This window comes from Paenibacillus sp. FW126-R14 (assembly GCF_058789495.1).
The window spans coordinates 1-115,343 of sequence record NZ_JBYTBS010000007.1; the positions used below are offsets into that span (position 1 = coordinate 1).

General features: G+C 52.1%; 87 protein-coding genes, 1 pseudogene and 1 riboswitch (1 of these 89 running past the window's edge). Of the genes and pseudogenes, 74 read left to right on the plus strand and 14 right to left on the minus strand.

The genetic code is table 11. The features are described from left to right. A pseudogene (locus AC3WRW_RS06725) lies at positions 1 to 353 on the plus strand (hypothetical protein); the annotation flags it as partial. 948 nt (positions 354 to 1,301) lie between these two features. On the opposite strand, the gene AC3WRW_RS06730 reads toward AC3WRW_RS06725, so the two are convergent. Beyond that, complete coding sequence (locus tag AC3WRW_RS06730; protein WP_492545573.1) at positions 1,302 to 2,054, minus strand: hypothetical protein; 753 nt, start codon at positions 2,052 to 2,054, stop codon at positions 1,302 to 1,304. A gap of 38 nt (positions 2,055 to 2,092) precedes the next feature. Between AC3WRW_RS06730 and AC3WRW_RS06735 the strand changes: the two genes are divergently transcribed. From AC3WRW_RS06735 to AC3WRW_RS06780, 10 genes are all read left to right on the plus strand, one after another. Beyond that, positions 2,093 to 3,640: a hypothetical protein gene (locus tag AC3WRW_RS06735; RefSeq protein WP_492545574.1), complete on the plus strand. Its 1,548-nt coding sequence runs from the start codon at positions 2,093 to 2,095 to the stop codon at positions 3,638 to 3,640. 90 nt (positions 3,641 to 3,730) lie between these two features. After that, positions 3,731 to 4,357 (plus strand): CIS tube protein, encoded by a 627-nt coding sequence (locus AC3WRW_RS06740; RefSeq protein ID WP_492545575.1) that lies wholly within the window; start codon positions 3,731 to 3,733, stop codon positions 4,355 to 4,357. A 4-nt stretch (positions 4,358 to 4,361) separates the two neighbouring features. Continuing rightward, on the plus strand, positions 4,362 to 5,453 hold the full coding sequence (locus AC3WRW_RS06745; protein ID WP_492545576.1) for a phage late control D family protein: 1,092 nt from the start codon (positions 4,362 to 4,364) through the stop codon (positions 5,451 to 5,453). Beyond that, on the plus strand, positions 5,453 to 6,178 hold the full coding sequence (locus tag AC3WRW_RS06750) for a phage baseplate assembly protein V (RefSeq protein WP_492545577.1): 726 nt from the start codon (positions 5,453 to 5,455) through the stop codon (positions 6,176 to 6,178). Before AC3WRW_RS06745 ends, AC3WRW_RS06750 begins: the two co-directional genes overlap by 1 nt. Positions 6,179 to 6,195: 17 nt before the next feature. Continuing rightward, the gene (locus tag AC3WRW_RS06755; RefSeq protein ID WP_167065973.1) at positions 6,196 to 6,597 is read left to right on the plus strand and encodes a GPW/gp25 family protein; all 402 of its coding nucleotides are present in this window, start codon (positions 6,196 to 6,198) and stop codon (positions 6,595 to 6,597) included. Positions 6,598 to 6,652: 55 nt separating this feature from the next. Next, on the plus strand, positions 6,653 to 9,724 hold the full coding sequence (locus AC3WRW_RS06760; protein ID WP_492545578.1) for a baseplate J/gp47 family protein: 3,072 nt from the start codon (positions 6,653 to 6,655) through the stop codon (positions 9,722 to 9,724). Positions 9,725 to 9,749: 25 nt separating this feature from the next. After that, entirely contained in the window at positions 9,750 to 12,002 is a 2,253-nt protein-coding gene (locus tag AC3WRW_RS06765; protein WP_492545579.1) for a putative baseplate assembly protein, read from the plus strand. 29 nt (positions 12,003 to 12,031) lie between these two features. Further along, positions 12,032 to 14,146 carry a phage tail protein gene (locus AC3WRW_RS06770; protein ID WP_492545580.1) on the plus strand — a complete coding sequence of 705 codons (2,115 nt, stop codon included), beginning with the start codon at positions 12,032 to 12,034 and terminating at the stop codon, positions 14,144 to 14,146. Between the two features lie 33 nt (positions 14,147 to 14,179). Beyond that, a complete protein-coding gene (locus AC3WRW_RS06775; protein WP_492545581.1) occupies positions 14,180 to 15,865 on the plus strand; it encodes a hypothetical protein in 1,686 nt (561 codons plus the stop codon). 801 nt (positions 15,866 to 16,666) lie between these two features. After that, positions 16,667 to 17,191 carry a YhcN/YlaJ family sporulation lipoprotein gene (locus AC3WRW_RS06780; RefSeq protein ID WP_492545582.1) on the plus strand — a complete coding sequence of 175 codons (525 nt, stop codon included), beginning with the start codon at positions 16,667 to 16,669 and terminating at the stop codon, positions 17,189 to 17,191. A gap of 63 nt (positions 17,192 to 17,254) precedes the next feature. On the opposite strand, the gene AC3WRW_RS06785 is transcribed toward AC3WRW_RS06780, so the two are convergent. The 4 genes from AC3WRW_RS06785 to AC3WRW_RS06800 all read right to left on the minus strand — a co-directional run bounded on the left by AC3WRW_RS06785 (position 17,255) and on the right by AC3WRW_RS06800 (position 21,267). Next, complete coding sequence (locus AC3WRW_RS06785; protein WP_492545728.1) at positions 17,255 to 18,703, minus strand: MFS transporter; 1,449 nt, start codon at positions 18,701 to 18,703, stop codon at positions 17,255 to 17,257. A 67-nt stretch (positions 18,704 to 18,770) separates the two neighbouring features. Continuing rightward, positions 18,771 to 19,364: a TetR/AcrR family transcriptional regulator gene (locus AC3WRW_RS06790; RefSeq protein WP_492545583.1), complete on the minus strand. Its 594-nt coding sequence runs from the start codon at positions 19,362 to 19,364 to the stop codon at positions 18,771 to 18,773. Positions 19,365 to 19,431: 67 nt separating this feature from the next. After that, on the minus strand, positions 19,432 to 20,286 hold the full coding sequence (locus tag AC3WRW_RS06795) for a DMT family transporter (RefSeq protein WP_492545584.1): 855 nt from the start codon (positions 20,284 to 20,286) through the stop codon (positions 19,432 to 19,434). A 30-nt stretch (positions 20,287 to 20,316) separates the two neighbouring features. Beyond that, the gene (locus AC3WRW_RS06800; RefSeq protein ID WP_492545585.1) at positions 20,317 to 21,267 is read right to left on the minus strand and encodes a metallophosphoesterase family protein; all 951 of its coding nucleotides are present in this window, start codon (positions 21,265 to 21,267) and stop codon (positions 20,317 to 20,319) included. 236 nt (positions 21,268 to 21,503) lie between these two features. On the opposite strand from AC3WRW_RS06800, the gene AC3WRW_RS06805 reads away from it, so the two are divergent. From AC3WRW_RS06805 to AC3WRW_RS06830, 6 genes are all read left to right on the plus strand, one after another. Then, on the plus strand, positions 21,504 to 23,156 hold the full coding sequence (locus tag AC3WRW_RS06805; RefSeq protein WP_492545586.1) for a DUF4091 domain-containing protein: 1,653 nt from the start codon (positions 21,504 to 21,506) through the stop codon (positions 23,154 to 23,156). A gap of 87 nt (positions 23,157 to 23,243) precedes the next feature. Beyond that, entirely contained in the window at positions 23,244 to 24,014 is a 771-nt protein-coding gene (locus AC3WRW_RS06810) for a DeoR/GlpR family DNA-binding transcription regulator (RefSeq protein WP_492545587.1), read from the plus strand. Between the two features lie 281 nt (positions 24,015 to 24,295). Continuing rightward, a complete protein-coding gene (locus AC3WRW_RS06815; RefSeq protein WP_492545588.1) occupies positions 24,296 to 25,942 on the plus strand; it encodes a type 2 periplasmic-binding domain-containing protein in 1,647 nt (548 codons plus the stop codon). A gap of 65 nt (positions 25,943 to 26,007) precedes the next feature. Continuing rightward, positions 26,008 to 26,925, plus strand: a complete 918-nt coding sequence (locus tag AC3WRW_RS06820) for an ABC transporter permease (protein WP_492545589.1) — start codon at positions 26,008 to 26,010, stop codon at positions 26,923 to 26,925. 13 nt (positions 26,926 to 26,938) lie between these two features. Continuing rightward, the gene (locus tag AC3WRW_RS06825; RefSeq protein ID WP_492545590.1) at positions 26,939 to 27,817 is read left to right on the plus strand and encodes a carbohydrate ABC transporter permease; all 879 of its coding nucleotides are present in this window, start codon (positions 26,939 to 26,941) and stop codon (positions 27,815 to 27,817) included. A 177-nt stretch (positions 27,818 to 27,994) separates the two neighbouring features. Then, entirely contained in the window at positions 27,995 to 30,283 is a 2,289-nt protein-coding gene (locus AC3WRW_RS06830) for a helix-turn-helix domain-containing protein (protein ID WP_492545591.1), read from the plus strand. Here the strand turns inward: AC3WRW_RS06830 and AC3WRW_RS06835 are convergent. Further along, on the minus strand, positions 30,274 to 31,203 hold the full coding sequence (locus tag AC3WRW_RS06835) for an AraC family transcriptional regulator (protein WP_492545592.1): 930 nt from the start codon (positions 31,201 to 31,203) through the stop codon (positions 30,274 to 30,276). The two genes, AC3WRW_RS06830 and AC3WRW_RS06835, sit on opposite strands and share 10 nt — an antisense overlap. A 167-nt stretch (positions 31,204 to 31,370) precedes the next feature. On the opposite strand from AC3WRW_RS06835, the gene AC3WRW_RS06840 reads away from it, so the two are divergent. The 19 genes from AC3WRW_RS06840 to AC3WRW_RS06930 all read left to right on the plus strand — a co-directional run bounded on the left by AC3WRW_RS06840 (position 31,371) and on the right by AC3WRW_RS06930 (position 59,111). Beyond that, positions 31,371 to 33,212, plus strand: a complete 1,842-nt coding sequence (locus AC3WRW_RS06840; protein ID WP_492545593.1) for a glycoside hydrolase family 35 protein — start codon at positions 31,371 to 31,373, stop codon at positions 33,210 to 33,212. A 24-nt stretch (positions 33,213 to 33,236) separates the two neighbouring features. Beyond that, on the plus strand, positions 33,237 to 34,070 hold the full coding sequence (locus AC3WRW_RS06845; protein ID WP_492545594.1) for an alkaline phosphatase family protein: 834 nt from the start codon (positions 33,237 to 33,239) through the stop codon (positions 34,068 to 34,070). 795 nt (positions 34,071 to 34,865) lie between these two features. Then, a complete protein-coding gene (locus AC3WRW_RS06850) occupies positions 34,866 to 35,627 on the plus strand; it encodes a TSUP family transporter (RefSeq protein ID WP_492545595.1) in 762 nt (253 codons plus the stop codon). Positions 35,628 to 35,756: 129 nt separating this feature from the next. Next, positions 35,757 to 35,852, plus strand: coding sequence for an RAxF-45 family protein (locus AC3WRW_RS06855; protein WP_492545729.1), 96 nt, complete (start codon positions 35,757 to 35,759; stop codon positions 35,850 to 35,852). Positions 35,853 to 35,961: 109 nt separating this feature from the next. Further along, complete coding sequence (abc-f, locus tag AC3WRW_RS06860) at positions 35,962 to 37,989, plus strand: ribosomal protection-like ABC-F family protein (RefSeq protein ID WP_492545596.1); 2,028 nt, start codon at positions 35,962 to 35,964, stop codon at positions 37,987 to 37,989. A 347-nt stretch (positions 37,990 to 38,336) separates the two neighbouring features. After that, positions 38,337 to 39,035, plus strand: coding sequence for a pirin family protein (locus AC3WRW_RS06865; protein WP_492545597.1), 699 nt, complete (start codon positions 38,337 to 38,339; stop codon positions 39,033 to 39,035). Positions 39,036 to 39,050: 15 nt separating this feature from the next. Beyond that, complete coding sequence (locus AC3WRW_RS06870; RefSeq protein WP_492545598.1) at positions 39,051 to 39,380, plus strand: hypothetical protein; 330 nt, start codon at positions 39,051 to 39,053, stop codon at positions 39,378 to 39,380. 54 nt (positions 39,381 to 39,434) lie between these two features. Then, entirely contained in the window at positions 39,435 to 40,523 is a 1,089-nt protein-coding gene (locus AC3WRW_RS06875) for a nitric oxide synthase oxygenase (protein ID WP_492545599.1), read from the plus strand. Positions 40,524 to 40,824: 301 nt separating this feature from the next. After that, a complete protein-coding gene (locus AC3WRW_RS06880; protein ID WP_492545600.1) occupies positions 40,825 to 41,040 on the plus strand; it encodes a hypothetical protein in 216 nt (71 codons plus the stop codon). A gap of 542 nt (positions 41,041 to 41,582) precedes the next feature. After that, on the plus strand, positions 41,583 to 43,385 hold the full coding sequence (locus AC3WRW_RS06885) for a sensor histidine kinase (protein ID WP_492545601.1): 1,803 nt from the start codon (positions 41,583 to 41,585) through the stop codon (positions 43,383 to 43,385). Beyond that, a complete protein-coding gene (locus tag AC3WRW_RS06890; protein ID WP_492545602.1) occupies positions 43,351 to 44,154 on the plus strand; it encodes a response regulator transcription factor in 804 nt (267 codons plus the stop codon). Before AC3WRW_RS06885 ends, AC3WRW_RS06890 begins: the two co-directional genes overlap by 35 nt. A 102-nt stretch (positions 44,155 to 44,256) precedes the next feature. Beyond that, on the plus strand, positions 44,257 to 45,618 hold the full coding sequence (locus AC3WRW_RS06895; protein WP_492545603.1) for an extracellular solute-binding protein: 1,362 nt from the start codon (positions 44,257 to 44,259) through the stop codon (positions 45,616 to 45,618). 90 nt (positions 45,619 to 45,708) lie between these two features. Further along, positions 45,709 to 46,590, plus strand: coding sequence for a carbohydrate ABC transporter permease (locus AC3WRW_RS06900; RefSeq protein ID WP_492545604.1), 882 nt, complete (start codon positions 45,709 to 45,711; stop codon positions 46,588 to 46,590). Positions 46,591 to 46,610: 20 nt separating this feature from the next. Continuing rightward, positions 46,611 to 47,492 (plus strand): carbohydrate ABC transporter permease, encoded by an 882-nt coding sequence (locus AC3WRW_RS06905; protein WP_492545605.1) that lies wholly within the window; start codon positions 46,611 to 46,613, stop codon positions 47,490 to 47,492. Between the two features lie 187 nt (positions 47,493 to 47,679). Continuing rightward, positions 47,680 to 48,585 carry an EamA family transporter RarD gene (gene rarD, locus AC3WRW_RS06910; RefSeq protein ID WP_492545606.1) on the plus strand — a complete coding sequence of 302 codons (906 nt, stop codon included), beginning with the start codon at positions 47,680 to 47,682 and terminating at the stop codon, positions 48,583 to 48,585. Positions 48,586 to 48,757: 172 nt separating this feature from the next. Then, positions 48,758 to 51,868, plus strand: coding sequence for an ATP-binding protein (locus AC3WRW_RS06915; RefSeq protein ID WP_492545607.1), 3,111 nt, complete (start codon positions 48,758 to 48,760; stop codon positions 51,866 to 51,868). 3 nt (positions 51,869 to 51,871) lie between these two features. Next, a complete protein-coding gene (locus AC3WRW_RS06920; RefSeq protein WP_492545608.1) occupies positions 51,872 to 52,975 on the plus strand; it encodes a response regulator in 1,104 nt (367 codons plus the stop codon). Positions 52,976 to 53,105: 130 nt separating this feature from the next. Further along, positions 53,106 to 56,597, plus strand: coding sequence for an Ig-like domain-containing protein (locus tag AC3WRW_RS06925; protein ID WP_492545609.1), 3,492 nt, complete (start codon positions 53,106 to 53,108; stop codon positions 56,595 to 56,597). A gap of 36 nt (positions 56,598 to 56,633) precedes the next feature. Then, positions 56,634 to 59,111, plus strand: a complete 2,478-nt coding sequence (locus AC3WRW_RS06930) for an S-layer homology domain-containing protein (RefSeq protein WP_492545610.1) — start codon at positions 56,634 to 56,636, stop codon at positions 59,109 to 59,111. Between the two features lie 141 nt (positions 59,112 to 59,252). Here AC3WRW_RS06930 and AC3WRW_RS06935 read toward each other — a convergent pair whose 3' ends face one another. The 3 genes from AC3WRW_RS06935 to AC3WRW_RS06945 form a co-directional block, all read right to left on the minus strand. Then, complete coding sequence (locus tag AC3WRW_RS06935; RefSeq protein ID WP_492545611.1) at positions 59,253 to 59,687, minus strand: hypothetical protein; 435 nt, start codon at positions 59,685 to 59,687, stop codon at positions 59,253 to 59,255. Positions 59,688 to 59,892: 205 nt separating this feature from the next. Further along, the gene (locus AC3WRW_RS06940; protein WP_492545612.1) at positions 59,893 to 60,909 is read right to left on the minus strand and encodes an N-acetylglucosamine kinase; all 1,017 of its coding nucleotides are present in this window, start codon (positions 60,907 to 60,909) and stop codon (positions 59,893 to 59,895) included. Positions 60,910 to 60,911: 2 nt separating this feature from the next. Next, positions 60,912 to 62,207, minus strand: a complete 1,296-nt coding sequence (locus AC3WRW_RS06945) for a 6-phospho-beta-glucosidase (protein WP_492545613.1) — start codon at positions 62,205 to 62,207, stop codon at positions 60,912 to 60,914. A 241-nt stretch (positions 62,208 to 62,448) separates the two neighbouring features. Here AC3WRW_RS06945 and AC3WRW_RS06950 point away from each other — a divergent pair, with 241 nt between their 5' ends. From AC3WRW_RS06950 to AC3WRW_RS07005, 12 genes are all read left to right on the plus strand, one after another. After that, a complete protein-coding gene (locus AC3WRW_RS06950; protein ID WP_171684406.1) occupies positions 62,449 to 63,315 on the plus strand; it encodes a MurR/RpiR family transcriptional regulator in 867 nt (288 codons plus the stop codon). A 180-nt stretch (positions 63,316 to 63,495) separates the two neighbouring features. After that, positions 63,496 to 64,410, plus strand: a complete 915-nt coding sequence (gene murQ, locus AC3WRW_RS06955; protein ID WP_492545614.1) for an N-acetylmuramic acid 6-phosphate etherase — start codon at positions 63,496 to 63,498, stop codon at positions 64,408 to 64,410. A gap of 31 nt (positions 64,411 to 64,441) precedes the next feature. Beyond that, complete coding sequence (locus AC3WRW_RS06960; protein WP_492545615.1) at positions 64,442 to 65,884, plus strand: ABC transporter substrate-binding protein; 1,443 nt, start codon at positions 64,442 to 64,444, stop codon at positions 65,882 to 65,884. Positions 65,885 to 65,984: 100 nt separating this feature from the next. Continuing rightward, entirely contained in the window at positions 65,985 to 66,890 is a 906-nt protein-coding gene (locus AC3WRW_RS06965) for a carbohydrate ABC transporter permease (protein ID WP_492545616.1), read from the plus strand. 55 nt (positions 66,891 to 66,945) lie between these two features. Then, the gene (locus AC3WRW_RS06970; RefSeq protein WP_492545617.1) at positions 66,946 to 67,806 is read left to right on the plus strand and encodes a carbohydrate ABC transporter permease; all 861 of its coding nucleotides are present in this window, start codon (positions 66,946 to 66,948) and stop codon (positions 67,804 to 67,806) included. Between the two features lie 34 nt (positions 67,807 to 67,840). Continuing rightward, positions 67,841 to 68,809 carry a GNAT family N-acetyltransferase gene (locus tag AC3WRW_RS06975; protein ID WP_492545618.1) on the plus strand — a complete coding sequence of 323 codons (969 nt, stop codon included), beginning with the start codon at positions 67,841 to 67,843 and terminating at the stop codon, positions 68,807 to 68,809. Between the two features lies 1 nt (position 68,810). Continuing rightward, positions 68,811 to 69,518 (plus strand): PIG-L deacetylase family protein, encoded by a 708-nt coding sequence (locus AC3WRW_RS06980; RefSeq protein ID WP_492545619.1) that lies wholly within the window; start codon positions 68,811 to 68,813, stop codon positions 69,516 to 69,518. Positions 69,519 to 69,606: 88 nt separating this feature from the next. Beyond that, positions 69,607 to 70,749 (plus strand): exo-beta-N-acetylmuramidase NamZ family protein, encoded by a 1,143-nt coding sequence (locus AC3WRW_RS06985; protein ID WP_492545620.1) that lies wholly within the window; start codon positions 69,607 to 69,609, stop codon positions 70,747 to 70,749. 30 nt (positions 70,750 to 70,779) lie between these two features. Next, positions 70,780 to 70,989, plus strand: a complete 210-nt coding sequence (locus AC3WRW_RS06990) for a hypothetical protein (RefSeq protein WP_492545621.1) — start codon at positions 70,780 to 70,782, stop codon at positions 70,987 to 70,989. Beyond that, positions 70,986 to 71,693, plus strand: coding sequence for a BadF/BadG/BcrA/BcrD ATPase family protein (locus AC3WRW_RS06995; RefSeq protein ID WP_492545622.1), 708 nt, complete (start codon positions 70,986 to 70,988; stop codon positions 71,691 to 71,693). The genes AC3WRW_RS06990 and AC3WRW_RS06995 overlap by 4 nt, the downstream gene beginning before the upstream one ends. Positions 71,694 to 71,880: 187 nt before the next feature. Continuing rightward, positions 71,881 to 73,707, plus strand: a complete 1,827-nt coding sequence (locus AC3WRW_RS07000; protein WP_492545623.1) for a glycoside hydrolase family 3 protein — start codon at positions 71,881 to 71,883, stop codon at positions 73,705 to 73,707. Further along, positions 73,707 to 74,909 carry an anhydro-N-acetylmuramic acid kinase gene (locus AC3WRW_RS07005; protein ID WP_492545730.1) on the plus strand — a complete coding sequence of 401 codons (1,203 nt, stop codon included), beginning with the start codon at positions 73,707 to 73,709 and terminating at the stop codon, positions 74,907 to 74,909. Before AC3WRW_RS07000 ends, AC3WRW_RS07005 begins: the two co-directional genes overlap by 1 nt. Before the next feature lie 717 nt (positions 74,910 to 75,626). Here AC3WRW_RS07005 and AC3WRW_RS07010 read toward each other — a convergent pair. Both AC3WRW_RS07010 and AC3WRW_RS07015 read right to left on the minus strand, forming a co-directional pair. Then, positions 75,627 to 77,315, minus strand: coding sequence for an MORN repeat-containing protein (locus AC3WRW_RS07010; protein ID WP_492545624.1), 1,689 nt, complete (start codon positions 77,313 to 77,315; stop codon positions 75,627 to 75,629). Between the two features lie 44 nt (positions 77,316 to 77,359). Continuing rightward, positions 77,360 to 77,746: a DUF4280 domain-containing protein gene (locus tag AC3WRW_RS07015; RefSeq protein WP_492545625.1), complete on the minus strand. Its 387-nt coding sequence runs from the start codon at positions 77,744 to 77,746 to the stop codon at positions 77,360 to 77,362. Positions 77,747 to 77,946: 200 nt separating this feature from the next. Here AC3WRW_RS07015 and AC3WRW_RS07020 point away from each other — a divergent pair, with 200 nt between their 5' ends. From AC3WRW_RS07020 to AC3WRW_RS07065, 10 genes are all read left to right on the plus strand, one after another. Then, the gene (locus AC3WRW_RS07020) at positions 77,947 to 81,225 is read left to right on the plus strand and encodes a stalk domain-containing protein (RefSeq protein WP_492545626.1); all 3,279 of its coding nucleotides are present in this window, start codon (positions 77,947 to 77,949) and stop codon (positions 81,223 to 81,225) included. Positions 81,226 to 81,242: 17 nt separating this feature from the next. Continuing rightward, positions 81,243 to 84,011, plus strand: coding sequence for an adenylate/guanylate cyclase domain-containing protein (locus AC3WRW_RS07025; RefSeq protein WP_492545627.1), 2,769 nt, complete (start codon positions 81,243 to 81,245; stop codon positions 84,009 to 84,011). Positions 84,012 to 84,031: 20 nt separating this feature from the next. Beyond that, positions 84,032 to 84,517: a GNAT family N-acetyltransferase gene (locus AC3WRW_RS07030; RefSeq protein ID WP_492545628.1), complete on the plus strand. Its 486-nt coding sequence runs from the start codon at positions 84,032 to 84,034 to the stop codon at positions 84,515 to 84,517. 36 nt (positions 84,518 to 84,553) lie between these two features. Next, entirely contained in the window at positions 84,554 to 87,613 is a 3,060-nt protein-coding gene (locus tag AC3WRW_RS07035) for a HEAT repeat domain-containing protein (protein WP_492545629.1), read from the plus strand. A gap of 41 nt (positions 87,614 to 87,654) precedes the next feature. After that, complete coding sequence (locus AC3WRW_RS07040; protein ID WP_492545630.1) at positions 87,655 to 88,092, plus strand: ATP-binding protein; 438 nt, start codon at positions 87,655 to 87,657, stop codon at positions 88,090 to 88,092. Beyond that, positions 88,089 to 88,424: an STAS domain-containing protein gene (locus AC3WRW_RS07045; protein WP_492545631.1), complete on the plus strand. Its 336-nt coding sequence runs from the start codon at positions 88,089 to 88,091 to the stop codon at positions 88,422 to 88,424. The genes AC3WRW_RS07040 and AC3WRW_RS07045 overlap by 4 nt, the downstream gene beginning before the upstream one ends. Before the next feature lie 51 nt (positions 88,425 to 88,475). After that, complete coding sequence (locus AC3WRW_RS07050; RefSeq protein ID WP_492545632.1) at positions 88,476 to 89,885, plus strand: PP2C family protein-serine/threonine phosphatase; 1,410 nt, start codon at positions 88,476 to 88,478, stop codon at positions 89,883 to 89,885. A 129-nt stretch (positions 89,886 to 90,014) separates the two neighbouring features. Continuing rightward, positions 90,015 to 90,929 (plus strand): eCIS core domain-containing protein, encoded by a 915-nt coding sequence (locus tag AC3WRW_RS07055; RefSeq protein ID WP_492545633.1) that lies wholly within the window; start codon positions 90,015 to 90,017, stop codon positions 90,927 to 90,929. 86 nt (positions 90,930 to 91,015) lie between these two features. Further along, entirely contained in the window at positions 91,016 to 93,586 is a 2,571-nt protein-coding gene (locus AC3WRW_RS07060) for a hypothetical protein (protein ID WP_492545634.1), read from the plus strand. Positions 93,587 to 93,600: 14 nt separating this feature from the next. Then, positions 93,601 to 94,122, plus strand: coding sequence for a YbjN domain-containing protein (locus AC3WRW_RS07065; protein ID WP_492545635.1), 522 nt, complete (start codon positions 93,601 to 93,603; stop codon positions 94,120 to 94,122). Positions 94,123 to 94,401: 279 nt separating this feature from the next. Here AC3WRW_RS07065 and AC3WRW_RS07070 read toward each other — a convergent pair whose 3' ends face one another. Both AC3WRW_RS07070 and AC3WRW_RS07075 read right to left on the minus strand, forming a co-directional pair. Beyond that, positions 94,402 to 95,091, minus strand: a complete 690-nt coding sequence (locus tag AC3WRW_RS07070) for a hypothetical protein (RefSeq protein WP_492545636.1) — start codon at positions 95,089 to 95,091, stop codon at positions 94,402 to 94,404. A gap of 164 nt (positions 95,092 to 95,255) precedes the next feature. Then, entirely contained in the window at positions 95,256 to 96,239 is a 984-nt protein-coding gene (locus tag AC3WRW_RS07075; RefSeq protein WP_492545637.1) for a bile acid:sodium symporter family protein, read from the minus strand. 162 nt (positions 96,240 to 96,401) lie between these two features. Next, positions 96,402 to 96,500: riboswitch (TPP riboswitch) on the plus strand. 136 nt (positions 96,501 to 96,636) lie between these two features. On the opposite strand from AC3WRW_RS07075, the gene AC3WRW_RS07080 reads away from it, so the two are divergent. The 9 genes from AC3WRW_RS07080 (at position 96,637) to AC3WRW_RS07120 (ending at position 105,011) form a co-directional block, all read left to right on the plus strand. Then, on the plus strand, positions 96,637 to 97,290 hold the full coding sequence (locus tag AC3WRW_RS07080; RefSeq protein ID WP_492545638.1) for a thiamine phosphate synthase: 654 nt from the start codon (positions 96,637 to 96,639) through the stop codon (positions 97,288 to 97,290). Next, positions 97,274 to 98,467 carry a glycine oxidase ThiO gene (gene thiO, locus AC3WRW_RS07085; protein WP_492545639.1) on the plus strand — a complete coding sequence of 398 codons (1,194 nt, stop codon included), beginning with the start codon at positions 97,274 to 97,276 and terminating at the stop codon, positions 98,465 to 98,467. Before AC3WRW_RS07080 ends, thiO begins: the two co-directional genes overlap by 17 nt. Then, positions 98,451 to 98,654, plus strand: a complete 204-nt coding sequence (gene thiS, locus AC3WRW_RS07090; RefSeq protein ID WP_492545640.1) for a sulfur carrier protein ThiS — start codon at positions 98,451 to 98,453, stop codon at positions 98,652 to 98,654. The genes thiO and thiS overlap by 17 nt, the downstream gene beginning before the upstream one ends. Positions 98,655 to 98,659: 5 nt before the next feature. Further along, positions 98,660 to 99,427 carry a thiazole synthase gene (locus AC3WRW_RS07095; RefSeq protein WP_492545641.1) on the plus strand — a complete coding sequence of 256 codons (768 nt, stop codon included), beginning with the start codon at positions 98,660 to 98,662 and terminating at the stop codon, positions 99,425 to 99,427. 248 nt (positions 99,428 to 99,675) lie between these two features. Beyond that, a complete protein-coding gene (gene thiD, locus AC3WRW_RS07100; protein ID WP_492545642.1) occupies positions 99,676 to 100,542 on the plus strand; it encodes a bifunctional hydroxymethylpyrimidine kinase/phosphomethylpyrimidine kinase in 867 nt (288 codons plus the stop codon). Continuing rightward, entirely contained in the window at positions 100,539 to 101,204 is a 666-nt protein-coding gene (gene thiE / locus AC3WRW_RS07105; protein ID WP_492545643.1) for a thiamine phosphate synthase, read from the plus strand. The genes thiD and thiE overlap by 4 nt, the downstream gene beginning before the upstream one ends. A 13-nt stretch (positions 101,205 to 101,217) precedes the next feature. Then, positions 101,218 to 103,002, plus strand: a complete 1,785-nt coding sequence (gene thiC, locus AC3WRW_RS07110) for a phosphomethylpyrimidine synthase ThiC (RefSeq protein WP_492545644.1) — start codon at positions 101,218 to 101,220, stop codon at positions 103,000 to 103,002. 288 nt (positions 103,003 to 103,290) lie between these two features. Beyond that, on the plus strand, positions 103,291 to 103,893 hold the full coding sequence (locus AC3WRW_RS07115) for an ArsR/SmtB family transcription factor (protein ID WP_492545645.1): 603 nt from the start codon (positions 103,291 to 103,293) through the stop codon (positions 103,891 to 103,893). A 2-nt stretch (positions 103,894 to 103,895) separates the two neighbouring features. Beyond that, positions 103,896 to 105,011, plus strand: coding sequence for an aminopeptidase (locus AC3WRW_RS07120; protein ID WP_492545646.1), 1,116 nt, complete (start codon positions 103,896 to 103,898; stop codon positions 105,009 to 105,011). Positions 105,012 to 105,166: 155 nt separating this feature from the next. On the opposite strand, the gene AC3WRW_RS07125 is transcribed toward AC3WRW_RS07120, so the two are convergent. Beyond that, positions 105,167 to 106,018 (minus strand): AraC family transcriptional regulator, encoded by an 852-nt coding sequence (locus AC3WRW_RS07125; RefSeq protein WP_492545647.1) that lies wholly within the window; start codon positions 106,016 to 106,018, stop codon positions 105,167 to 105,169. Between the two features lie 157 nt (positions 106,019 to 106,175). Between AC3WRW_RS07125 and AC3WRW_RS07130 the strand changes: the two genes are divergently transcribed. The 7 genes from AC3WRW_RS07130 to AC3WRW_RS07160 form a co-directional block, all read left to right on the plus strand. Continuing rightward, positions 106,176 to 107,027: a sugar phosphate isomerase/epimerase family protein gene (locus AC3WRW_RS07130; RefSeq protein WP_492545648.1), complete on the plus strand. Its 852-nt coding sequence runs from the start codon at positions 106,176 to 106,178 to the stop codon at positions 107,025 to 107,027. A gap of 290 nt (positions 107,028 to 107,317) precedes the next feature. After that, positions 107,318 to 108,889, plus strand: a complete 1,572-nt coding sequence (hutH, locus tag AC3WRW_RS07135) for a histidine ammonia-lyase (protein WP_492545731.1) — start codon at positions 107,318 to 107,320, stop codon at positions 108,887 to 108,889. Positions 108,890 to 108,934: 45 nt separating this feature from the next. Further along, positions 108,935 to 110,608 (plus strand): urocanate hydratase, encoded by a 1,674-nt coding sequence (hutU, locus tag AC3WRW_RS07140; protein ID WP_492545649.1) that lies wholly within the window; start codon positions 108,935 to 108,937, stop codon positions 110,606 to 110,608. Between the two features lie 16 nt (positions 110,609 to 110,624). Beyond that, positions 110,625 to 111,920: an imidazolonepropionase gene (gene hutI, locus AC3WRW_RS07145; RefSeq protein WP_492545650.1), complete on the plus strand. Its 1,296-nt coding sequence runs from the start codon at positions 110,625 to 110,627 to the stop codon at positions 111,918 to 111,920. Further along, on the plus strand, positions 111,920 to 112,888 hold the full coding sequence (gene hutG / locus AC3WRW_RS07150; protein ID WP_492545651.1) for a formimidoylglutamase: 969 nt from the start codon (positions 111,920 to 111,922) through the stop codon (positions 112,886 to 112,888). The genes hutI and hutG overlap by 1 nt, the downstream gene beginning before the upstream one ends. Before the next feature lie 255 nt (positions 112,889 to 113,143). Continuing rightward, complete coding sequence (locus AC3WRW_RS07155) at positions 113,144 to 114,304, plus strand: YecA family protein (protein WP_492545652.1); 1,161 nt, start codon at positions 113,144 to 113,146, stop codon at positions 114,302 to 114,304. A gap of 511 nt (positions 114,305 to 114,815) precedes the next feature. Continuing rightward, a protein-coding gene (locus AC3WRW_RS07160; RefSeq protein WP_492545653.1) for a TVP38/TMEM64 family protein crosses the window boundary here: on the plus strand, positions 114,816 to 115,343 show its 5' portion. The gene runs 138 nt beyond the window's last position; the window shows 528 of its 666 coding nt (coding positions 1-528); it begins with the start codon at positions 114,816 to 114,818; its stop codon lies off the right edge, out of view.

The window sequence follows — 115,343 nt, forward strand, 5'->3', positions numbered from 1 at the left end:
TCGCGAGCAAGCTAGCGTGCAGGAGCAAGAGAGAACGCAAGAGCAGGAGAGAGTGCAGGAGCAAGAGAGGGCGCAAGAGCAGCGGAGAGTGCAGGGGCAAGAAAGAACGCAAGAGCAGCAGAGAGTGCAGGAGCAAGAGAGAACACAAGAGCAGCAGGGAGTGCAGAAGCAAGAGGGTACGCAAGAGCAGCAGAGAGTGCAGGAGCAAGCTAGTGTTCGGGATCAAGAGTTGCGCTCAACAGCTGTGCAGGATCATAATCAACGTGAAGTTTTGGGGCAAATGCATGCCCCAAGTCAAGTACAGCGTAGAAATGAACTTTCTGGCAGTTTGGGAGCAGTCTCCGATGATGTAATGGAGCGCCTTGCACAGCGTGCAGTTAAGCCATTGAGTGGACAATGGATCTCGACTTTTCCTGGGAAAGAGACCGTGTTCAGTTCTTCCAAGCTGACTCATAGAAAGTTCAGTGCCATAGAGAATGGTATAGAAGCTTCTGTGAAAATTCAAAGCAATGAGAGCGTGTTAAAGCAGCTCCTGCAAAAACAAAGACAGCAATCTTCTAATGATTCAATTGTTGGAAGTACATATATAAGACCAGAAAGGTCCGATTCCACTGCCATGACGATGCAAAAAGTACGCATGTTGCGGGGGGAAAGGGAAAGTAATCATCAGAAGCTATCGGGAACAAGCAGCAATGCAACCAGCCCACAACCGGATTCTCTTAACGAGAAGCATTCCGTTCGTAGAAGGCAGCTTTCAAGTGAAACGACTCCAGTAGTTAGACAGATGGAAGGCTTTCGAGCCGGTGTACAAGCGAGTTCGGTTATGCAAAATGTTCAGCGAGCATATGGATCACAGTCCCCGGAGCAAGGAGCACGTTATCCAAAGAACATAAATTCTGAGGTATCTGCAAAAATAGTGGGACAAGCTGCAAACAACATAAGGAAGATAGCTGAGTCAAGTCCTTTTGAGGGGTATCGTGCTAGCCTTGCGGCAAGTACTCGGCTACAAGCAGCCGAGCGTATATTCCGTTCTCCGATGGATAGGGGAAGAGGAGACTCTGCTAGCGAACAACAGGGTGAAAGCCAAAGAGAAGTACAAGATGCCGCACCTGTGAAAAGCGCACTGCCTTCTGCTAATCTAGCTTCTGAGATATCTGCAAAAATAGTAGAGTCAAGTATCGCAAAAATAGGCTCCGTGTTTAACCGGACGGCAGGGTTGAATACCAAAGTCAGATTGAACAAGCACACGGGGAACGGACTCGAGAACGGACTCCCGGGACATCCGACTGTGGGTACACGAGCTAATTCGTTAAGCAGATTAAGTTCTCCAGGTCAGAGGGTTGAGAGGGTTTTTCGCAGTCAGGCAGCCCCTCGGGGATTAGGGGAAAACGAACTAACAGGTGGAACTGGTGAAATAGCACAAGCAGTACAGGCAGTGCAAGCAGCGCAGGCGGCACAGGCAGAGCAAGCGGCACAGGCAGCGCAAGCAGCGCAAGCGGCACAAGCAGAGCAAGCAGCACAGGCGGCACAAGCAGTGCAGGCGGCACAAGCAGTGCAAGCAGCACAGGCAGAGCAAGCAGCGCAAGCAGCGCAAGCGGCACAAGCAGCGCAAGCGGTGCAAGCGGTGCAGGCAGCACAAGCAGCACAAGCAGAGCAAGCAGCACAGGCGGCACGAGCAGCGCAAGCAGAGCAAGCGGCGCAAGCAGTGCAAGCGGTACAAGCAGAGCAAGCAGCACAGGCGGCGCAGGCTGCACAAGCAGCACAGGCGGCGCAAGCTGCACAAGCAGCACAGGCGGCGCAAGCTGCACAAGCAGCGCAAGCGGTACAAGCAGTGCAAGCAGTGCAAGCGGCACAAGCAGAGCAGGCGGCGCAAGCAGCGCAAACTGTACAAGCAGAGCAAGCGGTACAAGCAGCGCAAGCGGTACAAGCAGAGCAAGCAGTGCAAGCGGCACAAGCAGAGCAGGCGGCACAAGCAGCACAAGCAGTGCAAGCGGCACAAGCAGAGCAGGCGGCACAAGCAGCACAAGCAGCACAACCAGCACAACCAGCCACATCGAGTCAGCATTCCAGAAGCGGTCAGCTGGCAGAAGATGTGGGCGAAAGAATAGCGGGTAATCGGACTCGCAGCTCCCTGTTTTTGGGTGATTTTGCTGCTGAGATCGCTTCGAAAATAACGAAGAACAGTTTGAAAAGCATGGGGCCGAGTCTTGCTCCAGCAGCAGCCGAGATAGCTTGGCTTAGGAGTCAGCAAGCGGGTTCGATTTTACGGAAGCCGTATCAAGGATCTGCCGTGCAAGCCGTTTGGCGAGCAAGGGAGAGGGACATATCGACGGACAAAGTAACGCCGCCTGGAGACGTAAGCCGTACCACGTCCATCGAGGCAGGATCAGGCTCAGTGATGAGTGAGCGTGGAGTTTCCGGGAGTTCTCAGCGTGCGTCTTTTGAAGTTGTTAGAGGAACGATTAGCCAGGGACCAACTGCTGCTCCACTTGTTAGAAGGACGGTTGGTTCTGCTAATTCTCCACGTAATGAGCCGGTTGGGCATATCGTCGGACAGGCAAGTTTGGGAAGTCTCAATTTAATAGGCAGAACTAATCCGAACGAGATTCGCAGATCAATAGAAGCTGAGGCACGAGCGAAGCTTCAAGTTCAGGCAGGGAGCGCCATGCAATCACGGAAGCAGCCTGCCGTGGAAGTTAGGCGCATGGCGCAAGTGGAGCGTGTTCAGCGGCAAACTGCTGCCGCTGAGAGCGAACGCGCGCAACGCGCGAGGACGGGTTCGGGGAATCAGGGGGAAGCCACTAGCTTCCTGTCTGATTCAACGGAACGAACCCTTAGGGCTAGCCTGAGCGCGCTGGAAGAAGCGAGCGCTCAGGCGGAGCAGCCCGCTGCCGCTTCGCGGGCAGCGGCAAGTGCAGACGCGCGTATCACGCGCGCGTCTATGGCTCGCCAGCCCGCCAGCATGACACCGCGTGTCATGCCGCTGCTGGCGAGCAGCGCAGGAGCGCGCTTCGCCGCTCCTGCAGCAGGCGCTGCGGCTTCGCCTGCCGCAGCTGTACACCTCCTGCCCGCCCAAGGGACGGGCAGTTTCACGCAGGCGGCTGCCATCGGCAGAGCCGCCGCCGTAACGGCTGGCGCGCAGCGCAGCGCCAGCCTGAACCACAGCAGCAGCGCCAGCCTGGCTGCTGCAAGCGGTGCCGCGCTGCCCGCAAGGGTGCAGCGGCAGTTCACAGCCGCCGGTGAGCCGATCACCGGCGGACAGCGCCAGGGCGCGCAGCAAGCAGGCGCGCCAACCACCCTGCTGCCACGCATAGGCAGCAGATCCGCATCCGCGAGGCAGGAACACCTGGCCTCGCAGCCTCCGGCGCTGGAGCATAAGCATGCTCCAGCAGCAGAAGAGCCGCACAGCGCGTTAGCGCAAGCGCCGCTGGAGATGGACTGGCTGCGCGCCAAAGCAAGCGCAGACCAGGCCCAAACCCCGGCAGCGCCCGTTCCGCAAGCGGCGCCGGAGCTGAGCAGCGAACAGCTGCAGGAGCTGATGAAGCAGCTGCCGCAGCTGGATGTCGCCAAGATCGCAGACAAGGTGTTCCGCGAGATCGAGAAAAGAATGAAATTCGAGCGGCAGCGCCGTGGATTGTGATGTTTAGAATTGTGATTTTAGAACTGTGATTTTTATACTCTGATTTTATAACCGTGACTTTTATACATGCAAAAGAAAGGACTGACACCTGTGGCACTCAAGAAAGCCATGATCATCGTAGACAAGGGAAACAGCAAAGAGAATGTGCAAGTTTTGTTCAATCCGGGTGAATATACCCTCGATACGACCAACAGCTATTCTTGGAAAACCGTGCCGGGTCTGTCCATGCCAATCGGTCAGTTCGTGAGCGGAGGAACGACGACGCTTGCGATGGATTTATATTTTGATACGTACGAAAAAGGGACGGACGTCCGTGAGCATACGAAGAAAATCTCCGGTCTTCTGGATGTGGAGAAGGAACTGCATGCGCCTCCGATTTGCCGCTTTGTGTGGGGCTCCCTGGACTTCAAGGGCGTCGTCGAGAAGGTGAACCAGCAGTTCACCATGTTTCTCGATACCGGTGTGCCGGTTCGCGCCAAACTGAAAGTTACGTTCCGCTCGTGGCACAGCAAGAAAGAGCAGCTTCAGACGATTCCCCGCCACTCTGCGGATCGGACGAAACAAAAGATGCTGAAGCAAGGGGAACAGCTCTGGATGATTGCGGCTCATGAATATGAAGATCCAAGCTTATGGCGGGAGATTGCCAAAGCCAATCAGATCGATAACCCGCTTAAGGTCGTAACGGGACGCCGCATTGCTGTCCCTAGATTGGACTAATGCGATGGCAACTTTAAGCTTAGAATCCAGCTCTTTTACCTATGATGATTTGGCCAAAAAGTATAAAGAGTTTTTCTCTCCGGCGTATTTAATTAGCGTAGATGGAGCGAAGCTCACGGATAATATAGCGATTTCCACGATCCGCGTGGAAACGTCCATAGAGGGGACGGCAGACTCCTTCTCGTTTCGGATCACGAACGCTTACGATGTGACGAAGAATGATTTTCAATGGCTGAGCGACTTAGCCTTGGGGAAGCCGATTGACATCAGCCTTGGCTATGTAGATAAATTTACTCCGGTATTTTCAGGCTTTATTACGTCCGTTGTCGTTGATTTTCCCGAGGACGGAGCTCCGGGGCTCATTGTGCGGGGCATGGATCTTTCGTATTTGATGATGAAAGGGACGAAATCCCGTTCGTGGAACAAAAAGAAATATAGTGATATTGTCCAGGAAATTGCCAAAACTTACGGCGCCCAAGTGCACGTCGATGCGACGACGACGGAATATCCGGCTATTTCGCAAAGCCAGATTAATGACTATCATTTTATTCAAAATCTAGCGAATTTGGTTAACTATGATTTCTTTGTAGTGGGCAAGCATTTGTATTTTCGCAAGCCTCTAACGGAGATGACGCCGGTACTGACGCTGGAAATGGGCAAAACTTTGCGCAGCTTGACGATCGATATGAACCTGGCTGAGCAAATCACCGGCGTCAAGGTGAGAGCCTGGGACAATAAGGAACTTAAAGTCATCGAAGGCGAGTCGGCCGTTATTTCGAAGCTGGGCGGGAATTCCAAGACAGGCAAGGATATACTCGCTGCCAAAGGGGATTTCGTGGAACATGTTTACACCAATGTCACTTCTCTCGAAGAGGCCAAAACCTATGCAACGGCGATTTTGAATCGACATGCGATGAAGCTGATCAGCGGTTCCGGGGAATGTATCGGGATTCCTGAAATTCGGGCTGGACGGTATATCAAGCTTGACGGCGTAGGCAAAAAATTTAATCAGCCTTATTATGTGACCGGCGCAACGCATCTGATTGATGATGAAGGCTACACGACGCGCTTTCAGTTAGGAGGGAATGCGGTATAATGTTCAAACTTCCCGATATCACCCTAGGCGGTGTGTCCAATTTCGCCTCTCAGAAAATCGGCGGTGTCATGGTCGCGGTTGTGACGAACAATAACGATCCCGATAAATTGGGGCGAGTGAAGCTGAAGCTGCCGCTGCAGGAAACGGAAACTGAAACGGATTGGGTGCGCATTGCGACGATGATGGGCGGCAAGGAGATGGGCAGTCTTTTTATCCCTGAAGTGAATGATGAAGTGCTGGTCGCTTTCCATCTGGGGGAGCTTCGCCAGCCTTTCGTGATCGGCATGCTGTGGAATCCCAAGAACAAGCCGCCGACGCCGGCCGACAAAAACGATCTGCGGGTAATCAAATCGCGTTCAGGCCATGAGTTGTCGTTCAACGATAAGAGCGGTGACGAGAGCATCACGATCAAAACCAAAAAGGGCCAAATTATCGAGCTGAAGGATAAAGACGACAGTATTTCAATTGCGGATCAAAGCGGAAATAATAAAATTTTGATCAAAGGCGGATCGGCCAATGAGATTTCCGTCGTCAGCCAAACCTCGAAGATTACCCTGAATGCCAAAGGCGATGTCGCGATTGAAAGCTCGAAAGAAATCAAAATTAAATCAACGCAAATCAACATAGAAGCGTCTGCGACGATGGCGCTCAAGGCAGGGGCCACTCTGGATTTGAAATCCGACGGCATCATTAACATTAAAGGCAGTTTGGTCAAAATTAACTAACGGGGGAGCGTGTCCGGGTGTCGGAAGCATTTTTGGGGCGAGGCTGGAAATTCCCGATTCAGGTTGACCCTGCAACAGGGCGAATTCGGATGTCCGAGTATGAAGAAGACATCGCGGAGGCGATCCGCGTTATTTTGGGCACTACACAGGGAGAGCGGGTCATGCGTCCGAGCTTCGGCTGCGGCGTGCAGGAGTTTATTTTTGGCTTAACGGACGATACGTCGCTGCATTTGCTCGAAAGCAATATTAAAGAGGCGATCCGGAACTGGGAGCCGAGGGTTCATGAGGTGGACGTGAAAGCCGTGCCGGAGGCGGACGATCCGGGGAAAGTGATGATTCGCATTTCTTACCTGGTGCGTACGACCAACAACTTGTTTAACCAAGTGTATCCTTTTTACTTATATGAAGGTTCCAAATAGAAAGAGGCAGCGGAAACGATGACGATACGTGCAAGAGAGGAGGTGAAGCTGAGCGATGCAGCCTCCCAAAATTGATCCCCGAGAAATACCCGATCTCATCGCGCAGATGAGGCAAATGGCGCCGTACTATACGCCGGAATGGCGGTTTACGCCTGAGAACCCGGACCCGGGTTCGGCATTGTTCCTCATGTTTGCGGATATGTTTCACGACAATATCAAGCGTTTGAACCGGGTTCCGACGAAAAATCTTATTTCGTTCCTCAATATGTTCGATATTACGCTGCTTCCGGCAAGGCCGGCCAGCAGTTATCTGACTTTTGCCCTGAACGAAGGCACGAAGGAGCCGGTGTTTATATTGGCCGGCACACAGGTTGCGGCTGCAGCCGAAGGCGGCAATTTGTTGTATGAAACCGCGCGCAGCACGCTGTTGACGCCTGCCCTGATCACGGATGCTTACGTGACGAGCCGTAAACAGGACAAGATTATTCGCATTGCGGAGCCATTTTTGACGGCTTCCAGGCAAGGTTTGGCGGCCCCGACGGCGCTTTTCGGCTTGCAGGGCGATAATTTGCAGGAGCATGCTATTTTCTTAGAACACAGCGCTCTCTTCACCTTGAATAATACGGCGCGTATCGAAGTCGAATTCCGCAACTCCAAAAGGCGATTCGAAGAGCTGGCCATGTCCAGTCAACTGGCAGACCCGCAGCTAACCGAGTGGCTGTATGCTACTGCGGACGGTTGGATGGCTTTTGACCAAGTAGAGGCCAAGGGCAACCGAGTCATTTTGTCGAAAGATCAGGAAGAGGAGCTAGCCGAGAGGGAAGTTGGCGGTAGGGCGGGACGCTGGATTCAGTGCCGTTTAAAGCCTCTTCTGAGCGGCGGGAAAACGCTGGCGGATAGCCGGATGTCCATGGATCATATTGCGTTCAAAACGGATTATGCCGACAGTTTGGGAAGGGGCGGCATTCGGCCGGATCTTATGTTTTACAATGATATTGCTGCGGATCCTGACGGTTTTTATCCATTTGGCGATCAGTTTGCCCTCTATGGCTCTTTCTATATCGGGAGTCAGGAAGTGTTCACGAAAAAGGACGGCGACATTCAGCTGAGCTTTGGGCTTTCGGCGGTTCAGAACCGTTTTGGCGCGGAATTGACGGAAAATATCGATTGGAAAATGGTCATGAAAAAATCCAAGTTCGATAAACCGCCCGTCGTCCATGTTACGGTGCTGCAGGTCGCTTGGGAGTATTGGAACGGGACAACCTGGGTGCGTCTTGAGGCGGGAAAAGAAGCGGAGAAGCTGTTTTATTACCCGCAGGAGCAGAAAGTGCGCAAAGACATCCGTTTCCGCTGTCCGCTTGATCTCGAAGCTACTTATGTGAACGGCAACGAAAACCACTGGATTAGAGCGCGAATTCTGCATATCGAAAATGCGTATGTGGCGCAGGCGGTTTATTTATCCCCATGGATGGATGACGTCTCGCTGACATATGCGTATGAGGATCGCCTCTATCCTGCCGAGCGTTGTTTGGCGCTGAATAATACGGTGTTTGAGGATCGAACCCGGCACAGCAGGCAGCTGGAGGGCGGTTTTGAGCCGTTTCAGCCGCTGGAGGGCAGCCATCCGGCACTGCACTTATGTTTCGATTCGCCGCCTGTAAAAGGCCCTATTTCCCTCTACGTTTCGGTGAAGCAGCAGCGTTTCGCCGAGCAGGATTTGCCTCTGCTGGAATGGGAGTATTTGCGTGCCGGCTTAATGCCGGGACATCCGTCCGAATGGGCGCCGCTTAAGGTGATCGATGAAACGAACGGCTTGACGCAGAGCGGTTCTGTGCAGTTCGTCGGCCCTGCCGATTTTGCCGGAGAGTCGTTGTTTGGCAAAGATGGCTTCTGGATTCGCGCTGTAAACCGCGACGATAAGTATGATGAGACAATGCGGCGGATTCAGGTTCCTATCGTGCATGGGCTCTACATGAACACGGTTCAAGTCCTCCAGCAGGAGACAATTATCGGGGAAGTGCCTGAAGCCAAAGGACTGGAAGAAACCGAATACCAACTGAGCCGAAACGGTATTGTGTCTGAGGAAGTATGGGTCGACGAAACGGAGTTTGTGACCGAAGAGGAGATCGCCGAATACGAGAGAGCCGGGATGCCGCTGATGGACATTAGCCGGGATTCGGAAGGCAACCTGCTTCAGCTGTGGGTTCGGTGGACCCCCGTTCGCCACATGACGGATTCGGGCAGCCGGGACCGGCATTATATGATAGACCGTACGTTTGGCCGCATTCGTGTAGGCGACGGCGTTCATGGCATGCACCCGCCCAAGGGCGGATTGGAGCAGCTGAAAGTGACGTATCAGGTCACTGCGGGACAAATCGGCAATGTAGGCGCACGGGAAATTAATCAGATGCAGGATTCGATCGCATTCGTTGGCGAGGTGTACAACCCGGAGCCGGCCTCGGGCGGCTGCGAAGCCGAGAAGCTGGAGTCGGCCTTGCAGCGCGGACCCGAAATGCTGAAGCACCGGGACCGTGCGGTATCGGCCAAAGATTATGAATGGCTCGCCCGCGAAGCGTATCCGAACATCGCCAAAGTCAGCTGCATCGCAAACCGGAACGTTTATATGCAAAAGGAGATCGGCGCGATGACACTCGTCATTTTGCCGAAGGAAGGTCAGCAGGGAAGCCTTGCGTTTCCTGTACTGAAAAAACAAGTCGAGCGTTACATTATCGAGCGAGCATCGAGTCTCGTTGCTTTCCCGGAGCGGCTGCACGTCATCGAGCCGGTGTATATGGAAATATCCGTTGCGGCGATCGTGGCGGTTGAAGGCATGGATGCTGTCGTCGCGACGGAAATACAGGCGGTGGAGAAGCTGACTCGCTTCCTGGATCCGCTGACCGGAAATTTCGACGGCAAGGGCTGGGCAATCGGCCAGCAGATTCATCCTTCGGTTTTTTATGCGCTGCTCAAAACGATTCGAACGATCAGCCATGTGGAGAAGCTCTACATGACGGTCTATAAGTTGGAGGACGGGGAGCGTGTCGAACTGGATGTGAATCGCCTGCCGGCACTTCCGCACGGCATTATTGTGAGCGGAAAGCACAAGGTGGTCGTGAACGCTTTGTAATTATTATTGAAGGAGGTGAGCACAAGTGCTGCCCATTCCCAATTTGGATGACCGCATGTTTGAACAGATGGTGCTGGAAGCGCGGAAGTCGATTCCGAAGCTTTTTCCCGAGTGGACGGATGAAAATGAGCATGACCCGGGGATTACGCTGCTGGAGCTGATGTCATGGATGACCGAGATGCAGCAGTATTATTTGAACAGGGTTACGGAGAAGAACGAGCGGAAGTTTTTGAAGCTGCTCGGCATTCGTCCGCGTGAAGCGGTGTCGGCTGTTTGCGATGTGGCCTTTGCTAACGTGCAGCAGCAGCTTGTGCTCCCTAAGGGGACGCCGCTGCAAGCGATGGATCAGCGTTTCGAGACGCTGCGCACGGTGCAGCTTGTTTCTTCAACGCTGGAAAAGGTTCTGGTGCGCACGGAAACTGCCGCCGGCGATTTCACTTCGAATAATCAGGCGAAAATCGCTTATTACGCGTTTGGGGCAGAGGCGAGTAAAGGCGCACATCTGTATCTCGGATTTGATCGGGCGCTGCCGGTGGAAACGGAGGTTTCGCTGTCCTTTCAGCTGTATGACCGTTATCCGGTCCGCGTAAGTCATCAAAAAGATGCAGCCACACCGATTATTTCGTCCGCTAAGGTAGGATGGTCGTTCGCCGGTGCGGGAGAAGACCAGGGGCAAGGACAGTCTGGCCAAAGGGAAAGCTGGCTGCCTGTTGAAGGGGTTATCGACACGACGGTACATTTGTCGCAGAGCGGAGAAGTGCGCTTCCGCATCACTTCGGAGATGAAGCCGATGGCGCTGTATCCTGCGGATGACCGCAGCCGCTACTGGATCTGCTGTACACTGGAGGAGGACGGCTACGAGCTGTCGCCCAAAATTGAGAAGGTGAGTCTGAACAGCGTCCGTGCGGCGGAGCAGGAAACGTTTAGCGAGGTAACGGCTTTCAACGCTTCCGGCGAACCGGATCAGAGCTTCGAGGTTAGCACGTATCTTGCTTATAACGGTCTGCACACGGTGCAGGTGCAGGACGAGCAAGGGCGCTGGCGCGATTGGCACATTGTAGCCGAGCTGGAGGACTACGGACCGGACGATCTCGTCTGCCTGCTGCTGCAGGATTCGGTCCGGCGCACGACCCGTCTGCGCTTCGGCGACGGGGTGAACGGCAGCATCCCGCCGCAAGGCGCGAAGCGGGTGCGGCTCATTGCCTATACGGCCGAGTTCGACTACGGCCGTTATGTCGGGGGCAGCAAAGGTCTGCCCGGGCAGACCTTTGAGCTCGCGCGCGGCCGGACGTTCAAGCCCGGCAGCATGCTGCTGCAGGTCGGACGCCTGCAGCGCGGGTCGCACAGCGTCGTCTGGGACGACTGGCAGTCCGTGGATGACTTCGATAATTCGAAGTCCACGGACAGGCATTACGTCTACGACGCTGAAGCTGGAACGATCCGCTTCGGCAATAACGAAGCAGGGCTTGTCCCGCCGAAGTCGGTGGAACCGAACATTCGGTTCCTGGCTTTGCAGGCGGGCGGGGGCGAGCGGGGCAACGTGAAGGACGGCCTCGTGACCGGCTTCACGGAGGAGCCCGGCGTGAGCGTGACGAATCCGTTCCCGGCGCGGGGCGGCCTGGAAGCGGAGACGCTCACGCAGGCCAAGCTGCGCGTGCGGCGCGAGCTCGATATGCCGACGCGGGCGGTGACCGGCGATGACTACGAGCGCATCGCGAAGGCGACGCCGGGTCTGCGCGTCGCGCGGGTGAAGGCTATTCCGCTGTATAAGCCGGGCATGCGGGATTATCCCAAAGTCAAAGCGCCGGCGCAGATGACCGTCGCGGTCGTGCCTTACAGCGAGAGTGATAAGCCGAAGGCGAGCAAGGGGTTTTTGCAAACGATCAAGGGGCATTTGGATCGGCACCGCCTTTTGACGACAGAGCTCCATGTGATTCCGGCGGAATATATTAAAATCACCGTGCATGCCGTGGTGGTCATGGAGCCGAAGTACAAAAACGAACAGCGCCGCATCAACCAAGAGTTAAGACTGCTGCTTCAGCCAATGGATCATGGGCAGGGCTCGGAGGGCTGGCGCTTCGGCCGAACGGTGTACAAGGGCGATATATACGGCGTTATTTCCAGGGTTAAAGGCGTGGTTTATGTGCAGGATCTTTGGCTGGACGCCGAAGGCACAGGCTTTCACAAGGATGGCGCCGGCGATATCCACATACCTCCTTATGCGTTGGTGTATTCCGGCAATCACGAGGTGGAGACGATTAGTCAGACCGATTTGTAGATATGACCAAAGAAAAGAGGTGACGAACGATGCAGGATGGGCAAACATTTTTTTCGCTGAATAAACCGCTTGATTGGGAGCAAGGCTGCGAAGCCAACATCGATATGAAAGAAACGGGCCTTTCGATCCGGCAGACCGAGAAGTACAGCATTCATCGCATCGTTCGCACAGACGAGTTGGAGGGCATTCACCCGATTCACGAGATGACGGTCGGTGCCGGGCGGAAACTGATTTTGCTGGACGAGGCTGCGAATGTGTGGATTTATGACGAGCAAAGCCGTCATCTGGAGTCGTTGTTTCGGCATGGGCACGGGCTGTTTAGCCACCTGGCGAAGCTGGCTTCCATGTCGGATCTGCTGGTCATTGCAGACAGCGAGCGGTCGACGGAGCGCAGAATTGCTGTGTACTCCCTCTCAAACGGACAGACGATGTGGGCGGTCGGCGACTGGAAGGGGCTGGAGCTCTATCCGCTTTCCGTCAATTCAAAGCTAGCAAGCAAACAAACGTTTTATACGACGGTTCCGTTGGATATTGCGGTTGGTATGAATGGAAGTCCGCAGGTCCCCAAGGGCGGCAGGATTGGCATCCTCCAGTGGAACTCCGCGGGTGAGGTCGTGCGCGTCTATGAGCATGACATCCACCGAATGGAAGAAGCGGTCGATGTTTCTGCGCTGCATGGGCGGTATTTCACCGCTGCGGCAGATGGCACTTTGGCGCTGCTGGATACGCAGCTCAGAACGATCACCGTGTTCCATGAGGACGGCCGGGAGACGCTGCATTTTAAGCTGGAGCAGGAAGGACGCTTTGCTGGCATTTCCATTGATACGAATCATAATCTCTATATAGGGGACAGCGGATACGCGCAGCAAGAAGGGGTGACCGAGCGGTTTATTCTCAAATATCGCGGAAACGGCGAGTTTTTCGATAAAGTTGCGAATTTCCGGGGACGGACGGATGCGCTGGTGCACGATAGCCGGAACCGATTGTATGTGTTTGACCGGATGGGCGGTCAGATTAGCTTGCTCGACCTTCGGGACCGGACGATGCTCCTAGAGGGGACCCAATTGCCGGAGGCGGTCTATTTTTCGGGCGATCTGGATACGACGGAAACGGAAACGCAGTGGCATAAAATCCGCCTGGAAGCCGACATTCCGGAGGAGACGCAGGTTCGCTTTTCCTATTTTGCCTCGGATGAAAGCGAAGGGTTGATTGCCGGCGACTATGTAAACTATACAAGCTACATGACCGATCCGGAGATTGGCGTGCGGGAAAAGCTGGCGGCTACGCGCGATTTATGGTCCGAGCCGATCCTTAATCCCAAAGATGCGCTGTTGAATGCCAAGGGCCGTTACCTCTGGTTCAAAATGGAGCTGATCGGCAGCGAGCAAAAGTCGCCTTTCATTAGAAAGCTGCGGGTTTATTATCCAAGGACATCCTTGATTGATTATTTGCCGCCGATGTATCAGCAGGATGAGGAGCACAGCCCGTTTCTGGAGCGGTTTTTGGCGATGTTCAGCACGTTCTTTGATGATATGGAGGATAAAATCGACCATATTTCCGCCAATTTCGACCCGGATGCGGTATCGGGAACGTATCTGGAATGGCTGGGCAGGTGGCTGGCGATCACGGATCATGAGGCATGGGGCGAGAAGAAGCTGAGAGAGCTGATGAAGCAGGCGCCTGAGCTGTATAAATTGCGCGGCACTCGCGAGGGCTTAATCAATATGCTGAAGATTTATACGGGTTCTGAACCGTTTTTGCTTGAATATTTCCAATTTAAGCAGATGCAGGAGACGTCGGAGCTGCGGCAGCTTTTTGCCCAATTGTACGGGGATAATCCTTACTGCTTTTGCATTATGCTGAAGCCCGAAGTGGTGCGGACTGATGCACAGCGCCTGACGATTGAACAGATTATCGAAGACCAAAAACCCGCCTACACCGAAGGCAAATTGATCGTTCTGCAGCCGTGGATGTACGCGGATATGCATACGTATCTGGGCATTAATACTTACTTATCTGAGCCTACGTTATTGACGCTCGACCAGCGTTCCTCGATGCCTTACAATACGGTGCTGATCGATGTGGATCGCGATAAACGGATGGATATACATACCCGGTTGGAACTGGATTCAGAAATCGAATAAACGAAATGAGCCTTGGAAGGTGAGGGGATACTTATGAAAAAAACACGCTATTACCCGTTTGAGCGCAACCGGTATTTCTATGGAAAGCTGCTGACGGTCAGAGATTTTGAGTCCGAGCAAAAATATTTCAATGACAAGCGCAGAATGATGAACCGTCTCCTGCACGGGTCCGGTGTGCTTACAGGTCTGCAGGTTGTCGCCGTCGACGAGAAGTCGGTTTCTGTGGAAATGGGTGCTGCGATCGATGCGCTGGGGCGGGAAATTGTCGTGCCTTCACCGATGACATTGAAGCTTTCGATGATGGACGGGTTCAGCAACAACGAGTACGCGAAGAACGTATACCTCTGCATTGCTTATGATGAAAAGGAAAAAGAGCCCGTTCACGCCGTAGCCAATTCCTCCGTTCGCTCGGATGAAATTAATGATTATAACCGCGTGCTGGAAAGCTACCGGCTCTTTATCCGTGAGGATGCGCCGGACCCTGCCAAGCTGCCTTTGGCGAATTTGACCGACCAAACGGTTGTACTCTACCAAGATGCGCATGTGCGCGTGCTTCAGACAACGCCTCGGTATGTTAATCCGGGTCAGCTGTTTGAGATGAAGCTGCGTTTTGAGAAGACGTTGAAGGCCGGAAGGCTTTCCTTCCAATATGAAATGGCGGCGGAACGCGTAGAGGCGATAGAAGGTAATTCGATTGTGTTCGAAGAGCCGCAGGATGGCCAAGAGAGCGAATATGAAATGAAGGTGCTGCTGCGGGCGGACAGCAGCGTGGGCGTGAAGGCGACAGTCGGCGTGCAGACGAGCACGGCTGTTTTGAAGCTGGACGACAAGCAGCTGGAACTGCATGCGCAGGCTTTCGGCGAGATTCAAATTATCGGCGATGCCGTGCGGGAACGCTTGATGACGGATTTTGTGAAGCAATCGTTGGAAGCTTCTTTGGAGGCACCGTCTGAGCCTTGTATTTACTTGGCCAAAATCTGCCTGATCCAGGTGGGGCCGACCTATGTGATTGAGAGTGTCGAGCAGGTGCCGTTCGATGAATATGTGTACAATTCCTCGGTCATGTACAGACTTGCTCAAACGAGCGAGTACAGTGATGAGACATCCGGGCAGTTTGTGACGAAGTCCAAAGTGAAAACATTGGCTCCGGGGCAGCCTCCCGAGTTCAAGGTTAGTTACAATAAAGCGATTAGCGAGCTTTCTTTTGATTTGGGAATTCCGGCCGGCGGGGGAAGCGGCATTGCCGGCATCATGAGCGGTGTCGTGACCATACCTGTGGAGCCGTTCACGAAGATTTCGGTGTCGCCGTTTGGGAAGGCAACCAAAAGCTTTTTCTCCGGCGAGATTGCGCACGGACTCGGCGAGGGCAACGTGCTGATCATCACGAGCCTGGAAGAGAGCGGCGGCGATGCCTTCTCCGACATGCTGTCCAGCGGGGAGCGGGTATATGGCGGAGCTTCCGATGTGTTCAAGGGCACCGAGTTTGAGCCTGATGCGCCGGAAGTGAAGATCGGCACCATCGCCTATCCGCAGAAGGGCACTTTCCGGATCGGCGTGAAGGTGCAGCAGACGTCCGAGCCGTCGGATGTGCGCGTGCGCTGGTGGGCGTACAGCGCTGAGATGGCGAGCGCGGCTTCGGGCTCCGCAGGTGGCGGCTCGCTGGACGAAGCGCTGTCTGCGCTGCGGGAAGCGGCTTCGGCCGGGAGCGACGCGGAGTAGCTGCTCTCAGGCGGAGCTGGCTCAGAGGCCAGGCTGGAGCTGATGGCGTTCCTGTTAATGGGAACAAATAGTCCGCTATTTGCCGCAAAAGCCGTGATTTGGCCAATCAAAGGGAACTCTGATCCGCTATATTTCAGGTTTGCAGCAGTTTGGAGGCCGGTTAGGGCAAGTAAGACCCTGTAGGCTCCCTTATGAACCTGAAGCGGCTCATGGAGTCCAAATAGCGTCCTCTAGTTCCCCTTTATGCTGGGAATATATAAGGAAGGGTTGTCTCGAAGGTCTGAAAAGACCTGAGTGGCAGCTCTTTTTTTGTTCGTAGATAAGTATAAGTTTTATACTTTTGCTTCGCATCTACCTTGACAAACGCTCTCGTCCTAAAAGGACGACGAAGTCGGTTATCCTTGAGATGTATTCGCGCAGTTTTTGCCCTCGCTAACGGACTGAGAAGCTCTTATTCGATGGAAAAGAACCTCTTCGCACATGTAACGGACACCTGCGCTGTTACTTGCTCACTAGGAGACTGATTTCTCTCCGGAATTGGCAAATAAGGACGCTAGTGTCCGCCAGCAGAGAGACATGACGCTTATCGTTAATATAACGGCCGTTGTGTCCGAAACGCGACGAGACATAGGACTCTTTTAACCGAAACGGGGTAAGACAAAGAGATTGTTTTAGACCAAGACTTGGCCGCGGGCTACGTTTACATCCTTACATATAGGGTCCCCCAACTATCCAATTAATAATTAAGAATGAAAACGATGATAGTGAGCATATTAAGGGCAGCTTATTTTCGGAGGTGCTATGAGTCCAATGCAGATGAAAAAGAAGCTTGCCACTGCAGGAATCGTGATAACTGTAGGCGTTTTGACGATTCTCTCCACGGGTTGTGCGAATAAAGCAAAAGATCAGGTCAAGCAGCAAAGTGTTCAAATGCAGCAAAACCAGCATAATCAACATAACCAGGTCAGGCCTCTGGCAACTACGGCTGCGGATAATCGCATTCAAATCGCCAAACAGGCGTCGGATCAGATTGTTAAGTTAAACGGCGTGAAGCAAGCCAATGTGCTTGTGACAGGAAATAATGCGTATGTTGCTGCCGTAACAAATGCCAATCAAGGTCAGATTACGGCTGACATGGAACATCAAATCGCCCAGCAAGTCAAAGCGACAGATCCCAATATTCAAAAAGTATATGTTTCCACCAATCCGGAATTTGTGGACCGCGTGAACAAATACGTAACCGATGTACGGGCAGGCCATCCAATCAGCGGATTCTTCCAGGAATTTACGGAGACGGTGAGACGCGTTTTTCCAAACGCACGTTAATAGCAGAAACACGAAAGAAGCCGCTCGGGATGGAGCGGCTTCTTCTACGTTCAAAATGCCGGTTCAACGCAAGGATTCTTTGAAGGTTCCAGAAACAGAAGCCACCTTAGTGGCAGGGTTAACGCGGCGTCTTCCGCCAAACGTAAAAAAGAACACAATCAAAATCACCAATTGCAAAGCCGCGAGCACAAGGCTAATATTGCTGAAAATAGAGCCTACAGCATAGTGGTACAGCGGATTCCAGCCTGAAATATGGCTGACACTTCCAAGGTCAACGGCTTTGCTGTAGATCCCGATCGCGATGCCTTGCGCAATGAAGTTGACCATGGCGAGCATGCCCATGCCGACGCCTGCTTGTTCCGGCTGCAGCGTTCTCGACACGGAGTTGGAAACGGCGATGACCAGGAAGGACTGTCCCACGTTGCCCAGAATGAGAAAAGCGGCGATGAGCAGCGGAGATCCGCCGGTGAACGTGGAGAGCAGCATAAAGCAGCTGACCAGTAGGCCGGCAGCCAAATAAGCGACAAAGGCGTTGCCTCTGGCATCCGCGAGCTTACCGCCTTTGCGCCCGAATATAGCCGCCGCAGCAGCTGCAGGGACCATCATCAAGCCGATCCAAAGGGAAGGCAGCTTCTGAACGTCGGCTAACAGCAGCGGGCTGAGCACATACAGCGAGCAGCAGGTGCCGTTAACGAGGAAGGAGATGGTCAACCCGAGCGTATACTTCGTATTGCGAAACAGCTTCGGGGCAATAAACGGCTCCTTCGCCTTGCTGATTCGGGCAATGAATAAGCCTAAAGCGAGCAGGGCGCCAAGGAACAGCCACAACCCGTTCGAAACGCTCATCAAAAGCAAGGCAATCGTGACGGCCAACAGCATGCCGCCAAGCCAGTCGAAGGTGCCCGCGGTCCCGGGCTGTTCTTCTTTCAAATAGTTGCGGTAGAGAGGAAGAACCGTCAAAACAAGCAGAGGCACAGCAAACAGCCATCGCCAATGAACGGTGCTTACGATTAAAGCCGCGACAACAGGGCCAAGGGCATTGCCGAAAGCAAGACCTACAGCGGTCATGCCCAGCGCAGCTCCTCTGCGTTCGGGAGCGAAATAGCGCATAGGGATGATCATCGAAATTGCGGGAATGACCGCAGCTCCTGCAGCTTGCAAACATCTGCCCGTGAGGGCCATGGCGAACGTTTGCGAAGTCAGCCCGATGAGAGACCCGGCAGCGAATACGAGCAGACCGAAAGTGACGATGCTTTTAAGCGTGTAGCGGTCTGCCAGCTTCCCATAGGTGACGGAGCCAATCGCGTAGATCAGAATGTAAGCGGAGGAGAGCCAGCTCACTTGCGAAAGGCTAAGGGAAAACTGCATGCTGATCTTAGGTAGCGCGATGTTGAACATCACACCGGTCATCATGGAAATGGTCAGTGTGAACATCAAAACACGCATTAATTTATGATGGCCGTTTTGCTGAGGCTGGGCGTCAGCCCCGGCTGAATTCGGCATTGCGTTCATCATGCGCTAATCACTTCCTTTTTTAGTCTGACTGTCAGTACTGACTGACATATAGGGAGTAAAAAAACTAGGGCTGCAGCGCCCTAGCAAAAATTTTAACGCTCTCTAGCACAAATGGCTCTAAAGCGATGCTGGAGTAATTCGTACGGCTGTCGAGATCGTTAATGAACGCCCCGAATTGCATCATCATAAAGGAGAAGGCGTGAAGCTCCGGGTTGTCGGGAATCATTTTGCCCTTCTCTGCCATAGTCGTGAAATAATCGGTTAGAAATTCCAATAACTGCTGGGGATGCTTTTGCGTGCGCTCGCGGAACCCGGGCAGCTGCCCGTCGTCTTTGAGCGAGATCTGAATCATTTTCCGGTTGCGGTTCATGATCTCATGATACGTTCTGCTAACGAGAAGCAGGTCTTGCTCAAGATCCCATACCAGCTTCTCGGCAAACAGCTTCTTCATTTCTTCGGCGTAGTGATAGCGGTCAAAAGCAGCTTCAAGCAGCTTCTGCTTGCTGCCGAAATGGCGGAATAAAGTTTTCTCGCTGAGGCCTGCCGCGGTGGCGATTTCGAAGGTGGTTACTCCGTTATAGCCTTTCTCCGCGATTAAATGAAGTGCAGATAACAGCAGTTTATCGCTGCTGCCAAGCTTGCTGCCGGTAGCGTCCATGGCAATCCCTCTTCCGAATCAATGTCAGTGCTCACTGACATCATCATAAACCCCATACAAATGAAAGTCAACCAAAGAATCCGATCAGCAAGATACCCATTGTTATTAAAATAGAGCACATGATCCGCAGCTTGCCTTGCTTTTCTTTGAGGATGACAATGCCAAGGATGGTAGCAAATACGGTTCCGATTTCCCGGATCGGCGAGATATGGGCGACAGGCGCATATTTCATGGCGAAAAGAAACAATAAATACGATCCGGGATTGAGGATAGCTCCGAGCAAAATAATGCGGCTGTTCAGCTTCCATTCCATGCGCAGCTGCTTGGAAGCGATGACGATGGGCGTCAGCGCCGCAACGAACCCGATATTCGTCACTTCGAGCAAGGAGATGGCCGAAATATGCTGGAGATTCAATTTATCGACGAAGACATAGCAGGTCGTGCATAAGCCTACGCAAAGGGCCATCAGGAACGGTTTGATGGATGCGGTTGAGGCTGCTTTTTTGCCGGTGAAGATGCCGCTAAGAGAAACGAAGCCGACGACCATGCAGAGAAGCCCGAGCCAGCCGTATACGGATAAGGATTCCCTCAGGAACACAACGCCGACAATAGGAATGAATAAAGTGCTGGTGCCCCGCATAATCGGATAGATTTGCGACAGATCCCCCATATTGTAGGTGCGTGATAACAGTAGAGCGTAGACGCTCTGCAAAGCCGCAGACAACAATAGAAGTCCGTAAGAAGCCAAGGATAAGGGATGAAGCCATAATTCTCTAATCAGAAAAGGAAGCAGGATCACGGTGGTGACCATGATAATCGACCACAGGAAAACGCTTTTGTTGCGGCTGCTTTTGGTGAATAAGCTCCAAATGGCATGGGTTAAGCCGGAAGCTAGGACAAGTAAGATTGAAACGATAACCAAGCCATCATCTCCAAACAAAATGAGTTCAAATTAAACGCCCGGCGTATGCTCGGGCTGCTCGCTCACAACGGTGCCGTCCGCCAGCCGCAGCCAAGTGTCGAAACTGCGCTCGCCTTGGCGAAGCCGGATCATCCGCGCGCCGCGAGGGAAGCCTTCTTGGCCGTATGTATTGTAGCCGGTTGCCCGGCCGTAGCAAAGCCGGATGCCGTGCAGCTCGCCCCAGAAATCGTTGATGTGATCGTGGCCGCAGAACGTGCCCATCACATCGCCCATCTCCGCCATGGCTGCGAATAGGCCCGAGTTGACGGGGGCGCAGCACACATTTTCGAGCTTATTGCCATAGCACGTCGCGGTATACCAGACCTGCTGGTATTCCGGCAGCGGTATATGGAAGAAAGCGAGCGCAGGCAACGGCTGTCCTCCATTGGCAGAGCCGAGCGTTCTTGAAGCTTCCTTGTACCAAGCGATTTGATCGCTGCGAATCCAATCGTAGCCTTTGATATGCGGCACGGGGGAGAGATTGCCCGAGTCAAAAAAATACAGGGCAAGGGCGTCTCGCCCATTGGCATCCTGAACGGACAACGTAAAATTGCCCACTCCGTTGATATCGCGAGAGCCGCGCTGTGTGACCGTGTGCGGATACTGGAGCACGGACTGCATAAGCTCCTCGCGCGAAATCACGGATTCGGTATCGTGATTGCCGAATACGACCGCCCACGGAATGCCGCGGGATTCCACGGCGCGGACGGCTTCCCGAAACGCCTCCAGCGGCTGTTCGCAGACAGGCTCGCCCAGCGTCACGTATCCGGTGTAAATGACGTCGCCTGTGAATACGACAAGATCAGGCTGTTCGGCCTCCAACACCTCTTCCATCAGCTTTCTCGTCTGAAGATCGAGAGTGCTGCTGTCTTTCCAATGCAAATCTGTAAATTGGGTGATCGTAAAGGTACGGTCTTCACGAAAAAATAATTGACGCTGCATAGATAGAGTCCTCCATGGGTTTAGGGTTGTTGTTTTCATGTGGTTTTATATTAAAATTTTGTTGTTTGTTGACCATTGTATATCCGGTTCTCCAGAACTGTCAATGCGCAATTTTCGTCTCCCCCAATCACAAGAAATGAACATGGCGTTAAAAAAAGTAGATTTACGATCCGGCACAATTCTCATACCTTTAAGATATGACTTGATTTTGTTATATAAGAAGGGAGACGACACCCGTGTCAGATGCGAAGTTTGAACTGCGCTGCTTGAACTCAATAGCCAAAGTGATCGCTCATCAGGAGCCCGACTCCCGCTATACCCTTGAAAGAGCGACGATGCTCAAGAACGAGGTGTACTCGTTTCAAGTGGCTTACCGGTCCGAGCAATTGGTCAAAGGATTGCGCCTGGAGATCGCTTCACCTTTGGCCGCTTGCATGACCGTCAGAAAAGTAGGACTCGCTCCGAGTGAGCTTACCATGTTTGGAGATCATGACGGATACCTGCTCAGCGAACAGCCAGGCTTGTATCCGGATCCCTTGCTGCCGCTGGAGGATGGCGGCGAGATTGTGCTCCCCAAATGCTGGGGCTCTTTCTGGGTGACGGTGGATTTGCGGGAACACGCCGAGCCGGAAGAAGGTTTATATCCAATTGATATTGCGCTAATCGCAGCGGACGGCGCTCAAGTCGGCTCGCAGCGCATTCATTTGCAGGTCTTAAACGCTTCTTTGCCGCAGCAAAAGCTAATCCGAACCGAATGGTTTCATACGGATTGCTTGGCGAACCATTATCAAGTGGACGTTTTTAGCGAGGAACACTGGAGACGAATCGAGCAGTATGTCCGTACGGCGGTGAAACAAGGCGTAAACATGCTGTTAACGCCGCTTTTTACGCCTCCTCTGGATACGGAGGTTGGCGGCGAGCGAACCACTGTGCAGCTAGTGGGCGTGGAGCGGGATGAGCAGGCGTACCGCTTTGATTTTACATTGCTGGAGAGATGGATTGCGCTGGGTGAACGCTGCGGGGTTCAATACTATGAGTTCTCTCATTTATTCACGCAGTGGGGAGCGCAGTTCGCTCCCAAAATTATGGCGACAGAGCAGGAACAGCTGAAGCGAATTTTCGGCTGGGAAACCGACGCATCGGGAGAGGCATACGGAACGTTCCTTGAAGCCTTGCTGCCTGAACTGGATCGGTTTATTCAGGAGCGCGGGCTTGGAGATCGCGTATTTTTCCATGTATCGGATGAACCGACTTTAGATCAGTTGGACTCGTATCGAAAGGCGGCCAGCCAGATCAGCAAGTTCCTTGGCAATTATCCGACGTTCGATGCGCTGTCCGATTATGAATTTTATGCGCATGGCCTCATAAACACGCCTGTTGTAGCCAATAATCATATTGATGAATTCATTAGCCGCGGCGTAGATAATCTATGGACTTACTATTGCTGCGCGCAGTATAAGCAAGTATCCAACCGCTTTTTTGTCTTCCCTTCCGAGCGCAACCGGATCATTGGCTGCCAGCTGTACAAATTTAATATCAAAGGCTTCCTTCACTGGGGGTATAACTTCTGGTATTCCCAATATGCGCGCAAAATGCTGAATCCCTTCGTCCAGACGGACGCCGACCGGGCTTTTCCTTCCGGAGACGCTTTCCTTGTCTATCCCGGCGAGGAGGGGCCAATTGAATCCATTCGGATGCTCGTATTTTATGAAGCTTTGCAAGACTTGAGGGCGCTTGAAAAGCTGGAGAGCCTCATTGGCCGCGAGAGTACACTTGCGCTCATCGAAGAGGATCTCGACACGCCGCTAACCTTCAGTGAATATCCGCATGATCCGGAGTGGATCATGCAGAAGCGCGAGAAGATCAATCTCCTCATCGCCTCGCGTTGACAGGGCAACCTCCTGCTTATACACTAGATGAAAACAACATGAAACATCACAATGTTGCTATCATCGGTCATAGGCAGGAGGTTATTTATGTCGTTAACATTCGAGGATCGCAGAATGAAGATTCTGAACCATTTGGAGATGGAAGGGAAAGTGCAGGTTCTTCATTTGTCCGAGCTCCTCAGCGTTTCTACGGAAACGATCCGGCGGGATCTGGATCGCTTGGAGAAGGAAGGCAAGCTGCGCAAGGTGTACGGTGGCGCTGTCAAAATGCGCATGGAACTGGTCGAGCCGCCTTTTCTGAGACGGACGCAAATGATGAAGAGCGAGAAAGCGGCGATCGGCAGGGCGGCTGCTTCTATCGTGCAGGACGGCGAAACGATCATGCTGGATAACAGCACGACGACGCTGGAGATCTTGCCCTACCTGAAGGATCATACGAATGTAACTTTGATCACCCACTCTGTCCCTGTGCTTAATCTCGCCATGGAGCTGTTTAGCGGGCGAATTATTTTCATTGGCGGGGAAGTGAATCTGGAATACAAAGCGGCGACCGGCGTGCTTACGGATCAAATGCTGGATCAATTCAAGGTGAATAAAGCGTTTATTTCGGTCGGCGGCATTTCGCTTGTCGATGGAATCACAGACTTTCATTTGGCTGAAGCGGTTATTTCGCGGAAAATGATGCAGCGGGCGGAGGAGTCCATTCTGGTTGCGGACCACTCCAAATTCGGCATGTCGACTTTCGCCCGAGTGGCCAAGCTGGACGAAATTTCGATGCTGATCACAGATAGCGGTTGTCCGAAGGAATGGATTGATACGCTCGAAGGGCTGGGCATTGAAGTGCTGATCGGCGAGTAACAGATATAGTCAAGGCAAATCTAATCAAGGCAAACACGGAGAATCGCTGCCGAACCGCTTGCATGAAGCGGCGAGGGAGCGTTTTTTCCTTTATCTATATGGGAATTCTCATAAAATGAGGATGCTGCAAATAGAAGCGATGCCCTTTCTTAAGAAAACAATACGACTGAAAAATAAGCGATATACGGCACCCCTCTGCGGCATGTATGCTTCATTCACAGGGCTAATCCGCTTACGGCGTTAGCGCCAATTCATCCATAATCATCAAGGGGAGTGTTTCTATGAAAAGAAATCAAGCATTCAAAGTGCTTCCTGTACTTGCCTCCGTGCTCGTACTATCCTTAGTGACCGCTTGCGGCAATTCAAGCACAACGAAAGAAGCAAACGGCAGCACAGCTCCAGCCGCAACTTCATCCGTTTCCAAAGATCCGGTGAAAGTGACGCTATGGACTCCGATGAATCCGAATGCGAAAGCAGTCGTCAAAAGCTTAAATGAACTTCCGATGGTGCAAGAATGGGCGAAAAAGACGAATGTCACCTTCGACTTCCAACATTCATCCGGAAATACGCCGCAGGACGATGTTCAGCAGTACGGTGTTATGGTTGCTTCCAATAACCTGCCGGATTCGATGCTGTGGAACTGGAACAGCGTGCAGGGCGGTACGTCCAAAATGTTCAAAGACGGCACGATCATTAAATTGAATGACCTGATCGAAAAAAATGCGCCGAATTTGAAAAAAATCTTGGACGCTAATCCGCAAATCGCCAAACAAATCAAAGCGGACAACGGCGATATTTACGTGCTGCCTCACTTAAAGGTCGGTCAATACGGCCAGTACAAAACGTTCAGCGGGATGGTCATCCGCCAGGATTGGCTTGAAGAGCTTGGTTTGCAAGCGCCGGAAACGATCGATGAGTGGGAAACCGTGCTAAGAGCTTTCAAAGAGAAGAAAGGCGTAATTCCTTTCACACTAAACAAAAGCTATCCGCTTTCATTCGCTGACTTCGCAGGCGCATACGGCGTTGCCGGCATGTCAACGATTGCCAATGCGAGCTCCTTCTATATCGATGGCGGCAAAGTGAAGTTCGGCCCTACGCAGCCGGAGTTTAAGCAATATTTGACGACGATGCAAAAATGGTACAAAGAAGGCTTGATCGATCCGGACTTCGCTTCCAATGACACGAAAACGATGGATGCGAAAATCACATCAGGGAAAGCGGGAGCTTTCTACGGCTTCATCGGCGGAAGCATCGGGACGTACACGCCGGCGCTGCAAAAAACAGATCCGAAAGCGAAGCTCGCTGCTGTGCAATATCCGGTTCTGAAAAAAGGCGACGAGCCTAAATTCGTCCAAGCGTCATGGGAGTACGACAATATCGGAACCGTTATTACAAGCACGAATAAACATGCGGCAGAAACGGTAAAAGCGATCGACTACCTGTATAGTGACGAGGGCGCTATGCTCAAAAACTTCGGTGTGGAAGGCCAAACGTACACGAAAGTTGACGGACAGCCGAAGTACACGGACTTGATTTTGAAAAACCCGGACAACTTGCCGATTTCTCAAGCCATGGCCAAATATTTTATTGCCAACTACGGCTTCTCCGGTTTGGATGATGACCGTTACAACGACCAGTACTATCAATTGCAAGCTCAAAAAGATGCGGTTAAGCTGTATGCCAAATATGCGAACAACGCTTATAAAGTGATGCTGCCGCCAGTTGTTCTCTCTACGGATGAAGCAAAAGAGTCTGCGAAGATCCTGAACGATGTAAGCACTCTGTTGACGGAGCAAATTACGAAAGTGGTCATGGGCGCTGCGAAAGTGGAAGATTACGATAAAACGATTGAACAAGTGAAAAAGATGAACATTGACCGTGCGGTTGAGATTTATCAAACAGCGACGGACCGTTATAACAAACGTTAATTCATAGCTTTAGCGGGGGGAGCGCCGTCTCCCCCTATTCACCACATAAGTAAGGAAGTGAGAACATGGCGAATTCCATTCGGGTTTTACTCGACGACATCAGAAAAAATCGCGCAATCTACCTGATGGTACTTCCGGTTGTGCTGTACTTCTTCATTTTTAAATATTTCCCGATGTATGGCGCTGTGATTGCCTTCAAGGATTTCAGCCCGGCGAAAGGGATTTGGGGCAGCGATTGGGTAGGCTTTGCGCATTTCAAAGATTTCTTTCAAAGCTATTATTTTGTTCGCGTGCTGCGCAATACGTTCTTGATTAGCTTTTATAATTTGATTTTCGGTTTCCCGGCGCCGATTATTCTTGCGATCCTGCTGAACGAGCTTCGTCAGAAGGTGTTCAAATCGATCGTGCAGACGGTTTCCTATTTGCCGCATTTTATCTCGATCGTCGTTATCTCAGGGTTGATTATTGATTTTACGAACCGTGGCGGTATCGTGAATTCGATCATTGTGTTCTTTGGCGGACAGGATTCAGCGCTGATGAACAATGCCGATAATTTCCGCACTATTTTCGTTTCCACATCGGTTTGGCAGGAACTCGGCTGGTCGTCCATTATTTACTTGGCTGCGCTTAGCGGAATCAATCCGGAACTATATGAAGCCGTTCGTGTTGACGGGGCGGGCAGATTCCGCCAAATCTGGAGCGTAACGCTTCCAGGACTTATTCCAACGATCATGATTCTGCTGATTCTGCGGATCGGCGGCTTGATGGAGGTCGGTTTTGAGAAAATCGTCCTGCTCTACAATCCGAATACGTATGAAACGGCCGATGTCATTTCCTCCTTTGTTTACCGGGAAGGGCTTGCTCAAGGGAACGATTACAGCTATACGACGGCTGTAGGGCTGTTCCAATCGATGATCAACTTTATTTTGCTTATTAGCGCTAACAGCATATCCCGCCGATTCTCGGGCAGCCGGTTGTGGTAGGAGGAAACTAACGATGAAATTAAGCGCATCTGAGCGTCTATTCGATATAGGTAATGCGATTCTAATGATATTGCTTATCATTTGTACGCTTTATCCGTTCTACTACGTGTTCATGGCCTCTATCAGCGACTCGAATTTGTTAATCCAGCATACAGGACCGCTTCTTAAGCCGCTGGGATTTAACTTAACCGCTTTTGAGAAAGTGATCGCGAACCCGAACATTTTGACCGGGTATGGCAATACCCTCTTGATCTTAATTCTGGGTACGGCGGTGAATTTGTTCTTTACAACGCTTGGCGCGTACGCCCTGTCCAGAAAATTCGTTCTGCGCAAGTTCCTGATGATCAGCATTGTCTTCACGATGTATTTCAGCGGCGGCTTGATTCCGACCTACCTGTTAATCAACAATTACCTGCACATGGGCAACAGCTACCTTGCGCTTATTGTGCCGGTGGCCATCTCCACCTGGAACTTGATCATTATGCGGACTTCGTTCGAAGCGATCCCCGAGGGGCTGATGGAATCCGCCAAGATTGACGGCGCAGGGGAATGGCGTATTTTGTTCCAGATCGTAGTGCCGCTGTCGATGCCGGTTATGGCCGTCATGGTGCTGTACTATGGGGTTGCGCACTGGAATTCTTGGTTTAATGCGATGCTCTTCCTGCATGACCGGGATAAATTTCCGCTGCAGCTCATTCTTCGCGAGATTCTCGTACAGAACAGCACGGATTCCATGACCACCGGAACGGGTAACGCGAACGATACGCAAGCGATTGGAGAAAGCATTAAATATGCAACCATTATGGTTGCGACCTTACCGATTCTGATTGCCTATCCTTTTTTGCAAAAATATTTTGTGAAAGGCGTTATGGTTGGCGCGATCAAAGAATAACTTCCCAGGGCCTGTTCTCTTTTTGATTGTTCGAAAAGAGGGCGGGATATTTGGGTTTTGGTGCTTTGGGGCGGGAAAACGCTAAAAAAAGATGATGCTGCAAAAATCGTAGATGTACATAAGCGGTAAAAGATGGGATAATTCGCATACAGCACGAGTAGTAGGGAGGGCCTCTTGATGAAACGGAGCGTATATCTTTTTTGGCTGTATTCGAACTTAACCATTCTTTGTATCCCCATTGTCATCACGATGTTGGTGCTTTTTCAATCGCAGCTTTTATTGAACTCGGAAGTGATCCGATCCAATAAAGCACTGCTCAATCAGGTGAAGCAATCCCTGGATAATCAATTTAAGGATATTAAACGGATGGGGCTTCAGCTCTCTTTGGACCCTAAAGTTATTAAATATGTGAATCAATCGGACTATACAAGTTCCCAAGTTAAACTGGACACGCTTGACCTTATTACGTCACTGCGTTCCTATGCCGCTTCCAACGGAGATATCAACGATTTATATGTGTATATGAAAAAGCAGCATTTCGCTGTAACTACCTCGACGATGAATCAAGATGAGCTTCTTTTCCAATTACTGCACGAAAATAATAAAGGGCTGACTTTTAAAAAGTGGAGCGACAGCATGGAAAAGATCTACTTCGGTAATTTTCTGCAATTAGCCGAAGACGATATGGTGTACATGCAGTCTCTGCCTATCCAAAATGCCGACGAAGCGCCGGCGACACTGGTGGTCATGCTGAATGCGGAGCGCTTGAAAGCCGCAATCTCGAACATTCAGCTGGCCCAAGCCGGCATTGTGCTGATTCTGGATTCGGCTAATAAGCCGATCATGATCGCGGGCGAGTCTGGGCACGTTGCCGAGCTTGATTTTGCACGGATTTCATCAGCGGCGGAAGGCTCGTTCAGTCAGCAATGGGACAAGGAAGAAGTGACGGTTTCCTACGTTTCCTCCGTTGAAAATGAGTGGAAATATGTCTCCATCGTGCCTACGAAAATTTATTCGGCCAAAGTTAGCCAGTTGCGCTCATGGATTTATGCGGGCTTATTTCTATGTATTTTCGTCGGGGGGCCGATGTCCGTCTGGTTGACGCGCAGGCATTATATGCCGATTCGCCGCATGGTGGATCTCGTGTCTCCCAAGGTGAAATCGAACATGCAGGGCATTAAAGACGAGTTCCTGCTGCTGCAATCCTTCATGTCGGAGAACGCTGCCTTTCAGGATACGGCGAACACGACGATTCAGAAGCAGCAAAATGTGCTGCGCAGCCATTTTCTGGCGCGGCTGCTTAAGGGGAGAGTGGAAAGCGGTTCCGCACTGGCCCAAGCCATGGAATCGTTCGATTTGCGATTCCAAACGAACCGTTTCGCGGTCTTGCTTTTTCATATCGGCGATTATGCGCCTTTATTTAGTGACAGCTCCTCGCGCGATGCCGAGTCCAAGCTGCAGTATGTCTACTACATTGTGACGAACATTACGGAAGAGCTGATCGGGCGCAAGCACACGGTCTTTACGACGGAAGTGGACGGGATGATCGCTTTTCTCGTCAATATTCAGCATGAGGATGAAGCTCAGGGCAAGCAGGATTTAATAGACGTTGCGCAAGAGGCGCAGGGGATTATTCAGGGGAAATTTTATATTCAGCTGACGATCGGCATCAGCGATATTCATCCGACGCTGACGGGGATTCCGTATGGATTTGATGAGGCGCTGGAAGCGCTGGAGTACAAATTTGTCATCGGTCCGAGCCAGATCATTCCGTTTGACCGGATCAAACGGCCGAAGAACGAGCTGTATTATCCGCTCGATATGGAGCGCCAGCTCATCAATCATATCCGGACAGGGCAGTACGAGGAGGCCATGGAGGCAGTCAGCGAGCTGATCGTTACGAATGTGTCGGACGGCACGCTGTCGCTGCAGTTGGGCAAGCTGCTCATGTTTGAGCTAATCGGCACGATTTTGAAAGCGATTGAGCATCTGGATCAAGGACCGAACGAGCTGGCTGTTGAAAAGCATGCGTTAATCAAGGAGCTGACGCAGTGCGAATCGTTCGCGGAAATTGAAAATGAAATTTATAAGTTTTTAAAAACCGTCTGCGATTACGTCGACTCCAAGAAGAAAAGTCACAATACGAATCTGAAGGATCATGTGCTGAGCTATATTGACGAGCATTTGGCGGATATGGATTTGAGCCTGACGTCGCTGTCGCTGAAGTTTGATGTGAATGCGCCGTATTTGTCCCGTTTCATCAAAGAGCAGTCCGGGGAGACGTTCATCGATTACGTCAACAAGCAGCGCGTCGGGTTAGCCAAAAAGCTGATGATGGAAACCGATGACACGATCACGGATATTACGCAAAAGGTCGGGTTTTCCAATAGCAACACCTTCATTCGTGTGTTCAAGCGCTATGAGGGAATTACACCGGGGCAGTTCAGAAAAGGCGATCAGCTATGATCGTCTTTTTGGGCATGGTGCCTCGGCTTGAATTCGCTCGGCGATTGGCCGGTCCAGCGCCGGAATTGCCGTGAGAAGTGGCTGGCCGAATGGAAGCCCAGCTTCTCCGCGATGTCCGTCATCGGCAGATGGGTCGTGACGAGCAGCTCCTTGGCCAGCTTCAGCTTCTGCTGGCTGACGTACTGGCGGGGAGACAGCCCGTACACCTTGGCGAACAGCTTGCTGCACTGGCTGCGGCTGAGGTTCATCTCCTTCGCAACCCCCGTCACGGTCGCCTCCTCGCATAGACCGAGCGAGAGCTTCTCTTCGATCATGTGCGCGATATCGGCCGTGAAGAGCGAGGGATCTTTATCGGGTGCTGCGCGATGCCCGCTAGCTGTCCCGTGCTCGCGAAACAGCTGAAGCACATCGTGAATGATGAGCAGCGTATAAGACTGGAGCAGCAGCTTATCCTCGAAGCGCAGGAGGGAGGGCTCCGGCGGTGCTTCCGCTTCGCGGTGTTCGGCATGATGGCGGTGCATGACGGCCTCCAGCTCGCTTACATAGAAGCTGAGCTTGCTTGGCTCGGCTTGCTTGTGCCGGATAAGCCGGTAGGGCATAGCGGAAAGCAGGCTGCGAATCTCGGGGTCGTCCAGGTCGAAATGCACATTAAAGAAGCCATAGTCCGTGGAGGCGATGTTGGAGGATTGATGCCTGACGCCGGATTTGATCAGCAGCCAGTCCCCTTTGCGCATCGTCACGGTATCGCGGTTGATTTCATGAACGACTTCGCCTTCCACACAGAACAGAAGCTCAAACAAATGGTGATGATGCCGGGGGAAATGCCAACCTGGGGGTTTCAACCCGAAATGGCATCCTATCACCTGAAGCGTATTAATAATATTAGGGAAACGATATAAATCCTCCGACCGTTGTTCCACAAGTTGTTCCTCCCGTTCGTGCTCGCATTTGTTTCATCATACCATGGGAAATGGCACATTTGGTATAGAAAATGATCCATTTGGCGATGGAGAATGGAACCCCTTTCAGCGATGATGAAGGTAGATTGTTTCAAAACATGAATCCATAGCACTCATAATCCGGAGGGATGAACGTGGCCATTTTAGAAGCCAAAGATAAGCAATTTCTATTAGATGGAGAGCCATTTCAAATTTTATCAGGAGCCATTCATTATTTTCGCGTGGTTCCTGAATATTGGGAGGACCGGCTGCTGAAGCTCAAAGCGTGCGGCTTTAACACCGTAGAAACGTATGTGCCTTGGAATTTGCATGAACCGCAGGAAAATGAATTTAACTTTGAAGGACTTGCTGACGTTGAGCGCTTCATTACGTTGGCTGGCAAGCTCGGGCTGCATGTGATCGTCCGGCCAAGCCCTTACATCTGTGCGGAGTGGGAATTCGGCGGATTGCCGGCTTGGCTGCTGCAGTATTCGTATATGAAGCTTCGGTGCATGGAAGGCGCGTATTTGCAAAAAGTAGACCGCTACTATGATGAGCTGATCCCAAGATTAACTCCGCTGCAAAGCACAAACGGCGGTCCGATTATCGCCATGCAAATCGAAAACGAGTACGGCAGCTACGGCAATGACACGGCGTATTTATCGTATTTGCGCGATGGGCTGATCAAGCGCGGCGTGGATGTTCTGCTGTTTACATCGGACGGTCCGGAGGATGGCATGCTGCAAGGCGGGACGGTTCCCGGCACGCTGGCGACCGTCAACTTCGGCTCGAGACCGGAGGAGGCGTTCGAGAAATTCCGCGAGTATCGTGCAGACGAACCGCTTATGTGCATGGAGTATTGGAACGGCTGGTTCGATCACTGGCTGAAGCCCCACCACACCCGCGATGCCGGCGATGTCGCGGATGTCTTCGACCGCATGCTGCGCGCCGGCGCTTCCGTGAATTTCTACATGTTTCACGGCGGAACCAACTTTGGCTTCTACAACGGAGCGAACTTTGGCGACAAGTACGAAGCGACGATTACCAGCTATGACTACGATTCACCCCTATCGGAGTGTGGGGATGAAACGGAGAAGTATCGCGCCGTCCGCAGTGTCATCGCGCGCTATCTGGAGAAAGACGAGAAGGAGTTCCCGGCATTTCCTGCGCCTATTCCGAAGAAAAGCTACGGCCTCGTCTCGCTAACGGAAAAAGCAGATTTGCTTGGGCAGCTTGAGCAGCTTTCCGTGCCTGTTAAGCGCATCTGCCCGGAACCGATGGAGATGGTTGGCCAAAACTACGGCTTCATCGTCTATTCGACACACGTATCTGGCCCGCGAACCGGCGAAAAGCTGCACTTGCAAGAGGTGCATGACCGCGCCCAAGTTTTCTTGGACGGCGTCTATCAAGGCACCGTAGAGCGCTGGGACCCGCGTCCTCTCCCGTTGGACATTCCTGCCCAAGGGGCAAAGCTGGACATCGTAGTCGAGAACATGGGCCGTGTTAACTACGGGCCGAAATTGAAGGACTTCAAAGGCATTACTGAGGGCGTGCGCTTTAACAATCAATTTTTGTTTGATTGGACGATTTATCCGCTGCCGCTGGACAATATTGGCGCGATTCCGTTTGTGGGTTCGGCGGCGAGTGCGGGTCAGGGGCAGGATCAAGATCAAAGTCAAAATCAAGACCAAGATCAAAGTCAAAGTCAAAGTCAAAGTCAAGATCAGGATCAGGAGCGCCCTACGTTCTACCGCGGGGAATTTATCGTCGAAGAGGCTGGAGACACCTTCGTTCGTTTGGACGGCTGGTCCAAGGGCGTTGTGTGGATCAATGGCTTTAATCTTGGGCGTTATTGGGAAAAAGGCCCGCAGCGTACGTTGTATTTGCCGGCGCCGTTACTGCGGAAGGGCAGCAATGAAATCGTCGTCTTCGAGCTGCATCGTACCGAGAAGCCGGTTATTGCATTGACGGATGCGCCGGACTTAGGCTAAACAGGAAGCGGGGGACTGACTGACATGGCATCGACGTCAAAAAAGGCTGTTAAAAGGGTCATCATCCTAGGGATTGACGGTGCGGGGACATTCATCCGCGAGGCCGATACCCCTTATATGGATGTGCTGCTTGCGGGAGGGGCGCAAACGAGCCAGGCTCGCACGGCCTATCCTTCCAACAGCGGAGAGTGCTGGGGATCGCTTCTGCATGGGGTAACGCCGCAGCGGCATGAGTCCCATGTGCACATTCAGCAGAACAGGAACTATCCGGCGGGCTCGCCGACACCGTCGATATTCCAGATCTTGAAGGAAGCGCGGCCTGACAGCACAATGGCCGCATTCGTCTCATGGAAGCCGATTATAACCGGCGTTATTGAAGAGATTCAGGGGATGGAAAAATACGCTGCGCCGGATGAAGCGCTGGTTCCTGCTATCGGAGACTACCTCCGTTCGCATCCCGGGCTTGAGCTGCTGTTCGTTCAGCTGGACGATGTGGATGCCGCCGGCCACCGGCATGGGTATGGGGACGGCTCCGTGGAATATTTGAAAGCCATTACGCGGTCTGACCAACAGATCGGCGAGATCGGCAGAGCTCTGCTAGAAGCGGGGATGCTGGAAGACAGCCTTCTCATCATTACAACGGATCATGGCGGCGGCGGGTTGGACGCTTTCAATCACGGGAGTGACGCACCGCAGGATATGACCATTTTATGGGGCTGCCGCGGGCCTGGCGTTAGCCCCGAAGCCGACTTGTCGGGCTTGTCCATCATGGACACGGCAGCGGTCGCGCTTCATGCGCTTGGCCTGCCGGTCCCGCGCGATTGGGATGCCAAGGTGCCGGCTGGCTTGCTGACATAGATTACAGGACAGCTCGATGATCATCATCGGGCTGTCTTTTTTTGCTGATTATGCTGTGAAACAAGCTTAACGCTTCCGGGGATACCCTATCATGTCCCCGACCCCTTGCTGTAATGCTGACTTGCACCGCCTACTTACCTATCGAGTCCCCGAACCCTTGCTGTAATGCTGACTTGCACCGTCTACTCTATGCAGAACCGCCCCACTGTCCTCGATAGCACTGTGAAACAAGCTTAACGCTTCCGGGAATACCCTATCGAGTCCCCGACCCTTGCTGTAATGCTTATTTGCATCGCCTAACTTATGCCGAACGCGCCACGGAGCCTCCCATGACACCTCTCTCCCGCCTCTAAGTTGTATTTTGTACAACATAATGGCGGTCCGCGCCCTACATTTCAGCCCTTCATTGTATAAAATACAATGATTTTAGCCCGAATAGCCTCAAACCAACGGTTCTCAGCCTAAAACGTTGTACAGAGTACAACATATAGGAGCGCGGAGGCCTAAACATAGCCATAATATTGCACAAAGTACAATATAGATAAGATGGCATCGCCAGGCTTACGCTTTTAGAAGCAGAAAGGCACTCCCGCGCGTCCCGCCAGTGAGCCGATGCACCTTCCTGCGCAAGGACAACTTCCTTGCTACTGTATTTCCTTGCCTGAACGGATGCATCATGCGAAAATGAGTAGTAACTGAAAAAACCGATAGCTGCACCATACCGATCCTGTTTCTCACGATGGAAGCAAGAATGGTGTAGGAGAATTTGAGCTGGAAGAGGGAGTCATATTTATCATGGTACACTTGAGCCTAGAAATGTTGTTGTTCGTCATCGTAGGCGGATTTTTGGCGGCATATGTTGATTCTGTCGTGGGAGGTGGGGGACTAATCGCGCTTCCTGTTCTGCTTGCAACGGGCATGCCTCCGGCGATGGCTTTGGGAACGAACAAACTGGCGGGAACGATGTCGTCGCTGACCAGCACGATTTCCTTTATGCGATCAGGCAACATTGATATCAAAGCAGTGAAGGGCCTGTTCTTGTTGTCATTGCTGGGAGCCGTTTGCGGAACATCGGTGCTGCGGCAAATTCCTTCGGACTTTTTGAGGCCGATGGTCGTCGTTATGCTGATTCTCATTACTGTCTATACGATTTTTCGGAAAAACTGGGGAGACCGCTCGACGTTCCGCCAGTACTCCACCAAAACAGCTCTGCTAATGGGGAGTGCCGCTTTCGGATTAGGTTTTTATGATGGTTTTTTCGGACCCGGTACGGGTTCCTTTCTGATATTCGTTTTTCTTATGCTGGGCTTTGATTTTGTGAAAGCGGCAGGGAACGCCAAGGTGCTGAATTTTGGAAGCAATGTAGCGAGCTTGGCTACGTTCATGGCGCTCGGCTCCATCAACTACGGAATTGGAATTCCGATGGGCATCGCAATGATCTGCGGTTCCTTGTTAGGTTCGCGCATGGCGATCCGCAAAGGTTCGGCGTATGTTCGGCCTTTATTTCTTACCGTTTGCATCCTTCTTATTGGCAAGCAGCTATGGGATTTATTTTAAGGGATGAAGGCCTTGGATTGCGAATTGACCGTCGGTTATGGTAGTATTTTATATATATGATGAAAAGGAGGTGAAGGTAGGATGAATCGAGAGTTTGTGAACAACCGTGTGAGCCAGTTACCTATCGCGATGGCTGGCATCGTTCATGCAGCAGCCAACAACGGGAGAAGTCTGTCCAAATTTGCATATACGGTTTCACAACTCACGCAAAGACACCTACCTTAGCCTCAATCGGAGCTATCCGCAAAGGTCGTAGGAATTTTCCTGCGGCCTTTTTTGCTATGCTCAGGATGTTCAGGTTAGGGTCTTTCATAACCTAGGAGGATCCTTAACGATGTTAATTATAAACGGTCAAAATATAAAGAAATACCACGGCGCCCAGTTGGTGCTTGAAGATGTTACTTTTGAAATTCATCATGGCGAACGAATCGGTTTGGTCGGAAGAAACGGCAGCGGCAAATCGACCCTGCTGCGGCTCATTTCCAAAATGGAAAAGCCGGACGAAGGGCAGCTGACTGTGCGCAAAGATACGCGAATCGGCTATTTAGCCCAAATCCCGACCGAATGGGAGAACGGCACGGTGTACGATGTGCTTGCGGCTAGTTTGGCGGAGCTTCTGGAGTGCCGGGCCGCGATGACGGAGCTGGAGCAGCGCATGTCGGAGTCGGAGTCGGCGGCGGCTGGTCAGCTCGATCAGCTGTTGGGGCGGTATGCGCAGCTGCAGGAGCGCTTCGAGCGGGAAGGCGGCTATGAGCTGGATGCCAGAATTGACCAGGTGGCAAGCGGGCTCGGCATAGCCCGGGAGATGTACGGACGGAGCTTCGACTCGCTGTCCGGTGGAGAGAAGACCAAGATTGCGCTCGCTTCCCAGTTGGTTGGCAAGCCGGATTTGCTGCTGCTCGACGAGCCGACGAATCATCTCGATTTAGTTGGCGTGGAATGGTTGGAGGAGTACTTGACCCAGTATGAAGGCGCGTGCTTGATTGTGTCTCATGACCGTTACTTTTTGGATCGTGTCGTCACTAAGATTGTGGAGTTGGAAGACGGGGAGTCGTCAACCTATTTGACTGCTTATTCGGGATACATGAAGGAGAAAGAAGTCCGGCTGCTGCAGCAATTCGCGGATTACCAAGAACAGCAGAAGGTCATCAAGAAGATGAAGGAGACGATCAAGCAGCTGACGGAATGGGGGCGTATCGGTGGAAACGAGAAGTTCTTCCGCCGGGCTGCATCCATGCAGAAAGCGCTGGATCGGATGGAGAAACTGAAGCGCCCGGTCCTTGATCCGAAAGCGGCGGAGTTCGGGCTGAAGGTGGAAGACCGCTCCGGTAAGCGCGTGATTGCGTTCGAGGACGTAAGTAAGCGGTATGGGAATAAAGTGCTGCTTCAACAGGCAAACGGCTTGCTGGAGTATGGCGAGAAAGTGATGCTTCTGGGGCATAACGGTTCAGGGAAAACGACGCTGCTCAAAATGCTGCTGGGCGAGGTGCTCCCTGACAGAGGCGAGCTGGAAATTGGCGCACGCGTAGACATTGGCTACTTGGCGCAGCAGGAGTACCCGGAGGACCGGAAGAAGTCGGTCCTGGCCTACTTCTGTGAGGAAGCCCGGATGGAAGAAGGAGAGGCAAGGGGAAGGCTCGCCGCTTATTTGTTTTACGGCGCCGACGTATTCAAGCCGGTCAGCTCGCTCTCCGGCGGGGAGTGGACACGGCTGCGGCTGGCGCTGCTTGTGCTTCGCAAGCCGAACCTGCTCATTTTGGATGAGCCGACGAATCATATGGACATCGCCTCAAGGGAGGCGTTGGAGGAAGCGCTCGAGGAGTTTCCTGGAACGGTGCTCGCGGTGACGCATGACCGTTATTTTATGAACCGGCTGGCCCAGAAAATATGGGAGCTGCATCAAGGGCGGATCACCGTTTATTTGGGCGGATTTGATGAATACAAAGCGAAGAGCGCTCAGCTGCGTGCGTCGCAGGCAGCGGGAGCGAGGGCCGATGCGGGAACAAGAGCGGATGCGAGAGCAGGGGTAAGAGCGGATGCGGGAGCAGGGGCAAGAGCGAATGCTGTAGCAGGGGTAAGAGCGGATGCGGGAGCAGGGGCAAGAGCGAATGCGGGAGCAGGGGCAAGAGCGGATGCGGGAGCAGGGGCGGCTTCGCGCGGGAGGTCTCGCAGCTCGGCTGCGTTCGCGCAGGAGAAGCTGGAGAAGCGAATCGCGGAGGAGGAAGCGCGGCTCAGCGGGCTGGATCAGGCGCTGGAGCTTGCCGCGGCGGATGAGCTGAGCCGGCTTTGGACGGAGCGCGAAGCGGTGCAGGCGGAGTTGGATCAGCTGTACGCAGAATGGATGCTGCTGACGGAGGAATAGTACAAGGGGGGCCATGGGCTCCCTTTTTGCTATGAATTGGCAGAGGAGAGGGAACTGTGATCCTCTATTTTGTTGTATAGCTTACTTTTGCCGAGTTCATGGTACCTAGGGGGCGCTATTGTGCTCTTTTGGGCGGAAATGCAGGTGTCTGTGAGCAAATAAGAGTCTGTAGTTCCACTAGTATTACGATTTTGGTTAATTTCTCCAAATAACGGTCCATAGTTCCCCCGTGCTTGCCCGATGTCCGGACTCCGTCTTCATTTTGAAACCAATCCGCCACTGTTCCGACATGGAAGTCGATTGTCCGAATGTGATAAGCTAAGAGTACAATAAAGGAGGCGATTGCTGTGATACAAGTATTTCCTGCGCACACGAGAAACAGCTCGGATTTGGGTTGGCTCAAAGGATACAAGAGCTTTTCATTTGGTGATTATTTTGATGAAAATAATACGGGTTTCGGCGTTATGCGCGTGTGCAATTATGATGAAATTGCCGCGGGCCGGGGCTTTGGACCGCATCCGCACAGCGATATGGAAATTGTCAGCGTCGTTCTCAGCGGAGCAATTAAGCATGAGGATAGTTTAGGGAATGTGGCGGTAACGGCAGCGGGCGGCGTTCAGCGCATGTCAGCGGGAAGCGGCGTGATCCATGCCGAGTATAATGCCTCCGAAACGGAGCCTCTCAGCCTGTTCCAGCTTTGGTTTATGCCGGCGAAACGGGGGACGGAGCCTTCTTTTGAAAATGTGGTTTATGTGCCGGAAGCCATGACGAATGCCCTGCTGCCCGTAGTCACGCCTGAAGGCGGCGAGCATAAAGCGAAAATCCATCAGGATATGAGCATCTACCTCAGCAAGCTGGAGGCTGGCAAAGAATTGCCGTTTCATCAAGGAGACAATCGGCGCATTTTTCTTATGGTCATAAGCGGGAAGTTAGCGGCTAATACTGCTGTTTTGGAAACAATGGACAGCGCCCGCATGGAGGCGGAGTCAGCGCTTGCGCTCCGTGCGATAGAAGATACGCATTTCATGTTAATCGATCTGCCATAAAAGGAGGCTGCGGTGATGAAGGAACTATTTTTGGTGAAGCATGCGGTAGGCGGCCGGGCATTTATCGATACAGGCAAGCAGCCTGTTGATTATGCGTGGAAGCAGGTCCAAGACCAATGGATTTTTACCGTGAAGATTGAGAAGGAGCGTATTGCGGAGCTTTTGAAATGGAAAAATGAACTTAATGTTTTCATTTTCCAAGAGCTAGAGAATGAGCCAACACGGAAGATCTGGTTTTATGTCGGCGATGATGCCGTTCAATATTCGGAGGAGCAGGGTGAATTGACGATTGTTGCTGTTTCCCAAATTGCCTACGTTCCCGATCAGTTTAGCGCTCAATTGTAGTTGATATAAGGAAGCCCTGCGGGAGCTTTCGCCAATCGGAATGGAGTTACACCTATGAAAGATGTTCAGGATCAACTGTTAGAAAAGGCTGTGCCTTTTATCAGAGAATGTTATAGCGAATTAGGCAAAAGCGCGAGTGAAACCGAAGCCCGCATTGCTGAAATTACCCTTGCCATTGAGTATGAAGGTACCTACGAGCACACGCTTCAAGAGCTGGAGCACGGGGCGAAAATGGCGTGGCGCAATAGCAATCGTTGTATCGGGCGATTGTTCTGGGAAACTTTGACGGTGCAGGATGCCCGGCAAGTAAAAACGGAAGATGAGATGGCGGAAGCTCTGTTTCGGCATATTGAAATGGCGACGAACGACGGCAAAATCCGCCCGGTCATCACTATTTTTCCTCCAACGCGGGATTCCGTACCTGGGGCTTTTATTCATAATGCGCAGCTGATTCGGTATGCGGGCTATAAAACGGAGGATGGGATCGTGGGCGATCCGGCATCCGTGCAAATCACGGCAAGATGCCAGTCTCTCGGATGGCAGGGGGCGGGAACGCCTTTTGATGTCTTGCCGCTGCTTCTCCAGATGGGGGATCATGCGCCTCAATGGTTTGAGATACCTAGCGGGCTGGTCAAGGAAGTGAACATTGCGCATCCGGATATCGCGGCATTCGCGGATTTGCGCCTCAAGTGGTACGCGGTGCCGATCGTTTCGAACATGTACCTTGAAATGGGGGGCCTTCATTACCCGGCGGCGCCTTTTAACGGCTGGTATATGGGGACAGAAATCGGAGCGCGGAATTTCGCCGATGAAGAGCGCTATAACCTGCTTCCGCGAGTAGCCTCTGTGATGGGCTTGGATACGCGGCGCGACGCCTCCCTATGGAAAGACCGGGCTCTTGTTGAGTTGAATGTGGCTGTGCTGCATTCCTTTCAATCGCAAGGCGTCGCCATCGTGGACCATCATACCGCAGCGCGGCAGTTCAAGCGGTTCGAGGAGAAAGAGGAGCGGGCGAACCGTGAAGTCACAGGCGACTGGACGTGGCTCATTCCGCCGCTTTCTCCGGCGACGACGCATATTTTCCACCAGCATTACAGCAATGAAGTGAAGCTGCCCAATTTTTTTTATCGGGATGAAGAGTAGAGGAAACATGGCAGGCGCCTATGGCGGCCTGCTTTTTTTCGGTTTCTGCGTTATGGGACCCAACCAATGCTGGGAGTTCTACCTTGAGGGGTGTCCACATGCTAGGGAGCCTATTGGCATCCGGAGTGCTATGGGCCGAGTAATTTTGCTGTACGAAGTGACGTCTACAGGTCAAGTAACAATACTGCTCAAAGTGACCTTTACAGACCAAGTAACTTAACTGCTAGAATCGACCTCGACACACCAAGTAACCATACTGCTCGAAGTGACCTCTACTGGCTAAGTAACTTTACTGCTCGAAGTGAACTCTACAGACCAAGTAACCATACTGCTCGAAGTGACTTCTACAGACCAAGCAACAATACTGCTCGAAGTGACCTTTACAGACCAAGTAACCATACTGCTCGAAGTGACTTCCACAAGACAAGTAACTATACTTCTCGAAGCTACCTCAACACGCCAAGTAGCCATACTGCTCGAATCGACCTCTACACACCAAGTAACCATACTGCTCTAAGTGACCTTTACAGACCAAGTAACAATACTGCTCGAAATGACCTCTACAGGCCAAGTAACTTTACTGCTGGAAGTGACCTCTACCCACCAAGCAACAATACTACTCGAAAGTGACCTCTACACGCCAAGCACCCCTTCTCTCCCTACTTTCTACGTTGTACTTTGTACAATATGAAAGCGATTTATCTTCTGCAATCCCGTGCTTCGTTGCACAAAATACAATCATTTTAGCGCAAATGGCGCGAAAATTGCGGGGTTCTGCACAAAACGTTGTATAAAATACAACATAGAAGAGGGTGAGGCGGAAATACGCTCTCTATACTGCACAAAGTACAACATAGAGGGCCTAAAGCGGAATTACAGCCCATACCGTCAGGCTTATTGCCTAGACGGTCTTCATGATTGTGTTAGAGGGCGATAGCTTGTGAGCCCAAGTTTATTGGATTTCATCCGCTACGAAAGTTGATAGGCTTTTGTTTGCGTCTGTAGTATGATTTGGCAAGAACCATTTGCATAAATCCAAATGAAAAGGGGAACCCCCGCTTGTGGCAGAAGGTGGCTAATTGGAATACGCTGCGCAATCAGATGCTGGCCGGTTTCGTTTCCGTGATGATTATTGTGCTGATTTGCGCCGGCATTATCACGTTCAACTCTGTATCCACGCTCCTGAATACGAAGGCGGAAACGCAGATGAAGCAGATCGCCTCGCAAGCAAACGGCAGGCTCGAAGCGATCATTACGCAAATTGATACGTTAACGCTGCAGGCTGTCAATGACACGTACTTGCAGCAGCTGTTTCTTTCTAATGTGCTTGGAAAAGAGGTCAGCTTCAGCGAGCGGCAGGCTTTGATGAAAATCGCCAACCACATCCAAGCATACAGCGGCGTCAGCAATGTAGAGCTTTACACGACCGGCTTTGTGCGCTTGTTCCCGCTGGATGATCAAAAGCTTTCCGATCGGGTAGATCACAATTGGATCGAACAGGCGGACAAGGAAAAAGGGAAGCTGGTCTGGATCGGGAATGACCCGAAGGAGCCGGGGACGGTTCTTGCGATTCGGCGTATTAACTTAATTGACCGTTGGTTTTCGAACGGCGGGTATTTGCTTGTACGAATCAATCGGAGCTACTTTGATTTCCAAAGCCAACTGGCGGATGCCGGCAGCCACCCGGAATTATTAGTGCTGGCGGACAGCTCGGCAAGGCCAGTTGTAACGGATGGCGAGATCACCGAAGATATCAGCGAACTCATGCAAACATCTTCGCAGACCGTAACGGTGAAAGAGAAGCGCTACATTCTTGTTAAGCAGCCCTCTGAAGAAACCGGCTGGACGCTCATGATCCTGTATCCGGTAAGTGACGTCACAGACGGCATTTCCGTTCTGCGCTGGGCGATTATCGTATCCGGGGCGATCGGCTCGGTGCTGTTCATTATCCTCTCGTTCCTGCTCTCGATGATGATTACGCGGCCGATTCTAAGGCTTATGCGGGCCATGAGAAATACCCGGCAAGGCGTACTGACGCCGAACCTTACGAAATCGTACACCACAGAGCTGAACGATTTGAATATGACCTACAATCAAATGGTAGACAATATCAACGGACTCATTAAATTGGTATATGAGAAAGAAATGATTCAAAGCCGCACAGAATTGCAAGCGCTTCAAGCGCAGATAGATCCCCATTTTTTATACAATACGTTAGAGGCTCTGTACTGGTCCTTGCAGGAGAAAGACGAGGAAGAGCTGGCTGATCTTGTTGTTGCGATGTCCGACTTGTTCCGCTATGTCATCGGCAGTCCGAACAAGGACGAATGGGTGACGATGGGGGAGGAATTGGAGCATATTAAGCGGTATTTGAGCATTATGAGCGTGAGATTTGGCTCGCGTCTGGTATGGGAAATCGATGCAGATGACAGGTATAATCACGTTCATATCCCCAAACTGCTAATCCAACCGTTGGTGGAAAATGCGATCCTGCATGGCCTGGAGGGGAAAACAGACCCTGGTTTAATCACAATCCGCGTAGAGCCGTCGCCCGTGGAGGCTGCGGACCTGCGAATCACCGTCAGCGACGACGGTCCGGGCATGAGCGAGGCAGTGCTCCAAGCCATCCTTGGCGCCATGGAGCGCGGAGGCGGAGGCACGCCTTCTTCCGGCAAAGGAAAGGGTATGGCCATATCCAATGTGCAGCGCCGCATTCAGCTGTATTACCCGGTCTACCCGGAAGGCAGCAGGGGCCTGTCGATACAAAGCATGCCACGGCAGGGGACTAGCATTAGCTTCGATATTCCGATTCATAAGGAGGAGAACGATGAGTCCGCCAAACAAAACGATTTTGATCGTTGACGATGAACCGCTAACGAGAGAGGGCATTCGCAAAACGCTCGAAGCCTGGTCGGTCGGCCGCTATCACATTTTGAGCAGCAGCAATGGGACCGAAGCGCTGGAAGTGCTGAATACCCGCCATGTGCATCTGCTTATCACGGATATTCGCATGCCGGAGATCAGCGGGCTGCAGGTTGTGGAGGACTCGCGCAGTTCAGGACATAAGCCTGTCGTGATCGTCATTTCGGGACATCCCGATTTTCAATATGCGCAAACAGCCATTCAGTTAGGTGTCGTTAACTATTTGCTGAAGCCGATCAAGAAGAGCAAGCTTGTAGAAGCCGTTGAGCAGGCGCTGCGGATTGAAGAAGAACGCGGACGCGTGGAAACGATGGAGAAAATGGTCGATTCCCGGCTGATGCAGGCCAAAACCGTCTCCATGAATTACAGTCCACCGGTTCAGCAAGCCGTGCTTTACGTGGAGGAGCACCTCCAGGAGCCTCTCGGCATGAGCGAGGTGGCGGGGCATATTCATCTGAATCCGAGCTATTTCAGCGCGCTTTTTAAAGAACAAACGGGCTTTACTTTCAGTGAATACGTCGCACGAAGCAGAATTCAGAAAGCGAAGGAACTGCTGCTGCAGACAAGGCAGACGATTGCGGACATCTCAGAGCAGGTGGGATATCAGACGTCGAAATATTTCATCAAGCTGTTCAAAGAGTACGAAGGGGTCTCCCCGAATCAATACCGCAAGCAGGCGAGCGAGGCCGAAGAGCACATAGAAACCTAAAAATTGTGGTATATTTCCCGATAACTGTTACTCCCTGCCATTGTAATGAAAGCGCTACAATAAAACTCGTAGCAAACAAAAAGCTTGAGGGGGAAACAGCGCATGACAAGAAAAACGCTTACATGGACAATGACGACGATGCTTAGTCTCGGTTTGGTTCTATCCGGGTGCTCCAGTTCCAGTTCTACCCAAGGTTCCAGCACACCGCAGCCGGCTAAAGAGACGGCAAAAGCAAGCGGGGAAAGCGCACAACCGGCTAAGAAAGTTACGATCAAAATGATGCACCTCTGGCCGACCGGAAACTCCGCCACGCAAAATAAAATTGTAAACGATATCATAAAAGAATACCAAACGGCCAATCCGAATGTGACGATTGAGCAAGAAGTGCTTGAGAATGAGCAGTATAAAAATAAAATGAAAGTGCTTTCCACTTCCAACGCACTGCCGGATGTAGGCTTCACATGGGCGGCAGGCTATATGGACCCTTACGTGAAGGGCGACATGTTTGCGCCGCTGGACGACCTGCTGCAAGGAGATCTGAAGGATAAATTCGTCAACGGAACGACAAACGCCTATGCTTTCGGCGGCAAAACCTACGGGCTTCCCGTCGAGCTGAACATCGTGCCGGTGTACTACAATAAAGCGATTTTTGCGAAATTTAACCTGCAGCCTCCGAAAACGTATGACGAGTTTAAAAATGTTGTCAAAACGCTCAGCGCCGGCGGCGTCGCGCCAATCGCGCTTGGCAACAAGGACCGCTGGACCGGCTCCCTGTGGTATATGTACCTGGCGGACCGCATCGGCGGACCGGAAACGTTGAAGAAGGCGATCGACCGCTCGGGCTCATTCAACGATCCTGGCTTAATTCGCGCAGCATCCGAAGTGACGCAGCTCGTGGATATGAACGCGTTCAACAAAGGCTTCAACGGTCTTTCCAACGATGAGGGCAAAGCGGAATTCATGAACAGCAAGGCTGCGATGTACATGATGGGTACGTGGGAGCTGCCGAACTACACAACGAACAAAGATGTACCGCAAGCGTTCAAAGACCAAATCGGCTTCTTCAAATTCCCGACCGTCGATGGCGGCAAAGGGAATCTGGACAGCTGGGTTGGCGGACCGGGCGTAGGCTTGTTCGTGGCGAACAACTCGAAGGTCAAAGAAGAATCCAAGAAATTCGTCTCCTTCTTCGTACAAAAGTGGGGCGAACACGCGATTTCCGAAGCAGGCGTCATTCCTGCGACGAAAGTAGACACGTCCAAAGTGAAGCTTCCGCAAATGTATATGGACTTACTGAATGAACTGAATAAAGCGAGCAATATCACCCTATTCGCTGACGTACAGATGAAACCGGCCTCCGCTGAGGTTCACCTGAATATGATTCAAGCGCTGTTCGGCAAAGCCGTGTCGCCGGAAGATTTTGCGAAAAAGCATGAAGAAGCATTGGCCAAGGAAGCCAAGTAACTACAACGAAACGAGTGGGAAGGACATATCCCGACACGATGCGGCGGTATGTCCTTTTCCTTTATCGGGAAGAAAGGGGAAGTGCGGGTTATGAATAAAGTCATGTCCAACAAATCGATGATCGCTTTGTACGTCATTCCCTCGCTGCTTCTGGTTGTGGCCCTGATCTACATGCCGATCGTCATGACGGGCTATTACGGATTAATGAAGTGGGACGGCGTCGGTAAAATGAGCTTTATCGGCTTGCAAAATTACATGGAGCTGCTGCGCGACGAATTGTTCTGGAGCAGTGCCAAGCATTCGTTCCTGCTGGCGATTTTCTCGGCGCTAAGCCTGCTTGTCTACCTGCTGGTCGCTTTGGTGCTGTCGGCAAACCTGCGCGGAGCGAACTTTTTCCGCAAAATCTACTTAATTCCGATGCTGCTGTCCTCCGTGGCCATCGCCCAACTCTGGTTGAAAATATTCCACCCGACGAACGGGATGCTAAATCATATCCTGATGTCGCTGGGGGTCCAACATACGCCTGAATGGCTCTCGAATCCATCGATTGTGCTCTACGCGATCTTCATTCCTATCCTGTGGCAGTACGCGGGATTCTATATTTTGATCTACTACGCAGCCTTGAAAAACGTTCCATCTTCGTTGATCGAATCCGCGCGCATGGACGGCGCCAGCCCATGGCGAATTGCGCTATCCATACGAATCCCGCTGATCGCCGAAGTTATGAAAGTAACCGTGGTTCTTGCGGTTGTAGGGTCGCTGAAGTATTTTGACCTGATCTATGTCATGACAGGCGGAGGCCCGAACGGAGCCAGTGAAGTGATGGCCTCCTACATGTACCGCAAAGCGTTCAAAGGCTATGATTTCGGCTATGCCAGCGCGATTGGCTTCTTCCTGCTCGTGATTTGTCTCGTTGTGACGTGGCTGATCCGCAAAGCGACGGCTTCCAAAGACAATATCCAATATTCGTAACGAAAGGGGCTTTGATTCCGATGAATACCGAAACGATAGAGCGTCAAGCGCAGCATCAGGTGATACGGAGCAAGCTGCCGGAGCGTGTTGGGTATAGCGTGCTGTATGTTGTGCTAACGGCGGTCGCCGTGATTCAGGTGGTTCCGCTGCTTTGGCTCATGCTGTTTTCATTGAAAAATAACGAAGAGATTTTCAATCTGGCGCCAATGGCGTTCCCCGAACGGCTGCGTTGGGAAAATTACGAGAAGGTGTGGACGCAGGGCCATATCAATAACTACTTTTTCAACAGTGTTTGGATGACGGTGGTATCTGTAGCGTTTACGGTGCTGCTGGCAAGCTTCGTCACCTTCGCTTTGACGCGGATGAAGTGGAAGCTGCAATCGTTTGTGCTTGGATTGTTCATGGTAGGATTGATGATTCCCGTTCACTCGACGCTTATTCCGCTGTTCAGCTTTTTTTCGAAAACGCATCTGACCAACCATCCCTTGTCGATCATCCTGTCGTATATCTCCTTCAATCTGCCGATTACGATTATGATCATGCTGGGATTCTACTACACGCTGCCGCGTGAGGTGGAGGAAGCGGCCGTCATGGACGGGTGCTCGGTGAACCGGATGTTTTTCAGCATTACGCTGCCGATGACGGCATCGGTTGTATCTACGGCTGTGATCATTAACATGATCTACAATTGGAACGAGTTCATTTTCGTGAATACGTTCATCAGCTCGGAAAAATACAAAACGCTTACGGTCGGGGTGCAAAATTTCGTCGGCCAATACACAACAGACTGGGGCGCTATCGGCGCTACGCTAATGATCAGCATTTTGCCGATCCTGCTGGCTTTCATGCTGCTGAGCAACCGGATCGTGGAAGGGATTGCGGCGGGCTCCGTCAAAGGGTAGTACAATCATAGAACGTTCACTTGTTCAAACTCTCGTCAAACGGGGGTTTATTTTTTTGTAAAAAGGACGTTCCATACGGACAGAAGTGACACTCTATGTTACAATAGGACAATGCAAAATTGACCTATGGATGAATCGGCTGGAATCATAGGATTCTGTAAATAGACATAGAAATGAGGATTCCGTTATGAAAAAAGGGCTCTGGTACGCCATTTTGGCCTATACCGCGTGGGGCTTGCTGCCTGTTTATTGGAAGTCGTTCGGGACGCTGCTCGCCGGGGAAATTTTGGCTCACCGCGTCATTTGGTCATTCGTCTTTATGGCTATTCTGTTACTGGTCGGTCGGGGCAAAATGGAGCAGCTGCGAAAAATATTTACAAACCGCAGAACGCTGCTTGTGGTTGCGGCCAGTTCCATCCTGATCTCCTCCAACTGGCTCATCTTCATCTGGGCCGTCAATAACGGCCATGTGATCGAGACGAGCATCGGGTATTATATTACGCCGTTGTTTAATGTGATGCTTGCGGTTGTATTTTTGAGCGAGAAACCGAGCCGCGGTCAATGGCTGGCCATTGCTTTGGCAGGTGCGGGCGTTCTCGTTGCGACAATCGACTACGGCAGATTCCCGTGGGTTTCTTTGTCGCTGGCGGCTTCTTTTGGCGTGTACAGCCTTGTGAAAAAGAAGGTCTCCTACGAAGCCTCGATCGGTCTTGCCGGGGAAACGGCGATCGTCTTTCCGATAGCTGTCGCTTATATCGTCTACTTGCATCTGACTCATCATGAATCGGCGTGGTCCTTGCCGACTGTATCGTTCGTGCTGCTGTTATTGTCAGGCGCAGCGACCGCACTGCCTCTGCTGTGGTTTGCCAAAGCGGCGGCCCGGCTTCCGTTGTCGATGCTGGGCTTCATCCAGTACATCGGGCCATCCATCACGCTGTTTCTAAGCGTGTTTGTGTTTAAAGAAAAGTTCTCGCCGGTACTGTTCATCAGTTTCACCTTGATCTGGGCGGCGCTGGTCGTTTATGCCCTGGCGTCCATGCGGGCGGCCAAGACGACTGCGGCTGCAGCAGCAGCCGCTGCGAAGGCGGGGTAACATTCAGAAAGCACATCGAATTTCGTGATTTCCAGTTGCTCTGGGTATCGGACGGAGTTTGGTGTGCTTTTTTGCAATGAGATCGCTTTGTCGTTTATTGGAGGGGATCGAAAATAAGTTGTCGAATATAAGGGCTTTCAAGGGATTTTATCTGTGCTAAAGGGGGGAATTTGTGCTCAAAAGGACTTTGATTGTTTGCCTGATTGGTTTAATTTCTTTTTTGTTAATCCCGCTATCTATCCTTAAGGATAATGATAAACAAATGAATACGCTGCAAGTCCGGGATGGCGTCATGGACCTCTCAGCGTGGAATTATAAGCAGAATAAGATTATCAAGCTGGACGGAACATGGGAATTTTATTGGAATCAATTATTAACCCCCGACGATTTCAAGCAAGGCGGCGCAGCGAGGATCATGCCCACCGCATTTATGGAAGTACCCTCGCAATGGAATGGTAAACGAATCGACGGTTCCCCTTTGCCTGCTTATGGTTCTGCCACTTACCGGATTATGCTGAAACATGTGCCTTTCAGTGGAAGTTTTGCTTTAAAGAAAACGAATATCCGTTTTTCCAGCGCGATGTATGTTAATGGTCAAAAACTTGCCGAGGATGGAAAACCAGCAATGTCGGCAGCGGATTACCGATCAGGGAATGTTCCGCAGACCGTTTTCTTTGCTGCCGAGAAAGGCGATGTCGAAATTGTCATTCAAGTTGCCAACTATGATTATTTAAATGCAGGCATACCGATGTCGATTTATTTTGGCGAGCAGACCGCCATGATGGAGCTCCTTCAGAGGAACATAGCCCATGAATTCAGCACGTTTGCTATTCTCGGCACCCTTGCTCTTATTTATATCATCTGTTTTGTGACGGCAGCTTTATATGGAAAAAGGGATACTACCTTGCTGATATTTGCAATTGTTTGCTCGCTTTATGCCATTTTTAACGGCTTGATCGGGGAGCGGCCTCTCTTATTATTTTTAGATGGAATATCCTTCGAGCTCATGTTTAAAATAAAAGACATTTGTTCACTTTTGAGCTTCATCGTCCTGACCATCTTTTTTTACCAATTACAAAAGAGTATTGTCTCATTAAAGTTTACTCAAGTTGTCAGTATAGTATTGGGCGGTTATCTCCTTCTGGTGGCTGTTCTCCCGATTCGTGTGTATATGGTGATTCAGCCTTATATTATTTTCGTCTATGAGCTGATGATTATTTGGCTGCTATTGAGAATTGCCGTGCTTTATATCCGAGGCGCCGAAAAGGGTCGCTTGAAGTCCTTCCTATTATTCATGGCTATTCTCTGTATTAATCTGTATTCGCTGGATGTCATCATGCTGGCCTTCTCGCTCAAAGAAAATCTCTGGCTGGGGCAATTCTATATTGTTATCTTTAATGCCATCCTTATCGTATTGATCGCGATTCGTTTTTTCGAGGCCTATCATACGATAGATGATATGAAAAATCAGCTGCTCCAACTAGATAAGATCAAAGACGATTTTCTTTCCAATACATCGCATGAGCTGAAAACGCCTTTAAATGCCATCGTTAACATAACGGATTCCCTTCTCAAGGGAGTAGAGGGACCGGTGCCGGATAGGCAAGCACAGAATTTGGCTGTGGTCATGGACAGCGGAAAAAGATTAACTCATTTGGTCAACGAATTGCTCGATTATTCCAAAATGAAGCACGGTGATATTGCTCTGCTTAAGAGCAGTATCGATTTGAGAGCTGTCGTCGATTCCGTGATCAAAATGCACGGGTTTCTGCTGGCTGGGAAACCGCTCCTGCTTGTGAACGGAGTTTCCGAAGATATTCCTGCGGTGTATGCGGATGGCAACCGATTGATACAGATTTTACATAATTTGATCGGCAATGCTGTCAAATTTACAGATCAGGGTGTCATAGAAGTGAGCGCTGAGGTGATCCGCGACATGATTGAGGTTCGTGTGAGGGATACAGGCCTCGGGATTCCGCCGCATATGCAGGCTCGCATATGGAATGCCTTTGAACAGGGTGATCCTTCGGAAACTAAGAATGTTGGGGGAACGGGTCTCGGATTAAGCATAACGAAAAAATTAGTAGAGCTTCACGGCGGTCAAATTCGTGTAGATTCTATGGAGAGACAAGGATCGGTATTTCGTTTCACCATTCCTCTATCCGTTACGGCTTCGAGAAAAAGCAACAGATTCGCCGAGGAAAATGAACGTTCGCCGATCGATGTAAATATCTCCTATCCCGAGTATCCCATCTATGTCCAGGGGGATAAGGACGAGCCTATTCTCGTGGTGGATGATGATTTCGCCAACCTCCAATCCATGATTAATTTGCTCAAGCTGGAGGGATATTCCTTTGTTGTTGTGAATCGAGGACAGATGGCGCTGGATGAGCTATCGAAGAACAGGGACTTCTTTCTGGTTGTGCTGGATATGATGATGCCCGGCATGTCCGGCTTTGAGGTGCTGCAAGCCATTCGGGAAAGGTTCTCTCCCTTCGAACTGCCGGTTCTGATGCTGACGGCTAAAAATAGAGTTACCGATATGATCTTATCGATTGAGAATGGGGCGAACGATTTTGTCGGGAAGCCGTTTGAAGCCGAAGAGCTCATGGCACGAGTTAGAAGCCTAACCCGATTGAAAGCTTCCGTAAAAAGCTCGAAGGAAGCTGAAATCGCTTTTCTGCGATCCCAGATCAAGCCTCATTTCTTGTACAACGCGCTTAACTCCATCGCCGCACTTTGTATGGATGAGCCTCAACAGGCGGAGGAATTGACCCTCCAGCTTTCGCAGTATTTGAGAAGCAGCTTCGATTTCGAGCAATTGGATGCGCTAACCACGATTCAGAGCGAACTGGAGCTGGTACAAGCGTATATCAATATCGAGAAGGCACGTTTTGGCTCCAGATTACAAGTGGAGTACGATGTGGATGCCAATCTGGATATCGGGCTTCCCCCGCTTATTTTGCAGCCGTTAGTGGAAAACGCGATACAGCATGGCCTTATGTCCAATTTTCGGGGAGGTACGGTCCATATATCGGTAAAACTGAACGGAGAAGGCATGGTCAACTTCGTCGTAGCCGACAACGGATGCGGTATGAGCGAGAGCAAGCTTGAGGAAATAAGGTTAACGGGTACGGGAAGGAAGGGCGTTGGACTGTGGAACATAAGCCGGCGTATCAAGCTTCTTTACGGAAAAGATATTCGGATCGAAAGTGAGGAAGGAGTAGGGACGAAGGTTTCCTTTGCCATTCCTGCACACCCGCCCAGACAGATTGGAGGTTAAAGCATGCTTCGTGCCATTATCGTAGATGATGAGGAATTATCGATAAAAAGGTTGAAAAATATCCTCATCGATAGCGGTGAGATCGAGATTTGCGGTATGTTTCTGAACCCGGTGGAAGCCTACGAGTTTGTGAAATCCAATCCGGTCGACGTTGCCTTCCTGGATATTTCTATGCCGGAGATTAACGGAATGAAGCTTTCCGGCCTGTTGTTTGAACTCGATGATTCTCTAGACGTGGTTTTTGTAACCGGGCATGACAATTATGCCTTACAAGCCTACGATGTGAGCGCCATAGATTATTTATTAAAGCCTGTAACTACCCAGCGAATGTCCAAAACATTGGACAAAATCAGAAAAAAACTGCGAGTCTCATCTGTTGAACCTTCCATAGCGATTCACCTGTTAAATGGCCTGAAGTTGTATCGTAAAGATCAGCACAAAGCGCAGATTAAGCTGAGAAGCCCGAAAACCGAAGAGCTGTTTGCTTTTCTTGTTTGCAAGAGAACCGTCAGCCGGGAAGAAATCATCGATACCTTATGGAGCGGCCTGGAACCGGAGAAGGCGTGGAAGAATCTGAACTCGACCTTGTACTATATTCGCAAAGCGATCAGCGACAGTAAGGCGGCACATTGTATTGTTGCAGACAGAAACGAAATTCGGATTGATGAGAGCAGCGTTTATTGCGACTTGTATGAGTTGGAACGGTTAATAAAGAAGAGTCGACTGGCCCCTACGAACAACGCCGAACTGTTCGAACAAGCGGAAGCGCTGTATACGGGACAGCTCTTAAAAGGGAAAGCCTATGAATGGGCGAGCGCTCCAATGCGTCAGCTCGATCAGAATTATATCCTGCTTCTGGAATCGGCTGCCAGACTCCATCTGCAGAGGAGCGAGCCGCTAAAATCCTTGCATTACTTTGGCGAAATTCTTAAGTTGGATGCTCTGCGGGAAGACGTCAGCCATGAAATGATCCGCTTGTTTATAGAACTTGGGAGGAGAAATGAAGCGCTGCGACAATATCGTATACTGGAAGCAGCGCTGCAGCATGAGCTCGGAACGAAGCCCAATCCTAGCATTAAAAACCTGATTACAAGTTTAAATGAATGAATAGAAAGAGCCCGCTGGAAATCAATTTTGATGCCGGGGCTCTTTTTTGTTTATTCCTTGTTTATTGTGTATTTGTATAATTAACTCGATTATTGTCGAATGGAGACTATGTCATGAAGGAGATTTGATCATGCACCTTGTCAAAAAAAATAAAGCTTGGAAGCTAGCCGCCAAAATAGGCATGCTTGCCGGGGCCATGGCGTTGGCCGTTCCGTTTGCATCCCTTTCGTTGCCGGTTCAAGCGCAGACAGTGAAAGTCAAACCTATTTTTACGAATAGCATGAGCTGGGCCCCGCGCGATTCTGCGGCGGATACGCAATCGACGTTCAACTTCAACGTATCCGATCGATTTAATGGATGTACGGGACTAAGCCTTGTATCCAGCAATCCCGGTTCGGCAACCGGATCATTACACGGATTCGTGGCCACGATTACAGTGAACGCTCCGGGAACGCCGGTGTTTACGCTTAGCGGAACCGATACTCAGGGCAATCTCGTTACAGATACGTTTCAGGTGGAGATCAATAAGCTTGGCGACTTTACCGGCGATGGCGTTGTGACGACTGCGGACGCGTTATTCATCTCTCGTTACCTTAGCGGCAAAGTGTTCGTAAGCGAAGATGAGATCATGATGATGGATATTAATGGGGATGGCGTTATTACGAATGCAGACGCTGTAGCACTGACTAGTTTATATGTCGGGGGATCGGGCAGCGGATCGGATGTCTTGAATTATACGGCAATTTTTAGAGATATCAATGATGTACCTATCGCTCGCAGCGTTAGTCTTGACGGTCGAGCAGAAATTGGCCAACAGTTGACGGGGAATTACACATATTTCGATGTAGAGAAGACGCCGGAAGGACCGAAACAACTGCAATGGTACATTGGCAGTAAGGCGGACGGCAGTGATAAAGCGCCGATTGCGGGGGCTGTTTCCTCTACTTACACGGTTAGAGAATCCGATGTGGGCAACTATTTGTTCTTTGGCGTTACCCCTGTCGAGCTAGGTGGTCCAGCCGGGAAACAAGTCATTAGTGCCGCAAGCGCCAAGGTACAGGATACTTCGGTCCCGGTTGCAACATTAATGGCTCCGGTTAACGAGCAGGTCAATGTGGATCCAGGCTTGTCGGCACTCAGCATCACTTTGAGCAAAAACATAACCGCTACGGACAAACATATACAAATTCGCAAACTGTCTGATAACACAGTCCTGGCAGACTATGCAGCGAACGACACTACTAAAATTACGATCAACGGCAATAAAATAGACATTCTTGTCACAGGACTGCAGGAAAGCACGGACTATTATGTGGAAATTGAAGCCGGTGCGTTCCAAGACGTCTGGCATAATCCTTTTGGCGGCCTGAACGGCAGCAGTGCCTGGAAATTCAGTACTTGGGACAAAACACCGCCGAAGATTGCAGCGCTCACGCCGAGCAATCATGCAGCGTCCGTCGATGCGGCACTATCATCGCTTAGCATGACTTTTGATGAAAATGTTTCTGCGATCAGCGGTAAACAGGTGATCATCCGCCAAACTGCGGATCAACTTGCACTTGCTACCTATGCGGCGAACGATACGAATTCCGTCCATGTGAACGGCAAGGTGGTCACGGTTTCCCTTCCTCCGTTGGCCGAGAGCACGGGTTATTATGTAGAGATCGAAGCGGGAGCTTTCACGGATGCTTCAGGCAATTCATTCGGTGGACTAACGGGCAGCAGTGCCTGGACGTTCATGACTTGGGACAAAACACCGCCGAAGATTGCAGCGCTAACGCCGAGCAATCATGCAGCGTCCGTCGATGCGGCACTATCATCGCTTAGCATGACTTTTGATGAAAATGTTTCGGCGATCAGCGGTAAACAGGTGATCATCCGTCAATCTGCGGATCAACTTGCACTTGCTACCTATGCGGCGAACGATACGAATTCCATCCATGTGAACGGCAAGGTGGTGACGGTTTCCCTTCCTCCGTTGGCCGAGAGCACAAGTTATTATGTAGAGATCGAAGCGGGAGCTTTCACGGATGCTTCAGGCAATCCATTCGCAGGACTAACGGGTACCAGTGCCTGGACGTTCACGACTTGGGACAAAACACCGCCGAAGATTGCAGCGCTCACGCCGAGCAATCATGCAGTGTCCGTCGATGCGGCACTATCATCGCTTAGCATGACTTTTGATGAGAATGTTACTGCGATCAGCGGCAAACAGGTGATCATCCGTCAATCTGCGGATCATCTTGCACTTGCTACCTATACGGCGAACGATACGAATTCCATCCATGTGAACGGCAAGGTGGTGACGGTTTCCCTTCCTCCGTTGGCCGAGAGCACGAGCTATTACGTAGAGATCGAAGCGGGAGCCTTCACGGATGCTTCAGGCAATCCATTTGGCGGACTAACGGGTACCAGTGCTTGGACCTTCACGACTTGGGACAAAACGCCTCCGGCGATTGTGGCTCTCACGCCGAATAAAGGTGCCATGTCCGTCGATGCGTCTCTGCCGTCCCTTACGGTGAGTTTTAGTAAGAATGTTACTGCAGTGAGCGGAAAATATGTGAGGCTACGCAAGACTTCGGATCAGAGCGAAGTTGCCAAACGATTAGTAACCGATACAGCGAATGTGTCGATCAGCGGCGAAACTGTGACGATCAAAGTTCCAACCCTGGTGGGAGGGACGGACTATTATGTGGAAATGGATGCGGGGGCATTCGTCGATGCTTCCAACAATTCGTTCGCAGGCCTCACGGGCAGCAGTGCCTGGTCGTTTACAACGTCTGCGGTCGTGGTAGCAACAACGTTAACGGCTGAAACGGACCCTGAATCGTTAACAGAAAACAATCTGGATGCGGCCCTGATCACACTCAGCGTGACCGGCGATACGTTTAAAGCTGCGGCAGATGAATCGGATTTTCAGTTGAACAATGCGCCTCCCGGATTAAGCATTGCCTTAGCCTATGTTGACAGCGGCAAAGCTTACCTACTACTGGAACATGATTGGCGCGTCTTCTCAGGCGATATTACGAATTTTAGTGTCACCGCGAAGGCAAGTGCGCTGACGAAAGGGGTTGCCGCCACTTCGAACAGTATGAAGATTACAGCGGTGCCCCAGACGTTAAATCCTTTCTTTTCGGAGTATTTGGATGGAGGAAATGGCCGAATAGCCCTAGCGATTTATTATCCAGGTAACGGACAGCCTTCAGATAAAGCGAGCGGTTATGAAGTGGAAGTACAGCAGTATATGAAAGCTACCAAATCAATCCGCTCGTATTCTAGAGCTCTTTTTCCTATATCTCCCAAAGTGCCTTTTATCATGATAGACTCTATCTTTTATGATGCGTTTGATCTTATGAATATTACGTACTTCAATGACGATATATCGATGTACGACCCGAATACGTTTGTAACGACAGCTCTTATTTTGAAAAAGAACGGTCAAGTAATTGATGTTTTGGGAACACCGAATGCAACTAGCGCCACGTCGATTTTGCCAGGAGGCGGAATCCTGACCCGTAAATCAGGGACCAAGGGCGGTATGACGACTTTTGCGTTGAATCATTGGACAAAAACAAATATGGGGTCAGCGATTTACAAGAAATTTAATACTTTCACACCGTAGTAATTGGATTTGCAGAATGGATACGGAGGTCAATTCATGCCTGATATAATTAAAAATTTTCACAAAGTGATCATGTGGATATGTGCGACGCTGTTCTTGATCGGTATCAGCCAAAGTATCCCCGTTCAAGTGATGGCGGGGGCTCCGGCAAACGTTCAGTTCTCCATCCCATCGGTTCAAGGAACGGTCGGTCAGCAGGTCGACATTCCTGTAACGGTGACCCCCGCGTATCCGGGCATTGCAGCCTATGGCTTACAACTGGATTACGATCAGAATGTGCTGGAAGCGGTGAGCGTGACGCCATCGTATGGCAATGCTTCCGGGACGGCATGCCTAGAGGACCAGGAGGGCTGCTTCCAAGCATCCATTAATTCGACATCAGGATGGATTCGGATGGGATGGTTTGATATTTCTGGAGGCGACCTCCCGATTGTCGCGGCTCAACAACTATTTGTGGTTCATTTCAAGATTAAGAGCAGCATTCCCTCCGGCAGCACGCTGTTGTCCGTGGATGCTTCCAACCCGGAAAAACTTAACGTAACAGATGCTTCAGGCAACGACATGAGAGCACTTGTAACTATAGGCCAATCCGGTCTGGCCGATCTTAGCGCACTATCGACGACTACCGGGGAGTTATCTCCTGCCTTTACAGCAGGGAACAACGCCTATCGTCAAAGTGTCAGTCATTCTGTCTATGAGACGAGTGTAACGGCGGTGTTATATGACCCTGATGCCACGCTTACAATCAATGGAGCGCCAGCAGTGAGCGGTGTGCCTTCGGCACCGATTGCCCTTGCAACCGGCGACAATGCCATACCGGTGGAGGTGACAGCGGCAAACGGCTCTTACACGAACACGTACACCGTTGTTGTCAGTCGTGCGCCTTCAACTAACGCACAATTAAGCAGCTTATCGACAAGTGCAGGCACGTTGTCACCCCTGTTTTCACCGATAACGACAACTTATACGGCTTCTGTGGGTCAGAACGTCGCTTCTCTTACTGTGAACGCTGCCGTTTATGAACCTTCAGCCAAGCTCAGTGTTAATGGTGTGATGCTGAATAGCGGTACGGATTCGGAGAGTATCGTGCTGAAACCGGGCAATAACGCAATTATCATTAGGGTGACAGCGCAGGACGGCGTAACGAAGCAAGATTATACGGTGAATGTTTACCGTGCGCGCCCTGACCGGGATTCACCTTCGGGCAACTCGCAGCATTCGAGCGAAAGTGCTCCGACAGGTACGGAACCAACGTCCGGCAATCCCGGGATTACCATTATCGTAGATGGCGTGAAACAGGACAAATTAGCGGAAGCTACTACTGAAAAAGTCGGAAATCGTACGATTACTACCGTTAAGCTGGATCAAAGCAAGATCATCGGCAAGCTGGAGAAAGAGGGAATCAAAGTGATTACCGTCCCAGTGGCCGGGAACAGTGAAACGGTCGTCGGTCAATTAACAGGTCAAATGGTAAAGCTGATGGAAACGAAGGAAGCCGTACTCGAAATCAAGACCGACCGCGCTTCGTATACGCTTCCTGCCAGCCAAATGAAAATTGATGATATTTCCTCTAAGCTGGGAAGCAATATCAAGCTGCAGGACATTATTGTGAATGTGAAAATCGCTTTGCCGTCCAAAGAAACGCTTGATAGCATGCAGAAGACAGCAGCCGAGAACGGCGTTCATATGGCTGCACAGCCTGTCAATTTTGAAGTCACGGCTTCGTTGGGCGACAAGTCAGTGGATGTACAGCGTTTTAATAACTACGTGGAGCGAATGATCATGCTTCCGGCAGGCGTGCAAGCTTCGCAAATCTCGACGGGGATTGTCTTGAACCCGGATGGTTCATTCTCACATGTACCGACGAAAATTACGACAAAAGACGGCCATGACTACGCTGTTATTAACAGCTTGACGAACAGCACATACGCCGTCGTTTATAGTCCCAAACAATTTGCCGATGTAGAGACGCATTGGAGCAAGCAGGATGTTAATGACATGGCTTCCCGACTCATTGTCCAAGGTGTAAATGAACAATCGTTCGCACCGGATCAATCGATTACACGAGCGGAATTTATATCTATTATGGTTCGATCGCTTGGCATTAAGCGGGGACTTAGCGCGGCTCTGCCTTCTGACGTTCGGAGCGGAGATTGGTATGCCGACGCGGTAGCAACGGCGCTGTCCTATCAGTTGGTAAGCGGTTATGAGGATGGCTCTTTCCGTCCGAATCAGACCATTACGCGAGCGGAAGCAGCCGTAATCTTGAATCAGGCTTCCAAGCTTGCCAAGCTTCGTCAAACGACAGCGGAAGAGGCAGCCAAGCAGCTGCAAAGCTTCAATGATCATCAAGCTGTAGCAGACTGGGCTAAGCAAGCCATGGCGGGTGCAGTATCGAACGGCATTCTTCAAGGAGATCATCAAAGTCTTATGCCGCAGGAAAATGTGACCCGCGCTCAGACGGCAGCAATGATGAGAAGGCTGCTTCAGCAAGCAAATTTGATTAATAATTAAAATTGCATTTAAGGGCTATCCTGCTGCGTCGAAGACGTGGGGGTAGCCCTTTTTTTAGTAGATAAGAAAGGATAAGTTTTATACTTTTGCTTCGCATCTACCTTGACAAACGCGCTCGTCCTAAGAGGACGACGAAGTCGTTTATCCTTGTATGTTGCTCAGATATTTTTCGGCTGCTGATGAAGAAATAGAAAATAGCAAGGAGGTACCTGCAAAAAATGAATAAAGTAGAATTGCGAATTCTGAAAAGAAAAATTCACTTCTGCCTAAATATCCAAAACCACCGAACATAAACGGGACGATTAGCGCACTAAAAAGGCTGAAAATTAACAACATGACAGTTTTTAATAAATTATTTATCAGGTTTGAACGAGGTTTGATGAAGCGAAGCAGAGTGATGATTACAAAATACATCGGAAGAGCAAAAAAAAGAAAAAAGACGGTTATCCAAGGATATAGTAAATCAATTTCGCTTGTTTCAGGTATGGCTAGTAAATACATGGTTGTTTTATAAAAAATAACTCCGGTCATGTAGCTTGTTATAACGACCAATGCGTAGATGAATAGCCTTTTCATTAGTCACTCCTTTTCGTATAACACTAGTTATTCTCACTTTTTGGTAGAATAAAGAATTAAAACCTATTTTAACATGAAAGTGTTAAAGTGTGGTACGCGTGTCTGCGCGGGAGAGGAAAGATTTGATTACTTGAAGTAGCTAGCTTAGCAGGAGGAGTGAAAAAAAGGCAATCCCCCAAGCCAAAGTTGAGGAATAGCCTTTTCATTATAGCAGCGGTGCGACCGCGGCAATCACTTTCTCCCGGGTCGCCGTATCGACGGGGCGACCTTGCGCCAGCTCCAGCGCCCAAAGGACGGCGCCTGCAGCAGGCGGAACCTGCAGCAGAATGAAATTGCAGCTGTGGGCAGTTAAGCTTGCAATGTGCTGCTTGTAGCCTTCGAGCAGGAGCGGGCTTTCGACTTTGACCCAGACGGAGCCCGCCAGTATGAGATCGACCTCTTGGCCGGGCTCGAAATCCAGATTGTGCAGGCAGCCAACCGTCGAACAAGCCAGCTGTTTGGCTGTGTTGTCGATGATTTGCAGAGCCACCGGATCCCCCGCATCGCCAGCGGCAAACAAAATTTGCACGAGTCGCGTTGTCGGCAAGGTTCGCTTAAGCATGCCATCTAAAGCGAATTCAATGAACAATTCCTTGCTCGGAATTTGCAATTCGTCCATGACCGGCTGCGTTAGTCCCGTTTCCGGGCCCATCCGGTAGAAGGCGTCGTACACAGCCCGCAGCACTTTCCGGGCTAAGAAGAAGCCGCCGGCCTCGTCGCCGGACAGCTCGCTGCCTACGCCGCCGACTTGCAGCCGGCGGCCGCTCGGCGAGATGCCGCCGGTCGATGCGCCGGAGCCGTTGATGGAGCAGATGCCGAAGCCCTTCTCACTGCCGGCTTTTACGCCGAGGAAGGAGTCGTTGTCCATCGCATAGTGCGTGAAGCCGATGCGCTCGATGACTCCGCGCAAATTTTCTTTCTGCGAGGGGATGTCTGCGCCAGCCAGTCCGAAAGCTCCGGCAGAAACATCCTCCAGCTTCAAACCGTTGCGCGAAAGCAGCTCCTGAATGTTTTCGTTCATCACGCGGTATGAACTCTCGTAAGCGTCACGGAACTGCTCATGGCTGCAGGTTCCGGTGTTAATGTGATCGATAAAGTTTCCTTGAATATCGAACAAAAAGTAGTCGGTTTTGCTGTTCCCGCCATCGACGCCGATGATATAGTTAGGTTCCTTCATGATCATGGCTATTTCTCGTTGGCGAAGAACTGCGGGAGATACGCCTTATGAGCTTCTTTCAGCTCATGGAAGCATTGGTAAGCCGCATTGTAATCGCCGACTAACGGATTCATCAACATGGCGCGCATAGCCGCATCCTCGCTTCCGCTCACGGCAGCCGCTACGGTTTCACGCTCGTAGGCTTTAACCATACGCATGTAGTCAATGATATGACGGTTGCCAAAATCATTCACTTTGATTGGCTTCGCGCCATCCTTGCCGATCACGGCACAAACCTCAACCGCATCGGAGTCTTCCATAAAGTCCAGCGCTCCGTTGTTAAGCAGATTAACAACATGAACCTCTTGTTTATCGTTATAGATAGCATCCACCAAAGAGATCGCAACTTCTGAATAATTCGCGCCTCCGCGAGTGGAAAGCAGCTCCGGTTTCGAATGAAGCTCCGAATCCTCATAAATGCCGAGAAGCTCTTCCTCGATTTGCATGCATTTCTCGCCGCGCGTCAATTCAGCTTCTTTTAACAGATTCAGCTTCTTCTTATTATAGTAATAATATTCCATATAAGAGGAAGGGATCGCTCCGACCATTTGAATGACCTCTTTGCTGAAGCCGCTGGAAGGAATGTTTTTCATCGTTTCACTGTTAAGTCCCATCTCAAGCGCAGTCTTCACATAATCCTTGCCATCCTGCTCGATCGACGTAATCCAGCTCAAATGATTCAGGCCGACATAAGTAAAGCTCGGATGGTCGAGCTGCAATGTTTCGCGAATGCTTTTGAACATGTTATAAGGAACATTGCAGAGACCTAGCATTTTCACATCGGAATGATTCAGCAGAGCTTCTGTGATGATGCCCGCCGGGTTGGAGAAGTTGATCAGCCAAGCATCCGGGCACAGCTCTTTCATGCGCCCCGCGATATGAAGCATAACGGGAATCGTCCGCATCGCTTTGAAAAATCCGCCGATACCGCAAGTTTCCTGACCGATTAGATCATATTTGAGCGGAATCGTTTCATCGAGCACGCGGGCAGGCAGCTTGCCTACGCGAATTTGCGACAGAACGAAGCTGGCATCCTTCAGCGCTTCATCCAAATCCTGTGTCATGACCACTTTGCATGGCATACCGGAGGCTTGAATCATGCGCTCGCATAGACTTCCGACAATGTGAAGCTTTCTTTCATCAATGTCCATGAGCACGAGTTCTTCTATTGGCAGCGCATCTTTCCGCTTAATCATGCCTTCAATAAGCTCCGGCGTGTAGGTGCTTCCTGAGCCGATAATCGCAATTTTCAACTTGTTGTTCATCCGTGTTCTCACCCTTTCAAGTCATCTCAATCTTGCTGTTATTATAGCACCGCCTTCTTCAAGCCTGCAATATAAATTGGAATTTAATTTTAGTTTGATAAATTTATTTTGAAATAAAATTTCTTGATGGATGAATTGGATTCCGTTACGATAGGAGAGAATCATCTTGTAATTTTAAACAAATCTTCGTATGATGATAGTAATTTTAGCTGGGATAATATATGGCGAGTAGGGAAGAGCGATGTCAATTAACGATAATATTTTGATCAAAATCCGGGATATGAAGGACAGCCTTACACCCGTAGAGAAACTGGTAGCAGAGTATATCTTAGAGAACTTAGAAGAGATTCCTCATTTATCGATCAAGAGTCTTGCTCAACTGACGAAAACCAGTGACGCATCGGTGCTGCGGTTTTGCAAAACGATGGGCTACAAAGGTTACCGTAATTTCATCGTCAGTATCTCTGCTTCAATCGGCTCCATGGATGACGAACAGAAGGACCAGTATACCGATATTCAGCCGGGGGACGATTTATCGATCATCATCTCGAATATTTCCCGCAATAACAGTAAATCGATTGAAGATACGTTAAGTGTGATCGATAAAAATGAAATCGCCCGTGCCGTCAAGGTGCTGCGCGAGAGCAATCGCCTTGTGTTCTTCGGGATCGGCGCTTCGGGCCTTGTCGGCATTGATGCGGAGCAGAAATTTTCGCGAATAAACAAGATGTGCCATACCTACATCGACGGGCACAGCCAGCTCACGGCCGCGACACTTATGGACAAAACGGATGTGGCCATCTTTATTTCAAATTCAGGCAGCACGACGGAAATTCTCGATTCTCTGGATATTGTCAAGAAGAACGGGGCTTGCGTCATTGCGATTACCAAATACAACAAGAGCGAGCTGGCAGAGAAGGCGGATATCGTGCTTAGCATATCTACGCCGGAGGTTACCATTCGCAGCGGCGCGATGGGTTCGCGCATTGCGATGCTGACCGTCATTGATATTCTTTTTGCCGGCGTAGCCAGCGCAGAATACAAGAAGGTCAAGAAATATTTGTCCAAAACGCACGATATCATTGCCAGCAGCAAGCATCGCAGATGAATAGAAAGACAGCGGCTAAGCACGAAAAAGTCGTTGTCTTTTTTTGTCGTAAATTAAAATAAAAATTCAAAAGTTTTTTGTAAAATAAAATAAAATTTCAAAAAGTATTGACCGTGATGAAATTTTTCGCTAGTATGAATTTAGAAAGTTTAAGAAACAAACAGGATAGGAGGATGACCTATGGATGAGTATCTGTCGGGGTTGACTACGGAAGAGATAAATGAGAAAACACTGATGATCGACGAATGTACAACAGAACAAATGCTGCGTTTGATGAATGAACAAGATGCTACGGTTCCTGCCGCAGTAGGAGCGGAAATACCGCAAATTATGAAAGCGGTTGACATCTTGCATCATGTACTGAAAAATGGCGGCAAAATGTTCTACGTAGGGGCCGGATCTTCTGGCAGACTCGGTGTGCTCGACGCTTCTGAATGTCCTCCTACTTTTGGTGTAGATGCCATGCTGGTGCAAGGTCATATCGCCGGTGGCGATGGGGCCCTAAGATTTGCAGTTGAAGGTTTTGAGGATAACGCAGAGGAGGGGGTCGCACTCATTGAGCGGTGCGGAGTGACTGACAAAGACGCGGTTATCGGCATTACCGCCAGTGGAAGCGCGCAATTCGTCATTGCCGCTTTGAGAAAGGCGAAGGAAATCGGTGCTGCGACAATCGGCGTTGTGAACAACAAAGGTTCCAAATTAGCGCCTGTCAGTGACGTATGTATCGCGCCAGTCGTCGGGCCGGAAGTCATTATGGGATCCACCCGTTTGAAAGCGGGGACAGCACAGAAGCTGGTTCTAAACATGCTTACGACTTGTACGATGGTCAAACTAGGGAAGACTTATAACAACCTCATGGTTGACATGAAGGCCAGCAACATCAAATTATATGATCGTTCCGTTCGGATCATTAAGGCAGCGACAGAAGTTGACGATGTCACGGCGATTACCCATTTGGAAGCTGCTTCCATGAACTGCAAATTAGCGATTATGATGATCAAAACAGGCATGAATGCCGCTGACGCTGAACAAGCGCTGGTGCAAAGCGAAGGCAGTTTGAAAAGAGCCATACGTACCTTTGTTCAAGTTGTGTAAATAACTGAAATTATTAGGAGGTCTGTTTTTCATGAAAAGAAAAATGCCCGTATTAGCGTCCGTCGTAGCTTTAACTATGGCTTTAACAGCTTGTGGCAGCGGCAATTCCGGTACGAAAGAATCTGCTTCTCCTGCAGCTTCTGCTCCAGCAGCATCTGCTGCCGCTTCAACGGAGAAAGACACCATTACGGCTTTACTGCCGCCGGTTTCACCGAATTACCAAAAGACTTTCGAACAAATGTCGAAAGATTTCAATGCCTTGTATCCGAATCTGACTTTGAAAATCGAGCCGGCTAGCTGGGAAGATATGAAGCAGAAGCTGGATACGCAAGTCAATGCGGGCAGCCCGCCGGACATTGCGTTCGGAGGTTCTGACGGTATCCCGAAATATTTGCAGCAAGGTTTGCTCATGGACATTACGGACGCAGCGACTCCTGAAATGATTAATGATTATGATAAAGCTCCGCTTGACTATATGAAAAACGGTAAAGGTCTTTACGGCTTCCCGGCGTATATGGAAGTACACGCACTGGGCGGAAATAAAGAGTACTTAGAAAAAGCGGGAATCGATTGGAAAAAAGTGCAAACAAACGGATGGACGTATGATGAGTTCCGTCAAGCGATCAAGAAAGGCGTCGTAACTGAAAACGGCAAAACGCGCTACGGATTCGTGTTTGCAGTGAAAGGCGTTGCTGCGGTAGACTATTTGGGTATCATGGCGAAAAATGCCGGCATGCCGAACGCGTTTAATAAAGATTTGAAATACGCATACACTAGCAAAAACTACCTGGGCCTTCTGAAAGATCTTCGTCAACTGATTGATGACGGATCCATGCCGAAAGAGCTTAGCTCCGTTGACGCTGGTAAGCGTTGGAACATGTTCTTGACAGGTCAAACCATGATCACGGGTAAAGGTCTTGCGGTGTTTGAAAATTCCGCAAAAACAAACAATGCGAAGCTGAAAGCAGCTGATGCAAGCGCTGTGAAAGATTCCATCCCTGTTGATTACGTTGTATTGCCGGCTCCGACTTTCCAAGGCGCGCAGCCATCGTTCGCAACCGTGGTTGACGGTTACATGACGTTCCGTGGCAAGAAAGAACCTACGGCCGAGCACAAAGCAAATGTCGTAAAAGCAGCTTACTTCTTAGCTAGCGGTAAAAATGCTGCAGTAACAAACAACGATCTGTTCTCCGCTCATATCACGCAATCCGCTAAAAAAGCGGCTGAAAGCTTGAAAATCGAGAGAAGCCCAGAAAACGTTGCGGCTGTTGACTACATGCTGAAACACGCAACACCGGCTCGTTCCGATATCCCGACTGAATTAGGGGCTAAAGCGATCAAATTGGAAACAGAAGTTATCGTGCCTAAGTTTCAAGGTCTAATCGCTGGGGAAATTACGCCTGAAGCGATGTATGAAGCCGTGAAAACCGCTGCGATTGCTGCATTTGGCGCAGACGGCGTTGTGAAAGATTAATCATAGGTTATTAACCTCGGATAGTCGTGAAGCAGGTTGCACGGCTATCCGAACTATTTTAATCCGGGTTTTCTGAAACGGGGTTTGGGGGTTTGACAGTATGGCTACGAATATCGCTAAACCGATGAAAAGAAGGGGAATCAAAGGAGAAGGTGCTTGGGGATATGCATTTATTGCTGTCGCTTTGGTCGTTTTTGCGATGTTCACCGCATACCCGGTCGTAAGCGCGTTTATCATCAGTCTCCAAGAATACAAGCCTCTTGGTTCTACCTATGTTGGATTCGCCAATTATGCTTCTACATTGAAAGACGGCTTGTTCTGGCAAGCTATGCGCAATACCGTCGTATACACGGTTTTGACCGTACCTGTTAACTTATTCTTGTCCATGGTGATCGCGATTTTGATTCTGCCGCTCAGGAAGAAAACGCAGGGCTTTTTCAAAGGCGTATACTATTTGCCTGTTGTTGCTTCCGGTGTTGCTTTATCCGTTGTATGGCTTTGGATCTTCGATCCGATGGAAGGCGGAATTTTGAATCAGTTGATTCATTTCTTCGGTATCTCCAATCAGAACTGGTTGGGCTCAAGCAAAACGGCGATGTTTTCTTTGGTGCTGATGTCTTGGCTGTCCAGTCATGGCACAAGCATTATCATCTACCTGGCTGGTTTGCTCGGTATTGATGATACGTATTATGAAGCAGCGGAAATGGATGGCGCGAACTTTTTCCAGAAGCTCTGGCACATCGTTGTCCCTTCGTTGAAACCAGCTACGCTATTCCTTTTGGTAACGGGCGTTATCGGATCTTTCCAAGTGTTCCAGAACGCGTACCTAATGACGGGCGGCGGTCCGAATAATGCGACGACCATGGTTGGTCTCCTGATTTTCAACAATGCATTTACGTATTTCGAGTTCGGTAAAGCCGCGGCGCAATCGCTGATTCTAGCTGTTATTATCGCAGGCATCTCGGTTATTCAGTTCAAATATGTAGGTAAAGACGTCGAGTATTAAGTACGGAGAGACTTTGAGCTCCGCTCAAAGATCCCTGTAATGGGAGGATAAAAAAATGGCTTTATACAGCAATCACGCAGGTAAACCTAGAGTAAAAACCATTCGAAATTCAATCATTTTTATCGCCCTCCTACTTTTTGCTTTGGCGACGATATTTCCGATCTATTTCATGGTCATTTCATCCTTTGCCGACCCGGTTGAGGCAGGAGCGGTGAGCTACTCCATTTTACCAAGCAAGTTTACCTTTGCTTCTTTCAAATATTTCTTTGATTACAGTGAATATTCGTATCGTTGGATATTGAACTCGTTAATCGTGGCGACTACCGTGATGGTGTCGAATGTCATTTTTGCCAGTATGGCGGGATATGCCTTTTCTAAACTTCGTTTCAAAGGGAGAGGCGTGCTGTTCGCCGTACTGCTTGTCTCCATGATGATTCCTTACCAAGTTACGCAAGTTCCCTTGTATATTCTGGTCGTTAACGTGTTCGAACTGCAAAATACGTACAGCGCGTTAATTATGCCCGGTATTGTTACGGTATATAATATTTTCCTGGCTAAACAGTTTATGAGCAGCATCCCGAACGAGATTATGGAAAGCGCCAAAATCGAAGGCTGCAGCCAGTTCACGATCTATTGGCGAATTATTCTGCCGTTGTCCAAAACCGTCCTTGCGGTAATGGCGATTCTAACCTTCATGGACAGCTGGAACACATTCTTCTGGCCGCTGCTTGTTACCAATACGATGGATATGCAGACGATCCAGGTCGGACTCAAAAACTTCCGCTTCGCCAATACGACGTTTATCGCGCCGATGATGGCGGGTGCTACGATCTCTGCACTGCCAATGTTTATTCTGTTCTTTAGCTTGCAAAAGTACTTCTTAGAAGGTGTAACGGTTGGAGCGGTGAAGGGCTAATACAAGCCGCGCGTGGGGGAGGTATCACTTCAGCATGATTGTGTCTTGGGATCAAGAGTATAGTCAGTCCGTTATTGCCTTATGGAATGAGGAAGCCGTGAAAGAAGGCTACAAGGAGCTTACCGAGCAAACCTTTGAGCGTATTTTTACGGCGAACCCTTATTTCGATGAACACAATGCTTTTGTTTTACTAGAGCAAAATGAGGTTAAAGGCTTTGCCTGCGGCTGCACAGGGGACGATCTGCCGCTTGGGGAAGCGGCGGGATACATCACCTGCATCGTGTTAGCCGAAGGCTTCCAAACAGATGAGCATTATCAAGGCATGCTGGACGCTTTGGAGCGCCGCTTTAGGCAGCTGGGGAAAAAGCAAGGCGATGTCTTATTTTTTAATCCGATGTTATTGCCGTGGTATATACCCGGGACTCCGAAGCATGAGCATAACAATGCTCCTGGAGTGCCGATTGAAAGCAAGCTATACGCGTTTCTGCTCCAAGCCGGATATGTGGAACGCGCCAAAGAGTGCGCCATGTATTTGAAGCTGGACGGTTTCACCATCCCGGACGATGTAAGAGCCAAGGAACGTAAAGCGGCAGCCGAAGGGTACACGGTGGAATTGTTTCATCAGGAAAAGCATAACGGCGTTAAGGAAATGCTTAATGGCTTTAATAATCTTTTATGGCAAAAGGAAATCGGGCAGTGTACGGCAGATGGTGTGCCGGTCGTCATTGCTGCATATAAAGGAAAAGTCATCGGATTTGCAGGTCCGGTGATTCGTCAGGACAACGGCCGCGGCTATTTCGCGGGTATCAGCGTGCTTCCTGAGCATGAGGGACATGGTCTGGGCAGTCTGCTTTTCTTTAAGCTGTGCGAATCTTTCCGCTCCATCGGAACCGAATATATGTCGCTCTACACGGGCAGTACGAATCCGGCCATCCGGATCTACGAGAAGGCAGGCTTTACAACCGTCAAACAATTTTCTGTCATGAGAAGGGAGTTTGTGTGAAATGAGCGAGCAAAAGTTAACGATTCTGGCCATCGGCGGCCATGTGGGCGATGCCGAATTAACGGCAGGGGGCGTATTGGCAAGCCACTCCTTGAAGGGGGATCGCATTGCGACCCTGGCACTAACGGCAGGCGAACGCGGCGTTCCGGCAGGACAAGATATGGCCGAATATCGCGTGCAGAAAGTGAAAGAGGCCAAAACATTTGCCGAGATGCTGGGCGGGGAAGCGTTCGTCTTCGACGATATTCCGGACGGCGAACTGCAGGATAACCAAGAGATGCGCTTCCGTGTATGCGATGTCATTCGTCAGGTTCGACCTAACGTCATCATTACGCATTGGAAGAACAGTATGCACAAGGATCATATGACAACGCACCGCATCGTGAACGATGCCCGCTTTTTCGCCGCCTTGCCGACGTTCGACCGGGAGCTTCCGGCACATTTTGCCCAGAGATTGTACTATGCCGAGAACTGGGAGGATGCGGTCGACTATCGTCCGTATGTGTATGTGGACTTTGACGAAGAAGCTTTTGATCTATGGGTGAAGGCCGTGTCTACGCATTGGTTCGTAACAGGGAGCAAGTCGTTCAAATATCTGGAATACTACAAACATTTGATGAGAGTCCGCGGCCTTGAAGCCAGAAAAGAATATGCACAAACGTTCATGATTCCGGAAGAAAATATGCGTGTGCTCAAAACTGAATTATAGACAGTATCCGACCTCTGCACGCAGCCGCTTATCCAACATAAGGCTCGGGTAGAGGTTTTTTCAATCAAACAGGGGCGAGGGGAAAGCGATGATTCTTAACGGTATCGATTGTATCGGGCAGTATGCCCATCTGTTCAAAGGGAAACGGCTGGGGCTGATTACGGCGCCGACGGGATTGAACAAAGATTTTGTATCTACGATTCAAATTTTGCACGAGAACTTCAATCTTACAGCAATGTTCTCGCCGGAACATGGGGTGCGGGGAGATCAAGCGGCCGGCGCATTGGTGGAAACGTATCTGGACCCGATTACGCAAGTCCCGGTACATAGCTTATACCGCAAAGATTCCAAGCGTTTGAGCCAAGAGATGCTGGATGAAGTCGATATGGTTGTCTATGACATACAAGACGTGGGTACCCGCTATTATACATTTATTTATACGATGCTTTATGCTTTGGAAGACTGTGCGAAAGCAGGCAAGCCTTTTGTCATTCTGGACCGGATCAACCCGCTGGACGGGGTGAGCGTGGAAGGGAACATTTTGAAGCCGGAGTATCAATCTTTTGTAGGCAATTATCCGCTGGCTGTGCGCTATGGCCTGACGGTCGGGGAACTTGCCATGATGGCAAACGATCAAATGAACTGGCATTGCGATCTGCACGTAGTTCGCTGCGAAGGCTGGGAGCGGAACATGCTTTTCCCGGAAACCGGACGCGAGTGGATCATGCCTTCCTTAGGGCTTCCAAGGTTTAATTCGGCCTTGCTGTACCCCGGAACGTGTCTTTTTGAAGGCACGAACTTGTCGGAAGGGCGCGGAACGACGGTTCCTTTCGAAGCGATCGGGGCTCCGTTCATCGACGGACAGAAGCTGGCGGATGAAATGAACGCATTAAGGCTGCCTGGCGTCGTTTTCCGGCCGGTTTACTTTAAACCGAGCTTTTCCAAGCATCAAGGAGAATCCTGCAGCGGCGTTCAGATTCATGTGCTGGATACTCGTGCCGTTCAGCCTTTGGAGACGGGGGTTACCCTGTTGTACACGATTAAGAACAATTATGAGCCGTTCGCTTTCCTGCCGCCTTTGCGGGAAGGGTCGCGGCCTTTCATGGATTTATTGGGCGGGGATAACGTCTATCGCCAAGAGGGCGTGGATGTTCCGGCGCTGCTTCAGCAGTTCCGGGAAGAGAGCCGTGCCTTTGCACAGATGAAAGAGCAGTATCATTTATACAAATAGAAATAAACGGCAGAAAAGAGATGTGACCCTATGAAAAGATACGTAGCGGGACTGGATGGCGGAGGTACCAAAACGGCGGTGACGGTTGCCGACGAGAGCGGTCTCGTGGTGCACGCCTTTACATCCGGCGCGATTAATTATAACGGACAGGATGCGGACAGTATCCGGCGCAGCTTTCAAGAAATTTTTGAGGAAATCGCAAGCGTCTGCGGGGGCTCGGGAACTGCGGGCAAATCGTGATCGGTGCGGCAGGAGTTAGCAATCCTACCGTAACTGCGCGTTTGGAGGCGAACGTCAGGGAGTGCGGCTACCAAGGGAAAGTATTTATTACAGGCGATCAGGAGACCGCGCTTTGCGGCGCGCATGACAGTGAATACGGCATTATTCTGATTGCGGGCACAGGATCTATTTGTTACGGGAAACATGAGGACGGAAGAATTCACCGTGCAGGCGGTTACGGACACCTCATCGACGATGAGGGCAGCGGCTACAGCATCGGTCGCGATCTGCTGTCCGCTCTGGTTCGGGCGCAGGATGGAAGAATAAAGGAGACCGTTATTACCGAAATGGTTTATGCGCAGCTTCAATTCACGACGGTGCAGCAGATCATCGGTTTTGTGTATAACAAAGAAACGAACAAGAAGGACATTGCGGCTTTGGCGCCAATCCTGTCAGTGGCTTGCACGCAGGGAGACGAAGCGGCGCTGGCTATTGCGGCCAAAAGCGCCCAATCACTGTTCGAGATTGCCGTTCCCGTCGTGGAAAAGCTGTCCATGCAGCAAGGGAGTCTGGCCATGACCGGGAGCGTGCTGCTGAACAATAGCTATGTGCGGGACGCTTTCGTAGAGAGATTGAATGAGCGGTATCCGAATTTGAATTGTATAAAGGCTAAAAAGGATGCAGCGAGTGGGGCTGTTTTGATGGCTTTGAATCGTTTGGATTAGGGGTAGAGCAGGGATAGAGCAAGAGCAAGAGAAAGAACAAGGGCAAGAACAAGAGCAAGAACAAGAGCAAGAGCAAGAGCAAGAGCAAGAGCAAGAGCAAGAGCAGGAAACAGACCAGGAAACAGACCCAAAAATAAAAGAGCTAATGTACGCATAGAGGTTTTTTTGCGAGGGAGAGGGATGGAGAATGAAACAAATTCAGGACATGACGCTTAGGGAGAAAATCGGTCAGATGCTTCTTTGCGGGTTTGAAGGCACAGAAGTCACGGATCAGCTTAAAGCGCTTATCGCTGAGCATCAAATCGGTGGCGTCATTTATTTTGCGCGCAACGTGGAGCAGACCGGGCAGGTGGCTGAGCTCTCCGGTCAGCTGCAGCAAATCGCAGCGGAGTCGGGGACTTTGCCGCTTTGGGTTTCTATCGATCAAGAAGGTGGAATGGTCGCCCGTATTACGGAAGGCGTTGCGTTGATGCCTGGGCAGATGGCGCTGGCGGCGGGGGCTTTGGGAGCGTCGGATACGGGAACTGCGGGTGCGGGTGAGAGTGTAAGCGCAGGTGAAAGTGCGAATGCAAGTGCAGATGCAGGAGCAAGTACAAGTGCAAGTACAAGTACAAGTACAAGTGCAAGTACAAGTACAAGTACAAGTACAAGTACAAGTACAAGTGCAAGTACAAGTACAAGTACAAGTACAAGTACAAGTGCGAATGCAAGAGTAGATGCCGATGCGGTGTATGAGTCTGCATTCATTTCGGGGAAAGAGCTTAGAGCGCTTGGGATTAATTTGAATTTTGCTCCTGTGCTTGATGTGAACAACAATCCGAACAATCCGGTTATCGGCGTGCGGTCCTTCGGGGAGTCCGCGGAGCTGGTCGCTGAATTTGGCCAACGGGCAGTGCAGGGTTTTCAGGACGCTAATGTCGTAGCGACGGCCAAACATTTCCCGGGACACGGCGATACGAGCGTGGATTCGCATCTGGATTTGCCGACGATTGTACACGGTCAAGAACGGATTCGCTCTTTGGAGCTAGTGCCGTTCGTCAGAGCTATTGAAGGCGGCGTTGATGCGATTATGTCGTCGCATATTTATTTCCCGGCTTTCGAGGCCGAGAAGCTGCCTGCGACACTTTCCAAGTCCGTATTAACCGGACTGCTGCGCGAGGAGCTGGGCTACGAAGGCGTCATCATGACCGATTGCATGGAGATGCACGCCATCTCCGAGCATTACGGCACCGTCGCGGCAAGCGTCACGGCGATCGAAGCCGGGGCTGATCTTGTGCTGATCAGCCATAGCCTTGACCGTCAGCTCGGCGCTATCGCAGCGATCGAGCAGGCCGTGCAAGAGGGCCGCATAAGCGAAGCGCGCATCGATGCGTCGGTGCAAAGGCTGCTCGCGCTCAAGGAGCGCCGCGGGTTGTTCGTGCCGCAGACGGGCTCTGCGGCTGAAGTAGGGACCGCGGAGCATTGCGCGGTCGCCCAGCGTCTCAGCGAAGCCAGCATCACGCTCGTCAAAGACGAGCAGGGGGTGCTGCCGCTGAAGCGCGTGAAGACGCTCGCGGTCACCGTGGCCGCAGCGGTTTCGTCCGGCGTCGACGAAGCGTACGCCGGCCCTGCAAGCCTCGGCGCAGCGCTCGCGGAGCGCGGGCTCGACGTGCTCGACCGCGTGCTGCCGCTGGCCGAGGTCGGCGGGCTGACTGAATCGGTGCTGGCAGCGGCTGAAGAAGCGGAGCAGATCGTCATCGGGACGTACAACGCCCGATTCCATCCGGCGCAGGTCGAGCTCGTGCGCGCCCTGCAGGCGCTTGGCAAGCCGCTTGTCGTCGTCGCGCTGCGCGTGCCGTACGATTTGCTGGAGCTGCCGGAGGTTTCTACCTTCGTCGCCGCTTACGAAAGCCGTCCGCTGGCGCTGCAAAGCACAACCAAATGCTTATTGGGCGAGCTGGCGATGAAGGGCAGGTTGCCGGTTGCTTTAGGCTCCGGCTACCCGGCAGGCTGGAGATGGGAGGGCGGACTGTGATGCTCCGTACCCTTCTGAACCAGACCTCGCTGACCGTAGCAGGTATCATGTCCGGCACCTCCTTGGACGGCATCGACGTTGCCATCGTCCGTATCCACGGCTGCGGCGTCGATGCCCAAGTCCGGCTGCTTCATTTTGAAAGCTTCTCCTATGAGGAAGAAGTGCGCGAAAAGCTGAAGCAGCTGTGCTCCATCGACCATTCGAATGTCGCGCTCTTGTGCGGTATGAACTTTGCCATTGCCGAGCGGTTCGCTGACGCTGTTCTGCAAACTGCCGCTGCGGCTGGCATGAAGGTCGAGGAGATCGACCTCATCTCCACCCATGGGCAGACCGTGTGGCATATTCCGGTGGCCGATGAAGCAGATCCTTACCTGCCCAAGTCGACGCTGCAGATCGGCGATTTGTCTGTGATTGCCAAACGGACGGGACGTCCGGTCGTCGGCGACTTCCGCACCGCCGATATGGCGGTCGGCGGCCAAGGCGCACCGCTTGCGCCGTACGGGGACTTCATTATGTTCCGCGATGCGGCCAAAGGGCGCATCCTGCAAAACATCGGCGGCATCGGCAACTGCACGGCGATTCCGGCTCAAGGGACGGGAGCAGCAGCGGGTGCCGGCGACCTCATCGCTTTTGATACGGGTCCGGGCAATATGATCATGGACCAAGTTGTTTATGAACTGTCAGGGGGCAAGCTGTCCTATGATGCAGATGGCGCGTGGGCAGCTTGCGGGCAAGTACATGCAGAACTGCTCGAGGAGATGCTGGCTCATCCTTATTTCGCGCAGCTTCCTCCCAAGACAACGGGACGCGAACTGTTCGGCAAAGCGTATACCGCGGCATGGCTCAAAGCTGCCTTGGAGCGCGGGCTTGCCCATGAAGATATCGTCGCTACGGCGACGGCGTTCACAGCGCATTCCATCGCCCGCGCATACCAAGATTTCATCTTCCCGCAATATCACATGGCGGAAGTCATCGTGAGCGGCGGCGGTGCGCGCAATCGTACACTGCTGAGCATGCTGCAGGAGCTGCTCCCTGAGCAAGCGATCCTTACCTCCGATGAGCTCGGTATTTCCGGCGATGCTAAGGAAGCGATTCTGTTCGCTCTGCTCGGCAACGATTTCATTCACGGCGTGCCGAACAACTTGCCTTCGGCAACCGGCGCGGAGCGTCCGACGATTATGGGCAAGCTGGCTTTGCCTTAGGCGGTTGGGTGAATGTAAAAAGTACAGTAAATCTGTTCCTATTTCCCGTTTACGGGTAAAAACCTGCAAAAAGTACATCAAATTTCGCGATTCCTCGCCATTTTGGGCGATGAGGCGGAATTTTGATGTACAAGATGCAGGTTTTTCATTTTTAAGGCCTTTTATTTGAAAAGTTACTGTACATTTTACATTAACTACTTAGGCATATGGGATCGGATCGTAAGAATCAGATCCCCACTATGGAGACTACTGAGTCTAACGGACAGAGATGTCTCTATTCATGCTGTTTAAAATGGGAATAGAATTTAACGGACACACACGGCGCTATTCCCTCCCGAGACTATTTAAACAACCATCAATTAAGCGAATAGAAGCTCTCAAGTCCGATAGCCGCATTTTTTAGGCCGAATAGCAGACATAAGGGCTAGTGTGTCCGCTAAAAATCTTGTGCCGATTGACAAGATTAACATCGGACGAATGTAAGATCCGAGCGCCGGTGTGGCAGAGAAGAGATGATTACTTGGAGTAGCTAGGTCAGAGAGTATTGGATACTTAGTGTAGATAACTCAGAATGATGTGCTAGTCGGGATAGTGGTCGAGGGGGAAATGCGTGGGTGGTTGCGGTTTGCTGATAGGAACTGGATTCATGTGGGTATGGCCGATTGGCCCTAAAATACAAAACAGCCGGAAGACACCCCTAAGTGTTCCCGGCTGTTGCTATTTCACAGAGCTCACCTGCAGCAGGTGGGCTTCTTTGGTTTTGTTGAAATGCGTCAAAGTGAAGAGGTAATCACCTTTGTAGTAGCTGTTTGTGTAAGTGCCATCCCCGGCGCCGATTTCGGTTTCCATCACGATGTAGCCGGCATCGTTGGGCTCGCCGCGCTTTTTGACGGTCTCGATGGCTGGCTGCAGCAGCGCCAGCGGCTTCGAGCCCCAAATGCTGAGCGAAGTGACGACGGCCTCCTTCGGATTGCCCTTCGACGGCTCTACCAGCAGCGACAACTGGTAGGCCGGATAGCTCAGCAGCAGCTTCACGCTCGCCGTAGCCGTAGCCGTCGCTGCTGCTGTCGGTCCGGACGCGCCTGCGCCAGCGGCCGGATCAGCCCCTGATGCGGGCGCACCAGCCGCCGCATCAACTCCCGCGGAGGCGTCAACCGCCGCCTCCTGGCCCGCAAGCAGGACGCTGGCATCCTGCAGCGTCACTTCGGCCGGTTTGCCCAGCAAGTCTTCGACTTTCTTGCTGGACAAACCGAGGAAGCTCTGCAGGCTGGCCTGGCCGCCTGCAAAAAAGCTCCGCAGCAGCGGCGCGCCGTCTGCGTCAAATACCGTGCCAAGGCCGTCATAGACGCCGGCCTTGAAATCGCCCTTGTAGACGAGTTTGCCTAACTCGTCATACGCTTCTCCGGCGCCGTTCAAAGCGCCGCTCACATGCGTGCCCTTGAAGCGGGGCACGCCCTTCTCATCGAAGGCGGTGCCCTCGCCGCCATACGTGCCAGCAAGGAACTGGCCTTTGTACTTCAGCAGGCCGCTGGCATAAAACTCAGTGCCTTCACCGGAGTAGCTGCCGTTCAGGAAGCCGCCTTCGTATACGAGCTGGCCCTTCGTATCAAAAAGCTTGCCGGCTCCGTTATACTGACCGGCTGCAAACTCACCCTCGTATCGTGCGATGCCGCCCGAGTAGAACAGTTTGCCTGCCCCGTTGTAAAGGCCGCCGTTAAACGCGCCTTCGTAGAGCAGGTCGCCGCTTGGGGCAAACAATTTTCCGGCCCCGCCGTACTTGCCGTTTTGAAATTCGCCGATATACAGCACTTTCTGGCTGGTATCGTACAAAGTGCCCGCCCCGTTGTAAGCATCTCCGGCAAAAGCCCCTTTATACAGCAGCGAGCCATGCTCGTCGTAGAGAGAGCCTGCGCCCGATTTCTGCCCCTTTTCAAAATCGCCTTCATAGGCAAGAACGCTGTTCTTGTGATACAGCTTGCCTTTTCCCGCATAGAGACCGTCAATCAAATCGCCGGTGTAGCGGGCATCTTTTTCGGCGCCCACCACTTTGCCGTTTCCGGAAAATCCGCTCAGTTTAGATGTGTTTTCCTGAAGGACAGGCACCCGGTTCAGCCATTTATTCACGATCGCCGGGGGCCGTATGAAGATAAAAAAGATCAAGACGAGAATCATCAAGGTAATGAAAAGCAGCAATCTCTTGGAGACGTAGTACGAGCCGATCAGCACGTAATTTTTTAACGAGGTTTCACGCGTTTGCAGCATGCGCCTTAGCATCTGCTGAAACTTGATGATCGCGAGTTTAGGCAGCCTTCCAACGGTTAGGATGGCTTTCATGACATGGCCGATGAAAGGTGCGACGACGGGTTTTAGCACTTTTTCAAGGGTTTTGATCGGCTGAATCTCCAAATGATTTCACTCCTAGAAGGATGTTCGATTTTTGAAACAATGAATCAAGGCACTTGAATGGTCATTTGTCCGGGCTGCTGAATTTGGATGACGCCGCCCCAATTGCACATGCATTTGGAGGAGTTGTTCAGGGCAGGCATGTTTGCGACGAGCACCGTAGCCGATCCTGGAACCCAAGGCGCCGTTGTTAGAGGAATGCAGGGCATGGGAGTCAGCACGCCTAACGCCGCCGCCGTTGCTGCGGCAACCGTAGGATTAGCCATCGAATTGCACATCCCGAACGGTAAAATGTTCACCATCGGCTTGTTATCCATGATGTTCGCGATCGGCATGGCGGTCATGGCCATATTCGTCGGAAGCACCATTAACGAACTGGGCGCGGCACCGAAGGAGCACTGCAGCATCGCACCCCCGCAAACGAGGTTTCCCATGGTTTGTCTCTCCTTCATTTATGTATGAAATGTTATCGATGTTTTTTGATTGTCAATTTTTATACTACTAGAAAAGACGATAACCATCAATCAATTACTAGATTCGATTCTATTCGCTAAGTTTCTCCAAAAGATGGGTGCGAGAGTGAGGGAGATATTGTACTATAAAAGAAGAGTTGCAAGCGAGCGGAGGGATTGTAGTGGCAAGGTTAAAAGCAGTAAAACTGGGACTTGCGATGCTGCTGTCAACAGCGCCGGTTCTGGCGTTGGGGCCGGGAGCGGAAGCTGCGTCAGTAAAGGCTTTGACCATGAGAGAAGCGATAGATCAGGGGTTGAAAACGAGTCCTGCGCTGGCGGATGTCAGATCGGATATTTTGAAGAAAAAGATAGAGCTGGAGCAAGCTCAGCATGCGGTCAAAAGTGAGGAAGCGAAGGCATCCGGTCCTTTTGCCAAGCCTCGTAATTTGAGCCAGGACTTGACGACCCGCATGAAGGTGCCGGAGGCTGACAAACAGCTCTATATCGCCCAGGAAACGCTGCGCCAATCGATGAATACGGTTCGTTTCGATGTGCAGAAGGCCTATCTGACGGCTTATCAGGACGGAGCAGCGGAAGAGAACGCCCGCAAGAAGTGGGAAGATGCTAAGACGGCTGTGGATACGGTTATAAAAAAGCGGAAATTCGGGCTGGCGGACAGCGCCGAGCAGGAGAAGGCGGATAAGGCGCTGGAGAAGGCTGCGTCCGTTTATAAACAGGCCCAATTGACGGCCAAATCGAGTCGTTTGGCACTGGGCAAGCTGCTGAATTTGGATATGGAAAATAAGGTTCAGCTGTCATTCGAGCCGGATTACGCGGATCTGGGCCAGAAGCAGCTGCCAAGCTATATCGACGGCGCGCTCAAGTCGACGCTCAGCTTGCTCAAGGATACGGAAGATCGGCGGCTATCCGATCATAAACTGAGCACGGTGCGCGATTTGTACAGCTCCAAATTTGGGAGCAGCCGCATGAAGGTCATGGACGGGTTGTATAAGGCCAAAGATATCGACATGGAGATGTTTCTGGCCAGTTATGAAACGACGCTTTCGCAGGTCCAGAAGGATTGGGAAGGATATTTTCTGCTGCTCGGATTGATTCCTGTTCCGAAATCGCTGCTTCAAGGAGAGTTTGACGGGCTGCGCTACCTCGACGATCTGCGGGCTGCGCTGCCCATTGCCACCATGGAACAGAACAAAGCTGCGCTTCAAGAGAAGGAGAGCAGAGCTGGGGTTATTGCCGCCGTGAGAGCTTCCTATATGGAAGCGAAGGGGGCGGAGGAAGGTTACGCGCAGGCGTTGCGCGATAAAGACAGTGCGGTGAGCGCACTGGATAAAGCGGCCCAGAAGGTGAAGCTCAGCCTGATGAAAACCGAAGAGCTTGCGGCTTATCAAGAAGCGGTAAGTAAGGCGGACGAGCAAATTTTGACGGCGCAAATGAGCTATGAAGCATCGCTTGGCAAGCTGGATATCGAAACCGGCGGAGCCGTGGAAAAAACGTTGACGAAAGGCATTCTGCCCTATCGGAATCTGGATGACGGACTTGCTGCCGTGAAACCGCAAAGCCTTAAGGCGCCTTCGGGCACTTGGCGATTGAAGCCGGCTGTGGGCGCGCTGCTTAGTGATTTTAGCGTGACGGTGAACAAAAAGCTGGGCGCAACGGAGTATGCGGTATGGACCAAAGACGGCCGATCTGTCGGCAAACGCACCAAAATCAATAAAGCGGTGCGCGATTTAACGCTCCAATTCAGTCCAATTGACAGCCTCAAGGTTGTGCTGTACGCCAAGGGAAAACCGCTCGGCGAACTGCTGCTGGAGGGAAAAGGCGATGCCGGCCAATTGGCGGCTGCAATCCTTGATGACGCATCGGCTGGCGGAAACGCAGGCAGCACAGGCGCTGTGGAGGAAAAAGGTCTGGGAACCGTAATTATCGGCTCCTACAAGGTGCAGCTGGATGCGCTGACGCCGGCAGCCTACAATGCGGCTGCGGCAACGATGTCGGCATCTGGGCAGGGAATTTATTATCAAGCGGATGAGCCGGGGGCAGTCTGGTTCGGCCTGGATAATGCCGTAGATCCAAGCGTACTGGCTGATCCGAAAAGTTCCGCTGCGCTATCGAAGGAAGAGGCAGCGGCTTTGAAAGTTACTGTCGAAATTTCCAAGCCCGGTTCGATTGCTTCTCTGCAAACGCCTGAGCAGCTGCAGCAGCAGATCGACACGTTGAAGCAGGACATGGCGAAGCTGGAGACCGCCAAGGAAGCGGCCGTCAAAGATATGAAGCTGAACGAGATCGCCGATCTTGCGGTCGAGATCAAGGATGCGCAGGCCCGGCTCGGGATGCTGGAGGCGCTGCAGAAAGGCGATAGCCTGGAAGCTCTCCGGCAGATGGAGCTGGTGAACAACCCGGACGCGCTGATCGCAGCGCTGTCCGCAGAGACCGGGACACCGCCAGGCTCGCCGGGCGGTGAAATCCCCCCAGGCAGCACGGCGCCTGGGATTGATGCGGCCAGCGAGGACGCGCTGGCCGGGCAGGCGGAGCTCCAGCAGTCGAAGCTGGAGCAAGCCCTCGCCGCCGGCGAGCCGGAAGCTGCTGCAGCCTTGCTGCAGCAGCTCCTGGCGACGCAGGCACAGCTCGCGGATGCGCAAACGGGCGTATCCGCAGGGCAGGCTTCGCTCGAAGAGGCGAAGCGGAAGCTGGAGGCTGCGCGCAAGCAGGCGCAGGGGGACCCGGAGCGGGTCGCGACGCTGACCCGCTCGATAGGGGCCGTCGCCGAGGCGATGGCGACGGCGAAGAAGGACCTGCTGTTCGCGCAGCTGGACGCCGTGCAGGTGCTTGCGGCGGAGCTGCCGCAAGAGGCCGGCGTACAGCCGCAGCTTGAACAGCAGGTGGCGAAGCTGCTGAAAGAGCTGCAGCAGCAGGAGAAGGCCAAGTATGGGCCGGAGGAGCAGCAGGCTCTGGCTGAAATTTCAGCGTCTTTGTCGGCTGTCACATCCATAGACGTAGGACCTGCCTTTGAACTTGACGGTTCAGGCGCTGCCTCTAGTTCTGAAGCCTCTGGCTCCAAGCCAGGCCAAGTTCCGGTCGCCATTCAACCGATTCCGGCAGAAAACGTGCTTTCACCTAATATTTTCATCAAATTCACTGCTCCGCCTGTTATAATAAACGGGCAGGCATATTTACCTATAAGATCCGTGTCGGAATCATTCGGTGCCGCTGTGGATTGGGACCAAAGCAGTCTCACGGTAACGGTAAGCACAGCATACAGCACGATCACGAGCCGCATCCATGATGACAAAGCTTATATAGATGGCGCTCCTGTGCAAATCGATGGGCCCGCTTACTTGCTTGAAGGAAGGACCTATGTGCCGTTAAGGTTCATAGCGGAGTCCTTAGGCTTGCAGGTCGATTGGAACGCACCGACGCAAATCATTCAGATTTCAAATTAAGAGGAGATTAAAGGGCGATGAAGAAATCGATTGCGGCATTGCTGCTCGTACTGCTGCTTCTGGGTGCTGCCGGAACGTACCTCGGGTTAAACCGGGAAAGCTTCACACTATGGCCTTTTCACAAGAGCAAGCCTTTCGACGGTTTATCGAAGGCGATCTCGGATGGGCATAACAATTTGTTTGTCATCGATAACGCGAAGAAAACCATTCATAAGCTGAATGGGGCGGGTGTGCTGCAATACTCCATTACGAGCGAGACCGGAAAGAACGGGGAAGTGTACCGTTTTAACGATATGGCTGTCGACGAACAGGGGTATCTCTACACCATTCGTACGCTGCTTGATCCGTACGGCATTGCGGTTAAATCCGAGCAGATCGTTCGCTATACGCCGGAAGGGCAGTTTGACCGCAGCCTGTTTTCGCAGGAATATAACGATTCGGGGGTTCAGCGGTACAGACTGGGCTCCTTGCGAAATGTGCAGGTCCACGATGGAACGGTCTATTTTTTCAATGATGAAGTACAGCAGTTGACGCTTTACCAATCTCCGATTATCAAAGATGAGCCCTCCGAACCGAAGCTGATCTTCACGGTAAAACTTCCACCCAATAAATATGTCTCCGAGGCGGACGGGTTTAAGCCGGGAGATATCTACTATTCAACGCGCAGCGGAGAAATTTATCGCGCCTTCGGCGACGGGCGTTCCGAGCTTGTTTATCCGCTCCCGGGACTGGACCGCACTAGGCGCAATTTCCCGGAGAGCATGCACCTGGACAATCAAGGACGTCTGATTTTCATCGATTTTAACAACAAAATGATTTCACGGCTCGATCCCCTGCAGCCTTATACGATCGAGGGGCTTGTTACCGAGGAGAAGGCCAAAGCGAGCGGAGTAGAGCTTGCTTTCGATGCCACGACGAGCTCCATTGCGCAGGATGGCAGTCTAATTATTGTAGAACCGGCGCAAATTAATCGGCGTCTGCCTGACGGGACAATAACTCCATCGATTGTAGAAGCCTTGTACAGCCAGCCGGCAAGAACCAGTGCGTATGTGCTCTGGTCGATCGCCGTGGCGGCCTTATTGCTTGGGCTGTATGCCATCAAAATTATATTCTTCAACCTGCTGCATCGCCGTCTTCCTTTGATGATGAAGCAGATTCTCATTTTGGTGCCGGTTATTGCGTTTTCCATGGTGCTGCTGTCCACGGTGATTTACGAGAGCTTCTCCAAGAAAATGGAAGAAGAAACGTTCAGCGAGCTTATTTTGCTGGCCAAAAACGGTCAAAACCTGGTCGATGGCGATAAACTGGAGAGCCTGACTTCACCGCTGGATTACAATGGCGCGATCTATCAATCCTTCCGCAAAAAAATTCAGTCGGTCTTTGAAAATAACGCCCGGGATGATAATCAAGGCTTTTATAAAGCTGTTTATAAATATGAAAATGGCGTCATTTATCGGATTTTGGAAGACGATGACGGTATGCATATGTTTAATCCGTTCCAACAAACGCCTGAGAACCAGCAGGTTGTGCTGGAAGGGAAGCCGGCTACGGGACAGTGGCAGGACTTCTCCGGAGAGTGGCGCTATGCGATTGCGCCTATTACGAACTCAGCGGGTAAAATTGTCGGTGTTTTCGAAACAAGCAAAAACCTGGAAGGCATCCTCAAGCATCGCCGAGCCGTCCTGCAATCGATTATCCGCAATATTGCGCTCATTTCCGTAGGTTTGCTGCTTGTGCTTGTTTTGATGACGTACGTGCTGCTTTCATCGATTCGAAAGCTGCGCAACAGTGTCGGCGAGATTGCCAAAGGCAATTGGGATACGGTCGTGAGGATCAACACGCGGGATGAGGTGTCTGATCTGGGCGACAGCGTCAATACGATGGCGGCGCGCATCCGGGATTACATCACCAAGGTAGAGAACTTCAGCCAGTCCTACTATCGTTTCGTTCCTCAACAGTTTCTGCGGTTCCTGAATAAGGAGAGCATTCTGGAGGTGGAGCTGGGCGATCAGGTGGAGAAAAATATGTCGATTTTGATTTTCAACATCCGTGGCTTCTATCTTCTTTCCAAAAAGCTTACGCCGGAAGAGAACTTCAACTTCGTCAATTCGTTTCTTAGCCGGTTCGGTCCTTATGTCCGCAACCATCAAGGCCTCATGAACAAGTACTTGGGCGCAGGCTTCATGGCCCTTTTCCCGAATGCGGCGGATGAAGCGCTGCAGGCGAGCATCGAGATGCGCAAGGAGCTGGATCTTTACAACTCGCATCGGGCAAAAGTCGGCTATTCGCCGCTCGATTTCGGCATTGGCCTGCACAAAGGGCCGCTTCGGCTCGGAATCATCGGGGAGGAGCAGCGTTTGGAGGGCAATGTCATCTCCGACGGGGTGAACGTAGCGACGGTGCTGGAGAAAATGACGGAACCGCTTGGCGCGTCGATTCTCATTACCGATCATGTTGTGCAATCGCTGCAGCACCCGGCCGGCTTTCAATTCCGAAACTTGGGATTGATTCAAGTAGAAGGGGTGAAGGAGCCGCTTCGACTGTTCGACGTCTATCAGGGCGATCCGGATACGATTCGGACTCTGAAGGAGAAAACCAAGGTTTTATTCGAGCAGGCTGTCACTTACTACCAGGTAGGCCGTTTCTATGATGCCCGGGAAGCTTTCTTGATGGTCATCAAGCAAAACCGTCAGGATAAGGCGGCACAGCTTTATTTCTATATTTGCGATGAGTATTTCCAGAACGGTACGACAGCAGAGTGGAATGGCACACTATCAGTTTCCTGATGAAAGAGGCGAAACCAGACATGCAAGTGCACGAGCTAACCAATGAGCAAGACGCACGCCGCATTACCGAGTTTTATTTATCCGCATCATCTTTTGACGATCAGCGGCATACACCTGGGGAGTTGGAGCATTTTCGCAATGCGCCTCTGCTCAGCTTGACGCAGCGCAACCATCGGCATTGGTTTATCGAAAATGATGCCGGGGACATTATTGCCGTCACCAGCTGCAAGGAAAACGAGCATCAATCCGGCGGATTTCTATGGGATTACCTAGCCGTGCATCGCGACTACCGCAGGCATGGCTTTGCGAAAATTTTGTTCCAAGCTCTGGAGACATTTTCCCGGGAGGCCGGGGGGCGCTATATTTTAACGTATACTTGTGATTTGCCCGAATATGTTCCCATTCAAAAAATGTTCCGGGCGAACGGCTTTGAACTGATCGGCACTTATCCGAATTATTATTATGAAGGCGAAGCCAGATTAGCTTTCTACAAAACGCTTCTATAAAGAAGACAAATGAATCGATAGATTGGACCTGATGATATGCAAGGAAGCTTAACCAGATGGATGGGACTGCGCCCTGAAGATATCCGAAAGCTGTGGATGATGCTGCCGGTCTTTTATTTTAGCGGAATTGCCGAGTCGTTAAACTATACAGCGTTCATGGCTCTTTTTAACCAAAGATTCGGCGTGCAGTATTTGCCCTATATCTATATTGTCGAAGCGGCTATCATGCCTTTGGAAGGCTGGCTTTTGGCAAAGCTCGCCAATCGTTTGCCGAAGGCCAGCATGATGACGACGCTATATCTGATGATGATCGGCCTGCTGGTGTTGAACGGTGCGGTGCTGCTGGGCTTTAAACTGGGCGGCGTCGATTTCCGCTACTATTATCCCATTCTGTTTCTTTCCTCCAACTTTGTCGTCAGACAGCTGACGCTGCTCTTATGGAGTACGGCATTTGATTTGTGCCCTACCCAGCAGGCGAAGAGATTGATGCCGGTGTTCATTGCTTCAACGACGACAGGCGGAATAACCGCCGGATTGATCGCTCACCAAATCGGCAGGCTGCTCGGCACGGAAGCCGTCTATGCGCTTGCTCCTGTGCTGATGGTGTTCGGCTTCCTGTTTTTTCGAAAGGCGCTGGCGCGCTATCTGGTCCCGTTGACGTTAAAAGAAGATCTGCGGCTTAAGAACCAGAGCGCACCGGGCGGCGCTGAGGAAGATCAGCAGCTGCCAGCGGGCTATTACGCTAAACAGATGCTGCGCAGTCCGTTCTTGTTGTGCGCGGTAGCGTTGATGACGCTGATGCCGGCGGTGTATTTTATGATCGAGTATCAGTATTTTACCGCGGCGGAAGCCAAGTTTCCGAAGGAGGGGGATTTAACCTCTTTTTACGGCTTAATTACAGCTCTTCAATTTACGTTCTGTCTTTTGCTGCAAACGGTATCCACTCGCTTAATGAATTGGCTGGGCGCAAGCAACATGCTGCTGGCCATCACGTTCTTATTTTTCGGAGGCTTCGGACTCACGGCGCTGTTTGTTAATCAGTCGCTCGGATTGGCGATGGTTTCAGGCTCCTATGCCGTTTTCTACATTTTGCTGTACTACATAGCAGAGCCTTGTTATCAGCTGTTTTTCAAAATGATGCCCATCTCGAAGCGGGACGGTTACCGTTATTTTGCTCAGGGCGTAGCGGCTTCCGGCGGTATTCTGATCGGCTCGCTGCTGTCGCTGCTGCACTCCTTCGGCCTCATTCAGCTGCCGCCTCTGGCTTGGGTAGGCGTGGGCTTAGCTGCCATTCTTGTTATTGTCGCTTGGTATGGAAGACATTTGTACATCCGCGAGCTGGTCAAAAGCGTTCAATCGCTGCACGCCGATCTGTCCGACATTGCAGAGTCCTTCATTGGGGGCATCCGCAGCTCCAAAGCCCTATCGGCCATGCTTGATTACTTGAAGCATCCGAACGATTACGTGCGGGAGCTGGCGCTCGAAGTGATTGGCAAAGCGAAAGACTCCGCGTTCCTGCCGCATCTGATCGGGATGATCGGGGAAGAGAGCTCGCGAATCCGCATTGCGGTGCTGCGGGCGATGAACCTTCAAAGCGTTACGATTCAGGATCTTGTACAGGTCGCATCGTTCCTGGAGGATGAGGACCCGGAAGTGCGCGCTGAAAGTGTAAAACTGATTTCAAAAGCTACGCACCTTAGAAGCCAGTCGCACTTCTTCATTCGCGTCAAGCTGCTGGATAGTCATCCTAAAGTGGTGCATGAAGGGGTTAAGGCGCTTTACGCGCTGGAAAGCGAAGAAAGCTATCAAGCCTGTGACGAGGCGATTATCAAAATGCTGGATAACGGCGGGGAATGGGCAGTGTATGGCTGTCATACCGTGGCGGATCTGAAGCTGAACTCCTATTCCGCTTGGGTGCTCTCACTGCTTGATGATCATCGGCCTGCGGTCAAAGTTGCCGCTGCTGCCTGTCTCGGCAAGCTTCGCCATGCCGAAGCGATTCCGCTTCTCTTGAACATGGTGCCGCTGGCGGATCAGGAGCTGCGCAAAGCGATACTTCAGGCTTTGGTAGATATGGGCGAGGAAGCTCTGCCGGCACTGTTGGGCAGTGTGAACCATGCGAATCCTTTTATCTGGAACGCAGCGGTTACAGCTCTTGCCGAACTGTTGGATGAAAATAAATTAAAAACGCAGCTCGTCGATCCTTGCGTAAGCCGTATGCTGGCTTCTACGCAGGAGCGCGCCCTACCGGCAGCACTGCTTGAGCTGGGCATGAACGGCCTGGCCGAGCTCGCGGGCAAGAGGTGCGCGGAGCTGCACAATGCGCTAGTCGGCGGCGCTTGGGCCGTTATGGCCAAGTTCGTCGACGAACGGATTGTCGCGACACTCCGCGAAGCCACCAAGGACGAAAGCGAAGAGGTTCGCGATAATGCCCTTGAAGTGCTGGCTGAGGGGATCGGAGACCGCAAACTGGCTTTGGCGCTGCTGGAGCTGTTGAAGCAGGGCACCGTCGCCAGCGATACGGCGATGACGGAGCCGCTTGCGCTCTTGCAAGAAGCCTCCGCATGGCCGGACGAGTGGCTGAAAGATATTGCGGTTTACGCACGAAGTTCACTGGAGCGTGATGAGATGAGAGAAGAGCGCAAGTTTTTGACCATGCTCGATAAAGTTATTTTCCTGAAGCAGGTATCGTTATTCGCCGATTTGTCGGTCGACGAACTGGGCTTAATCGCCGGTATTGCTACGGAAGAAGTGCATGAAGACCTGACGTATTTATTGCGTCGCGGGCACAGCAACACGGCGATGTATTTAATCATCGAGGGCAATGTTGAGCTTGGCAATGAGACCGGTGCCGGTGAGACAGGAACGATCGGCGTTCTTGGACCTAAGCAGGCGTTCGGAGAAACGACCGCTTTAGACGGATCGCCTTCCTCCATTACGGCGCAAGTTATTTTCGATGAAGTGCGTGTGCTTGCGCTGCAGGGGGAAAGTCTTTCCCGGCTAGTGAGGTTGTACCCGGAGATCGGCATCGGGCTGCTGCATGCTTCAAGCGCCCGCGTCCGGTTGCTGGAAAACATGCTTTTGAAAATGGCTTAAGCCGGATAGACGGATAAACGGATGAGCGGGGAGGGGATATTGTGTCATTGGAGAGCATTGTGTTAAGCAACGATCTAAAAGAACTGGATCGGCTCGGCGCATTCTTAAGAAGCTTGTCACAACCGATGGGCATGGATGAACGAACGTTATTCCAATTGAATTTGGTTTGCGACGAGCTTGTTACGAACATCATTCTCTACGGGCATCCCCCGGACGAACGCGGCCGGCATGCCATCCGCATTGATATCGGAGTCGCTGGGGACGGCTGGGAGCTTCGCCTGACAGATCGCGGAGTTCCCTTTAATCCGCTCCTGAAGTCCAGCCCGCGCGTTGATCTTAGCATGGACGAGCGCGGGATCGGCGGTCTGGGCATTCACTTTGTGAGAAAAGTGATGGATGATATCCGCTATGAGCGTTTGAACGAAGAAAATGTACTGATGATGACCAAAAGGCGAGATCAGAAGGAGGAAATATCATGAATATCCATGAGCAAATACAGGGGGATGTCGTGCTGCTCAGCTTAAACGGCAGACTGGATGCGAACACTTCCGCAAGCCTGGAGGCCGCTTTTGCGAAGCTGGTCGAGCAGGGGAAGGGCAAATTTGTTTTTGATCTGCATGGACTCGAATATGTCAGCTCCGCAGGGCTGAGAAGCTTGCTCTCCGCAGCCAAAATGATCAAGGTCATTCAAGGCAAGCTGGCGCTCGCGCGCATGAACGAGAACGTCAAAGAAGTGTTCGATATGTCGGGGTTTAGTTCGATATTTGCGATTTATGAGAAGGAAGCGGATGCGATTCATGCCATTTCTTAGCACTGCGAGCGGGACAATGTGGAAGGGTGAAGCGCAGAGGAGGCGTACTTGATGAATATCGTCGCGAGTATTCTTTTCCTTGTCTGTTTGGCGGCAGGTACCGCTTGGCAGCTCAGCGAGCGCAAACGCAGGACGGCTGAGAGGGAGCTTCAGCGGACAATGCAGCTGTTCGACGTTAGCTTGGAAGTAAATTCGACGATTCAGAAGCAGGATTTGCTGATCAAAATTATGGAAACCTCCTCGCGGATCATGAACGCGGAAGCGTCTTCCGTTATCTTGGTCGATAAGGAGAAGGGAGAGCTGTTTTTTGACCTTGCGCTTGGGGAGAAGGGCGATGAAGTCCGTGAAATTCGCCTCAAAATCGGCGAAGGCATCGCAGGCTGGGTCGCGCAGACCGGCCAATCGGTCAAAATCGACGATGCGGCGCAGGACGAACGCTGGTCGTCCAAGGTCGCCAAGCGAGTCGATTACCCGACGCGCAGCATGCTTTGCGTGCCGCTCGTGAGCAAAGGGAACATTATCGGCGTCCTGCAGGTGCTGAACAAGCGGGATGACGCGCATTTTACAGACCGTGACCTGCATCTGCTGGAGTCTATTGCCTCTCCGATTGCCGCCTCTTTGGAAAACGCCATGCTCTACGATGCGCTGGAGAAAACGACGGCCGCCAAAGAGCGGATGGAAAGCGAGCTGCGCATTGCGACGGACATTCAAATGGGCTTTCTGCCACGCCAAGGCCTGAGCCTACGCAGCGCTTCTGCGGGAGAAGCATGCACAGATGCCGATGGGCGCGCTGCAGCCATTGCGGAGACGCGGGCGTATATTCGTCCGGCACGGGAGGTAGGCGGGGATTTTTATGATTATTTTCGCCTCGGGGACGAGAAGCTTTTCTTCGTTTTAGGGGATGTTTCGGATAAAGGCATTCCTGCGGCGCTCTTCATGGCGGTCACGATGACCTTGCTCAAAGGTAAAATGTCGCCCGGGATGTCGCCCGGAGAGCTGCTCACCGCCGTTAATCAAGAGCTGTATAAAGACGATTCGACGATGTTTGCGACGATTTTTTGCGGTGTGCTCGATGTGGGCACAGGGAAGCTGCTGTACAGCGATGGCGGCCATTGTCCGCCTTACGTGGTACGGGAGAGCGGGGAAGTGGAACAGCTGAAAGGGAAGAAGGGACTTCCGCTTGGCGTCATGGATGACATGTTGTACGGGGATAACGAAGCAACGCTTGGCTTGGGCGATCGTGTGGTTTTGTTTACGGACGGCATTACGGAAGCTGAGGATCGGCGGCAGGAGCAGTACGGATTCCAGCGTCTTCACGAGCTGTTGAAGAAGGAGCTGTCCAGTCAGCAATCGATGCTGCTTGATCATATGGTAGAGGATGTAGACCGATTCGCAGACGGAGCTACCCAATCTGACGATATTGCCGTGCTTATTGTCGATCGAAAACCATTCAAAATGTAGCCTCAAAAATACACAGGTATGATATAGTGAAAGAAGATGACATCGTGCGCTCAGACACGGAAAATGAGGGGGCGCAAGCCGTCCGTATGGCGGCATTTTTCTCCGAACTACCATTCTAGGAGGGTTCATATGCCAATGCACCAATCGCGTATTAACAGGCAGCCAGATACTTCCCTGCAACACAACCATCGCACGAAAAGCAGCTCCCACGGACAGTCTGCGGGGGCAGATCTCATGAATATACAGCGGACGATTGGCAACAAAGCGGTAGGCAGCATGCTATCCGTACAGACGAAGCTGACGGTAGGACCTGTTGGAGATGCCTATGAACAAGAGGCTGATCAAGTTGGCAAAGAAGTGGCGGACAAGATCGCTGCCTCGGAAAATAGCGGGTCTTCCTCCTCTGATGTTCAGCGTTCGGAGAGCGAAGGTTCCGGCGTGGAAGATGAAGAGCTGCAGATGAAGCCGTCAACAGAGTCGATTCAGCGAAGCGAAGGCGGAGAGTCAGAGGATGAAGAGCTGCAGATGAAGCCGTCAGCGGAGTCGATTCAGCGAAGCGAGGGTGGAGAGTCAGAGGACGAAGAGCTGCAGATGAAGCCGACGGCGGAGACGGTTCAGCGAAGTGAAGGCGGAGAGTCGGAGGATGAAGAGCTGCAGATGAAGCCGTCAGCGGAGTCGATTCAGCGAAGCGAGGGCGGAGAGTCAGAGGACGAAGAGCTGCAGATGAAGCCGACCGACGGCGGAGCGTTTGAAGCGGGGGCGGCGATTGAATCGCAGATTAAATCCAAGCAAGGCAGCGGCTCCAAAATGGACGCCCAGATCCAAGCCAAGATGGAGTCGGCCTTTAATACGGATTTCAGCAATGTAAACATCCATCATGATTCGGGGGCGTCGAAGCTTACGGCTTCCTTAGGAGCGGAAGCTTTTGCGACGGGGAATGATATATTTTTCCGTGAAGGCCGGTATAACCCGGATTCGCGTCAAGGACAAGAGCTGCTTGGACACGAGTTAACTCACGTTATTCAACAAAGGGGCGGCAAGTAAGCTCTCGCGTACGAGCAGCAGGAATCACGCATTCGCCTGTTGCTTTTTCGTTTGCAGGACTATTTTGCATAAAGGAGTCACGTCTGATGGCACAAGGTAACCAGCACCAATCGAAATCAGCGGGCCATTCTCAACAGAAGGCTGCGCAATCACAAGCTTCACAGACAAACGGCATGGCATCGCCTCAGGTGTCTCCTCTTGCGAGGGACTTCTTTATGCAGATGCAGCGAACTGCAGGTAATCGCGCAACCCAAGCTTACGCGAATCAAATGATTCAAAGGAATCCGCAGCAGGCAGCGCCAGTGGCGGTAGCGTCGCCGACAACAGCGGCCCCAACGCAGGCAGCGCCGACGCAAGCGGCTCCGGTGCAGGCAGCGCCAGTGGCCGTAGCGACGCCGACGACAGCGGCCCCAACGCAGGCAGCGCCGACGCAAGCGGCTCCGGTGCAGGCAGCGCCAGTGGCCGTAGCGGCGCCGCCGACAGCGGCCCCAACGCAGGCAGCGCCGACGCAGGCGGCCCCGGTGCAGGCAGCGCCAGTGGCCGTAGCGACGCCGACGACAGAGGCCCCAACGCAGGCAGCGCCGACGCAAGCAGCCCCGGTGCAGGCAGCGCCGCCGCAAGCGGCTCCGGTGCAGGCAGCGCCAGTGGCCGTAGCGGCGCCGACGCCGGCTCCAGTGCAGGCAGCGCCGACGCAAGCGGCCCCGGTGCAAGCAGCGCCAGTGACCGTGGCGACACCGGCAGCGGCCCCAGCGCAGGCAGCGCCAGTGGCCGTAGCGGCGCCGACGACAGCGGCCCCAACGCAGGCAGCGCCGACGCAAGCGGCCCCGGTGCAGGCAGCGCCAGTGGCCGTAGCGACACCGGCGCCGGCCCCAACGCAGGCAGCGCCGACGCAAGCGGCTCCGGTGCAGGCAGCGCCAGTGGCCGTAGCGGCGCCGACAACAGCGGCCCCAACACAGGCAGCGCCGACGCAAGCCGCCCCGGTGCAAGCAGCGCCAGTACCTGTAGCGGCGCCGGCTCCGGCTCCAGCGTCTGACTCGCTCAAAGAGGGTGCAGATACTGGAGCAGGCATCATCACCGCGTTTAGTGAAAGCTTCGGCAATAAATCAGACGATTTCAAAGATGCCTACGACACAACCCAAGACGAGAGTCTGGCGCAGCAATCGGCATCGCATGGCGCGGTTGCCTCTGCAGCGGATTTGATCGGCGGTCCTTTTCAAATTTTGAGCGCGATTAGAGAAACTCTTTCCATCTCTGAAGACAGCGACCGTACCGGCCATAATAAACGCTGGAACTACGCAGCCACCGGCTCATCCATGATCGAATCCACCGGCAAAATGGTCAGCGGCTCCGCCGGCTTGGTCGATAAAGCTGCCAAATCCACCGGCAATACCGATGGTGTCGGCGCTTCCTCGTCGGTAAGCGATTATACCGGTACGGTAGGGGAAGCGATTTCTGCTGTAAAAAGCACCATTATGGCCGTTAAATCCATCTACGATATGTATAGCAAGCATTCGGAGAATGGCGGACTGGATAAGGGCGAAGCTTCCAAAGGTGTCATCGATGTGATAAGCAATACCATTCAGGCTGCCCAATCCGGGCTCAAAGTCGCTAAAGGCATTATGGAAATTATGGACACAAGCACAGCAAGTTTGACTAGCGTTATTCCAGGGGTTAGTATCGCGGTAAGCGGTGTGAAAATTGCCATCAAAACGGTCGACGTCATCAAAGCAGGCCTAAACCGCTCGGCAATGACCACCTTGAAACGTGACTTCAAGGGCAAGAATGCGGGCAAATCCTTTGTAACGGCCAAGAGATGGTTCCGGAATGCCGGCGTAGATAAAGAGAAACTGAAGATCCATAAACAGGCTCTAGAAGCCAGAAAAGCGCAAGGCGACGCACAGGCAGAGACAGAACTCGAAGAAATTGCCCAGTATGAGCTCGCCAAGGAAATGAAAAATATTAACGTGAAACGCACGAACCGCGGAGGTCTGCAAATCGGTATTGAGTTAACGAAAATTGCTGGGGACATCGCTACGCTGACAGGTGTCGGTGCGCAAGTCGGTACGCCGCTCAAAATCGTTGCCTCCGGCGTCGGCGCTGCGATGCCTGTCGTCCGGTCTTTGAAACAAGCTGGACGAGACCGGGCTGCCCAAGCCGGGGCTTGGGGAATTACGAAGGCGATTTTCAATGCGGATAAATCAACCGAGAAGAAACAGGAACAACGTGCAAAAGATGCGGACCTGATTATTCATATGATTAGGACCCTTCCTGTGTTAACAGCGGCAGCCGCCACGGCTCCTGCACCGGCAACCGTAGCGTCAGCGACGCAGGCCCCGGTCCCTGCACCGGCAACCGTAGCGGCACCAACGTCAGCAGCTCCGACCCCGGCTCCGGCACCAACGGCAACGGCAACGGCAACGGCAACGGCAACGGCAACGGCGACGGCGCCAGCGCCAACAACAGCGGCACCGGCCACGCCAACCGCAACCGCTGCACCAGCGTCCGCAACGCCAGATCCAGCCGTTCTTGCGCGGTACACGCAGGTAAGAAGCTATGTCGAAGCAGCGGGTGTAAGTTTGCCTGCTCTTGAGAAGTTTAAAGATGATCCGGTTAAACTAAGATCCAAATTAGTTGAAGCCATGGGACAAAGAGAATAGAAGGGTGGAAACACATGCTGCCAGACCTCGTACACGCGCGCCATTTGGCGCAGTTAGGGTTTTTGAAAGATATTTTGGATGAGACAGGCTTAGCCACGAATTTGTTGGAAAAATCGGAAGCGATTCCGCTTCACGTGCTGATGGCCGGTTTCCAAGAGGATAAAAAAGGGCGGGAACGCTTCCTGCACTTTAGCTTTTTGCCATTGAACGACGATGAGATCGCTTCTATTCAGCTGCTGCAAATCTACAGTACGCTTCCTTTTCACCTTGAAGAAGGCAAGCGCGATGAGGTTGCTGCTGTTTTACTCGAGATCAATACGCGACTGCCGATCGGCCATTTTGGCATCAATGAGCATAATGAGCTGCATTACCGCTATGTGTACAGCATTTCGGCTGCGCGTTCTTTTGACAGCGAAGAAGTGCTTGAGATTTTGAGCTTATTCGTTTATATGTGCGATATGTTTGCCGAGCATGTGGAGCTGGTGGCCAGCGGCGAAGCCAGTGCGGAGCAGGTTGTTCAGGCATTGAGAGGTTAAATGCAAACACAGAAAAGGGCTGTCCCAAAAGTAGATGAATCTACGAATGGGAAGCCCTTTTTCCGTCCTTACCACCTTGAAGGGAACTAGAGTCCGCTATTTGTGCGAAAAGCTCCCATTTCCATGTTTGCGCGGAACTACAGGGTCTTATTCCCCATCGGACCGCACATTTCAGCCAAAAATGGTAAAATAGCGGACCATAGTTCCCACTTGCTTGCCACAAGGCTGCCTTTTGGATAAATAGCGGCCTGCAGTTCCACTAAAGCGGCATCCGCTGCGTTATTTCGCTCTCTCCTGCAAAAGCTCGATGAGCTGCTTGCCGGGATCCCGCATTTGACCGCCAGCGCCGCCGGAAGGACGATTGCCTCCGTTTTTGCCGTCTGCGTTGCCTCCGCGGGCTGCGCCATTCTCTTTATTCCCGCCGCCTGTGCTATCGGAAGCAGCTCCATTCGGTGAAGCCGGGGCTGATCCGTCAGCCTGCGCGCCTTTTTGACCGCCAAAATCCCCACGCTTGCCATCGCCTGGATTTCCGCCGTTAGCACCAGGCCCGTTGCCTCCAGATCCGTTCCCCCGACCAGCCATCCGGGATGCCGAGTCATCGATGAACTTTTTCTGAGTGTCCGTTAGCTTTTCGAGCAACTTCGTCTTATTCTCGTCGCTGAGCACAGCCTTAGTCTCGATATCCTGCGCAACGGGCAGCATGGCTTGAGCCTGTTCCTTGGTAATCGCAAGTCCGTCGGCCTTGTCCATCATAAGGAGAGTTTGGAACGTACTGAACAGTTGTCTTTGCTCCTGACTCATGGCGGGACGATTCTGTCCCTGCTGCTTCGCATCCGCTGAACCTTGTGCGTTTTGCGTTTGAGGCTGTGACGTGCTTGCCGCTGCAGGCTGGGAGGAGCTTTGATTTCCGCAACCGCTAAGCAAAGCGGGAATAAGAATGCATAAGCCGGCTATTTGTTTCATTTTCATATGCGAATAATTCACTCCTATCCTTGATCTTCAACCCCATTGTACGGTGCAATTATGAAAAAAAAGAGAAGGGAAGCTGAAACGCAGATAAAAGTTAGCTTAAAAATGGCTGAGTGGAATGAGATTGAACTTTAAAAAAAGAAGCTGCACAGGCAGCTCCCGGGTTAAACTTGTTTCGCACGATTCACAGCCAGATTAGACACATCGCCTTTCAAAGCATATCTTCGGTTCAAAAGAAAGCCAAATAAAGACGCCAGCGACTGCTGAAACAGCATCCCCAGAACAACCGGAATGGCGACCGGAGGCGGGAAATAAGCCACAGCGAGCACGGCGCCGGCGCTAATATTCCGCATGCCGCTGTTAAAAGTAAGCGCCACTACAACATCCTGTTCCCACTTCATCAGCTTCGCGACGACCCACCCCAGGATGTAGCCTAGCGAAGCAAGGGCTAGTACAAATCCAGCCATCCCAAGCAGCTTGGGATTAATATCACGCAAGTAAGGCGCGATCACGGAGCTGTTGATAGCGACTACGATGCCCATGCATATTTTAGAAAAAGGGCCTAGGCGGCCGCTCCATTTCACTTTGATATTGCCCTTGGTCCATTGGTTCAGCAGCATGCCGAGCAGGGAAGGGACGACGATCATGAAGAGCAGCCCTTTCATCATGGCAAGGGAATCCATCTGAACCTTCGTTCCGACGAGCGCAGATAGCGTGTAAGGAACAACGAATGGCGAAAGAACGGTGTCCATGAGAATAATGGAAAGCGTGAGCACGATATTTCCGCGATAAATGGAGACCCAGACGACGCTGGTAATTCCTGTCGGAATGGCCGCAGCAAGAATGAGGCCCGTGATGGTTAACGGTTCATGGCTGTATACGGCGTGTCCGAGCCCAAGCGCAATGAGCGGCATGCCTGCATGCAAAATCAGCAGCGTGGCGATGAGCGGGAGAGGCTGAACGACAACCTTGACAAATTCTCTGAAGCTGGAGCTAATGCTGCCCGAAAAGGTCATAAAAGCGAATAGCCATGGCGATAAAAAGGTGAACCCGGATAAATGGCTGCCGAGCAAAACACCGATGAGTACGCTGGCCGGCGTGATGAGCGGCAAGATTTTTTCTAGTTGACGATTCAAGTGAGACAGCATCTTAGATGTTCATCCTTCCTGACAATATGTGCGTAAGGCCGAGGTAAGCGTTCCCCCTATTATAAGAGCAACAGGCTTGGGTGACTAGGATAAAACGGGATGGAAATTTTTTTATTTCCAACCGCTGGATACCGTGTTATGATAATGAACAAATGAATACGAATGTATCCCTAGGGGCGCCGAAAGGCTGAGACGGAGAAATCTGGACCCTTTGAACCTGAACTGGGTCATACCAGCGGAGGAAAGTGGAAACCGGACTTTGGCGCCTCATTTGTGCATGTTTATTATGCGGGCAACCTACAACCACTTTTCTTTGGAAAAGTGGTTTTTTTGCGTTGGCGCTGATCGTGCCATCACCTATCGATACAACAGATCAAGGTAAGGAGGCGGACTCCAAATGTCCCGGTACGAGCTGCATGTCATCTCGAATGGCAAGCTGGCGTGGAAAGATCTGGCGGCAGTTGCGGCCCGGATTCACCCCTACGTTACAGCCATACATATTCGGGAAAAAGCGAAGCCAATGGATGAAATTTTCATAGGCATACAGGATTTGGTGGATAAAGGGGTGCCTGCGCGAAGCCTTTACATAAACGGCTTTCCGTGGATGGCCGGCGCTGCCGGGCTAGGCGGTTTGCATCTCCCGGAAAGTTCTCCGCAGCTCCCCATGATACGGGAAAGCTCCCAAGGCTTGCATCGTACGGGAGTATCCGTACACAGCATGGAAGAAGCCGTAAAGCGGGAGGCAGAGGGGGCCGATTACGTCATGTACGGCCATATTTTTGCGACGAAATCGAAGTTGGGCGCTCCGCCCAGAGGCCTCGAACAACTGCGGAAGGTGGCGGGTCAAGTGGCGATCCCTGTGATCGCCATCGGCGGCATAGCACCCGAGAAGGTGAGGCCCGTACTGGAAGCCGGAGCCGCCGGCATTGCTGTCATGAGCGGCATTTGGGAGGCGGCGGACCCCGTGGAAACAGTAAAAGCTTATGTCCGTGAGCTGCAATCGGTGCAGCCGGAAGAAACAAGAGGTGAGAGCTATGAAGCATACGAGTGACGTTATCGTCGTTGGCGGCGGCGTGATAGGCGCCTCCATCGCCTTTTACTTGGCGAAGCAAGGCCAGTCCGTCACGCTGCTGGAACGCAGCAGACTGGGGACGGAGGCCTCGGCAGCCGCAGCCGGCATGCTCGGAGCGCAGTCCGAGATGGAGGACACGGGGCCGCTGTTCCAGTGGGCGCGGCAAAGCCGGGCGATGTTCCCCAAGCTGAGCGAGGAACTGAAGAGCCTCACGGGCGTCGACATCGGCCTCGTCCGCGAGGGCCTCTTGAACGTCGCGCTCAGCGACGTTCAAGAGCAGGAGCTGCGCGCCAGAGAGAAGCTCCAGCGCGCAGCGGGCGAAAGAGCGGAGTGGCTGAGCGCAGCCGCAGCCGCTTCGCTTGAACCCGCGCTGAGCACGGCGACGCGCGGAGCTTTGTACCTGCCGGAGGATGGGCAGGTGGAGGCGCCGAAGCTGGCGGCGGCGTTCGCGCAGGCAGCGCGGGTGCTGGGGGCGAAGCTGCAAGAATTCGCCCAAGTGCAGGGGCTGCTGACGGAGCGCGGGCGCGTCATCGGCGTGATGACGGCCGAGGGGCCGCTGTACGGCGGCAGCGTGGTCGTAGCAGCGGGGACGTGGAGCGGCCGGCTCCTGGCCGGAAGCGGGATCGACCTGCCGGTGTTTCCCGTGAAGGGAGAGTGCTTCTCGGTTCTTACCGAGAAGCGGGAGCTGCATAAGACCCTGTTCACGCCGGGGTGCTATATTGTCCCCAAAGCGGGGGGACGGCTGCTTGTCGGGGCGACGGTCGTGCCGAACAGCTATGACCGCAAGGTGTCGCTGGCCGGACTCGCGGAGCTGATGGCCAGGGCGAAGCAGTTGATGCCCGCGATCGGCGCAGCAGAGTGGGAAAAGGCTTGGTCAGGGCTGCGGCCCCAGACCCCTGACGGCCTGCCGTACATCGGCAAAGTTCCGGAGTATGAGGGATTATTTGCGGCCTGCGGGCATTACCGCAATGGCATTTTGCTAAGCCCAATCACGGGGAAAGCGATGGCTCGTCTTGTAGCAGGCGAGGGCATGGGCGCCTTGCAGCTTGATCTGCAAGCTTTTAGCCCCGATCTGTCGGGAGCGTCCGAGCGGGCGGAAGGCCACCCCCAACGATTAAAAGGAGAGGAGCTGCACAGCATTGAAGCTGCACATTAACGGCCAAAGCGTCGAGGTTCCGGATACGGTCCGAACGATTGAAGAGCTGCTTGCCCATTTTGAGCTGCAGGAGAAAATGCTCGTCGTTGAGCATAATCAAAACATTTTACAAAAAGAAGACCACGTGAAAGCGGAGCTGTCCGAAGGACATACAATTGAAATCGTTCATTTTGTCGGAGGGGGATAAAAACCATGTTAAAAATCGGTCCATATGAGTTTCGTTCCAGATTATTGTTAGGCACAGGCAAATTCCCGGATTTTCATATTCAAAAGCAGGCTGTTGATGTGAGCGAATCGCAGATTTTGACGTTCGCGGTGCGGCGGATGAACATTTTCGAGGCGAGCCAGCCGAATTTCTTGTCCATGCTGGACGTATCGAACTTCACGCTGCTGCCGAATACGGCAGGGGCCAAAACGGCGGAAGAAGCGGTGCGCATTGCCAAATTGGCGAAGGCGTCCGGTCTCTGCGACATGATTAAGGTGGAAGTTATCGGCGATGAGATGACCTTGCTGCCGGACCCGGTGGAAACGTTGAAAGCATCGGAAATGCTGCTGGAAGAGGGCTTCATCGTACTGCCGTATACGTCGGACGATGTGCTTCTAGCCAAGCGCCTGCAAGCGCTCGGAGTGCATGCCATTATGCCGGGAGCATCTCCGATAGGAACAGGGCAAGGCATTATTAATCCGCTCAATCTGAGCTTCATTATCGAGCAGGCGACGGTGCCGGTCATCGTCGATGCCGGCATTGGCGCTCCTTCGGACGCTGCGCTGGCGATGGAGATGGGGGCGGACGGCGTGCTGCTGAACACGGCGGTTTCGGGCGCCAAGGATCCGGTCAAAATGGCCCTTGCCATGAAGCTCGCCATTGAGGCGGGGCGCGCAGGCTTCGAGGCAGGCCGGATTCCGAAGAAGCGCTACGCTTCGGCGAGCTCCCCGATGGAAGGCTTTAGCCGGGCTTAGGATGCGGCGATCTAAGTTTGCTTACGGACGTGAGAGGCGCTATTTCGAATATTCGGCTGCATGATGAGAGGAGTTAAGGACCGGGGAGTCGTTATCTGCGGATAACGCGGCTGGTTAAATCATTTTGAGCCAAGTAGCGTCATTGAAGTCCGTTAGAACATATTTCTACCCGAATTGCCGGCAATAGCGACAGCTCAGTCCGTTAGGCTGGATGATACGTGATCTAACTATTCGAAAGGAGGAGCGAGATGTCAATTTACAAAGCGCTGACGATTGCAGGCTCGGACAGCGGAGGGGGAGCGGGGATTCAGGCCGATCTCAAGACGTTCCAAGAGCTGGGCGTTTACGGGATGTCGGTGATTACCGCAGTGACCGCACAGAATACGCTTGGCGTTCAAGGGGTGTACCCGATGAGCGCGCAAGCCGTGGAGCAGCAGCTCGCCTCCATTGGGGCGGATTTGCGCCCGGATGCGCTCAAAACGGGAATGCTGTTCTCCTCCGAAATTATCCAAATCGTAGCGGCAGCCATACGAAGCTACAAATGGGAGCGGATCGTCGTCGACCCCGTCATGATCGCCAAAGGCGGCGCATCCCTGCTTCAGCAAGAAGCGATCGACGCCATGCGCGAGCATCTGCTGCCGCTGGCCGACGTGGTTACGCCGAACATCCCCGAAGCGGAAGCGCTTAGCGGGATCGTCATTACGGATCGCGGGTCTCGTCAGCAAGCTGCGAGACGAATCCTTGAGTACGGCTGTCGGCATGTGATGATCAAAGGCGGTCATGATGCGGATACGGAGTACGCAACCGATATGCTGTATGACGGGAAAACGTTCACGGAATTCTCTTCCCGCCGCTTGCATACACCGCATACGCATGGTACGGGCTGCACGTTTGCTGCCGCTGCTGCTTCCGGTCTTGCGCAAGGTCTACAAGCCAGTGAGGCATTACGTCTGGCCAAAAATTTCATTCATGCGGCAATAGCCGAGCCGCTGTTCATAGGCAGCGGCCATGGCCCCACGAATCATTGGGCTTACCAACGGGGAGCCAGAGCGGGCGCTGCGTCATCAGACATCATCATCGTGAACAACGATGCTTATGCCGGAGGGACGAGATGAATAGCGAAGAACTGCGCAAAGCGTTGCGCTTGTATTTGGTGATGGGCAGCCCGAACTGCGGAGGGGCTGACCCTTACGCGGTGCTGGAGGCGGCGATTGCCGGCGGCATCACGATGTTTCAGCTCCGCGAGAAAGGCGCCGGCGCCCTGCAGGGGCGGGCGCTGCTCGAGCTGGGCGCGCGGCTGCGCCGCTTGTGCGCGCAGCACGCGATCCCTTTCATCGTCAACGACGATGAAAGGCTTGCTCTAGAGCTGGAGGCCGATGGCATTCACATCGGCCAAGAGGACGCGCCGGCCGCCGCCGTGCGGCAGCGGCTGAAGCATATGATCGTGGGCGTCTCGGCCCACGATCTCGCAGAGGCGCAGTCGGCGCTGGCCGAAGGCGCCGACTACTTGGGCGTAGGCCCCCAATACGCCACGCGCACGAAGCTTGATGCGCGTGAGGTCAGGGGGCCCGCCATGATCGCCCGGATGCGCGAAGGCGGCATTCGGCTGCCTTTGGTCGGCATCGGGGGCATCGATGCCTCGAATGCCCTGCCCGTCATCCGCGCGGGGGCGGATGGCGTTGCGGTTGTGAGCGCGATCGCCGGCGCGCGCGCCCCGCATGAGGCAGCGGCCGAGCTGGTCCGCATGTTAAACATGCCGCACGACACCCATTCATGAGGAGGGAAATCAGATGACAAGCAATAACGGCAGTCCAGTGAAAGACGTTCAAGTTTCTACGTTTCCAGGGAGCAAAAAGGTGTACGTACAAGGGTCCAGACCGGATATCAGGGTGCCTGTGAGGGAAATATCGCTCGGGACCTCCACGAATATTCATGGTGACGAAGTTGCGAATGAACCTGTTCATGTATATGATACGAGCGGGATTTATACCGATACGGAGCTGCAGACGAATATCCGCCAAGGTCTGCCGGCCAATCGTTTGGCATGGATTGAGGAGCGCGGAGACGTTGAGGCTTATAACGGACGCGAAGTAAAGCCGGAGGATAACGGACTCTCCTCGTCGGATGCGAGAGGGGCAGCGGAAGTATTTCCAGGTCTGAACCGGAGACCGCTGCGAGCCCAAAAAGGCTGCAACGTCACGCAAATGCACTACGCCCGCAAAGGCATCGTGACACCCGAGATGGAATATATTGCGATTCGCGAAAATCTGGATGCGGAATTTGTGCGCAGCGAAGTCGCGCTGGGCCGGGCGATTATTCCTTCTAATATTAATCATCCGGAAAGCGAGCCAATGATCATCGGACGCAACTTCCTGGTGAAAATCAATGCCAACATCGGCAATTCCGCCGTTGCTTCTTCCATTGAGGAAGAGGTGGAAAAAATGACGTGGGCCACGCGTTGGGGCGCAGATACGATCATGGATTTATCGACGGGCAAAAACATACATACGACACGCGAGTGGATCATTCGCAACTCGCCGGTTCCGGTTGGCACGGTTCCTTTGTATCAGGCGCTTGAAAAAGTGAACGGCAAAGCCGAGGACCTCTCCTGGGAAGTGTACCGGGACACACTGATTGAGCAAGCGGAGCAAGGCGTCAGCTACTTCACCATTCATGCGGGTGTGCTTTTGCGCTACATTCCCATGACGGCTAAGCGCGTGACAGGCATCGTGTCTCGCGGCGGATCGATTATGGCGGCATGGTGCCTGGCGCATCACCAAGAGAACTTCCTATATACGCATTTTGAAGAGATATGCGAAATTATGAAAACCTACGACGTCGCCTTCTCTCTCGGCGACGGACTGCGCCCCGGCTCGATCGCCGATGCGAACGACGAAGCGCAATTCGCCGAATTGGAGACGCTTGGCGAACTGACCAAAATCGCTTGGAAACACGATGTCCAAGTGATGATCGAAGGGCCGGGTCATGTGCCGATGCACATGATCAAGGAAAACATGGACCGTCAGCTGGAAGTGTGCGACGAAGCGCCGTTTTACACGCTGGGACCGCTGACGACGGACATTGCGCCGGGCTACGACCATATCACGTCCGCCATCGGGGCGGCGATGATCGGTTGGTTCGGCACGGCGATGCTGTGCTACGTGACGCCGAAGGAGCATCTCGGCCTCCCGAACAAGGAGGACGTCCGCGTCGGGGTCGTCACGTACAAGATCGCTGCGCATGCCGCCGATCTCGCAAAAGGGCATCCGGGCGCGCAAATTCGCGACAACGCGCTGTCGAAGGCGCGCTTTGAGTTCCGCTGGCGCGACCAGTTCAATCTTTCGCTCGATCCGGAACGCGCGGTCGAGTATCATGACGAGACACTGCCGGCCGAAGGCGCGAAAACAGCGCACTTTTGCTCCATGTGCGGACCGAAGTTTTGCTCCATGCGGATCACGCAGGATATCCGGCAGTATGCGCATGCGCAGGGGCTCGATGAAGAGGCTGCGGTAAGCACCGGAATGGAAGCGAAGTCCCGGGAGTTCCGTGAGGCGGGGAGTCACATTTATAGTTAAAAATTACGGGACGTTTTCCACCTTTCTTGGTGACAGAAACGTCCCTTTTTGCTACCATAGAGAATAAAGCTTAACTTCGGTAATTCGTTAATGCGTTGAACTAAGTGAGTGAGGAGGAGAATCCATGAACATTGCCCAAACCGCAATTGACATGATTTCCTTTTCGCATTATGATACGGTTAAAAAGATTTGACCGTCGTTTAATTAATCTCGCGAGGGATTAAGAGTTGACCAAAAGATGCTTGTTTACACGGCAAAATTGGTACATTAGAGGGAGGTCGAGTCCAGATGAAGCTGCAACCGGTTTATATTATTGAAGAGTTGGAACAATTGAAAACGATAAGCGATCCTCTGCGCGCGAAGGTGCTGCTTTATCTTATCGAAAAAGCGTACACGGGCCAACAATTGGCCAAACTGTTAGGAATGGCGCGCGCGAAGGTACATTATCATTTGAATGAGCTGGAAAAGCATGGCTTGATTTCGGTCGTGCGAACAGAGCTCAAGAACGGTATCGTGCAAAAATTTTACCGTGCCGTCGCGCGTGGCTTTGTGCCTAGCGAAGCGCTTCTCCCCTATGTTTCCGAAGTAGAGAACTACTACCGTGAAACGACGCTCAATGTGCTTGCCCGCGCGAGGCTTCGGGCGATTGCCGCACCGGAGGAAGCTTTTCAAATTCCTTCTTCGGATCGTGCGCAATGGCATCGGATGTCCACTCAGCTGGAAGTGAAGATGAGCAAGGAGAAATTTGCGGAGTGGCTCTCGAAATTCCGTGCGTTGATCTTTGAACTGGATGGTCAGCAAGAGGAGAACGGGGAATGGTTTTATTTAACCACGGTCGGGTTTCAAATCAACGAACCGTCATTTGCGGTGGATGAAGAAGAGGAGCGATAAGGATGCTAGACCCAAGAATAACTAAATTGGCGGATGTGCTTGTGAATTACTCGGTGAAAGCGCAGCCTGGAGAAAATATTTTGATCGAAGCTTATGGCATCGATAACGCTCTTGTTAAGGAACTTGTGAAAAAAGTTCACGCAGCAGGCGCGCATCCTTTCGTCAACCTGCGCGATCATGCGGTGATCCGTCAGCTCGTGATGGAAGGAACGGAAGCTCAGATGCAAACATGGGCGGACGTTGACGCTTTCCAAATGAAAAAAATGCAAGGCTACATAGGTGTGCGCGGCGGAGCTAACATCTACGAGCTGTCGGACATTCCGGCGGACCGGATGAAGCTCTATAATTCGATTTATTATCAACAAGTGCATTTTGATGTTCGTATCAAGGATACTAGATGGGTCGTTCTGCGGTACCCGACATCTTCCATGGCACAGCTGGCCAGCATGAGCACAGACGCTTTCGAAGAGTTTTACTTCAACGTTTGTACGATGGATTACGGCAAAATGTCCAAAGCGATGGATGCTTTGAAAGAATTGATGGATCGCACGGACAAAGTTCGTTTGGTCGGTCCTGGAACGGATTTGACGTTCTCGATCAAAGGCATCGGCGGCGTGAAATGCGACGGCGAGCTTAACATTCCGGATGGCGAGGTTTACTCCGCACCGGTTCGCGATTCGGTGAACGGCGTTATTTCCTTCAACACACCTACGCCTCACGACGGCTTTATTTTTGAAAATATCGTGCTCGAGTTTGAAAACGGGAAAATCATTAAAGCGACGGCTAACGATACGGATCGCATCAATGAGATTTTCGATATGGACGAAGGCGCCCGCTATGTGGGGGAATTCGCTATCGGCGTGAATCCATACATTCAGCATCCGATGAAAGATACGCTGTTCGATGAGAAGATCGACGGCAGCTTCCACTTCACGCCAGGCAACTGCTACGACGATGCCTATAACGGCAACAAGTCCTCGCTGCATTGGGATATCGTGAACATCCAACGTCCGGAATACGGCGGCGGCGAAATTTGGTTTGACGATGTGCTGATTCGGAAGGACGGTATTTTCGTTCTGCCTGAGCTGCTGCAATTGAACCCTGAGAATTTGAAATAATCGGTGAGTAGAGCTCCTCTAGATCCTGCATGATTGCAGGCGATGGGGGGCTTTTTTTTGCTGGTTAACTTAGCCCGCGAGCAGGTCAGCTGCTTTAAGCCCGTTTATCAGCGTTAAGGCAGCTGTGTCGCGCGAATTGTCCGTGTGCCCGGCGGTCAAACCCGCCGCTGCTGCGCCTGGTATTGGCGAGGGGGGAGGCCGACCGCTTTTTTGAAGGTGCGGATGAAGTTGGAGTAGTCGTTGAAGCCGGCCTGCTGGCACGTATCCGTGACGGTAGAACCATCGCGAAGGAGCTGCTTCGCTTTGTTAATGCGCTTAAATAAAATATGCTCGTGAATGGTGCTGCCCGTATGTTTTTTGAATAATCGGCAAAGATAGGAGCGATTCATGAAAACTACATGCTCCAACACTTCAAGCGACAAATCCTGATCCAGATTTTCGTCAATATACGTAAAGAGGGAGGACAGTTTATCAGGGATCATGACCTGTTCTTCCTGTTTGTCCTGCTTAAGGAATATCCGGTTAATAAAAACCAGCAGCTCGGTAAAAGCGGCCATGAACAAAATATCGGATCCAGGCAGCGCCTGAGGCCGCGTATACAGCTCCATGCGCTCGTATATTTTCATAATATCGTCAATTTGCTGCGGATTCAGCCGCATCCGGTTTTGTTCGCCGAACTTGCGGTTATTGAAACAGTGCAGCAAGTCAAACTGCGAAGAATTGAAATTGTCCAGCAGCGCCGGATTAAAGTGGATCACGCAGTTTTCATAGCGCTGTTTTTTGGATTGAAAATTTGGCCGGTGAAGCTCGTTGCTGTGCATGATCAACAGATCGCCATACTGCAAATGATAGACTTGTTTTTCAATGAAATAGTGTACGTCACCGGTGAGGAAAAAATAGATCTCATATTGATCCTGATGCTGATGAAAATCCATCGGACGCGGCTCATTCGTCACGGTATGCCGAAAATTGATCATATGATGAAGATTTTGGTATAGATCCTGCATGCGAGGTTCTCCTCTATTAAACTGGAGTCAATATTAGCAAACTTTTGCCCAATTAATGCAATGAATACGTTTTTATTATACTGCAAAATAAAGAAGAGATAAATAAACAAGCTATTTGGCTTTACGATAATGATCGATACTCGAAGGAGGATTCAATATGAAATTGTCTATTTTTACTGTTGCAACACCGGACTTGACACCTGAGGAATTGGCCAAAGCGGCGGCTGCAGCCGGCATTGAAGGAATTGAATGGCGTTTTAAAGACACGCCGGCTGACGCGGTAAACGAGAAGCCGTCTTTCTGGAGAAACAACCTTTGCTCCATTGATCCGAGCGCGTCTGATGAAGAATTGGAGCGTTTCCGTCTGGTAGCCGTTAACAACAACTTAGTGAACTTAAGTGTTACTCCTTATCTAAACAACTGCAATGTTGAAGAGACAGAACATGTTTTTAAAGCGGCCAAAAAAGTTGGAGCTTCCTTCATCCGCATCGGCGTACCGAACTATGACAAAAGCGTAAACTATAACGATTTGTTTGCAAAAGCTACGGACTATTTGCACCATGTGCAAGAGTTTTCCCAGCAGTACGGTATCAAAGCTTTGGCTGAAATTCACCATAATACGATTGCACCGAGCGCGGGGCTGGTTCATCGCCTAGTGTCTCCATTCAATCCAGACCATATCGGCGTGCTGCATGATGCCGGCAACATGGTTCACGAAGGCTTCGAGAACTACCGCATGGGTCTTGAACTGTTAGGGCCTTACCTTGCTCACGTGCACGTGAAAAATGCGCAATGGGTACCGACAGGCGAAACGCAAGACGGCATTAAGCTTTGGAAAAGCGAGTGGTCACCGATCGACGAAGGTATCGTGAACTGGAAGCATCTGCTTGCAGATTTGAAAGCGGTCGGTTACGACGGCTATCTCGGCATCGAAGATTTCAGCGGTCAATACGGTTCTCAAGAGATGCTGAACAATTTTGCTTCCAAAGTAAAAGAATGGTTGGCGTAAGTTATCAGAATGAAGTCTCAGTCGCTTTGGCGGGTGGGGCTTTTTTGGCGTATTGAGGCAAATGGGCAATAAGCCATATTGACAGCTTGGGAACAAACGTGTGACAATTAGAGAAGGTATAACACAACAATCTAAAAAGTGAGTGATCGCGATGAGGCATCGGCTGGAGCATGATACCGGACAATCGCATAGAACCCTCTTTTTTAAAAAGGGACCGTATGGAAGAGAACATCTTCCGTACGGTCCCTTTCTTTTGTTAAAGCGAGAAAGGAGTCTGAATAGACATGGCAATGGTGTATAAAGAAAAGCAACAACAGGATGGCGGTGGAGATATGACGCCGGTGAAATTAGATGGCGAGCAATTAACGCCCGCTTTGGTAGCGGCGGTTGCCTGCGATGGTATGCAGGTGGTGCTGGAGGATGAAGCTGTGAAGCGCGTGGTGAAATGCCGCGCCATGGTGGAGGAACTGGTCGCGACAGGCCAAGTCGTTTATGGCGTCACGACAGGTTTCGGGAAATTCAGCGATGTGCATATTTCCCCGCAGGACGCTGTACAGCTGCAGCTCAATCTGATTCGCAGCCATGCCTGCGCGGTGGGCAAACCGCTGCCGGAGACAACGGTGCGGGCGCTGATGCTTTTGCGAGCGAATGCGCTGGCCAAGGGGTACTCCGGCATCCGGCTGGAAACGCTGCAGCTGCTGATCGACTGCATCAATCGCGGCGTACATCCGGTTGTGCCGGAGCAGGGCTCGCTTGGCGCTAGCGGAGACTTGGCGCCGCTGTCTCATTTGGCGCTCGTGCTGATGGGCGAGGGCGAGGCCTTCTACCAAGGGCAGCGCCTGCCGGGCGCAATAGCGCTTGTCCAAGCAGGGCTGAAGCCGATTACGCTTCAAGCCAAAGAAGGGCTGGCCTTAATCAACGGCACGCAGATTATGACCTCGATCGGTACGCTGACGTTCGTCAAAGCGGAGCGTCTTGCACGGATCGCCGACGTCATCGCGGCGATGACTGTGGAGTGCTTGCGCGGCATCCCGGAAGCTTATGCCGATGAGGTGCAGCGCGTGCGCCCTTATCCGGAGCAGATCGGGGTAGCGGGCAACCTGCGCACGCTGCTGCAGGGCAGCAAGCTAACCACGCGTCAGGGCGAGCTCCGCGTGCAGGATGCTTATTCCCTGCGCTGCTTGCCGCAGGTTCATGGTGCGACGCGCCAAGTTCTTGGTTATGCGGCGGATAAGATTGCCATAGAGATTAATTCAGCGACAGATAATCCGCTGTTATTCGTGGATAAGGGGCTTGTGATTTCCGGCGGTAATTTCCATGGGCAGCCGATGGCTTTTGCGATGGATTTTCTGAAAATCGGTATGAGCGAACTCGCGAATATATCCGAGCGCCGCACGGAGCGGCTGGTGAATCCGGCGTTATCCGGCGGGCTTCCTGCCTTCCTGAGCCATAATCCTGGCGTTGGCTCCGGCATGATGATTACGCAGTACGTCAGCGCATCGCTGGTATCGGAGAATAAAGTGCTTTCCCACCCGTCGAGCGTAGATTCCATTCCGTCTTCGGCGAATCAGGAGGACCATGTGTCGATGGGGACTACGGCAGCCCGTCATGCGGCTCAGGTGATCGATAATGTGGCAAAAGTTCTGGCCATCGAGCTCATCTGTGCGGCCGAAGCTGCCGAGTTCGTTGGAGCCGAAGGTCTTGCGCCGGCGACCCGCGTGCTGTATGACAAATTGCGGGCTGTCGTTCCGCCCGTTGTCCAGGATCGCTCCACATCGCGCGAGATTGAGGACGTAGCTTCCGCTCTGCTGGAAGGCCAGTGGCTGCAGGCGGTTGAGGATGTTGCCGGTTCGTTGTTTTAGTTATTATTGACCGATGGCCAACTTCAAATCGAAGGAGATGCTGATATGACGAATGCTAACCACGTGAAAAGAGAAATCCGCGCCCCTCGCGGTACCGCAATATCCTGCAAAGGTTGGGTGCAGGAAGCGGCGATGCGCATGCTGATGAACAACCTTGATCCCGAGGTCGCAGAGCGTCCGGAGGATCTGGTCGTTTACGGGGGCATCGGCAAGGCGGCGCGAAGCTGGCCTGCGTTTGACGCTATTGTGCGCGAGCTCCAGCGCTTGGACAACGACGAGACGCTGCTCATCCAATCCGGCAAGCCGGTCGGCGTTTTCAAAACGCACGAGCGCGCGCCGCGTGTGCTGCTTTCAAACTCGGTACTCGTGCCGAAGTGGGCGAATTGGGAGCATTTCCGCGAGCTGGAGGCGAAGGGGTTGATGATGTACGGCCAAATGACGGCGGGCAGCTGGATTTACATCGGGACGCAGGGCATTCTGCAGGGGACCTACGAGACGTTCTCAGAAGCGGCCAGACAGCATGCAGGCGGCACGCTCAAAGGCACGTTGACGCTAACCGCAGGTCTGGGCGGCATGGGCGGCGCACAGCCGCTTGCGGTCACGATGAATGAAGGCGTGGTCATCGCCGTTGAGGTCGACAGGACGCGCATCGAGCGCCGCATTCAAACCCGTTATTGCGATGTGCTCGCGGAAACGTTGGATGAAGCGCTGCTGCTAGCCGAGCAAGCGATGGAAGCTGGGAAGCCGCTCGCCATCGGACTTCTGGGGAACGCGGCGGAGGTGTACCCGGAATTTGTGCGGCGCGGCATAAAGCCGGATTTTGTCACGGATCAGACTTCGGCGCATGATCCGCTTATCGGTTATATCCCGACCGGCATGACGCTGGAGGAAGCTGCCGAGCTGCGGGAGCGCAACCCTGATGCGTACGTGCAGCTTTCCAAAAGCAGCATGGCTGCGCATGTGCAAGCGATGCTCGACCTGCAGCAGATGGGATCCGTCGTTTTCGACTACGGCAACAACATTCGTCAGGTTGCATTCGATCAAGGGGTCTCCAACGCCTTTGACTTCCCGGGCTTCGTTCCTGCTTATATTCGCCCGCTGTTTTGCGAAGGCAAAGGGCCGTTCCGCTGGGCCGCGCTTTCGGGCGATTCCGAAGATATTCGCAAAACCGACGAGCTCGTGCTGCGCCTCTTCCCGGATAATGCCCATTTGCACCGTTGGATCAAAATGGCGGGCGAGCGCGTCGCCTTCCAAGGGCTGCCGGCGCGCATTTGCTGGCTCGGCTATGGCGAGCGCGAGAAATTCGGCCTTGCGCTCAACGAGATGGTCCGCAGCGGCGAATTGAAAGCGCCGATCGTTATCGGCCGCGATCATCTCGATTGCGGTTCCGTAGCGTCGCCGAACCGGGAGACGGAAGCGATGAAGGACGGCTCGGATGCCGTTGGCGATTGGGCGATTTTGAACGCTTTGATCAACACGTCGGCAGGCGCTTCTTGGGTTTCCGTCCATCACGGCGGCGGTGTAGGCATGGGCTATTCGCTGCATGCAGGCATGGTCGTGGTAGCAGACGGTACGGAGGCAGCAGCTGAAAGATTGCGCAGTGTGCTGACCTCGGATCCGGGCATGGGCGTTATCCGCCATGTGGATGCGGGCTACGACGAAGCCGTTGAAACGGCGGAGAAACACGGCATCCGCATCCCGATGCGCGACCAGGAATAGGGGAGGAGGAGCGAGGATGGAACGAGTTGATCTGCTCCTTACGGGTATTGGCCTACTAGTTTCCCCACCGGGAAATAGGCCGCGCTGCGGGCACGCCATGAAAGAAGTCCGTGAGATTAAGGATGCGGCGATAGCGATTCGGCAGGGGGAAATTGCCTGCTATGGACCGGTGCAGGAGGTTCGGGAAATGCTTGCAGGAGTTGAAATCGCGGAAACGATCGACGCCTGCGGACGCTTGGTCACACCGGGGCTTATCGATCCCCATACCCATCTTGTGCATGGCGGGTCCCGTGAGCACGAGCTGGCTTTGAAGCGGTCCGGCGTACCCTATTTGGACATTTTGGCGCAAGGCGGGGGCATTCTCAACACGGTGAAGTTTACACGAGCGGCGAGTGAGCAGGAGCTGTACGACAAGGCGCGCCGCAGTTTGAACGAGATGCTGCTGAACGGAGTCACAACGGTTGAAGCGAAGAGCGGATATGGCCTTGCTTTAAAAGATGAATTAAAACAGCTGCGGGTTGCCAGGCGCTTAGATGAGACGCATCCCGTCGATATCGTTTCGACGTTTATGGGAGCGCATGCGGTACCGCCGGAGTTTAAGGGGCGAACCGAGGAGTTCGTAGACGTTATTGTGAATGATATGCTGCCTGTAGTGGCGGAACAAGGTCTGGCGGAGTTTTGCGACGTGTTCTGCGAGGCCGGCGTTTTCTCTGTCGCGCAGACGCGCCGCATTCTGCTTGCCGCGCAGCGGCAAGGGCTGGCGTCGAAGATTCACGCCGACGAGATTGTCCCGCTGGGCGGCGCGGAGCTGGCGGGCGAGGTGGGGGCGATATCCGCCGAGCATTTGCTGGCGGCGACGGACGAAGGCTTGGCTGCGCTTGCCGAGCGGGGCGTCGTTCCGGTGCTGCTGCCCGGCACGTCGTTCAATCTTGGCCTCTCCACGCATGCGCGGGCCCGCGACATGATCGACAAGTACAATCTGCCGGTGGCTCTGTCCACGGACTATAATCCGGGCTCCTGTCCAACCGAGTCGATTCAGCTCATCATGATGCTGGCGTCGCTCAACTTGAAAATGACGCCGGAGGAAATCTTGACCGCCTGCACGATCAACGCGGCGAATGCGCTGGGGCGCGGGGACGACATCGGATCGATCGAGGTCGGAAAGCGCGCGGATCTGACGATTTTCGATGCGCCGAATGTTGCGTACCTGCCGTATCATTTTGGGATTAATCACACGTATGGCGTGATCAAGAACGGGCGTACAGCCGTGTGGAACCGCAATCTCGTGACGGGCAAGGAGGAGGAGGCATGATGAGCCATGAGATTCCTTATCTAAAATCGCCTGATCAGGCCGTATTCCGCGATCATATGGAAACGAAAGTGTCCCACTGGATACGCCAGTGGGACGGTCGGGAAGCGCTGCTTGCCGGGATCGTCGGCGTCCCATTGTCAAAGTCGTCGATTTCGCATTCCGGCGCTTCGACGACGCCTGCGGCGGTTCGCGCAGCGTTCAAATCGTTCACGACCTACTCGATGGAGTATGGGGTCGATTTGCAGCATTTGGCCGTCCGCGACCTCGGCGATATCCAAATGCATGTGACCGACATCGCCGAGTGCCACCGCCGCATCGAGGAGAGTCTTCGCGCCCTGTATAAAGAGCAGCCGAACTTGATCCCGATCATTATTGGCGGCGATCATTCGACGAGCTGTCCGTCGCTCAAAGCTTTTGCAGACCGTCATCCGGGCCGGAAGGTGGGCATTATCCATTTTGACGCGCATCATGATGTGCGTAATTTCGAGGACGGCGGAGCGACGAACGGTACGCCGTTTCGCGGCATTTTGGAATCGGGCGTCGTTCGCGGTCCCGACATCGTGCAAATTGGCATACGGGGGTTTATGAACTCCAAGCCGTATTATGACTATGTGAAGAGCAAAGGCGTACACGTATACACCTCGCGGGATGTAAGGCGCATGGGCATTGACGCCGTGCTTGATGAGGCGCTAGCGCTAGCCGGGAAAGATACGGATGTGCTGTATGTAAGCTTCGATGTGGACGTGATCGATCAAGCTTATGCACCGGGCTGTCCGGCGATCGGCACCGGCGGGATGCACCCGTGGGACGCCATGGATGCACTTCATCGTCTAGGAACGCTGCCGCAGGTGCAGGGGCTGGACTTTGTCTGCATCGATCCGACCGTCGATGTGCGCAATGTGACGTCCCGTCTTGCGGTGCAGTTCATGCTCAGCTTTTTGGCGGGAGTGGCCGGTCGTTCCGAATAAGAAACAGGCGCTTGCCGGCAGACGGCAGGCGCCTTTTCTGCAGCTAAGAAAGTATAAGTTTTATACTTTTGCTTCGCATCTGCCTTAACAAACGCGCTCGTCCAAAAGGACGACGAAGTCGCTTACTTGCATGGCTAAATTGTTAACGTTTATGGAAAGTTGTGGAAAACTCTATCTTAAACGCTTGAGAAATTGTACAATAGAAGGATGTGAATTTAAGATGAGATGTTTTTCTTTGCGGAAAGGATGAAGGAAATGGACAAGCGCCAGAGCGCGAAAAAACAGAGTGAGGCTAATACAGAGGGGGCATTATGGCCCGACATGACAGTGCCGCTTTCACTCGCTGACCGTCTTGTTCGACTATCGAAAGGCGAATTAACGGAAATTCGGACGAACTTGGAAATTAAAGGCGTAAGCTCGCTTAAGAAGCAGGATCTTGCCCTTGCCTTGGTGCAGCATATCCCGGATGCGCTGCCTGGTTTATTGTATAAACTCGATGAGACTCGTTACCAAGTAATGAAGCAAATTGCCGTTCGTGGCGGCGTTTCCTATACGATGATGGACGACTTGCAGCTTTCCTATTTTACAACCAGAGGTCTGTTGTTTGCAGGTTTGCACAATGGAAAGCCTGCCCTCGCGATGCCGCAGGAAGTGCTTGAAAGTTTTCAACGGCTGAATTACAGCGATTATCGGGAAAGCTTCAAACAAAATGCGGAATGGATTAAATTGACACATGGTCTGCTTTACTATTACGGTCATCTGAGCGATGAAGAATTGCTCAATCTGGTAGAGCGCTATGCGGGAACGCTAGGGGATAAGCATGAGTATCTTGGTGTATTAGATGAAGCGATTTTGTTCTATATGCAGATCGTTCCGGATTCCAAAGGATATCATAACGGATTGCTCAGCAATCCTAAGCAAGTTCAACAGGAGCAAGAGTCCAGATTAAGTATCTCGCTGTATCCTTTTACCAAAAATCAGCTTCTCGAGGCCGGAGAGCCGGGCTTTATCGACCGGACCCCGATGCACAAAGCTTTTGTGGATTTCATTCGCAGAAATTATTCGATTTCGTTCGAGAATGCCGATGCGCTTGTTACGGAATGCGTCATTTATATCCGCAACGGAGCTATGCCGAGCTTTGTGCTGCAATTTATTCAGCAGCATTTGGAGATCCACGATTTGGAGCTGACGCGAGGCTTTATGGGCTGCATTGCGGCACTTAGCAACGGCACACGGCAGTGGTTCCTCAAGGGCTACTCGCCGAACGAGCTTTCCGCTGGCAGCAAGCCTACGGCAGTTCTGCAACAGCAGGCTAATGCGGATGTCATCGACATGAAGTCGCGGGAGAAGGTTGGCAGAAACGATCCTTGCCCGTGCGGAAGCGGTAAGAAGTTTAAGAAATGTTGTGCAGGCTAATAGTGAATAGGAGCGTTGAGTGGGCTCAGGCGTAGGAAAGAACGGCGCTGGGTGCTGCAGCTCTGCATGATCGGCGTAACCATTAAGCATGATCGCTTGAATGAGCGGTTGAACCGTCAAGTCCAATAGGCTTGGCGGTTTTTTGCTTGTTCCGATGGGGAACTATGATCCCCTATTTGCTGTAAAATAGCTGCTTCCGTCAATCGATGAGAACTACGGTCTGCTATATTGCAATATTAGCTAAAATTTAGCTTTTCCGGGGAAATAACGCCCTGTAGTTCCCACAAAAGAATGAAATGGTCCCATTTTGCTCAAATAACGACCACCTGTAGTTCCCCCTCCCGCCTCCATCGTCCTCTTTCACTTTCCCGTTGTGCTCACGACCCTCATGGCCCTCTTCACTCCCCCAATCCATAGACGCTTAATAGGCAAAATTGCCAAATTGTTGATATTGCCTCTATGGTTTTGTAAGATGGAAAGCAGATGAGATTTGCCGGAAAGGAGAAAACCCATGGCGCGTTCAAAGTCGCTTTGGTTATTGCTTGGCTGGTTTCTGGCCGCTGCTGCCGGCTTGCTCGTTCTGCAATGGACCGGTGTATGGGCTGAATTGGATTTAAGCCGGGTGACGGAATGGCTTCGTCAGCTAGGTCCGCTTGGCGGGCTTTTGTACATTATCGTTTACACGCTGCGCCCGTTGGTTTTGTTTCCGGCGACGCCGTTGACGCTGTATGGCGGCTATGTGTTTGGCGCCTTCTGGGGAACGGTTTACGATATCATCGGGGCTGGCGCAGGGGCGCTGCTGTCTTTCTATATAACGCGAAAATGGGGCAGAAGCGGCTTTCAGCGAATTTTACGCAATAAGAAGCTGCAATCCTTCGATCAAAAGGCGGAGGAGAAAGGGTTTATGGTCGTTTTGTACATGCGACTGATGCCGTTCTTTCCTTTTGATGGTGTGAGCTACGGGGCAGGGCTGTCCAAAATCCGTTTTTGGGACTATACGTGGGGAACGCTGATCGGTATTATTCCGGGCGCTGTCGTT

Excerpts from the sequence above, each read along its gene's own strand:
- hutU (WP_492545649.1), top strand. The coding sequence starts at position 108,935 with ATGACGAATGCTAACCACGTGAAAAGAGAAATCCGCGCCCCTCGCGGT.
- AC3WRW_RS07070 (WP_492545636.1), bottom strand. The coding sequence starts at position 95,091 with ATGAAAATGAAACAAATAGCCGGCTTATGCATTCTTATTCCCGCTTTG.
- AC3WRW_RS07050 (WP_492545632.1), top strand. The coding sequence starts at position 88,476 with ATGAATATCGTCGCGAGTATTCTTTTCCTTGTCTGTTTGGCGGCAGGT.
- AC3WRW_RS06850 (WP_492545595.1), top strand. The coding sequence starts at position 34,866 with ATGGTACACTTGAGCCTAGAAATGTTGTTGTTCGTCATCGTAGGCGGA.
- AC3WRW_RS06980 (WP_492545619.1), top strand. The coding sequence starts at position 68,811 with ATGAGCGAGCAAAAGTTAACGATTCTGGCCATCGGCGGCCATGTGGGC.
- AC3WRW_RS06965 (WP_492545616.1), top strand. The coding sequence starts at position 65,985 with ATGGCTACGAATATCGCTAAACCGATGAAAAGAAGGGGAATCAAAGGA.
- AC3WRW_RS06775 (WP_492545581.1), top strand. The coding sequence starts at position 14,180 with ATGAAAAAAACACGCTATTACCCGTTTGAGCGCAACCGGTATTTCTAT.
- AC3WRW_RS07120 (WP_492545646.1), top strand. The coding sequence starts at position 103,896 with ATGCTAGACCCAAGAATAACTAAATTGGCGGATGTGCTTGTGAATTAC.
- AC3WRW_RS06855 (WP_492545729.1), top strand. The coding sequence starts at position 35,757 with ATGGCTGGCATCGTTCATGCAGCAGCCAACAACGGGAGAAGTCTGTCC.
- AC3WRW_RS06815 (WP_492545588.1), top strand. The coding sequence starts at position 24,296 with ATGAAAAGAAATCAAGCATTCAAAGTGCTTCCTGTACTTGCCTCCGTG.
- thiE (WP_492545643.1), top strand. The coding sequence starts at position 100,539 with ATGAATAGCGAAGAACTGCGCAAAGCGTTGCGCTTGTATTTGGTGATG.
- AC3WRW_RS07005 (WP_492545730.1), top strand. The coding sequence starts at position 73,707 with ATGCTCCGTACCCTTCTGAACCAGACCTCGCTGACCGTAGCAGGTATC.
- AC3WRW_RS07060 (WP_492545634.1), top strand. The coding sequence starts at position 91,016 with ATGGCACAAGGTAACCAGCACCAATCGAAATCAGCGGGCCATTCTCAA.
- AC3WRW_RS06785 (WP_492545728.1), bottom strand. The coding sequence starts at position 18,703 with ATGAACGCAATGCCGAATTCAGCCGGGGCTGACGCCCAGCCTCAGCAA.
- AC3WRW_RS06730 (WP_492545573.1), bottom strand. The coding sequence starts at position 2,054 with ATGTGGCTGGTTGTGCTGGTTGTGCTGCTTGTGCTGCTTGTGCCGCCT.
- AC3WRW_RS06895 (WP_492545603.1), top strand. The coding sequence starts at position 44,257 with ATGACAAGAAAAACGCTTACATGGACAATGACGACGATGCTTAGTCTC.
- AC3WRW_RS06990 (WP_492545621.1), top strand. The coding sequence starts at position 70,780 with ATGAAAAGATACGTAGCGGGACTGGATGGCGGAGGTACCAAAACGGCG.
- AC3WRW_RS06830 (WP_492545591.1), top strand. The coding sequence starts at position 27,995 with ATGAAACGGAGCGTATATCTTTTTTGGCTGTATTCGAACTTAACCATT.
- hutI (WP_492545650.1), top strand. The coding sequence starts at position 110,625 with ATGGAACGAGTTGATCTGCTCCTTACGGGTATTGGCCTACTAGTTTCC.
- AC3WRW_RS07065 (WP_492545635.1), top strand. The coding sequence starts at position 93,601 with ATGCTGCCAGACCTCGTACACGCGCGCCATTTGGCGCAGTTAGGGTTT.
- AC3WRW_RS06750 (WP_492545577.1), top strand. The coding sequence starts at position 5,453 with ATGTTCAAACTTCCCGATATCACCCTAGGCGGTGTGTCCAATTTCGCC.
- AC3WRW_RS07080 (WP_492545638.1), top strand. The coding sequence starts at position 96,637 with ATGTCCCGGTACGAGCTGCATGTCATCTCGAATGGCAAGCTGGCGTGG.
- AC3WRW_RS07015 (WP_492545625.1), bottom strand. The coding sequence starts at position 77,746 with ATGGGAAACCTCGTTTGCGGGGGTGCGATGCTGCAGTGCTCCTTCGGT.
- AC3WRW_RS06930 (WP_492545610.1), top strand. The coding sequence starts at position 56,634 with ATGCCTGATATAATTAAAAATTTTCACAAAGTGATCATGTGGATATGT.
- hutH (WP_492545731.1), top strand. The coding sequence starts at position 107,318 with ATGGTGTATAAAGAAAAGCAACAACAGGATGGCGGTGGAGATATGACG.
- thiC (WP_492545644.1), top strand. The coding sequence starts at position 101,218 with ATGACAAGCAATAACGGCAGTCCAGTGAAAGACGTTCAAGTTTCTACG.
- AC3WRW_RS06925 (WP_492545609.1), top strand. The coding sequence starts at position 53,106 with ATGCACCTTGTCAAAAAAAATAAAGCTTGGAAGCTAGCCGCCAAAATA.
- AC3WRW_RS06870 (WP_492545598.1), top strand. The coding sequence starts at position 39,051 with ATGAAGGAACTATTTTTGGTGAAGCATGCGGTAGGCGGCCGGGCATTT.
- AC3WRW_RS06970 (WP_492545617.1), top strand. The coding sequence starts at position 66,946 with ATGGCTTTATACAGCAATCACGCAGGTAAACCTAGAGTAAAAACCATT.
- AC3WRW_RS06900 (WP_492545604.1), top strand. The coding sequence starts at position 45,709 with ATGAATAAAGTCATGTCCAACAAATCGATGATCGCTTTGTACGTCATT.
- rarD (WP_492545606.1), top strand. The coding sequence starts at position 47,680 with ATGAAAAAAGGGCTCTGGTACGCCATTTTGGCCTATACCGCGTGGGGC.
- AC3WRW_RS06820 (WP_492545589.1), top strand. The coding sequence starts at position 26,008 with ATGGCGAATTCCATTCGGGTTTTACTCGACGACATCAGAAAAAATCGC.
- AC3WRW_RS06840 (WP_492545593.1), top strand. The coding sequence starts at position 31,371 with ATGAACGTGGCCATTTTAGAAGCCAAAGATAAGCAATTTCTATTAGAT.
- AC3WRW_RS07025 (WP_492545627.1), top strand. The coding sequence starts at position 81,243 with ATGAAGAAATCGATTGCGGCATTGCTGCTCGTACTGCTGCTTCTGGGT.
- AC3WRW_RS07030 (WP_492545628.1), top strand. The coding sequence starts at position 84,032 with ATGCAAGTGCACGAGCTAACCAATGAGCAAGACGCACGCCGCATTACC.
- AC3WRW_RS06845 (WP_492545594.1), top strand. The coding sequence starts at position 33,237 with ATGGCATCGACGTCAAAAAAGGCTGTTAAAAGGGTCATCATCCTAGGG.
- AC3WRW_RS06760 (WP_492545578.1), top strand. The coding sequence starts at position 6,653 with ATGCAGCCTCCCAAAATTGATCCCCGAGAAATACCCGATCTCATCGCG.
- AC3WRW_RS06950 (WP_171684406.1), top strand. The coding sequence starts at position 62,449 with ATGTCAATTAACGATAATATTTTGATCAAAATCCGGGATATGAAGGAC.
- thiD (WP_492545642.1), top strand. The coding sequence starts at position 99,676 with ATGTCAATTTACAAAGCGCTGACGATTGCAGGCTCGGACAGCGGAGGG.
- AC3WRW_RS07125 (WP_492545647.1), bottom strand. The coding sequence starts at position 106,018 with ATGCAGGATCTATACCAAAATCTTCATCATATGATCAATTTTCGGCAT.
- AC3WRW_RS06790 (WP_492545583.1), bottom strand. The coding sequence starts at position 19,364 with ATGGACGCTACCGGCAGCAAGCTTGGCAGCAGCGATAAACTGCTGTTA.
- AC3WRW_RS06985 (WP_492545620.1), top strand. The coding sequence starts at position 69,607 with ATGATTCTTAACGGTATCGATTGTATCGGGCAGTATGCCCATCTGTTC.
- AC3WRW_RS07130 (WP_492545648.1), top strand. The coding sequence starts at position 106,176 with ATGAAATTGTCTATTTTTACTGTTGCAACACCGGACTTGACACCTGAG.
- AC3WRW_RS07035 (WP_492545629.1), top strand. The coding sequence starts at position 84,554 with ATGCAAGGAAGCTTAACCAGATGGATGGGACTGCGCCCTGAAGATATC.
- AC3WRW_RS06780 (WP_492545582.1), top strand. The coding sequence starts at position 16,667 with ATGAGTCCAATGCAGATGAAAAAGAAGCTTGCCACTGCAGGAATCGTG.
- AC3WRW_RS07045 (WP_492545631.1), top strand. The coding sequence starts at position 88,089 with ATGAATATCCATGAGCAAATACAGGGGGATGTCGTGCTGCTCAGCTTA.
- AC3WRW_RS07000 (WP_492545623.1), top strand. The coding sequence starts at position 71,881 with ATGAAACAAATTCAGGACATGACGCTTAGGGAGAAAATCGGTCAGATG.
- AC3WRW_RS06975 (WP_492545618.1), top strand. The coding sequence starts at position 67,841 with ATGATTGTGTCTTGGGATCAAGAGTATAGTCAGTCCGTTATTGCCTTA.
- AC3WRW_RS06940 (WP_492545612.1), bottom strand. The coding sequence starts at position 60,909 with ATGATCATGAAGGAACCTAACTATATCATCGGCGTCGATGGCGGGAAC.
- AC3WRW_RS07095 (WP_492545641.1), top strand. The coding sequence starts at position 98,660 with ATGTTAAAAATCGGTCCATATGAGTTTCGTTCCAGATTATTGTTAGGC.
- AC3WRW_RS06800 (WP_492545585.1), bottom strand. The coding sequence starts at position 21,267 with ATGCAGCGTCAATTATTTTTTCGTGAAGACCGTACCTTTACGATCACC.
- AC3WRW_RS06935 (WP_492545611.1), bottom strand. The coding sequence starts at position 59,687 with ATGAAAAGGCTATTCATCTACGCATTGGTCGTTATAACAAGCTACATG.
- AC3WRW_RS06890 (WP_492545602.1), top strand. The coding sequence starts at position 43,351 with ATGAGTCCGCCAAACAAAACGATTTTGATCGTTGACGATGAACCGCTA.
- AC3WRW_RS06745 (WP_492545576.1), top strand. The coding sequence starts at position 4,362 with ATGGCAACTTTAAGCTTAGAATCCAGCTCTTTTACCTATGATGATTTG.
- AC3WRW_RS06905 (WP_492545605.1), top strand. The coding sequence starts at position 46,611 with ATGAATACCGAAACGATAGAGCGTCAAGCGCAGCATCAGGTGATACGG.
- AC3WRW_RS06810 (WP_492545587.1), top strand. The coding sequence starts at position 23,244 with ATGTCGTTAACATTCGAGGATCGCAGAATGAAGATTCTGAACCATTTG.
- AC3WRW_RS07055 (WP_492545633.1), top strand. The coding sequence starts at position 90,015 with ATGCCAATGCACCAATCGCGTATTAACAGGCAGCCAGATACTTCCCTG.
- hutG (WP_492545651.1), top strand. The coding sequence starts at position 111,920 with ATGAGCCATGAGATTCCTTATCTAAAATCGCCTGATCAGGCCGTATTC.
- murQ (WP_492545614.1), top strand. The coding sequence starts at position 63,496 with ATGGATGAGTATCTGTCGGGGTTGACTACGGAAGAGATAAATGAGAAA.
- AC3WRW_RS06770 (WP_492545580.1), top strand. The coding sequence starts at position 12,032 with ATGCAGGATGGGCAAACATTTTTTTCGCTGAATAAACCGCTTGATTGG.
- AC3WRW_RS06825 (WP_492545590.1), top strand. The coding sequence starts at position 26,939 with ATGAAATTAAGCGCATCTGAGCGTCTATTCGATATAGGTAATGCGATT.
- AC3WRW_RS07075 (WP_492545637.1), bottom strand. The coding sequence starts at position 96,239 with ATGCTGTCTCACTTGAATCGTCAACTAGAAAAAATCTTGCCGCTCATC.
- AC3WRW_RS07155 (WP_492545652.1), top strand. The coding sequence starts at position 113,144 with ATGGACAAGCGCCAGAGCGCGAAAAAACAGAGTGAGGCTAATACAGAG.
- AC3WRW_RS06920 (WP_492545608.1), top strand. The coding sequence starts at position 51,872 with ATGCTTCGTGCCATTATCGTAGATGATGAGGAATTATCGATAAAAAGG.
- thiO (WP_492545639.1), top strand. The coding sequence starts at position 97,274 with ATGAAGCATACGAGTGACGTTATCGTCGTTGGCGGCGGCGTGATAGGC.
- abc-f (WP_492545596.1), top strand. The coding sequence starts at position 35,962 with ATGTTAATTATAAACGGTCAAAATATAAAGAAATACCACGGCGCCCAG.
- AC3WRW_RS06960 (WP_492545615.1), top strand. The coding sequence starts at position 64,442 with ATGAAAAGAAAAATGCCCGTATTAGCGTCCGTCGTAGCTTTAACTATG.
- AC3WRW_RS06875 (WP_492545599.1), top strand. The coding sequence starts at position 39,435 with ATGAAAGATGTTCAGGATCAACTGTTAGAAAAGGCTGTGCCTTTTATC.
- AC3WRW_RS07115 (WP_492545645.1), top strand. The coding sequence starts at position 103,291 with ATGAAGCTGCAACCGGTTTATATTATTGAAGAGTTGGAACAATTGAAA.
- AC3WRW_RS06945 (WP_492545613.1), bottom strand. The coding sequence starts at position 62,207 with ATGAACAACAAGTTGAAAATTGCGATTATCGGCTCAGGAAGCACCTAC.